This is a genomic window from Legionella quateirensis, from assembly GCF_001467955.1.
Classification (GTDB): domain Bacteria; phylum Pseudomonadota; class Gammaproteobacteria; order Legionellales; family Legionellaceae; genus Legionella; species Legionella quateirensis.
The window spans coordinates 19910-135252 of the sequence record NZ_LNYR01000021.1; the positions used below are offsets into that span (position 1 = coordinate 19910).

A 115343-nucleotide genomic window follows, 5' to 3' on the forward strand; every position below is an offset into this window, starting at 1 on the left:
TCCGCTTAACCGTCATCCCGATTGCAATGAGGGATCTCCTGAACGTGGCATTGTGCCTGCATCTGGAGATCCTTCACTGCGTTCAGGATGACGCATTGTTCTCGGATTAACCGCATAACCGTCATCCCGAATGCAATGAGGGATCTCCTGAACATGGCATTGTACCTGCTTTTAGAGATCCTTCACTGCGTTCAGGATGACGCATTGTTCTCGGATTATCCGCATAACCGTCATCCCGAATGCAATGAGGGATCTCCTGAACGTGGCATTGTGCCTGCATTTGGAGATCCTTCACTGCGTTCAGGATGACGCATTGTTCTCGGATTATCCGCATAACCGTCATCCCGAATGCAATGAGGGATCTCCTGAACGTGGCATTGTGCCTGCATCTGGAGATCCTTCACTGCGTTCAGGATGACGCATTGTTCTCGGATTAACCGCATAACCGTCATCCCGAATGCAATGAAGGATCTCCTGAACGTGACATTGTTCCTGCATTTGGAGATCCTTCACTGCGTTCAGGATGACGAAATTCCACGATTTATTGAGAGGTAACGAATTAAGTTCTTAACTAATTGATTCAAAATGTTCCGACATATCTCCCACAAACTCCGGATGATTCACCAAATCAAGTTGCTTCACAGGAGTTCCCTTTTTTAAATCAAAATGATCCAACCTTACCTTTATCAGATTTTGATTTAGTTTCGATTGAAAGTAATACACTCGATGGGTTAAATCGGCAATGGTATGCCAGTAAGTTCTGGCGTCAAATGGATTTTCCGAACTGGCTGTACTGAATGGCTGAGCCGAATTGTTAAGTACACTAATTATTTCAGCTAATTCCTCATTAACTGATGAAGCCTTTGGCAGCTTATTTGTATAATAGGACGCCCTGACAAATCGATCAGGAGATCGGCTGCTTCCCGGTAAAGGAAGGTCTCCACCAAACACTTTGTAATTTTTTAAATTAAGCAATTGCTTATCAAAAACAGGATCATTTGCCGCAATAACATAATCACGATTATGATGAATGTGAAGCTGACCATCGACGTATTCAAGTATCGCGGAATCTCCGGACGCATCATCCAGAATTAAATGCACGGTAATCCATTTTTTAGCTTCCTGATGAAAAAATGGGACTATCTGAAATGGATTGGATCTACTAAACTGCACTGCTTCTTTAACCGTTTTAAAATTATCCAGATAATATTGTATCCATGTTTTCACAGACAATCCAGGCAGAGACTGATCACGAAGACCATAATCGGCCGCATTTAACCAGAGGAGATGAGCAGCTAAACCCCGCTCATTAAAACCGTCACTGGTCAAACCATCATAAGCGGTAGCTACAATACTGCCATGTTTGGAAATCCACTGTATCTCATTGCTTCGAGCATCGCCAACATGCGTTTGCCCACGAGGATAAACAACCAGATTGGTTCGAGGATCTTCCATCCAGTCCATGCTTCGGCCAACCATAGTGGCATTATTTTCATCTACCTTAAGTAACCTTGTACATGCTATTGAAGGTTCGCTGAATATATTGAGAAGAAGAAAGAAACAAAACAGATATTGGGTCAGTTGAAACGAATAGTTGGTCATGAATATCTTCCTTGTGTTAGTTAGTATATTTTTCCGTAAGCTACATAACTTTTATTCAACACCACAATGATATTAACTGATATCTACAAATATAACTATGAGCTATTTTCGTTTTTTCCCGACTTTAACCATTTTTACTGTTTTAATAGTATTATCACTGACTCTCAATATTTCAATGCGGTAATTCTCTATGGTTAAACAAGACTCTGAAGGAGGGATATACCCCAGATATTCTATAATTAAACCACTTAGAGTTCGTGGACCTATCAAAGGCAAACTCCAACTCATCATTCGGTTTAGATGTCTAAGAGTTAAACTGGCATCTACAATGATTGTTCCGTCATCCTGAGGAATTATATCGCGGCTAAGTGCTGCAATATCGGTTGTAAATTCCCCAACGATTTCTTCAAGGATATCTTCCATGGTAACCAGACCCAAGATATCGCCATATTCATCTACGACAAAACAACTTCTTCTTTTCATTTTCCTGAAATTTAAAATTTGTACATTTAATGGAGTCGCTTCAGGGATAAAATAAGGCGCATCTGCTGTATTGAGTAAACTATTAAGATCCAATTTATCTTCTAGAGCAAGATTCAATACATTTCTCGCATGGATCATGCCTACCAGATTATCTATGGATCCTCGATAAATGGGTAATCGAGTATGTTGTGCCGTTTCTAACTGTTCCAATAATTGCAACCAGGGTTGATCCAAATCAATACCGACTATGTCAGCCTTTGGCACCATAATGTCTTCAACAGTTGCTTGTTCGAGATCTAATAAACTAATCAACATACTCTTATGTTCAACAGGCAATAATCCTCCGGCTTCATGGACTACCGAACGCAACTCTTCGCCAGTTAACGCTTCTTTTTGAATTCGGTTTATTGAGACGCCAAAAATACGTAAAATTCCATTTGAACAAAAACTGATAACCTGCACCAATGGAGCTAAGATCAACTGTAAGATATATAAGGGAAGTGATGAAGAAAAGGCGACTTGTTGAGGATATATTGCTGCTAATGTTTTCGGCGTCATTTCTGAAAAGACCAATATGATTAGAGTCAGGAGAATAGTAGCAACAGCGACTCCAGCATCGCCATAATAACGCTGTCCTATAAGAGTGGCAATTGTCGATGCTACGATGTTAGCTAATGTATTGCCAATCAATACCACACTCAATAACTTGTCTGGTCTGGCCAGCATTTGATTAACACGCATGGCCTGTTTATTTTTCTTCTTAACCAGATGCCTCAATTTATATCGGTTAATGGACATCATCCCTATCTCGGAACCAGAAAAAAAAGCAGAGAGAATAATCAATGAAACCAGCATGATTAATAAAGAAGATATATGGAGTTGCACTTGGTTTCCTTAAGCTATAGCGCTGATATAAGAAATCTCGTAATGAATCGTAAGGTTATTTTAGGCGATTTGCCGGTATTGTCCAAGGAATATAAACAAACGAGAATGAAAAGCTATTTAGCAGGTTAGAATTGACGACAGAACCGGTAAGAAATATATAAATGAATTGCTGTATTGATTTAAGTTAACCTGTGCACGTCAATTATTGATGAACCACAAAGAGCCTTTCACTAATAGAACGCAACTCTAATAATGAATCAACTGATTAACTTATTTTGATTTTTCGTCTACTAAAGGTCAAACAGGTTGATCTTCGGGCATCAGAATGAAACATACACGGGTTTGTTCGTATCAAAATGCAAAAAATCGACCTGTTTTGTCCTGGATATATGAAAAGCAGCCTGACCTTATTTTTTAGCCTGATTAAAACGAGCTACACTTGACATAATTTCTTCACGAGCAGCCTCAGGTCCAGCCCATCCATCGATTTTAACCCATTTACCTTCTTCCAAATCTTTATAGTGATTGAAAAAATGTTCCAATGATAATAACAAATGCTTTGGTAAATCGTTATAGTTCTCTATGGATTGATACATTTTACTGAGCTTCGTTGTTGGCACTGCCAGTAATTTAGCATCAACACCTGATTCGTCAGTCATCTTTAACATACCTACAACTCGACAAGGAATTACTGCTCCACTGATTAATGGAACCGGAGTCACCACAAGAACGTCTACAGGATCACCATCTTCGGAAAGAGTATTGGGAATATATCCGTAGTTAGTAGGATAAAACATGGCTGTAGACATAAATCGATCTACAAAGAGTGCTCCAGTTTCCTTATCTACTTCATATTTTACAGGTTCACCGTGCATAGGAATTTCGATAATTACGTTAATTTCATTTGGCACATCACGGCCACTTTTAATCTCCATTAAACTCATTTATGCACCCTTATACTAAGAAAAACCGCTATTATGCGAAAAATCCTACCAAAAGGCAAAGACAAGCTGTCGCAATCTAATAAAGGAAATGTATAATATCATTTTTAACCTATTTGACTGATTACCTATGAATTGCTTGTTTTGCAAAATTGCTCAGGGAGAAATTCCGGCTACAGTTTTATTTGAAGACAATGAGATTATGGCTTTTAGGGATATTAGACCACAAGCACCTACTCATATATTAGTGATACCCAAACGACATATTGCCACAATCAATGATACCAGTGATCAAGACGAGCAACTTTTGGGAAAAATAATATTAAGGGCAAAAAAATTAGCCGAGAGTGAAGGATTGAGCGAGACAGGTTACCGATTAGTATTTAATATAAATTCTGGTGGCGGGCAGGAGGTTTACCACATTCATTTACATTTACTGGGCGGGCGTCAAATGACTTGGCCGCCAGGTTAGGAGTTCTTGCTATGGAACAACTGTACAAAAAACTGTTAGAAGAAGTTGGTGAGGATATAAAACGAGAAGGATTAGTAGATACGCCTGCACGTGCAGCTAATGCGATGCGTTATTTAACCAAAGGCTATACTGAAAGCTTAGACGACATCATTAATGGTGCGCTATTTGATTCTGATATGAATGAAATGGTCATCGTAAAGGATATTGAACTCTACTCGTTGTGTGAACATCATTTATTACCGTTTATAGGTAAATGTCATGTTGGTTATCTACCCAATGGAAAAGTTATTGGTTTATCCAAAATAGCCCGAATCGTTGACTTTTATGCACGACGATTACAAATTCAGGAACGGATGACCGGTGAAATAGCTCGTTGCGTTGAAGATATTACAGGAGCGCGTGGGGTAGCTGTTGTTGTAGAAGCAAAACATCTTTGTATGATGATGCGAGGTGTAGAGAAACAAAACTCAGTAATGACAACTTCTGTTATGCTGGGTGAAATGCGTCAAAACTCAAACAGCCGCCTGGAATTTTTAAATCTTGTTCGATAACTTTCTTACTAACCTTATACATTAGCGCAAGCGTATCTCATAGTAGATTCTACTGCCGGATTCAGGTTAGATACGTTACATCAATACATCATCATATTCCAATAAAAAAGCCCGCAATATACTCAGCTAGCGGGCTTTATATTTTTTTTTGACTACTTAAGGGAGTTCCTATCGCCTCACTAAATCAATTTGAGACGACAGGTAATGATCACTCTTCTTCTGAATTACCGTTTACATCCACGGTCTCATCCTGCTCTTCAGCAACAACAGGAGCAGCAGCTGTTTCCGTTTTAGTTTCTGTCTGAGGTTTGTCTTTCCATTCCAGTTTTACACGACCTTGTTTATCAACTCCGGCAACAAAAACTTCGATATCCTGTCCTTCTTTAAGAACATCTTCAACCTTTTGCGACCTGTCGTTGCATATCTGAGAAATGTGTAATAAACCGTCTTTTCCGGGAAGCAGATTGATAAAGGCACCAAAATCAACGATTTTACTCACTTTACCTTGATAGGTTTGTCCAACTTCTACTTCAGCGATTAACGCTTTAATTTGGCGTTGTGCTTCTTCTAAGGCCATCATATCAGGTGAAAACAGCTGTACTACACCACTGTCATCAATATCAATAGAGACACCTGTACTTTCAATCAATCCTTTAATAGTTGCGCCGCCTTTACCTATTATGGTACGAATTTTATCTTCTGCTACTTTCATAGTAGTAATTCTTGGGGCATGTTGTGACAGCTCATCCCTATGTTCAGACAAGGCATTATTCATTACACCCAGAATATGAATACGTCCTGCAAGTGCCTGTTCCAAGGCTTGCTCCATAATTTCATTGGTAATTCCAGTAATCTTGATATCCATTTGTAAAGCAGTGATACCATTTTCAGTTCCAGCTACTTTAAAATCCATATCACCTAAGTGATCTTCATCACCTAAAATATCGGTCAAAACAGCAAAACGATCGCCTTCTTTAATTAAGCCCATTGCCACACCAGCTACTGGAGCTTTCAGAGGAACACCTGCATCCATTAACGCCAGACTGGTACCACAGACTGTAGCCATAGAACTGGAACCATTAGATTCAGTAATTTCAGATACTATACGTAATACATAAGGAAAATCAGCAGATTCTGGCAGTACAGCCATTAAAGCGCGTTTAGCCAGACGTCCATGACCAATTTCACGACGTTTGGGACTACCGACCTGGCCTGTTTCTCCGACAGAGTAAGGAGGGAAATTATAATGCAGCATAAATCGGTCTCTGGTTTCGCCAGTGATACCATCAAGTATTTGCGCATCACGATCATTACCTAAAGTTGCAACTACAATCGCCTGAGTCTCGCCACGAGTAAATAAACAAGAGCCATGAGTTCGATCAAGGAACTTCGTGCGAACAGAAATAGGTCGAACCGTTTTATGATCACGACCATCAATTCGAGGTTCACCATCAAGGATACGATTACGGACTATAGTTCGCTCCAATTCACCAAACATATCTTCTATAACATCAGCCGATAGTTCATCATTACCTACCATTAATGCAGCAACGGTTTGTTCTTTAAGTTCTGCAAGGCGTTGATATCGTTGTTGTTTATCTCTTAAAAGATATGCGGCTTCTACTTCATGTCTGGCAACATCGGAAACACGCGCCTGTAATGCGGTATCAATTTCTGCAGGCTTCCAATCCCAACGAGCTTTACCAGCTTCCCCAGCCAGCTCTTCAATAGCTTTGATAACACTTTTCATCATCTCATGGCCATACATGATTGCGCCACGCATAATGTCTTCACTTAATTCTTTAGCTTCAGACTCAACCATGAGTATGGCGTCTTTAGTTCCCGCAACAACCAGGTCAAGCTGAGATTGTTCAAGAGTTTTTCTACTTGGATTTAATAAATAAATACCGTCTTTATAACCTACTCGTGCGGCACCAATTGGCCCATTAAAAGGAACGCCTGATAATGCAAGAGCTGCGGATGCACCAATCATAGCAATAATGTCAGAAGAAACATCTGGATTTAAAGAAAGAACTGTAGCAATAATCTGTATTTCATTACGGAAGTTATCCGGAAATAAAGGACGAATGGGTCGGTCAATTAATCGGGAAATTAATGTTTCATTATCACTAGGTCTGCCTTCGCGTTTTTGGAAACCACCTGGAATTTTTCCAACCGCATAGAATTTTTCCTGATAGTTGACTGTCAGAGGAAAAAATCCATTATTTTCAGCGCCTTCTTTTTTCCCTACTACAGTAACCAATACCTGCGTACCATTCATGCTTGCTAAAACAGCACCATCAGCTTGTCGTGCTACTTCACCAGTTTCCAATACCAAGGTATGTTCACCAAATGCTATTTCTTTTGTAATTTTAGCCACGTAATGTTCCCCATTAAGTAATAATAACGAAAAAAAAGGCGCAGAAAACTGCGCCTTTTTAAACGATTGTATTTATTTGATATGTCTCAAATGAGACAAAAATCTTATCAATCAATAAGAATCTCTCAATCCCAAACTTTGAATTAATGTTTGATAGCGAGATTGATCATTGCGCTTCAAATATTTTAAAAGTTTACGGCGCTTATTAACCAACTCTTGCAGTCCACGTCGGGAATGAAAATCTTTTTTATTTTCTTTAAAATGGTCAGTCAAATATTTGATTCTGCCAGTAATTAAAGAAACCTGTACCTCAGGCGAACCTGTATCTTTATCGGCACGCTTGTATTGATTAACAATTTCTGCTTTTTCCGCGCTGTTTAGCGACATTATACACTCCTGGAACTGCTAAGTATTCATTTAAAGGCGGACATTCTACCAAGGCAAGCAAAACGAAACAAGTGTTAGAAATTAATTTGTGCAAATAATTTCAAGTTTATTCCAAAACATGCAACAATTAATATACTAATTGAACTCATGATGGAAACGAAAGTAATCGTTTAGCTTTTAAATCACCATTGGCAAGTTGTTCACCCAAACCTATAAATTGCGCTCGCTCATCATAAAGGCGTACGCAATCCACCCTATCAACATCCATTTTATTCACTATAACTCTGCCTTGACGAATAGTAACGACTTCATCATCAGAAAGAGTTATTGAGTTCAAATAATCAATCGCCGTATCCATAGGGATCAAGCAATCACGTAGTTCATTTGGAGACATAGCCTGCAAATCATCAATAGAATACATGGGCATGTTTTGAAACCCAGAGGTGTACAGCCTATGCAAACGGGTTACATGTGCCCCCACCTTCAGACTGTCTCCAATATCTTCGACAAGATTTCGTATATAAGTTCCTTTACTGCAATGAACTGTTAATGAAAACTGTGTCCCGTCAAAACTGTTTAATTGTAGTTGGTTTATTATAATATCTCGTGGTTGACGTTCTATTTCTATCCCTTCTCGTGCAAATCGATATAGGGGTGTCCCTTTATGTTTTAATGCGGAAAACATAGAAGGAATCTGTCGAATAGCTCCGGTATACTGCAACAATATTGTTGATAACTGGTCTTCTGTTATACAAAAATCATCCACTTGAGCAACTACTTGCCCCATAGAATCCGAAGTATTGGTCTTAACTCCAAATAATCCGGTAGTTTCGTAACACTTATCTGCATCAAGCAAATATTGGCATATTTTGGTTGCTTCGCCAAAGCAGATAGGCAACATACCTGTTGCCAGTGGATCCAGACTACCCGTATGGCCAGCTTTTTTGGCTCCAAATATCCGCTTCACTTTTTGAAGAGCGCTATTAGATGTAATTCCTTCGGGCTTATTTAATAAGAAAATTCCATTTATTGAAGTCGGAGTATCAGTTATTTTCATCATCATCTGAAGCTGGAAGATTAACTTCATCAATTAAACGGCTTAGTCGTTCACCATATTCAATTGACTCATCATAAATGAAATGGAGTTGTGGAACAGTGCGTAAAGTAATACTTCGTGCCAATGCGCTGCGTAAATAGCTGGCTGCGGCATTCAAAATACTGGTGGCAAGCTCTTTATCTACATCAAAAATAGTAAAATATACTTTAGCATGTCCCAAATCAGCAGCAACCTTAACTGCCGAAATGGTAACAAAACCTTTCAAGCGAGGATCTCTAACTTCCTGTGGAATTATCTGAGCCAATTTTCGCTGGATCATCTCAGCAATTCTATCAGTACGTTTAAAATTATTACTCATTTTTATAGATCACGCTTAATTTCAACTGTTTCATAAACTTCAATAAGATCACCAGGCTTCACATCATTGTAGTTTTTAACACCAATTCCGCATTCAAAGCCTTGACGCACCTCAACAACATCATCTTTAAATCGTCTGAGAGACTCAAGAGTTCCTTCATAAATCACAACGTTTGACCTTAGTACACGAATTGGATTATTTCGTTTGATAGAACCTTCAATCACCATACAACCAGCAATTGCGCCAATTTTAGGTGATTTAAATACGTCTCTGACTTCAGCTATACCAATGATTTCCTCTTTAAATTGAGGAGCTAACATACCGGTTAAAGCACCCTTGATTTGGTCAACGATATCATAAATGACACTATAATAATGAAGTGCAACAGACTCTTGCTCAGCTAACCGCTTGGCACTGGCATCCGCTCTCACGTTAAAACCAATTAGAATTGCGTTTGAAGCAATAGCCAAATGAACATCAGACTCTGTTATTCCACCCACGCCATTGGAAATAACTTCTACTTTTACTTCATCATTAGATAGTTTAACCAGCGCATCCGAGATAGCTTCTATAGAACCCTGTACATCGGCTTTTAATACTATATTTAAAACTTTGGATTCAGTAGCAGTCATGTTTTCCATAATGCCTTCTATCGAAGATTTTTGGCGTCGAGCCAATTTGACATCACGGAATTTTCCTTGACGGAATAGAGCAACTTCTCGAGCCTTTTTCTCATCAGGAACAACTACGGCCTCATCTCCAGCATGTGGAATTGCTGACAATCCTAAAACCTCAACAGGGATTGAAGGACCAGCGCTTTCAACCATATCACCATTATCGCCAACCAAAGCACGAACACGGCCGTATTGAAAACCTGCTAATAGAATATCACCCTTGTGCAGAGTACCACTTTGAACCAATACCGTCGCTACAGGACCTCGACCTTTATCAAGGCGAGATTCAATTACAACACCCTTAGCTGCACCATCTGTTAATGCAGTAAGCTCAAGGACTTCCGATTGTAAAAGAATTGCGTCAAGTAAATCGTCGACGCCCATACCTGTTTTTGCGGAAATATTAACAAACATGGTCTCACCACCCCATGCTTCAGGTATTACTTCATGCACTGCCAGTTCATTCATTACTTTTTCAGGATCTGCATCTGGCTTATCCATTTTATTGATAGCAACAATAATTGGAACTTTTGCTGCTTTAGCATGTTGTATTGCCTCAATAGTCTGTGGTTTTGCACCATCATCTGCAGCGACTATCAAAACAACGATATCTGTTGCCTGAGCACCACGAGCACGCATTGCAGTAAATGCAGCGTGTCCAGGTGTATCTAAAAAGGTAACGTCACCTTTAGGAGTACTGACATGATATGCGCCAATATGCTGCGTAATACCACCAGCTTCTCCAGCAGCAACTTTTGTACGTCGAATATAGTCAAGTAAGGAAGTTTTACCGTGGTCAACATGCCCCATGATCGTTACGACAGGCGCCCTGGATTCAGTTGTACTTCCTTTGGATATTGCTTCACCCAAACCAACTTCAATTGCATCCTCTTTAATGACTACTGCTTTGTGACCCATTTCCTCAACTACGATAACTGCAGTTTCCTGGTCAATTACCTGGTTAATGGTTGCCATTGCTCCCAAGGTCATCATGACTTTAATTACTTCAGCGACTTTCACTGACATGCGTTTAGCCAGTTCTCCAACTGTAATAGTCTCTGGAATCAGCACATCACGAATCATTGGCGTGGTGGGAAGAGCAAATCCATGAGTTAAAGATTCTTCAGCTTCTCTGTATTTTTCAGACTTTTCAGAACCCTTACGCTTTTTAAATTTGTTGCGTCCACCTCGTCGATGTGCGTCTTGTTCATCTTCTTCACGATCAAAAGTCTGGTATTTTGGTTTTTTCTTAGCTTTCTTGAATTCGGCAGACTCTGATTCAGTATTAACAAGCTCAGCATGTTTCTTTTTTCCTGGCTTTTCTGTTTTAGGTTCTTCTTTTTTAGCTGCAACTGGGGTTATTTCAGGGATTTTGTCCAAATCAAGAACTTCATCAGCAAACTGTTCCAGAGGATCGATAGATTCCGGTAACGACTCTGTTACGGTTTCAGTCGTAGTATCAGAAAGCTCAGTTTGAGTATCTTCAACAGATTCATTGGACTCAATAATTTCTTCGTTATCTGCTATTGGATGTTCAGCTAGTTCGGCACTAATGTTCTGATCTTCTTCAGATGCATGGACTTCAGATGCATGGACTTCAGGTTCAAGAACTGATTCCTCAACTTCTGGCTGCTCTACAATGCTGCTGCGCTTTACAAAAGTCTTCTTCTTGCGAACTTCAATGTTCACAGTTTTTCCACTGTGAGCATCATGGCCAACAGTAACTTGGGTTAAACTTTTACGTCTTAAGGTTATTCTTTCAGGTGCAGCACTGGTATCACGGGCAGAACTACCCTTTAAATGATTGAGTAAAATTCGCTTTTGATCTTCATTCACAGTTTGTTGATCATCGTTAAAAGATAACCCTGCTTCCTGTAACTGGTTCAATAAGCGTTCAACCGGGATACCAACGACTTGAGCTAATTGTTTAACCGTCACATCCGCCATATTTTAATCCCCTTTCAGCAGTTCTAATATAACTGCAAATATTCTAATACTACTTGCACCAAATCGGTGTATTTATTTTCCAAAAACCATGAGTTTATTGAAACCATGGTTCTCTGGCTTTCATAATTAATGCACCAGCTTGATCTTCGCTGATGCCTTCAATTTCTAACAGTTCATCTACAGATTGCTCCGCAAGATCTTCCATCGAAGTAATGCCTTTACTTGCCAATTTATTTGCTAATTCTTCCGTCATACCATCCATAGATAGTAAAGAATCATCAGGAGAACCTGCAAGACCTTTACCCGAAGTAAGAGCCATAGTGAGCAGTGTATCATTCGCTCTGTTTCTTAACTCTTCTACAATTTCTTCATCGAATTCTTCAATCGCCAATAATTCATCTTTAGGTACATAGGCCACTTCTTCAAGTGAAGAAAATCCATGCGCTACCAAAAGCGCAGCAATTTCATCATCGATTTCCAGTGCAGAAGTAAAGAGTTTTACAATTTTACTTGATTCTTCCTGATTTTTATTTTCAAACTCGTCAGTAGTCATCACATTTAATGTCCAACCTGTCAATTGACTGGCTAAACGGACATTTTGTCCATTTCGTCCAATTGCTTGTGATAATTGATCTTTTTCAACTGCCAAATCCATAGTATGGCTGTCTTCATCGACAACAATAGAAGATATATCGGCTGGTGCCATTGCATTGATTACAAGCTGGGCTGGATTATCATCCCATAAAATAATATCAACACGCTCTCCGCCTAACTCGCTGGAAACTGCCTGAACGCGAGCACCACGCATACCGACACATGCACCAATAGGATCGATACGACCATCATTTGTTTTAACTGCAATTTTAGCTCGATTTCCAGGATCGCGCGCAGCAGCTTTCACATCAATAATATTCTCACCAATCTCGGGCACTTCAATGCGAAACAATTCGACTAACATTTCATTACGAGTACGACTTACAAATAATTGAGGACCGCGAGCTTGAGGGGTAATTTCATATAAATAAGCACGAACACGGTCGTTAGGTCTAAACATTTCGTGGGGTAACATTTCAGATCGTGGCAAAAATGCTTCTGCCTTACCGCCTAAATCAATAATAATATTATCACGTGTAACTTTCTTGACAGTCCCATAAACCAATTGACCTAATTTACTGCGAAATTGATCAATAACCAGTTCACGCTCGGCTTCTCTTACTTTCTGCATTATAACCTGACGTGCAGTCTGTGCTTCAATTCGTCCAAACTCAATTGAAGGAATCAACTCTTCAATCCGCGTACCAATCGTAGCATTAGGATTACGATCTTTCGCTTGTTCCAGTGTTAACTGATGGTCTGGATATTCTAATTCATTTTCTTCAACAACATCCCAATATCTAAACGTTTCATACTCACCGGTCCGTGGATCCAGCTTAATACGAACGCCTATATCCAATCCAAAGATTTTCCGAGTAGCAGACTCCAATGCGGCCTGAATGGCAAGTATAATAACCTCTTTACTAACGCCTCTTTCGTTTGATAACGCCTCAGCAACTAATAACAATTCTTTGCTCATTGTTCGCCTCTCTAGACTGTCAAATATGCTTTCACAATATTTGAAAAAAGTATTTCATGATGTTCATTGTTAATATCCAGTACTACTGCACTCTCTGATGCGGAGACAATAGTTCCTAACAATTTTCGTTTCCCATTTACCGGCTTAAATGTTTTTACCTGAACAGGTTGTCCTACATAACGTTGATACTGCCAATCACTGAACAATGGTCTTGGAATCCCTGGAGATGATATTTCCAAACTATAATTTCCAGGAATAGGATCTTCAACATCAAGCAGCGCACTAATTTGTTTGCTTACTTCCTGACAATCCTCAATCCCAATTCCATCAGGTTTATCTATATAAATTCTTAATAGTGAATGCTTGCCTTGGGAAAGATATTCACATCCCCAGAGTTCGTATCCCATAGCACTGACTGTAGGTGCCAGTAATTGTACCAGTTCATCTTGCATCATAGTATTTACAAACAAAAAAAGGGCGCACACGCCCAAGTCTGTAAAACGACTTAGATTCGCACAGTACCCTATTAAACATAATAAAAAACCCCATAAATGGGGTTCTAATAAAGTGGTAGCGGGGGCAGGATTTGAACCTACGACCTTCGGGTTATGAGCCCGACGAGCTACCAGGCTGCTCCACCCCGCGTCAACTGAGGCCAAGTATACTGTGACTTGGCTTCCTTAGCAAGTACTTTCGCTAAAGATAACAAATTAATTAACAAATGCATTAATGCACGCGGCTATCAAGGCACCAGGGAAAATACCGAGATACAATAAAGAAAGACAATTTAGTGAATATATCACTGTATTTGCCTTACTAAATGTTACTTTATCTGTGTGTACGGGTTGATCAAAATACATGATTTTCACGATACGCAGATAGTAATACGCGCCTATTACCGTAAACAGTAATCCAAGTATAGCAACCCAGGTTAATTGAACATCCACCAGCGCTTTAAGGACTAACAGTTTTGTAAAAAATCCGACTGTTGGAGGAACTCCTGCCATTGAAAACATAACGAGTAACATCATAAATGCCAACCATGGATTTCGTTTATTTAATCCTTTTAGATCTTCAATGCTATCAATTTCCATTCCCTGCCTGGACATCAAAACAACTAAGCCAAATGCAGCTGCAGACATTAATGAATAAACCAGGATGTAATACAAGGCGGAAGAATACCCCGCTGCATTTGCGGCCAATAGACCAAATAATGCGTACCCAACATGTGAAATCGCAGAATAAGCAAACAAACGTTTAATACTTGTTTGAATTACCGCAAATAAGTTCCCCAATCCAGCGGATAGCAATGACATAACCAGAATAATTTGCTGCCACTGAACAGTAATATCTACTAAACCAATGGTAAGCAATCTGAATGCCATTCCTAATGCCGCTATCTTAGGTGCTGTGCTAATTAATAAAGTAACCGAACTTGGTGCGCCCTGATATACATCAGGTGCCCACATATGAAATGGAACTGCTGCTAATTTAAATCCTACACCGGCCATAATAAATACAACAGCGAATGCCAATATTGTATTTTGTTGTTGCCAGTTTGCGGCAACAGCATTAGCAACATCTAATAAATCCAATTTTCCAGTTGCTCCATACACTAATGAAATACCATACAGCAACATCCCGGAAGCAATAGCACCCATAACGAAGTATTTCATAGCAGCTTCAGAGGCATCGCTGTTGGTTCGTCTGATAGCAGTCATGGCATAGAGTGGCAATGACATTAATTCAAGTCCAAGATAAATGGTCAGCAGTGAATGTGCCGATACGAGAATCATCATGCCAAGCGTTGAAAAGAGTCCCAATATATAATAATCGCCCGATGGTATCTTTCGTTCATCGACATAACTTCTAGAATAGATAAAACTTAATAATACAGTAATATATATAAATAATTTCATCAGGTGACCTACATCATCACTGATAAATAAGTTATTAAATATTAATAACTTAAAGCTACCTATATATAAAAAACTCACGCAGGCAGATAATATTAAACCAGCGCATGCTATATAAAAGGCGATGTCTGAATGTTTGTGGCGCAGAAATAAATCAGCAAGCAAGGCAAGGCATGCGGTGACCAACACAATCAGTTCAGGAAGTGCTACATGGATATTTTCAAGTATTGCTATCATATTGATTAACCTTGCATTGTTACAATTTTGATTTATCAGCTAATGCCAATGTATGACTGACTGTTTGATGAACATATTCCAACATGGGTTTAGGATACACACCCATTGCGATAACCATCAAAGCAAGTAAAACATAAGCACTTAACTCAAAACCCGATAGATCTTTTAACGCAGCAATTTTTTCATTAGCTACGGGACCAAAAATCACTCTTTTATACATCCATAAAGTATAAGCAGCTCCAATAATGAGTGTTGAAGCAGCCCAAAACGCAACCCAGAATCCTGCTTTTATACTGCCAAGGATAACCATGAATTCGCCGACAAAGCCTGATGTACCAGGTAATCCGGCATTTGCCATCGCAAAAAGCATGAAAAATGATGCGAAAATTGGCATGCTATTCACAATACCGCCGAAATCAGCCAGGTTTCGTGTGTGCAATCGTTCATAAATAAACCCTACCCCGGCAAACATCGCACTGGAAACAAAAGCATGGGAAATCATGACAACAATTGCCCCCTCCAATACCAAACCAGCGCTACTTAATCCAGAGCTATTTGCAATGGCAAATATAGCAAAGCAACCTAAAGTTACAAAACCCATATGTGAGATTGACGAATAAGCAATCAGTCTTTTCATATCTTTTTGAATAATGGCAACCAGTCCTATATAAACCACGGCTATCAATGACAATGCAACCATTAATGCTGCATATTTACTACAGGCATCCGGCACTATTGGTAAAGAGAATCTGATGAATCCATACGCACCCAGTTTTAAAAGAATTGCTGCAAGAATAACAGATCCACCCGCAGGTGCTTCAGTATGTGCATCTGGCAACCAGGTATGTACTGGGAACATGGGTATTTTGATTGCGAAACCAAGAAAGAATGCGATGAAAATCAATGTTTGTGCCGTCATTGATAGTTTGATGGCATAAAATGTTTCAATTTTAAATGAACCTGAGATGTAGCCCATATATAAAAAACTGGCCAGCATTAAAACAGAACCTAGGAATGTATAAAGGAAAAATTTAATTGCAGCATACACCCGATTTTCTGAGCCCCAAATTCCGATGATAAGGTACATAGGGATCAGTGTTGCTTCCCAGAAAATATAAAACAGAATTGAATCCATTGCTGAAAATACGCCAACCAGTAATCCCTGCATAATTAAAAATGCAGACATATACTGCGCTACTCTTTTATTAATGCTGTCCCAGGTTGCCAGAATGACAATTAGATTAGTAAAGATACTTAAGACAATTAATAACAAGGATAAACCATCAATCCCAAGGCTGTAGTTAATCCCCAGAGCTGGCATCCATGAAATCTCTTCAATGAATTGCATGCTAAAGGTTTGAAGGTCGAATCCAGAAACCAGAGGCACACATAATATAAGACACAATATCACTGTAAAGAGTGATAAATAACGAGCAACATTAGGATTGCTATCGTCGCCTGTAAGGAGAACAAAAACTCCGCCTAATATAGGCAACCAAATTAATAAATTAAGCAAATGATGCATACCTTCACCTTATCTTCACTGTCATTTAGCTAAGAAACCTAATCACGTATGACCTAAGAGATACAATCAGTGTTTCCTTTTAGCTGGATCAATATTTTTTACCGCTATTGAGGTAAACAAAATCGGTATATTTATTCTAATATACCCTCAGTGTTTAACTTCTCTTTAGCCGAGTATCAACCAGCATAGAAAACCTAATAACCCAAATACCATAACTGTTGCGTAATGATATAGATAACCACTTTGAATCGCACGTCCTTTAGCTGAGCACCATCGAACAAAGCGACCACTACCATTTACAAACAGGCCATCAATCAATTTCTGATCGCCAACAGTGTAAAGCAAGCGTCCCAGCCCTTTTGATCCTTTAACAAAAAAGAAATCATTAAACCGATCAAATCCATATTTATTGATTAAAATTGTATATATCAAGGATAAATGACGTGAGAAATATCCTGGGATTGATGGAACTACTATATAGCAAATCCAGGCAATCAGAGCTCCTGCCAAAGTTATCCAGAGCGTTAATGAATGAACTGAATGAATGGCACTTTCAAATGGAGAGGTCACTTCCCTACCTAATTCAGCCAACACATCATGTTCTGGTAAAGTAAATATGGATGAACTTAATAATGTAGGGTTATCGAATAGCATAGGCATATATAATACATAACCTAGAATAATTGATGGTATGGCCAGAAGAACCAGCGGCACCCATACAACCCAAGGTGACTCATGGACATGGCTCAAAGTATGAGCATCCATTCTTGGTTTTCCATGGAACGTCATAAAGAGCGATCTGAAGGTATACAATGCCGTAACCATTGCGCCAACTGTAACGCAAAAATAGGCATAGCTACTTCCAGGTATTTGTGAAAGCTGAGCCGCTTCGATAATCGTATCTTTTGAGTAAAAGCCGGAAAAAGGCGGGAATGCACAAAGTGCCAGGCTACCTATCACAAAAGTGACATAGGTAATAGGCATCTTATTCCACAAACCACCCATTTTACGCATATCCTGTTCATGGTGCATCCCAATGATTACAGAACCAGCGCCTAGGAATAGAAGTGCTTTAAAACAGGCATGGGTAAGCAAATGAAACATTCCAGCACTATATGCAGAAACACCCATAGCAACCATCATATAGCCCAATTGAGATAAAGTAGAGTAGGCTACAACCCGTTTTATATCATTCATAACCAAAGCCAGAATTCCGGTGAATAAGGCTCCTGTAGCTCCTATGACCAATATGACGCTTAGCGCTGTGGTCGATAACTCCATTAAAGGTGAAACGCGCGCGACCATAAATACACCGGCAGTAACCATCGTTGCAGCATGGATCAGAGCTGAAATAGGCGTTGGACCTTCCATCGATTCGGGTAACCAAACATGAAGAGGAACCTGGGCTGATTTACCCATCGCTCCAACATAAAGTAAGATACAAATAACGGTGATCAATGACCAGCTATGCCCACTAAATAACTGAATATTTTGGCTTGCCAGATAGCTGGCGCTTTTAAATACTGTTTCGTACTCCAGACTTCCTGTGTAGGCAAAAATCAGTCCTATGCCCAATACAAAGCCAAAGTCACCCACTCTGTTGACCAGAAAAGCTTTAAGGCTTCCTTCAAGCGCTGATTCCTTCTGATACCAGAACCCAATCAATAAATAAGATACTAGTCCAACTCCTTCCCAACCAAAGAACAACTGTAAAAAGTTGTTTGAAGAAACCAGCATTAACATCATAAATGTGAATAATGAAATGTAACTAAAAAATCGTTGATAACCATCATCGTCAGCCATATAACCGATACTGTATATATGGACCAATAAAGAGACAAAATTGACGATTACCAGCATGACCACACTTAAAGGATCAATCAGAAAACCAATATTGAATTCATAGGGTAATAATAAGCCACCGCTGGCCCAATTATAGAGCACTGTATTGATAGTTGGGATAAATCCGGAAAAAATTCCCCAAGCTAAATAGATTGATAGTATAAACGAGATAGAAACACCCAGGATTGTGACGCTCTGGGCACCAACTCTACCAATTTGATTACGAAAAAATCCGGCAATGACTGATCCTGCCAGAGGAGCTAAAACAATTATTAGACAAAGTTGTTGTATACTCACAATGTTAACCTTTTAAATGATTCATCTTATCTACGTCTATATTGCCACGATTTCTATACAGCAACATAACTATGGCCAAACCAATTGCTGCTTCTGCTGCAGCTACTGTTAAAATAAAGAAGACAAAAACCTGACCGCCAAGTTCATTGTAATAATGAGAAAATGCAACAAAATTGGTATTAACAGCCAATAACATTAATTCAACGCATACAAGAAGCAAAATGATATTTTTACGATTTAGCATAATGCCAACAAGGCTTAGACCAAATAAAATCGCACCTAATATCAGATAATCAATAACCGGTATCATAAAGAATTCCCCAATTTTATTTCTCTGATTTCAAACTGACTAATTTAACTCGATCATTTCTTCGAGTCATAATCTGTTGTGTAATATTTTGTTTTTTAGATCGAACCGTTGATCTATGTACTAACGTTATTGCTGAGACAATTGCCACTAAAAGTAATACAGCGGCCAATTCAAAAGCCAGAAAATAATCAGTATACAAAACCAAACCCAGTGCTTCAGTGTTCGATACTTCACCTTGCGGCTTAATTGTATTTTCTTCAACCGGAGTACCAATTAATTGAGAACCGTCTACTGTTACTTCCTGTTGCATCTGAATATTGGATTTAAAAGAGTCTGTAGGTACAGCAACCAGAAGTATACCTACCAATAGTGCAACTATGATTAAGCCAAATGGTAAATAGCGCATAAAATGACTTGTCATACTTTCCACATCAATATTAAGCATCATGACCACGAATAAAAACAATGTCATTACTGCGCCAACATAAACAAGCACCAAAATTAGTGCAAGAAATTCGGCTTGCATTAATATCCAAAGAACTGAACTGGCAAAAAAGGTTAATACCAGAAATAGAACGCAACGCACCGGATTATTCTGGCTGATCACCATAAGTGCAGAACCTACTGCCAGTGCAGCAAAAATATAAAAAATTACTTGCAGTAATAATTCATTCATATATCACCCCGTTATCGGTACTTTTCATCAGCAGTACGATCTGCCGCAAGTTTCGGTTCCATTAAATCACCCAATGCCAATAACTTTTCTTTAGTCATAATGTTCTGGCCACGTTCACTTATGTGATAGTGATGAATAGGAGTCACCACAATTGAATCAACGGGACATGATTCTTCACACAGACCACAATTGATGCATTTAAACATATCTATGTCATAACGAGTGGTTCGACGAGAACCGTCCTCGCGTTGTTCTGATTCAATTGTAATTGCTAATGCGGGACATACGGCTTCACACAATTTACAGGCAATACATCGCTCTTCACCATTAGGATAACGGCGCAGTGCCAATACACCTCTGAATCGAGGTGAGATAGGCGTAAATTCTTCAGGAAATTGTATAGTCGCTTTTTTCTTGAAAAAATATTTCCCTGTTAACTTTAAACCTGATAAAAGTTCCAACAGAAGAAAACTGCGTACATAATGTCTTATATATTGATATGCTTTTTTCATCGGCTTCTCTATTAACCATTAAAACCAAGGTTTGAAGTGAGTAACAACCATTAATGCTGTAACTATGACCCAAACAATGGTGACAGGGATGAGTACTTTCCATCCTAAACGCATGAGCTGATCGTACCGATATCGAGGAAACGTTGCTCTAATCCATAAATATACAAAAAGGAAGAAACTTATTTTTAGCAATAACCAGACAAAACCGGGCACCACGTAAAATATTTCATCCAGAAAAGAAATTCCTTCAAAAGGTGACATCCATCCACCCATGAATAAAAGAGCCATTACGGTAGAAATTAATATCATGCTGGCGTATTCAGACAGGAAAAAGATTGCGAATCCTATTCCGGAATATTCTACATGGAATCCGGCAACAATTTCAGACTCACCTTCCGCCAGGTCAAATGGAGCTCTATTAGTTTCCGCAATACCCGCTATCCAAAACACTAAAAACAATGGTAACAGGGGAACAAACCACCAATGAAGAATGCCACCCTTCTGCGAGAGAACGATGTCAGTAATATTCATACTGCCTGCAGCCAGCAAAACGCCCACAAAAGCAAAACCCATGGCGATTTCATACGATACAGTTTGCGCAGTACTTCTTAAAGCACCGAACATGGCATATTTTGAATTCGAACCCCAGCCGGCAATTAGAACCCCATAGACCCCCAGGGAACTCATCGCGAACAGATACAAAACACCGGCATTTATATTTGCCAGGACGATACCTTCCTGAAAGGGAATAACCGCCCAGCCAGCAAGAGAAGGTGCCAGCGCAAAAAGCGGGGCAATAATAAATAAATATTTATTTGATTTTGTTGGAACTATGATCTCTTTGGTAATCAACTTAATCAAGTCTGCAAAGGGCTGTAATAAACCCTTTATTCCAACACGATTTGGTCCAATTCGAACTTGAATATATCCTATAACCTTACGCTCTGCATAAGTCAGATAAGCAACACATAGCAGTAACGGTACTACTATTACCAGTATTTTAATGATGATCCAAATTAATATGCTAATATTTTGAAGCATTTTATTACCTATCTAGCGCTTAATAGTTATTGCAGCAAATGAATGACCTAAATCAACTGTCTCAGGCATCGCGTTTGCTACCCATACAACATCTGCCGCAATGCGCTCATCACGTTTAAGCGGCAATGTTATCTCAATATCTCCCTGAGATACAGTAGCAATCTCGTCTAATTTCAATCTATCTGCTGTTGCAGGGTTAATCCTTATACAGGCTGATTCAGAAGCAGCACATAATTGCAGCTCTTTTGCATTTCGTACTATGGCATCAATTCGATACAGTGGCCATTCACCTACACGAACAAGCGACTGGTTGATAACTGGAAGCGACTCTGGATAGTATGGGGTGTATTCATGCTCCATCGTCATGGCTACGCATTCTTTGACTTCTGATAAAATATCTTCAGTAGAAGTATATTCAAAATCCTTACAATGCAACAAGTTACCCAGAACTCTTATTACCTTCCAGGCTGGACGGGACTCATCATAAGGTAATAAAGCTCCCTTTACGGTTTGCCATGCATTATCCACATTGATGTAAGTTCCCGATGTTTCAGCATAAGGAGCAATAGGTAAAATCACATCGGCATAATCTAGCATTGAATCGTGTTGGTATGCTGACAACATAACTACGAACTCAGCAGCCAGCATTGATTGTCTGGCACCATATGGATTGGCGAAATCAAATCCTGGTTCTACCGCCATTAAAAAGTACCCTTTCAACTTGGCATTAAGTGCGTCTTGTACATTTAAGCCAGGTTCGACAACTGATTTTCCAGCTACTGTTCTGTGTGGAAGCATTCCTGCCATACAGGCTCCAGCAGAGTTAGCACCATTAGTTAGTCTGAGAACCTTCGCACCACTTAATTGCTTAATCACTGAAATCAAAGTTCGCAGAATTGATGCGTCAGGATGATTCTCACATATCGCACCAGTGATAATACACGCGTGTTCTTCTTTCAATGCGCGTGCTACTTTATTTGAGAATGGATCAGCTTCAAGACCGATTAGCAGTTTTTGTACTTCGTCCGGTAAACTATTCACATTTTGCGCAAGAGCTAGAGCCAGTCTGGCCAATTGCATTGGCATTTCTAATGGAGAAATTACTGTATTTCCATCAAGTTCAAAATGATAATCAAAATCGACCGGATTAATCGCGTGGATTTTAGCTCCATTTCGATACGCTTTTCTTACCCTAACTCCTGCCAGTGGCACTTCTCTATCAATATTGCATCCAACAAGCAAGATCGAGTTTTGATGTTCAATATCGGCATAAGGAATTGAACTGCTTGGAGTTGTTGTTAGATTATCCTGATCTCTAAAATCAATCTGCTGAAGTCGGTGATCAAGATTATGCACACCAAGTTCCCGCATTAATTTTTGTAACAGATACATTTCTTCAACTGTTGAAGAGCTGGATGCAAAGGCAGCCATTTGTTCAGGACCGTTTTGTTTAATTACGCGGCTAATTCCTTCTGCAGTAAATTTCAATGCAGTTTCCCAATCAACAACTTCCCATTGGCCGTTACGCTTAATTTGAGGTTTACCGGCTCGGGATTTGCTTTTTAAACCCAGGTAACTGAATCTGTCTCTATCAGATAACCATGTTTCATTAATTCGTTCATTTTCTTTAGGTACTGCACGCATTAAGGTATTGTTTCGAGTATGCAAATAAATGTTTGATCCAAGGCAATCATGTGGAGCAACACTATCATGCTGAGTCAATTCCCAAGCCCTTGCAGTAAACCGATAGGGTTTGGATGTTAAAGCGCCGACGGGGCATAAATCAATAATATTTCCAGAGACTTCTGAAGTCATACTATGTTTCACATAGGTACCAATTTGCATGTGTTCGCCGCGTCCAGTAGCCCCTAGTTCCCTGACACCAGCTACTTCATCACCAAATCGAACACAACGAGTACAATGGATGCACCGTGTCATTTCAGTCGAAATCAGAGTGCCTAAATCATCATCTTCAACTGCGCGCTTACTCTCGGTATATTCGGACTCATCTTCACCAAATCCCATTGAAATATCTTGTAATTCGCACTCACCACCCTGATCACAAATAGGACAATCCAATGGATGATTTATTAATAAAAACTCCATCACTACTTTCTGTGAATGCAATGCCTGTTCCGATTTAGTAAACACTTTCATTCCATTGGTAATCGGAGTAGCGCAGGCAGGAACTGGCTTTCTACCATTTTCAACTTCAACCAAACACATACGGCAATTAGCCGCCACTGACAGTTTTTTATGGTAGCAAAAACGAGGGATATAAATACCCGCTTCGTCAGCTACTTCAATGATCATTTTACCGTTTTCTACTTCAAATGTTTTACCGTCAATTTCAATAGTAGCCATGGTCTAACCTTCTCAATTATGCTGCAACGATCGAGCGTTTATGCTTAATGAAATAATCAAATTCATTATAGAAATGTTTAACAAAGCTTTGCACTGGCCAGGCTGCAGCCTCACCTAATGCGCAAATGGTTCGTCCTTCAATGTTGTCTGCAACATTGACTAGTTTTTCCACATCACCCGGCTCGCCATGTCCGTGTCTTATACGATGTAAAAGCCTGACCAACCAACCCGTACCTTCGCGGCAGGGAGTACACTGGCCACAAGATTCATCCATGTAGAATTCTGAAATACGGTATAGGGCATCTACCATACAGGTTGTTTCATCCATTATGATTACTGCGCCAGAACCAAGTCCAGAACCTGCTTTCTGAATACTGTCGTAATCCATATCAAGCCCGAGCATTACATCACCTGGCAACACAGGCATGGAAGTTCCACCAGGAATAACTGCTTTGATTTTACGATTTTCCAAAACTCCGCCCGCCAAATCAAGTAAGGTCTTAAAAGGAGTACCTAATGGAATTTCGTAGTTACCTGGCTTGTTTATATGTCCACTGACGCTAAAACATTTAGCTCCACCATTATTCGGTTTGCCCAGTTTTAAGAACCATTCGCCACCCTTTTCCATAATGACGGGTACGGATGCGAACGTTTCCGTGTTATTAATCGTAGTGGGTTTACCATATAAACCATAGTTTGCCGGAAATGGGGGCTTAAATCGTGGTTGTCCTTTTTTACCTTCTAGTGAATTTAGAAGTGCTGTTTCTTCACCACAAATATATGCACCAGCACCTAAATGGTTGAACAAGTCAAAATCGACACCGGTACCCATAATATTTTTGCCGAGCAATCCGGCAGCATATGCTTCTTTTAAAGCAAACTCAGTACGTTCATAGGGCAACCAAAATTCCCCGCGAATGTAGTTATATCCGACTGTTGCACCCATGACGTATCCAGCAATCGCCATACCTTCAATAAGCTGGTGTGGATTCAGACTTAGTATTTCTCTATCTTTACACGTTCCCGGCTCACCTTCATCAGAATTGCATACAACATATTTTTGTACTGGAGAATTACGATTCATAAAACTCCATTTAAGACCTGTAGGAAAACCAGCGCCACCACGTCCACGAAGTGCGGAAGTTTTTAATTCATCGATTATTAATTGTGGGGAAGTCTGTTCCTTTAATATCTTACGCCATGCACTATAGCCACCAACACTTTCATAAGCAGATAGAGTCCATGGCTCTGGTAAATGAACTGTTCGATAACAAACCTGATTTAATTCAACCATGTCAAGCACCTCTATCTCTTATTGGTATTGTTCCAACACTGCATCGATTGATTCGGCAGTCAGATTTTCATGATAATCCTTATCTACCTGCATCATTGGTGCATTAACACAGGCTCCCAAACACTCCACTGACCTTAACGTAAAACGACCATCGTCGGTAGTTTCGCCTAGCTTAATACCCAATTTATTTTGTAAATGCTCCACTACACCAGCGGAATCTCGTAGCAAGCAGGAAATATTGGTGCAGACATTGACCAAATGCTTACCCACAGGCTTATGTTCATACATAGTATAAAAACTGGCCACTTCGTATACTGCAATAGGAGCCATATCAAGATACTCAGCTACTGCATCCATTAATTCAGGTGTCAGATGCCCATGTTCTTCCTGGACTATGCGTAATGTACTCATCACTGCAGATTGCTTCTGATCAGCTGGATATTTTGCTATCCAGTCATTAATTTCATGCATTCGTTTCGCTGGCATAAATTGATGTAATATTTTTTCTGAAGTATCAGACATTTCTAAACCTTTATCTTGTTTGTTTTTACACTGCCATTGTATAGGCAAGTACTGGAACTCAATTAGCGATCTATCTCACCAAATACTATATCCTGGCTTGCAAGAACAGCAACGCCATCCGCAAGCATATGCCCTCTTACCATTTCATCAAAACTGGATAAATGAGCGAATCCTGGAGCACGTATTTTCATACGGTACGGTTTATTTGCACCATCTGAAACCATATAGATACCGAACTCACCTTTAGGAGCTTCAACAGCAGAATAGACTTCACCACGCGGCAAACAGAACCCTTCAGTGAATAATTTGAAATGGTGAATTAAGGCTTCCATATCATGTTTCATTTCAACACGACGAGGAGGTGTGATTTTATGATCATCAATTTTAACCGGTCCAGGATGTTTTCTTAGCCAGTCAATGCATTGTCTGATAATTCGATTGGATTGTCTTAATTCCTCTATACGTACCAGATAACGATCATAGCAGTCACCAGTCTTACCCACTGGAATATCAAATTCAACCTTATCGTACGCTGCGTAGCTTTGCTTTTTGCGTAAATCCCAAGCAATACCGGAGCCTCGTAGCATGGGACCAGTAAACCCCCATTGCAAGGCGTTTTCTGGAGATACTATTCCAATATCAACTGTACGTTGTTTCCAAATTCTATTATCGGTCAAAAGGGTTTCATACTCATCGACACAATGGGGGAATCGTTCAGTAAATGCCCAAAGAAAATCCAGCAAACTGCCTTCTCTGTTCTGATTCATTTTTTCTACTTCACGCTCGCTATGCCAGCGTGATGGTTTATATTGCGGCATGGTATCAGGCAGATCTCGTGCTACCCCACCAGGACGGTAATATGTGGCGTGCATTCGAGCTCCGGAAACCGCCTCATAACAATCGAACAGATCTTCACGTTCCCTGAAACAATAAAGAAACACTGTCATTGCACCTAGGTCAATCGCTATCGCGCCAACCCAAAGTAAATGATTCAGTATGCGAGTGACCTCATCAAACATAGTTCGAATGTATTGAGCGCGTATAGGAGCTTCTATGCCTAGTAATTTTTCAATTGATCTAACGTATGCATGTTCATTACACATCATGGATACGTAATCAAGACGATCCATATAACCAATACTTTGCAGGTATGGTTTTGTCTCGGCAAGTTTTTCAGTAGCTCTATGCAATAAGCCGATATGAGGATCAGCACGAACTATAGTTTCACCTTCAAGTTCAAGTACCAAACGCAAAACACCATGCGCCGCGGGGTGTTGAGGACCAAAATTTAAAGTGTAATTCTTTAATTCAATCATTTGCCATCACCCTCATTACCAGTGTAACGATTATCATTACGTATGACTTTAGGCACCCCAATTCTGGGGACTATATCTACCGGTGTATATATAACTTTTTCCAGTTTTGCATCATAGCGCATTTCCACATGACCACTGAGAGGAAAATCTTTGCGGAAAGGATGTCCGATAAAACCATAATCAGTCAGTATACGTCTTAAATCAGGATGACCTTCAAATAGAATCCCAAACAAATCATATGCTTCACGTTCAAACCAATTAGCGCCTTTCCATAAATGATGGACGGATGGAACTATTAAATGAGCTTCATCTATAAATAGTCTGACTCGTAAACGATGATTTTTTTTAGTTGAAAGCAGGTGGTATACTACGGCAAATCTGGGTTTATCCAGCGCATACGCTTTGGCCTCTTGACGCTCTACTCCTCGCGAAAATCCATTTTCTGTAGCAGAATCAGTCTCCCAGTCATATTCCCCATAGAGTAAATAATCAACACCGCAAAGATCAATAAGCTGATCAAAAGAAAATAATTCTCTATCACGCAACTCAAGCATTATGGGTAATAAATTGTTCGCATTACATTCTATAGTCACTTCATTATTAGCAACAATCATATCGCTAATGTGACCTGCTAATTCAGCTTTGAGCTGTTCAACCAAAAAATCGTTTTTAGTCATCTAATCTGCACCTTTGATGATCTTAAGCTTCTATTATTTTTTTCCGTCTGATTTTGTTCTGTAATTGAATTATGCCATAGAGAAGTGCTTCAGCGGTTGGAGGACAACCAGGCACATAAACATCCACCGGTACAATTCGATCGCATCCACGGACTACTGAATAAGAATAATGATAATATCCGCCGCCATTAGCACATGACCCCATCGAAATGACCCAGCGTGGCTCAGCCATTTGATCATATACTTTACGTAAAGCAGGAGCCATTTTATTACATAAGGTACCGGCAACAATCATTACATCCGATTGACGTGGACTTGGTCTAAATATAATCCCAAATCGGTCAAGGTCATAACGTGCAGCACCCACATGCATCATTTCAACAGCACAACATGCCAAACCAAAAGTCATAGGCCACATAGAACCACTGCGAGCCCATCCGACAAGTTTATCGACCGAAGTCGTTATAAAGCCATTTTTTTGCAATTCTGCAACCGCCATAGCTAGCCTCTAAGCAGTTAAATATTAATATTAAACCCAATAATTCTTTGACACTTTTAACGAGACAAAGCTATTCCCACTCTAATGCGCCTCGTTTCCATTCGTATATAAATCCAATAACTAATAAACCAAGAAATAACATCATACCTAAAAAGCCAAACCACCCAATCTTGCGAAGCGCTAAAGCCCAGGGAAAGAAGAAGGCTGTTTCTAAATCGAATATGATAAACAGTATCGCAACCAGATAAAAACGCACATCAAAGGGAATATGCGAACTTTCAAATGCGCCAAAACCACATTCATATGGCGCGTTCTTGGCTTCGTCAGGACTGCTCTTTGAAAATAAGGAGCCAGCGCCTATCATCGCAAGACCTAAGAGTAAGCCGACGATAATAAAAACGAGAACGGGTAAATATTGAGATAGCATCAGTTCACCTTGCTCGGATTATAAATGGTGCCGAAGGCCGGACTCGAACCGGCACGGCTTACGCCACCGCCCCCTCAAGACGGCGTGTCTACCAATTCCACCACTTCGGCATGTCTTTTTAAACCATCCACTTTGTCATCATTGATTATATGAAAATTCGGTTCGTTAAGCACAATACTCAGTACAGTATTCAGTTCATGCTCACTCAGCTAACTTCTATAATCTGTCCAGGATGACATCATGGAACGTTATATTTCTTATTTTTTTACATCTTTACCATTATCAACCGGTACTGGAACTGTGCTTACTGGTACATTAGTCTGTTGAGGTATAGCTTGCTGCTCTGCCTTTTGGTATTGAGTAGAAACCAAATAAGATAGCATTAAGCTGGTGACAAAAAATGCCATCGCCAAACCACCGGTTAATTTAAATAAAAAGCCTCCGGTTCCCTGGCTTCCAAATAAAGTATTTGATGCGCCAGAACCAAAAGCTGCGCCGATATCGGCGCCTTTACCATGTTGTATAAGTACTAAGCCTATTAAAGCTACAGCAACTATCACATGAATCATTAATATCAATTGATACATTTCACAATTTCCACAAACTGTTTAGCGTTCAACGATGCGCCCCCTACCAAACCACCATCAATATCTGGCATGGCAAATAATGCCCTGGCATTATTTTCGTTCACACTGCCTCCATAGAGAAGTGTTAAACGCTCAGCATCACTATTATTTACATCTGCAATCAGTTTTCTTATAAACTGATGTACTTCTTGTGCCTGTTCCGGAGTTGCCGTGTTACCCGTGCCTATAGCCCAAACAGGTTCGTAAGCAACGACACATTCTGAAAAACATTTTTTATTGTTTTCACTTACAGCGCGCAATTGACTGGCAATTACTTGCTCTGTTTGTCCTTTTTCACGCTCAATAAGCGTCTCACCTACACAAAGAACAGGTATCATACCATGTTCTTTTACATGGTGGAATTTTTGTGCGACAAAATTTTCATCTTCATTAAAATAGTGTCTTCGTTCGGAGTGTCCCACCAAAACATACCGGCAACCGAAATCTTTTAACATAGGTGCTGATAATTCGCCAGTATATGCGCCAGAATCCTTTGGATATACATTTTGGGCGCCTGTTTCTATCGTTGATTCACCTAATATCTCTTTAACTAAAGGAAGATAGATAATTGGAGGCATGATTACTGTCTGTATTTTAGAATCAGATTCAATCTGTTCATTTAATTGGTTAGTCAATTGAATCACCTGATCCAGGCGACCATTCATTTTCCAATTTCCAGCAACCATTTTACGTCTCATAGACCCTCCCTATTACTGGGTTGGACTATACCCAAACTTGACTCAGATGTGTAGCTCTATTAAGTGTTTTTTTTCAGTATTGTCTATCTACTTTTTTTACATAAAAATGGATTTGCTACTTGCGTAGTGCTGTTATTTCGATAGAATCCTATTGACTGTACAAGGAGGGTATACCTATGAATGAGCTCATACTGCAATTATTGAATGAAATTTCTGCTTTAAAACCCCCAATGACTTTAAAAGAACTATTTGATAAGACACCATTAGATACTGGAGAGCCATCATCAGAATTCACTGAACATTTCAATTTATTAATGCGATTGAAACAACTGATTGATGAACAATTCAAATTCAACAGCCAATTAACTGAACTTAAGCTCAAAATTAAGAATCATGCTGAGTTAACTCAGCAAATTGAAGCTTATCAAACCGAAATCCAGGAACTACAGACCAATATAAAACAACTTAAAAGTCAATTAGTACCTATTTACAAAGAGCTAGAAATTAAAGCCAATGAATTTGCATTAGCAGCGGATCCATTAGCTGTACTCGATACGAAAACATCTGTTGACGAAATGCAAAAAAAGGTGGCTGAATTTTCATTAATGCTGACCAGCACATGCACAGACATTGATACTCGCATGGCCAGAGCCAAACTGGTTATTAATAAGAACAAATTTGATGCCTTAGCCTCTGAGCTTCTAGGATTAGATATATCTTGCACACAAGAAATATCAACTCAACAATTGCAAGGAATGATTGACACAGTTTCATCAGAAAAGGAATTGTTCACATCAATGCAGAGTAAAGCACTTGTTTATCAAAAACAATTTACTGAGCAATTATCGAATGATCACCTGCCGATTCGCATTAGCGAGTTGAATGAAGAAAGTACAGAATTGACCAAACAACAAATTGAGATTGAACACCAGATTGCTCAAAACATATTGGATTCAACAATTAAAGAACGATTAACTCAGGAATTTAACTCAAGTTCAGATACACATGCATTGATCAATTCTTACAGCAGCAAATTAGACACAATACTCACTTATTTTGATCCCTTCGCCTGGACTTCGTGGGGTGCAAACTTTCTAATGAATCAGGATGGCAATAAAAAACATGATGAAGAACAACAGATCATCTCACTTTCTATTGCATTTTTAAATTTACTAACGCAAAAACATGGACTGGAATTCAAGCTAAATAACATTAAAAGGAGCGTTGCCGCGCTTAATACCGAAAAGGATAAAACGCCAAATCCTTTACCAGAAACTGACCCAGGCAACCAAGATACCAATGCAACTCAACTTCATGATAAAGCAATCACCTCAGATATCAAACTTGATTCGGATCAATTAATTGAAGAAACCTTACAGCTTTTATCTAAAGTTCCATCCTATACGGCAACTATGGATCTGAATGAAGACTCTCCGGACATGCATTTTTTGGAGACCTTAATCGTCAATATTCCTGTTATTTCGAATACCCTTGAAAAAAAATCAACCGCATTAAATAAACTTAATGAATTACTGCTTGTATTGATTGAGATTAATAAATTAAGAGTTGAATTTAATTTATTGCCTGATCAAGATAACCTGCTGCCCAGTCTACAAGACGCTATTAACGAAGAACATACGTTTAACGCTCAAACAGAACAAAAGGCAAAATATCAAGAACTTATCAACTCATGTAACTCTTATCTTCACTACGCCCTGGATTATAACAACCTAGCTGAAAAGCTTATCCAGATTATAGATTTACAAAAGCAACTTAAGACTCAATTAGTAAAACCTCCTAAACAACGTGAACTTGAGACCATTTCGAATCATCTAGTGACCCTAAAAGAAACCATTGATTTGAAATTGAGCCAGCTCACTCAATTACCAGTACCAACACCTGCTCTACCCAATATTGAGGAATTGCCAGAAGTTGATTCTGAACCTGTTGATAATACTAAGTTAAACAAAGAAGTTCCTACACCTCTCGAATTGATACAGTCTGCTGTTTCTACTGATTTATCTTCAATGAGTCAATTGGTTACATTAGAGGCACAACAGGAAGTAGTTGAACCAAAAGTATCAGTACCGCAACAGCATCGAGAGATTGACCGGTTGGTGAGCGATTTAAATGACCCAGCATCGGATGTTGATGAGTTAGAATACGACTCCTCATCTTATTCTTCCTATTCATCTGAAGATGATATTCAAGGATCGGAGTCAAAATCATCTTCTTATTCCGATGAGGATCAAGATTATATCGAACAATCAAGTGAAAGCGATCATTCGCTCCAGGATACTGCGCCTGTTCAGCCCACCATCCTAGAGAGCGAAGCGCCAGCAAGCTCTAATCCAGACTGTCCTACTTCCTACTCAAATGAGCCTTCTGTTATAAAGACAACTGATTCATTGATTCATAACACTGGTTCACTTGAACACAATCTGGAGCCAACTGAGTACATTAGCCCAACGCAACACCAAATAATTGCTCCTCAGCCGCTTGTCCCGATTAAGAATATCGCTGAAAATCTTGAGCACTTATTAGGAACGAAAGATTCTAGTAAATTATTAAAAACAGAGCCTGATTTAACGGATCACTCTAGCCTGAGCTCAGAGCATGAACTCAGTACTCCCAGTACATCAGAAGATTTCAGCAACTCAGATGAGGATATATTAAGCAATGAGCAAGACAGTTCCTCTCCAAAGCATCAAAATCTCCTGAATACCATCAAATGGCATCACGAGATCCTTGGTTATCTGAATAAATTCCCTGCTGACATTCAAAATTGGTATGCCGAAGTGTATGACAAGGTAAGAAAAGAACTCAATAGTGAATTATATTGCTACAAAGCGGCTCATATTGTACGCGATTTTTTATTTGAAATTGAACATAAAGATAACACTGATGTGATTAGAGCTTATATGCGTCTATGTTCTCAGCCAGCCCAAGATATTGGACCTTTACTTGCTCTAAAACCATCATTACTCATTACGGATGAGCCTTATTATGAAACGGACATCATGATGGATTGCCCAAAGGAATTAAAAAAGCATTATGAACATTATGCAACACTAAAAAAGGAACACCCCATCGAAGCTGAATTGTTTTTACAGGCAGTACGTTCAGTTCATATGGTTCAACTCTATACAAAACTACCAAACCGTAGCATTACTGCAGAGCAAATACCCTCATTGGCGTCCGATCCACGGTACGAACCATTAAAACGCCATAGAGGTTTTATAAAAGTATGGGAATTTTTAGAGGATCTTTGCAGATTAATTTTAGGTAAAATTCAAAATCAACCTGAATATGAATATTCAAAAAGACCCTGTTTATTTAATACCAAATCACATCGGTTAATTAAGGAAGCAGATGAACTTATTCATGATCTGCTTCCAATAAATACTCCTTAAACAGGAGTTTTAGAACTATTAAGCTCACGATCAATAAGGCTGATGTCGTCGCACAGTTTCTGAGCATGTTGCTTAACAATCGACTCATCAGCTCCCTCAACCATAACTCGGAGTAATGGTTCAGTACCCGAGGGCCTCAATAAAACACGGCCTTCACCTTTCAAACTGCTTTCAAGTGTATGAACCGCTTTTATTACCTGGGGATTTGAGGCCAACATCGCAGCATGATCAGTCTTCAAGTTAACTAATGATTGAGGCAACAAAGTAATACCCTGAGTCAATTGCTCTAAAGTTTTATCTTGCTTCATCATAATTGATAGTACCTGGAGGGCTGCTACTATTCCATCACCAGTAGTTGTCTTATCCAAACACACGATATGCCCGGATGTTTCGCCACCAATCTTCCATTCATTTTCACGCAATGCTTCAAGTACGTATCGATCACCAACTTTAGAACGAAGGAAGGGGATGTTCAAAGCTGACAGAGCCAATTCCAAACCGTAATTACTCATCAGTGTTCCAACAACGCCACCATTCAATACACTTCTTTGCTGACGATCTTTAGCAATAATATAAAGAATTTGATCGCCATCGATTAAATGACCTTTGGCATCAACTAAAACCAGCCTGTCTCCATCACCATCCAATGCAATACCAATATCAGCACCTGTACTTACTACTTTTTTCTGTAATAATGCAGGTGAAGTTGAACCACATTCCTGGTTAATATTAAACCCATCTGGCTTATCCCCAATAGCAATGACGGAAGCACCCAACTCGGAAAAAACATTAGGCGCGATGTGATAAGTAGCTCCATTAGCACAATCCACAACTATTTTTAACCCGGACAATCGGGACATGGAGGGTATGGTTGATTTACAAAATTCAATGTATCGGCCCGTTGCGTCATTAATTCTGGTTGCTTTACCTAAGTTAACTGAAGGCACTGTCTGTAGCTGCTTTTCCAGTTCTGCCTCAATTAAAAGTTCTACGCTGTCTGGCAGTTTTCCACCATCAGCCGAGAAAAACTTAATGCCATTATCTTCAAATAAATTATGTGAAGCACTAATAACTATTCCTGCATTCGCTCTCAGTGTCTGAGTCAGATAAGCGATTCCAGGAGTTGGCATAGGCCCTAATAATGCAACATCAACGCCCGCAGCCGATAATCCAGCTTCCAGAGCGGACTCCAGCATATATCCTGAGACACGCGTATCCTTACCTATTACAACCTTCTTTCGATGACCATTAGCCAGAACACGGCCAACAGCCCAGCCCAGTTTTAAAACAAACTCCGGATTAATACTTGACAAGCCCACGTGTCCACGTATGCCATCAGTACCAAAATATTTACGCTGACTCATCCTTACCTACCTTTATTAAATTCATCCCAATTAGATTATGTTGACAATTGATCACTTTATTCACAACGTCCCGTGACGTCAGAATTGGTATTATCAGCACACCTCACTCAATATAATTTCTCTTAACCGGCCTGGCATACTGCATCAATCATGAGTAATGCCTGCTGTGTTTCGTCTACATCATGTGTTCTTAAAATCCCTACGCCTTTTAATGCAGCATATACTGCAAGAGAGATACTACCGAACAATCGCTGATTTACATCTTTTCCAAGAACAGCTCCAATCGTGCTTTTACGGGAAACACCCAAGAGTACAGGTCTGTTTAAATGGGTTAATTCATTTAATCGATTCATCAGATTAAGGTTATTTTGTACTCGTTTACCAAAACCAAAACCCGGATCAATAATTATTTGTTTTCTATCAATTCCTGCTTTCTCACATGCATTGATACGTTCTAAAAAAAACTGCTTTAATTCTGCCATCACCCCATCTGGATAATGTGGATTGTCTTGCATATTTTGAGGGTCACCCTGCATATGCATTAAACAAACAGGGACGTTCAGTTGAGCAGCCATGGCAAGCGCCCCCTCTTTTCTTAAAGAGTAGATATCATTAATGATATTCGCGCCGGCACTGATCGCTGCATGCATAACCTGAGGCTTATAGGTATCAATCGATATACAAATATCAGAGTTTTTTCTAATGTGTTCAATCACGGGTATTACTCTTGATAATTCTTCATCAAGAGAAACATAGGTTGCTCCCGGTTTTGTTGACTCACCGCCAATATCAATTATATCAGCTCCCTGAGCAATTAGATTAAATGCATGCTCACAGGCCCTATCCATGGATAAATAGCTTCCTCCATCAGAAAATGAGTCTGAAGTAACATTCAGTATCCCCATAATTAATGGTTTTTGAAAAGATGCATGTGAATTGGGCTGGCTTTTTTGTTCGAGCCAGCCAATAAATTGTTCTGGAGTCACCCGAGTCTCTCTGTTAACAGCTTCAACATACCAAATCAATGCTCTTCAGCTGGATTTTCTATGGTCTCACCATTAACTGGTTGTACAGGCGTATCGTTAGCTACTTCTACTTTTTCTAATGGTTTGGATGCACCCCAACCAGCTGGTGGTGAAGGTTCTTTTCCGGTCATGATTTCTTTAATCTGATCCGCATCAATGGTTTCATATTTAATTAAACTTTCAGCCATCAGATGGAGCTTATCCATATTAGCAACCAGAATTTCTTTCGCTCTTTGATAATTTCTATCGATGATAGCGCGTACTTCATCATCAATTTGCTGTGCGGTTCGATCCGACATTTCCTTATGTTTATTCATTGATCGACCTAAAAATACTTCTTCCTCTTCTTCTCCAAAGGTTAATGGTCCTAGTGGTGATAGTCCCCAGGTTGTAACCATTTTACGAGCAATTTCAGTAGAACGCATGATGTCATTTGATGCACCAGTAGTTACACTTTCAAGGCCAAATATAAGCTCTTCAGCAATACGTCCGCCAAATAAACTGGATAGCTGACTTTCCAAGCGTCGTTTACTATGACTGTATCTATCTTGTTCTGGCAAAAACATCGTCACACCCAATGCCCTGCCTCGAGGAATAATGGAGACCTTGTACACAGGATCATGCTCGGGTACTGACAAACCTACAATGGCATGTCCTGCTTCATGGTACGCGGTCAGTTTTTTCTCATTATCATCCATCACCATGGAGCGTCTTTCAGTACCCATCATGATTTTATCTTTAGCCTTTTCAAGCTCAATCATACCCACTTTACGCTTGTTTGCTCGCGCAGCAAATAGTGCGGCTTCGTTTACCAGATTAGATAAATCAGCGCCTGAAAATCCTGGAGTACCTCTGGCGATATCCATCACTTCAACACTGTTGTCTACAGGGACCTTCTGCAAATGGACTCTTAATATTTGTTCACGGCCTCTGATATCCGGTAAAGGCACAACAACCTGCCGATCAAATCGTCCTGGACGCAAAAGAGCTGGATCCAGCACATCCGGACGGTTAGTAGCCGCTACAACAATAACCCCTTCACTTCCTTCAAAGCCATCCATTTCGACTAAAAGTTGGTTAAGAGTTTGTTCGCGCTCATCATGTCCACCACCAAGACCTGCGCCTCTATGTCGTCCAACCGCATCGATTTCATCGATGAAAATAATACATGGGGCATGCTTTTTGGCCTGTTCAAACATATCACGTACACGTGATGCGCCTACACCTACAAACATTTCCACGAAATCGGAACCAGATATGGTAAAGAAAGGTACTTTAGCTTCACCTGCTACTGCCCTGGCCAATAAGGTTTTACCAGTACCAGGAGAACCAACCAATAAAACGCCTCGTGGTATTCGACCACCCAGACTTTGGAATTTGGTAGGATCACGTAAAAAGTCAACCAGTTCCTTGACTTCTTCTTTTGCTTCATCAACACCAGCCACATCAGCAAAAGTAACTTTGACCTGGTCTTCGCCCAATAACCGAGCGCGTGATCTGCCGAACGACATAGCTCCGCGACCACCGCCGCCTTGCATTTGTCGCATAAAGAATATCCAGACACCAATTAATAGCAACATGGGGAACCAGTTTATAAACAGATGCAAGAGGAAACTCTCTTGTTGTTTTTCTTGACCACTGACATCCACTTTGCCTTTTAATAACTCACCTAAAAGCGCGTTATCCTGCATCGGCATATAGGTGACAAAACGTTTATTGTTTTTTGTCATCCCTTTGATGATCTTGTTATCCTCAATAGTAACTGAGTTCACCATGCCTTGATCGACTTCTTTCAAAAACTGGCTGTAAGAAACTTTCTCAGCAACAGAGTTTCGAGGACCAAAATTACTGAAAACAGAGACCAGGACAATCGCTATAATCAGCCATAAAAATAAATTCTTAACCATGTCGTTCAAAGTATTAACCTCGTTAGTTACTTACAGCTTTGTTGTGAGAACGATTATATAACCCTTGCAAATTAAGTTGCTTGTATTGGTGCATCTTTATCCTTAAGAGAGATATATATAAAGCTACTATAAATTATAGCCCTTTGCCAGCAAATAGGTTTCTTTTGAGCGAGATCTTGAAGCGGATGGTTTACGAATAACCACTCGCTCAAAAGATGCTCGCGCTTGTTTCACTAATTCATCAAACCCCGAACCATGAAATACTTTAATCAACATAGAGCCTCCCGGTTTTAACATTTTTTCCGCAAAATCAAAAGCCAGCTCTACTAAATACATGGCGCGTGGAATATCTATTGCCGTACTTCCACTCATATTTGGGGCCATATCTGATAATAACAAGTCCACACTACGTTCTGGAATTAAATTTATTAATTCCTGCAATACTGTATCTTCCCTAAAATCTCCCTGAATAAAGTTCACATCAGGTAAGGCATCCATAGGTAAAATATCCAAAGCAACAATATGGCCTTTACCATTTAATCGTTCAGAAACGTACTGCGTCCAGCCACCCGGTGCCGCGCCTAAATCAACGACGGTCATTCCTGGCTTCAGAAGCAGTTCCTTTTCATCAACTTCTTTCAATTTATAAACAGCGCGGCTTCTATAGCCTTCTGCCTGTGCTTTTTTAACATAAACGTCATCAAAATGCTCTTGTAACCAACGTTTACTGCTTTTAGTACGACTCATAACCATCAAATATTATATCGAATTATCCTATGATACTGAATTTTACTACCTTTTCCCAGCAAAACGTGCAATAATTTGCCATTTTATCGATCAGGAACATCATAGTGGATACTTCGTTCAAACAATCACTTAAAGCACAGGCTCATCATTTGAAACCTGTAATTCTTTTAGGAGCCAAGGGATTAACTGAAGCTGTTATTGCTGAAACCAATATTGCCTTACTATCGCATGAATTAATTAAAGTTAAAATTAATGGCGCAGAAAAAGAAGACCGTTTAGAAATGGCGCATGAATTATGCCATCAATTACACGCTGAATTAGTACAAATGATCGGCAATACTGTAATTCTCTACCGTAAAAATGAAGAAAAGCATAAATAAATCAGGTTAAAGGATTACCTAATTCCTGAAGATATAATTTCCCAAACTGGTAGGACGCATAATCAGTAATGTGTCCTGCATCACGATAGATCGGAACTCCATTAATATCCGCTTTACATCGATTATTGGGGCATTGCACTGTTTTTGGATCAATCACAATTAATTGTGGATACTTCAGTTTCATTTCATCAAAAACCACATTAATCCAGAGATCTTTTCTTGAGCTGTATAAATTAAAATTACAAAGCTCAGGATTGTAGGACTGATGCAATTTAATGTGTCTGTAAAAACAACTTAAGGCATTATTTTGCATTAACGCTGTCGATTTGATTAAAACAGGCTTGGCTCCTGTATCCGTTATCACTTTCAAAGCCGTATCTAACGCAACTTTAAACCGTTGCTTCGAAAGACTCACCGAACGCTTGTCCCCAATCTGATTGATGATGCTGTCGGTTAAATAATTGCTCCAGACCTGCCCAATGATGACATAGTCATAATGATTGTTGCGTATCATGCGATAATATTTTTGTGTGTTATCAAAACACTCCTGATACACACTGTTTTTAAATGTCCACCAATCATAAAGAAAAATACCCGGTAAAGTGATGCACGAGGAAGTACCCTCCGCCTGAATGGTTATACCCGCATCCTTTCCGAAAGTATCCATTAATCCCCAATAATGATTGGAAAAAGAATCACCGATCATCAAGCCTGATTTACTGTCCACTTTTTTAGCACCCAATTTGCAGACACTATTGTAATCCGTCCATTTATTACTTATGCATAACGGCCTTTGGGCACTATTATACTCTTCCAATTGCTTATAGATATGTACCAACTCCTGATCAAAGCGCTGCGGAAATCCCGAATGATTTCTAATAAGCGCCGAATTTAAATGAGTAAAAGCGATGGGCATCAACAACAAAATAATCACCGTATACTGAAACGGGAGCTGATGATAGCGTCTGGCAGGTTTTTCAATATAACGCCATGATAAATAACCCAGAACAAAGATAAACAGGTAGGCTAAAAACAATATCAGAGGCGTTTCCGCATTGCCTTGATACCTTAAAAACGAAAATACAACCCAATGCCAGATATACAAGGAATAGGACAATACACCAATAAAAACCAGGGGCTTTACCGAAAGAGCCTTTACCAAAAAATGCTCTGAATTATATTTACCCAAGGCAATCAATATACCGGTTGCCAGGCAAACCGAAAAGGCGTACCAATTGGGATATCCAAGAAGGATATGATTAAGACTGGCACTATAAAAAATAGTGCTCAGGGATAATATTCCGACAATTGATACGATGCGACTATCTAATGTGACGCGATGCAATGGTATTAAAGCGATACAAGAGCCCAATAAAAATTCGAACATTCTACTGGAGAATAAATAATAAGTTTGTGCGGGAATATTATGAGAACTTCTCAGCGTAATCAGGAAACAAAGGATTGTCAGCAAAAAAACAGCTCGAATAACATTTCTGTTGCTCAACATGCGATGTAAACAGTACATTGCTATAGGTAAAATCAAATAACATTGCCATTCAATTGAAAGCGACCAGGTATGCAATAATGGGAGCTGGTGAGTGTCGGGTGAAAAATATCCTGTCGTCGTATGATTAAAAAATAAATTGGAGATAAATAAAGACGTTTTACGTGCGCTTCGACTGAATTGTATTAAGTCTTCCGGCAAAAAAAACAGCAAAGATAAAATCGTAGTACACACTATAAGACAAACAAAAACAGGTTGAAGACGCCATAATCTACGATTATAAAATTCGATAAAAGAAAAATTCTGATTATTCAGGGATCCATTAATTATGCTTGTAATCAGAAATCCAGAAATAACAAAAAATACATCCACCCCTACAAATCCGGAAGGGAAATATGCCAAGCCTCCGTGGTAAACCAGGACCAGCAAAATCGCAATAGCTCTTAACCCGTCGATATCTGGTCTGTATTTCATGAATCTGACTCTTGGGAACAATAACCCGGTAATTTTATCATCTTCAAGCCAATCCATAAACTTTAATTTCAATTATCCAAAATTCAGCGCTCAAGTGAATCATTCAGAAGCAAAACAAATAATTCCAACATAGCTTGCAAATGAGAATGATTATCATTTATATTAATATATATGTAATAAATTCTGGAGAACCAAATGGCCCTGGCGTATGGAAACTTTCATGAACTAAGTCATCAAATACGTTTTCTACTGTTTGAAATTGGTATTGGCTTGCCTCAAAACAGGATCGATTATTATATTACTCTTGCACACCGAGACGCATTAAAACGCTTACAGCGAGCAGTTCTTGCAGAAGGATTAATAGAGGCTCCAATAGCCACCCACCATGTCCATGATTTAATCGAACAAGTACAGGTTAGCTTGAAAAAAACATTGCCAGCGAGTCAGTTTTTTCAATGGGACACTATTCGAGATGAACTGGATGAATCCATTGCCAATGATGCCCTGGCTCAGGCATATAAACAGTGTTGGAACTCCCAGATTCGAAATGAAGCGAATGGCTATCACAGTCTATGGTCCTGGATGAATAAAACTCAAACGGCATATGAAACTTTATTATTTCTTGAACAATGGGGATGTACAGGCAACCCTTATCAACCCGCCTTTCGAGCAAAAACAGGATTATCCCGACGTGAAGTATTACAAAACTCACCTGAATTTCAGTCTAAAATCAGCATTCACTGGTGTGCATTAACTAAGAATAAAGTGTCTATTCCTGCCCAAGCACTGCAGTTCAATGATTTAATTGCACAAGAATTTCCAACGGAATTTCTTTTATGGCGTGAACGAGTACTACTCCACCATTTAAATCCTGAAGACTATTATCCACTGCCAGTGCATCCCTGGCAGTGGCGCAATCAATTACAAACCCGGTGCTCCGCACTGATCGATAATAAATCTCTAGTTTTATTGCCACATCACCAGACTTTAATCCCATCCATGTCCTTTGATACCATGTTGCCGCCGGATTGCCCGCGTGCCATGATTAACCTGTCATCAATGTCCAAAACATCCTGTTCAAGCATTGCAGAATCATGTGCATTAAATGAACAGGATACCGAGGTTATTCGCTGGATCAACTCATTATTAAAGGCAAATAATCACTATAAAAACACGTTTTTTTTAGTCGATGAGTTATCATCTATTGGAGTTAAAGACGATACCATACCAGAATTTGTCCAGAAGAAACTTCACACCAGTCTACGTCAAAATCCCCTCAATTTTTTAAAATCGAATCAAAAGGCGGTACCTTTTGCGAGTTTATTTTCTAACTCACCCTTATCGAACACGCCGCTAATTATCGAAATTATTAAGGAAAGCGACCTAGAGCCTTTGAACTATTTAGCGAACTATTGTCGTACAATTTTATTTGGTGCTTTACACCTCATGTTAAAGCATGGAGTGATACTTCAAGCACAACAACATCAAATTCTGGTTATCTTTGATGACAACACACCACGAGGAATTATTTATAAAGATCTGGAGCAGATTGTTGTTGGAGAGCATGTGTTTTTTAATACTGGGGAAGAACGAGAATTATCAATAGACGCGAGACTTAACACATGGAATCTGAATTTATTAAGTACTCGTTTTATTCAAAATATCCTGCAAAATAATATAAAACCATGGATAGAAGCATTAAATACAGCATACCCTATTCCAGTGAATCAATTATGGAGCTGTGTACATCAGGTAATCCATGCTCTGTTTAATGAACTGACCCAGGACATCAACCCCCAATTAATAGATCGACTAGAACAGCTCATATTACACGAGGCATGGCAGCATCAATGCTCATTTACCATGCGATTAAGTTCCAACTCCTACAACAATACGATTGTGCATGAGGTGAATCCTTTCACTCTATTATAAAGGAATTATGATAAACGCTAGAAAAAATGGGACAAGATCGTCCTCGTTATATCCAGAGTCTGGAAAAAACACTCGTGACTTCTCAATAAGTCAGAGGACCTCAAAATCAACACTGGATACAAGATACATTCCTCAATCACGTGACAGAGGCAGCGGTATTGTATAAACTAGTTCGTACCACTGCCATATGTAATCCAGGATTGCGGAAGTACATTTGGTGCAATACATACTCTCAACATGCTAATCAATGAGAGTAAATAAAATTATCGTATGACACATGATACTAAAACATATACCCAATGCGTTGACATTGTTTCGGTTAGGGCTGATTGTTCCATTTTTGATGTATTTATATCATCATGAGTACGTTAATGCTTTTTATACATTTATCTTGGCCGGTATTACAGATGGGCTTGATGGTTGGCTAGCCCGCCATTTTAATTGGCAAAGTTTTTTTGGTTCCTTCGTTGATCCCCTAGCTGATAAATTATTAGTTGCCTCAAGCTTTATCTCATTAGCGCTCATCGGTTCTTTACCCTGGTGGTTAGTGATCCTGGTATTCCTACGAGATTTTACTATCTCCATGGGGGTGCTCGCCTGGTATTGGTTCATTCAACGCAAACTTGATTTTGAACCTACTTTATTAAGTAAATTTAATACCACCTTTCAACTCTTTCTGGTTACTTTATGCTTATTTGAATTAGCTTACTTTAAATTCTCTCTTTATTTAGTGGACGTATTAATTTACTTAACAGCTTTTACCACAGCAACCACTTATCTTGATTATATCTGGACCTGGGGTAAGAAAGCCTGGCCAAAAAAAGAACAACCACAATGAACAAGCAATTGGCTTTAGCAATAAAATTAAATGATGAAGCGACTCTCGCTGATTTTAATTGGGAGAATAATGGGCTATTACACCAGCAATTAAAAAATATGCTGACCCTGAAAGAAGAACGATTACTTTATCTCTGGGGACCAAAAGGCAGTGGAAAATCCCATCTGCTCCAAGCCTGTTGTCAATCCGTCAATTTAAAACAATCGGCAATGTATCTTCCTTTGACGCTTCTTAAAGACTGGGGGCCGCAAACGATAGAGGGTCTGGAAGAGCAGGATTTAATTTGTATTGATGATATAGATGCCATTGCGAATAACTCCGCCTGGGAAGAGGCATTATTTCATCTTTACAATAGAATAAAGGACATGGAAAAAGGATTACTGATTATTTCCGGAAATCTGCCCCCAGCAAAAAGTACTATTAATCTGGCCGATCTTCGTTCCCGGCTTGCCTGGGGATTAGTTATTCAACTGAATGAATTAAGCGATGAAGAAAAAATTAATACGCTTAAATTACATGCTCTTAAACGGGGAATTGATTTACCAGAGAGCGTAGGGCAATTTTTATTAAACCGCTGTTCACGTAATATGCATGATTTACATCAACTGCTTAATCGTCTGGACGATGCATCCCTGGCAGCTCATCGCAAAATTACTATCCCCTTTGTTAAAGACACTTTAAATATTTGAAACAAGATTCCATACATTTGACAACGCCCAAATTCGGTCTATAAATAATAGAGTTGGTTAGTTTTTATCCGCTCTTCGCCCCAAATAAATTTATGGATAAATTGATGCGAAAAAGTGAGTCGGGATGTTCAATGGAGAGAACAATGAAAACTCAAGATGTGATAGCAATTGATTCCTATGTAGTTGAAACTCAGAACACCACGCCAATGCAACTAAGTAATGAGTTATACCGTTTTCTTGCGAAGTCGTATCACCTTGCAGATCATGATGAATTCGAGCGTCTAATTTTACAACCTGAAACAGATGGTGAAGTAACCGTACTTTACGGTATCAATAAGGAAATTGCCGGATTTTCACGTACCTACAGACAAGGTGTCGATCTGAGTAAAAAACAAGTCATAGTATACTCCGCTTATATTTACCTGAGTCCACATTATAAAGTGCGTCCAACTATAGAGAGCGCAGGTCTGACTCAGGCAATAAAAGAAAAACTGGAGAATCCCCAGGAAGAAATTATCTATCTGGCGTTTGCAAATAATCCGCTAACCTATGATTTTATTTATCAGCTTAGTGATTCTATTTACCCCAAACCGTCTCAAAGAGTTCCTGAGCAAATACTCAACCTAATTAATGCCTTCAAGAAACAGTACGGCTGGATTGCAACCAATTCTCATCCACTGGTGATTAACTCCCCGTTGGTCCCTCTTAGAAGTCAAAGCAATTTCACGATTGATGAAACAGATGTACTGCATGAATTTTACTTATCTACAAACCCTGATTATTTACAAGGAAATTCATTGTTAGTCTACATGCCGCTGCATTTAGCAAACATCAATTATGGACTGGATCGTCTCGACTCTAATTGCGACTACAACCAGAAACTTTATCATAATCCACCGCAGTATTGTCACTCTCCTGTGTTGAAAGGTTAAGATGAAATGAGTAAATATTAGTACTGGTTTTAATTACCGGTGATTTACCTTCATAAGCACTTGAGGATTCCTCAGGATTACTGATTTCCTTAAGTGCTGAACTGCTCCTGGTTTTTTGTAATTCAGATACCTCAGTGATTAAAGACTTGGTACTTGATACCTGTTTCTGTAAATTCTCAAGTTTTCTTTCTTGATTTGCCAGATTTTCAGAATCACATAATTTTTCAATTTTTTCTTCATCAAGGCCAAACCATGTACTGATAAGCTTTTTTACACCAACACGCTCTACATTCCAATAAAGACCAAATGCAGCTAAACCAATACCTAAACCAAACAAAACTATTGGAAAAAAAGCAGGTGTCACTGCGGTCATAAACAAACTCAAAACAAATACAGCAACTGACTGGCCTGCAAAATATCCGCTACCAAAAAATAATAACCCGGCAACCCAGGAAACAATGGTTTCGGCTAGTTTCATATTCTCGCTGTTCAATGCTTTTTCAAATTGCTTACTCGCCTGCGCAACAGCTTTTAACCGCGTTTGCAGCATGGAAATTGTGAGTTCATAAGTTTCTAATTCTTGCGCGGTCAATTGTGCAAGGTCATAAGATTCTATTGTTCTTCTAATCGATTTAATTTCATCCATTTGTGACAGATAGATATCTAATAATTTAGGTGCATCTCTTAATTTTATGCCTAAATTCTGAGAGACCTGGACGAGATCAAATCCATAAAAAACGACAATGGATAAAGCAGAAAAAACAACGCCAACAGCAAGTATGGCTATAGAAGGAAATGATAATACCGACATTAAAGAGGCAATACTATCAAAGCCTTCACAAGCTGCTAATAAAGTCCCGGCAATTGCCAAAAGAATAAATTTGTTTTGATTACTTGATGAGGGGGGAGGATCCATTTTTTTTACGTAGGAATTTGTTCCTGGCATGGCTGCCAATAAATCTTTTAATAATTCCGCTCGCAAAGAAGCCAGGATGAAATCAATTTTTTCTTTATTACTTTTAGAAATAGTCTCAGGGAGATTGATTTTATCAGCTAACCAGCTAATCAATTGTACAGCGTCTACTGGCGAAACCAAATACTCTGGGCTTACCGCTTCAGGTCCATAAGAATCTATAAACTCCTTCATCAATTTCTGAGAATTTTCACTTAGTTCAACCTGTACCCCCATCCCCGCTCCTTACTCTTTTAAATTTGAAATTTTAATAAGAGGTAGTATTAATTGATATTGCCTTCAAGTGACACCCTTCTAATGATGATATTTTAACCAATTATAATTAAATAAACATTAAGTGAGCAGTATAATAACAACTTATTGGTGAAATTTGAATTTAATATGCTGAAATACAGGCTCTAGAATAGGACTCGTTTATTGAGTTATTATTTTTATGAGCTATTGCGACCGGAATACCGCGGACAAATCCGCGGCAAGTCAGGTGTGTGGAGAGCGAACTGTTACTGTGTCTAATGGCTGGGGATATACGTAGTAGAGAATTCAACTGATTCTATTTCATGTTTCGAACCTGTGCTGTTTGTAGCAATATATCGGCTTAACCGTGGTGATAGGAACCACATAACCAAAGCTATTATGAACGTTACGATACCAATACAGGCAAATACATTAGTATAAATAAAAAGTGATTCAACACCGGGTTTAATATGCTCAGGAAGCGCGGTATATGAAGCCACGTAAGCCCCGATAAATCCGGCTACTGAAGAAGTCAAAAACCACATGCCCATAACAAAACCAACGATTTGTGCAGGCACCAGCTCGGCAACCATAGCAACGCCAAGAGCCGAAACCAGTAACTCACCAAGACTTTGAAATAAATAACTAAAAATGAGCCACCATGAAGATACCATGCCATTTCCCGTATAAAAATAACGAGCAAAATAGAGCATTAAAAAGCTGACAGCACACATAGTCATTCCCAGAGCAAATTTGTAAGGAATTGAAAACAAAATTCCCTTGCGATGCAATTTGCCATAAACATAAGCTAATACTGGACTCATCAACACAATCCAAATGGGGTTAAGTGCCTGAAAGCTTTGAGCATCAAAAGTTATTCCCATAACATTTGGAATCACATTGTTTACTGCAAATAAATTGAGGGATGTGGGCATTTGTTGGTATAAAGTAAAGAAAATGACTGCCTCTACCATTAACGCAAGAGCGACTAACATTTTCATGAATGTGGCTCGATTTTCCTTTCTCATCATCAAGCCATATGCTGCAACGACCAGTATCGTGATACACCACAACAGGTTTTTGGCAATCATCACATGCTGGAGTAAATAAGCGGCTATCTCAGTGAAGAGTGCTATACCCATAAGGATTAAGAACCAATGCCAAAAAGTAATCCTACGCATATCAGCTTCAGTATTTATATGAGAAACATGATGATGTTGAAACCAATAATTAACGAGCCCCAAAATCAGACCTATTGCACTGATTAAGTAGGCATAGGAATAGCCATATCGACTGGAAATGGTAGGCCCAACTATCAAAGCAACCATGCTGCCTAAATTAATAGCCATATAATAAAGGGTGAATCCGCCATGTAAACGAGGGTCATTCTCCTCATAACATTTTGAGAGTAAATTTGATGGATTTGCTTTAAACAAACCGTTACCCACACAAATCAATCCCAAGGCCAGAAAAACATGCTCTTTATCAGTAAATGCCAGAGAGAAATATCCCGCAACCAGAACAACCAAACCCAGCACTATTGTTCTCTTGGTACCAAGTACCCTGTCCCCCATATATCCGCCGATAACAACCATGCCGTAAACCAAGGCAGAAAAGGCTCCGAACGTATAGTAAGAAACCATATCGTTATAACCTAAATATCGGATGAAATAGAGAGTGAGTATGCCCTGGACTGTATAAAATCCAAACCTCTCCCACAATTCCAACATAAAAATCATGTGAAATGCACGCGGTTGTTCACGAAATAAATTCAGCATGAATTTTTATTCCTTAAGGAGGGTAAATTTTTAAATTATAGGAATTTTTTACTTTTTGCAACGGAGTTTCAAAGATAAATTTAGTTAGATATGACTTACAAAAATAACCGAATGGCGAGGCAAAAGATTTTTATAATGAGGGAGCTTAGGGTGTGTTGATCATTCATCTATTTATTTCCAACATCGAAGGACGTCGAAATAGGAAATGTCAACTGCCCCTAGATAGACGAAATGGTCGAATAAAAAAATCCATTTAACAAAGAGAGAGGGGGGGCGTAAGTCATTTTAGGTTAAGGATGTTCTCCAACAGCTTCACTTTCCCCTTCATCTTCGCCGTCGTCAACTTCTGCTTCCGCGATTACTTCTGGCTCTGGCTTTGGCGTTGGCGTTGGTTTTGCAATTAAAAAATCAGTATCCAGTTCTGATTCATTATTCACTTCATGGGGATGTGCATGTAAATGCTCTGAATATTCTATAACGGCTTTCTTTCCCATTAAACCAACCAAAACAAGTGCGGTAGAATCTACTTGGTGGATCGTTTCACCATGCTCGGACTCCATTTTTTGAGAATCTGTATGGTGAATACTGTCGATTTCAGGAACAGCTTCATCAAGAATTTCTCCATGAGTAACCTGGCTCATATTCGATTGACTATCAGGCACAATTACATTAGACACTGCTAGTTTTAATCCCGAGGTATTCTCCATTAGATCTTCTTTTTGCTCTTCTAAAGTATTGTCATGTGCTAAATCTTCTTTAGATTCCGTTTCAACTGATTCGGTAGGCGATTTAAATTTATTCAATAACCAATTGCCAAAAAGTTTAACTACCGGAGTCAATAATCTTCCAGTAAGATAAACGCCACCTGCAATTGCAGCTCCTGCAAGTATCCATGCACCTACAGGCGGAAAAAATAATGTGACCACAAGTCCAATGATGGATAATGAGGTTAAACCGACACCAATACTTTTATCCAAAACACGCATCATACCGACACGCTCTATTTTTTGTTCTATATGCAACTCTTTATTTTTCAATTCATAAATCAATGATTTTTGTGCGTCGTAACGCTCTTCTAATCCCTTAATTTCCAATGCAATAAATTCATCTCCGGTGGATGTAGCCAATTTATGTTCCAACTCTCTAGCTTCATCCTGAAGCAATTTCATGAGCTCTTCTGCTTTGGCAATTTCTCCTTGTAAAAACTTTCGTTCCTTACCCAACTGATATCGAGTATAAAGAGTTCGAGCCAATAAAACGGTACCAAAAACCAAACCAGTACCTGCTCCGATAAAACCTATTACTGGAGCGGTCACGGGAGCAGCCAAGGCAGTTATGGTGAGGCCTAAAAGAAAAGCGGAATAAATCCATCGAGTGTTATTACTCATTTTAAAGGGTATTTTTTCATCTAAAAGATAAGCTGCAAGATAGATTAAAGGGATACGCACAAAATCAAGGGCCGCCATGACAAGCACTGCGTAATGAAATCCGTGCGCGATCGATTCATTACCAAAAGAATCATTCACATTACTGACACGCTCACCTATCTTTATTGCTGTATCCGCTGCATCATCAACTTTTAACGACAACTTTGATAGCCAGGGAATACGGGCTGCCGCCGCTCTGAACAGTGATTTTTTCGTTAGGGGCACCAATTGGTACTCAACAGGAGCTTGCATCGCTTTCAAAAGCTCAATGTCCCTGTTTTTATCCGGTTCATCATCCTTTACATCACTATCAAGTCCCATATTCCAACTCAACAAATGAAGCATCTTTATAATTAATATAACAATTAATTCTTAAGAAAAGATGACGTCCCTTTTTCTTCCTTGGAAATTTTCATTAAAATCAGCTATATTTTCAAATATAATAAATAAAAAAAAATCACGATGGTTAAAAAAGCCCTTTATCTAGCAGGTGGTGGTGCTCGAGGCGCATATCAGGCAGGCGTTCTTAAGGCTATTGGTCATATACTGCAAGCCAAAACTCTTCCCTTTGATATGGTGAGCGGAGTTAGCGTCGGCAGTATCAATGCAGCCGTACTTGTAGAAAATGCAGATGACTTTCCTGCAGGGCTGGATAAACTGGAATCTATATGGGGCGAAATTCATTGCCAACAAATATATAAAGCCAGTAATTATGAATTAGGCAAATCCGTAATGCGGAACCTGAGCACCTTGATAATAAAACAACGCCAGGCAGGCCACCTGCTGGATACCTCCCCACTGAGACAATTTCTTGATGAGACAATAGATTTCTCTCGTATTGAGCAAAATATTGCTGCAGGTCATCTGGATACCTTCGAGGTATTAACCGCACGCTATGAAACACACCAAACCATTTCGTTTTATGATCATTATCAACCTGACTTTGAAGATTGGAATTACCCACGTCACAGCAGCCAACGAGCCACGATTAACGCCCAGCATATTCTAGCATCCAGTGCATTGCCTCTATTCTTTCCTCCGATTCATCTTGATGGATTTCATTACGGTGATGGAAGTGTGGGACTTGGTACTCCGCTTAGAGGAGCGATACGATCTCATGTCGATAGAATCATGATCTTGGGAACAAGAGAACTACCTGAATTCACAGATCCTGAAACGCTACGAAATGGAGATATTGCATTCGCACATATCTTGGGAAATATGATGAATGGGTTGTTCCTGGACAATCTTGATCGAGATATTGAGATGGTCAATCGTATGAATGAAATAGCAACTCTTCTGTCCATGTGGAAAAAACGCAGATCACCATGGCGGCCAATAACAACCCTGCATCTTCGCCCAAGCAGAGACATGGCCTCAGTAGCACAAGAACACTTTCAAAGTATGCCGGCTTTGCTACGCTACCTGTTAAATATTCTGGGCGCAAAGAGTCATTCAGGTGATTTATTGAGCTTTTTACTTTTTGAAAAGGAATTTACTCGTGTGCTGCTTGAATTAGGTTATCAGGACACGATTGCTTCTGCTGATGAAGTGACCGCCTTTTTTAATTAGTCAGGACGCAAAAACTCTATGACCGGTGCGGTTAATGGCTTCTCTCCATTCCAGATATAAAAAGCCTCTGCCGCCTGCTCAACCAACATACCCAAACCATCAACAGCCTGACAGCCAAGAGCTCTTGCATAAAGAACAAATGGAGTCACGCCTTTTTGATTATAAGCCAGGTCATAACATAAGGGCCTGGATCTCATAATCTCTTCTGGCAAAGCCAGAGTATGCCCCTCAAGGCTGGCCGAGGTTGCATTAATAATCAAATCAAAAACCCCATGCACCCTATCGAGACCAGTAATTCTGATTTGCGGAAAAGCCTTCTGCAGTTCTTCAGCTTTTTCAACGGTACGATTGGCAACAGTTAATGAATCAGGTTTCATTTCCAATAAAGGATAAAGAATACCTCGGGTCGCCCCTCCAGAACCTAGAATTAATATATTTTTGTTCTGCAATTCGAACATACGGGTTAAATCACAAATCAGACCGATTCCATCAGTATTATCCGCATACAGAATAGCATCCTTCATCCATAAGGTATTTGCAGCGCCTGCTAATGTACAACGAGGAGTATGCACTTTTGCCAACTCAAACGCTCTTTGTTTATAAGGCAGAGTCACATTAAGTCCTTTACCTCCCTGGTTAAAGAACTCGAGTACCTGTTGTTCAAATGAATGATCATCTCCTTTAATTTTTTCATAAGTCAGGGGGATATTCATTTGTTGCGCAAATTGTTGGTGGATCAATGGCGATAAACTGTGCTCGACTGGATTTCCTATAACTGCAAAACGTTGAACCATTTTTGGACCTTATAGTACGGTTTATTCACATTATATTTTTAGTGCTAAAGAATAGCACCCTTCGGCAACTTTTTGTTAAGGCTTCCGAAAAGTAACCCTAGTTAAAAACCCGATGCTGAATTACTATTGATCGATAATCCATGTTCTTCTTGAACCTGAACCTCTTTCTTATCATTCACATTAAAAAATAAAACATTATCGTGATGTCGCCTCACTGTAGATCGGTGTGCGATGCTAATGATGGTGGTTTTAGGAAGAAGTTCCTTGAGACGGCAATAAACCTGTTCTTCTACTTCTTCATCCAAAGAAGCCGTAGCTTCATCCAAAAATATCCAGTCAGGCTTCCTTAATAATACACGAGCAAAAGCGATTCGTTGTTGCTCACCCAGTGATTTAAAGCCAATTTGTTTATCTAATTTGTCTGCTAGCGCTTCCATATTGACGGCTTTTAATGCTGAAATTAATTCATTATCAGAATAAGGGCAGTTGGCATCTGGATACGCGAGTACCTTTCTTAAAGTATCATTGGGAAGAGTGGGTTTTTGCGGTAAAAAATAAACAGATTCCAGGCTATTGGGAATAATTACTTCGCCCTCTCCAGATAACCAGGTACCTGCTATTGCTTTAAAAAGACTGCTCTTTCCAGCACCAGAAGGTGCTTGAATCAAGGTATGAACACCTGGAGTAAAGTGTAAATTAAGGCCCTTTATGACTAACTCATTACTCCCGTGTAAATTAAGCTCCAGTTTTTTTACCACAAGACTGTTATCATGATGCGCTACAGTACGAATAATTTTTTTAGTGGATTCACCCTCATTATTTTTATCCAGAGCATTCTGCAAAATTATAATACGGCTCAGGCTGGTCTGGAATTTATTAATCGTCTCAAAGGAGTTGATGAACCAGTTTAATGAACGCGTCATCATGGCAAAATAATACCCTACAGAATAAAATACATCCAGGGTGATCAGATCCGAGAAATATAAAGGTGCTGCAGCTATAATAGGGACAATGGCTTGAAATGTTCCATTAAATACATTAAACGATGTGGTGTCATTTTGAATCGATAAGCGTTTTGCTGTTTTTTTATTTAATTCATCGACCTCTTGTTCCAATCGATTTTGGTAATACTGCTCCGCATGTTCAATTGCTATCTCTTCAGAAAACATTTTAATATGCTGTAAATCAGCTCGTAAATTGGACTGCGCAATCGTTTCTTCATTTGTCGACGCACGTAATGACCTGTTGATAAAATAACCAACAAGAGAAGTTACAATACCCACTCCCAGTGCCACAAATACTAAAAATCCGGGAATTACCAGGGTACTCCCAAAGAGCACAAAGGATAGTGAGCCACCGGCTAAAATTAAAAGTACGGTATAAACGACAAGATTGGAAAAGTTATCGATAAAACCTAAAAATAAATCCAGAGAGGATTCAACCACTTTATCAATATCTTCTTGAATACGCTGTTCCGGATTATCAATATCGTTATAGATTCGTGAGATTTCCAGATAATTCGTCTTACTATTCAAGTATTGATTAATCATTTTTTTAGTTAACCAGGAGCGCCAACTAACATACAATTCATTTTTTAAATAATTCGTTAAATAATTAAAACCAGCCATCGTACCAGAAATTAAAAAACCAGCCCCTAATCCAAATAACAGAAGTGCGGTATCTTTAACTATAAACGCACCGTAAATAAAGGGAAAAAACCACCCTCCTAGCACAAAACCAAGACCAATCATTGCTAAAGTACTTAGAACGCAACCAGAAAATAAAGCCCAGGCCTTCCATTGTTCATTTGAATTTAGAAAATAGTCCGTTAGAAGTTGAAAAGATTTTTTGAAGTATGAGGGTTCTGAAGAGGTTGGACGAGTCATTTGGAATTAGTTCTGAATTTTAAAATAAGGCTTAATATAATTCATGGGCAACAAATGATCAACATGGCCAGATATAAAATACTTCTGGATACAAAAAATTTGAAATAAATATACCTGACACACCCAAATTATGTTCGTAATTTGAACAAATGCATACAAAAGCCTATTATTAATAATGGTATATTAGTGAAGGCTGATTTAAACCATGTCCAATAAAATGAATCTACCTAATCAGCAACAATTACTTTATCAGTTGATCACAAGTGAAGAGCGTTATCAAAATTTCATGAATGCTACAACAGATGCCATTTTTATACATAATTTAAATGGAGTTATTCTGGATGTGAACAATGAAGCATGCATCACTTTAGGTTATTCTCGTAAAGAACTCATTAATTCTTATGCATGGGAAATTGAGATTGCCATTAATAAAGAAACAATCAAACAAAATATAATAAAATTATCTTATGGACCTTTAAATTTGGAAGGCCTGCACAGAAGAAAAGATGGAACAACCTTTCCTGTAGATGTTCGATTGAGTATGTTTAGTACTATGGGTGAACAATTTATCTTGGCTATCGTTAGAGATATATCAGAGCAGAAACGTGCGGAATCGACTATAAGAAAATTAACTCGTGCTTTGGACCAAAGTCCAGTATTAATTATAATAACTGATAAAGCGGGCACAATTGACTACGTTAATGAACGAGTAAGTGAGAAAACAGGTTATAATTATCGCGAAATTATCGGCCAAAACTTCCTAACCTTACAATCAGAAAAAACCCCTATAAAACATTATAAATCTGTTTTAGAACATTTAGCCAAAGGGAAAGAATGGCGTGGAACCATGTTAATCAAAACTAAAAAGGGTGAATATCAGCAGCTCTCAGTAATTTTTTCACCATTACGTGATGAAACAAATAAAGAGATCATTCAATATTTAATTATAATGGAAGAAGTTTCCAGGTAAAACGATTGAAGCAAATGCAAGTCTGATTAATTCCCTCATAATTTTTAACGCCAAACATGTATTTATTTAAGCCATAGAACAGATTAATCAATTATTGAAAATAATGATCATTTTATGTAGACATTAGTCAAAAGCTTTGTTAAAGATATACCTGATTTATGTCATTTTACCAAGTCAGAAGCATAAATCACGTAATCAACCGTCTAATAATGAAAGTACAGGAGGACTTCATTTTTTCTTAAGTATTTTATGCATATAATCTAATTATTGATCAAAATGAATATTTAAACGGAGTAGCCTGATGGCATTAAGCGATAAAATAAAACGTGAGAGTTATAACTCTCTGGTGCGTGTATACGAGGATCGGTTAAATGAAACAGACAAACAGCTACTGAGTCTCATTAATGATTTTGCCGCTGATGATGATATAGCCTTACATCTTCAAGATAAGGCTATTACTGATTATTTAATTGATCAAATTAAACAGGCTAAATCAGAGAAAAATGATGATATTTCTGGAGCATCAAACCTGATTTACGGAGCAGTTATTAATATCATGGAGACCCATTCGCAAACGAATAGAAAAAGACACAGTAATCAAGGACGTTTCGATCAATCAGGACTGCATCTTCGCTCCGCCAGAGATCAAATGCAAGATCATGACATGACTTTATTGATGCCCAAATCGACTGGCAATATTTCAGTTATGGCGGTACTTAATCGCTATGATCAAAGCTCAGCTTTAGCCATTCAAGATGTTCTGGCAAGTGAGATTTTCAATGAAAATATTCAGCACATTATTATTCCTATTGGTCCAGGACACTGGCGTGGAGCGTACTTAACCAAACCATCAGAAGATGAAGTACTGTACGAGCTTGAATTATTCGACCCTTATGGCGGTTCAGGCGCATCAGCAATCAAAGACTATACACTGAAATTGTTGGAGCAATGTGGCATACACAGAGAATTAATCAGCATAAAATATTCTGGTCCCAAACACCCACAAGGAGATGCCTATTCCTGTGGCGATTTTACCTGCGCGCACAGTCACAAAAAAATGCAAGAGCTGGGCGCACCTAAAGGTTCCTATAATAAAAATTTAATTGAAACTCTTGATAATTTAGGAAATCAAGATGATGTACTCAGATTGGCCACTCGTGATGAAATCCAGCTGATACTGGAAGGTCCAAGAGTTAGTCAATCGCATATAGAGCCTATAGTTTCTAATGATGTGACAACCAACACACAGGAACAGACTAAATCACCTATACTACCGATACCTACACCACCTGTGAAACAGGATTCTTCACCTCTAGCTCATACCGATACCCCGGCAAATGGCAAGATAACACCTGAAGTAGAAATTAAAAGGGAACTTGAAACAGGTGTTCCAGATCCAGAAGATAAAAAAACCCAGAGCGCAAATCTGCCTTCTGGGGTTCGAATTGGCATTGAAGCAGGCAGTATCGCAGGATCGACTGGAATCGGGGCACTGATTGGCGGACTCATTGGCTTTTTTGCGTTTCCAGTAGTTGGCGCTCTGGTCGGCTCGTTGGTGGGTGCCGGAATTGGCGCATTATTATCATCTGCAGCAGTAGGGTTAGGTCGCCTTTTTTGGAGTGATGATACGGTCAACCATCAAGAACCTTCATTAAAATCAGATAGTAACGAGGCATCCCAATCCAGATCCCACTCAATTACAGATCGATCAAAGCAAGATCCGGAACCGATGTTCAGTCCTCCTCTGTTCAGAACAGCTTCTCCACAAACGTCCGGTGAAAAGGACGCTACTGTAGAAAATAGACAAGAGGGCCCAAAATAAAGGGTACTCAACAGGCTCAACTGATGCGTTTCAATTGAGCCTGTATACCTCCCTGTAAGCCTACAATCTTCAGCCGATGACCAAACTCTTGTCCACTACTTCACGCAAGTCACGAGATAAATCATGCTTTGCCAACTGCTCAAGTTGATTTTTCATTAATGCTTGTCTTGATTGATCATAACGTTGCCAACGGGTGAACGGCGTTGCCAGGCGAGCAGCGATTTGAGGATTTAATTTATCGACGGTCAATAACATCTCGCTCAAAAATTGATAACCACTTCCATCAACCGCATGGAAATTACGAGGATTGGCCATACAGAATGCCCCTATAACTGAGCGTACTTTATTGGGATTTTTAATACTGAATGCCGGATGGTTCAATAATTGTTTGACATGACTTAGCGCTTCAGGTAATTCTGAGGCAGCCTGTAAAGCAAACCATTTGTCCAGTACGAGTTCATCCTGAGACCATTGCTGATAAAAATCATCAATAGCCTTGACCCGGCTATCCTCATCAGCAGAATTCACCAATAAAGCAAAACCAGCAATTTGATCCGTCATTGTTTTGGCTAAAGCAAATTGTTGTTTACAGGATTCCAGATTGGCTTGTTCATTCGCTTTCATCAACAGCCACAAGCATACATTGCGTAATTTTCTTCGTCCATAAGCCTGACCATACATTTGATGATCTTCTGCTTGCCATAACTGCTTATAAACCTGAAGCAAAGAATCATATAAACGAATGCCCAGCTGTTTGCGAAAATGATCGCGCACGGCTTCTACCAGACTGACATCAACCCGTTTCAAAGAGGACGCAACTTCTTCAAAGCCAGGAGGAGTTAATAATTCAGCTCGCAAATCAGCATCCAGTGATTCATCAAGTAATACATGCTCAAATGCGGATATCAAAGCCTCAGGAATATGCCATTGAGTTGATGGCTGATTTAAACAGTCATTAATACAATTTAATACCAAGCGTTGTGCGGCATCCCACTTGGCATAGCCATCTGTCTCATATCGTAACAGAAATAATAAATCGTCCTGAGTCAATTCATCCTTTAAACGGATGGGAGCTGAAAACTCACGTAATAATGAAACAACCGGTTTTTCACTTAAGCCAGCGAACACAAAACTCTGCTCACTTTCTTTCAGTTCTAAAATATCATTATCGACAGGCAACATGTGACCTTTTGAATCAAATAATGCAATCCTAATGGGAATATGAAATGGTTTTTTATCATGACAGTCTGGTGTCGGTTGACAACTTTGCTGCATAGTCAATGTTAAACGTCCATTAGTGTAATCGGATTGAACCAGGACTTCAGGAGTACCGGCTTGACTGTACCAGCGTTTAAATTGAGTCAGATTGACGCCATTCGCATCTTCCATAGCTGAAACAAAATCATCTATAGTAACCGCCTGACCATCATGTCGTTTAAAATAAAGATCCATGCCGCGCCGATACCCTTCCTTTCCTAACAGAGTGTGCTGCATGCGAATGACTTCCGCTCCTTTATTGTAAATGGTTGCTGTATAAAAATTATTGATTTCCTGATACGACTCCGGTCTTACAGGATGTGCCATACTTCCTGCATCCTCAGGAAATTGTTGGCTGCGTAATGCTTTTACATCCATAATTCGGTTGACATCCCTTGAATTCATATCACGGGAAAATTCCTGATCACGAAATACCGTTAATCCTTCCTTTAAACTTAATTGAAACCAGTCTCTACACGTCACCCGGTTCCCTGTCCAATTATGGAAATATTCATGGGCAACAACTCCCTCAACATCGGCAAAATCTTGATCTGTTGCTGTATCTGGCCGAGCAAGAATGTATTTTGAATTAAAGATATTTAATCCTTTATTTTCCATGGCACCCATATTGAAATCGCTTACCGCGACTATCATAAAAATATCCAGATCATATTCTCGGCCATAGACTTCTTCATCCCATTTCATCGATTTCTTCAATGATTCCATGGCATGAGCGCATTTATCTTCATTCCCTGGTTCAACATAAATACGCAAATCCACATTTCGACCAGAACAAGTGATAAATTCATCACGAATACATGCTAAATCACCGGCCACCAAAGCAAACAGATAAGAAGGCTTCTTGAACGGATCCTGCCAGACAACCCAATGACGACCATCAGGTGTTGAGCCAGAATCCACTAAATTTCCATTGGATAATAAAACTGGATACTGCTTTTTATCGGCAGATATCGTGGTAGTGTAGGTTGCTAATACATCTGGCCGGTCTGGAAAATAGGTAATGCGTCTAAACCCTTCCGCTTCACATTGAGTACAAAATAAATGATTTGAACGATAAAGCCCTGATAATTTGGTATTATTTTGAGGTTGAATTCTTGTCACTATCTCAAGAGTTATTTCATCTGGACACTGGTCAATACTCAATACGTCATCATCCAAGGTGTAGTCAGATGGTTCAAGCAACCTGCCGTTCATCTGTATCTGAACAAGTTCTAATTCATCACCATACAACACCAGGGCGCCTTTATGCTGGCGATTTAATGTCACTCTACTTTTAACTAAAGCATGGTCATCATATAAATCAAAATTTAAATCTACAGTACCAACTGTAAAAGAAGGGGCTTGGTAATTTTTCAAGTAAATGGTAGTGTCTGGCATGGTCATTGCATTCCTATAAAAAAAACATATAGTTTATTGATTTATGTATCAAATTAATTTGTTTAGTCTACTATACTAAGAAATAAAAGAAGTTATTTGTTGGTTTTACCAGCGATAAGAAAAAAATGCAAAATATAATAATAAAGAATCACGTTATATCCTGAACAAGGATAAGTAAAAGGGGATGGCACATGAATACACACGATTTTTTAGCCGGCTATACCAAACGCTTTGTTGATAACAAAGAAGAGGATATGAGTCTGGACGAGTACCTGGAGTTATGCAAAACGGATCCTTCAGCATATGCCAACCCGGCAGAACGTTTACTTATGGCCATTGGTGAACCCGAATTGATTGATACTCGGCACGACCCAATATTATCGCGAATATTCTCCAATAAAATAATTCATCAATATGCTGTATTCAAAGAATTTTATGGAATGGAAGAACCCATAGAACAGATCGTTGGTTTCTTAAAACACGCGGCTCAAGGGCTTGAAGAAACAAAACAGGTTCTATATCTGCTCGGTCCTGTCGGTGGCGGTAAATCCTCTATTGCTGAAAAATTAAAAGATTTAATGGAAAAAACTCCTTTCTATGCCATCAAAGGCTCTCCCGTATTTGAATCACCACTTTCCTTGTTTAACCCACAGGAAGATGGTGAATTACTTAACGAGCGTTTTGGTATCCCTACCCGATACTTACGCTATCTGATGTCTCCCTGGGCGGTTAAACGATTGCAGGAATTTAATGGAGACATTAGTAAATTCAGAGTAATTAAAATTAAACCTTCCCGTCTGAAACAGATTGCTGTTGCCAAAACAGAGCCGGGTGATGAAAACAATCAGGATATATCTTCGTTGGTGGGTAAAGTAGACATCCGTAAACTCGAAGAATTCTCTCAGGATGACCCGGATGCATACAGTTATTCTGGTGGACTTTGCCGGGCTAACCGCGGTTTATTAGAATTCGTTGAAATGTTCAAAGCCCCTATCAAAGTTCTGCATCCCTTATTAACCGCGACTCAGGAAGGCAATTACAATGCAACAGAAGGATTATCCGCCATACCGTTTGAAGGGATAATTCTGGCTCACTCAAACGAATCCGAATGGCAAACCTTCAGAAATAATAAAAATAATGAAGCCTTTATCGATAGAATCAATATAGTCAAGGTTCCCTATTGTCTGCGTGTCTCAGAAGAAATAAAAATTTATCAAAAACTTATAGACAACAGCTCGCTGGCCAAAGCACATTGCGCACCTGGTACTTTAGACATGCTGGCACAATTTTCCGTATTAACCCGATTGAAAGAACCACAAAATTCAAGCATTTACTCTAAAATGCGTGTATATAACGGTGAAAGTTTAAAAGACACCGATCCAAAGGCAAAATCCTATCAGGAATATCGTGACTTTGCCGGTGTCGATGAAGGAATGAGCGGAATTTCCACTCGTTTTGCCTTTAAAATACTGTCCAAAGTATTCAATTTTGATCACAGTGAAATTGCTGCGAACCCGGTTCATTTGATGTACGTACTGGAACGGCAAATTGAACAAGAGCAATTTCCGCAAGAAGTTCACGAAATCTACCTGAGCTTCATTAAAGAATATTTAGCGGCCAAGTACGTTGAATTTATTGGTAAAGAAATACAAACAGCTTATCTCGAATCTTATTCTGAATACGGACAGAACATTTTCGATCGCTACATCACTTATGCGGACTTCTGGATACAAGATCAAGATTACAGAGATCCGGATACAGGCGAGATATTTGATAGAGGATTATTAAACCTTGAACTGGAAAAAATTGAAAAACCGGCTGGTATTTCCAATCCTAAAGATTTCCGTAACGAAGTAGTCAATTTCGTATTGAGAGCAAGAGCCAATAATAGAGGCAAGAATCCGGTATGGAACAGTTATGAGAAATTAAAATCGGTCATTGAGAAAAAAATGTTTACCAATACCGAGGATTTGTTACCGGTTATTTCATTCAATGCAAAAGCATCTGAAGACGATAAGAAAAAACATGAGGAGTTTATTTCTCGCATGGTAGAAAAAGGCTACACACGAAAACAAGTTCGGTTACTTTGTGAGTGGTACTTACGGGTACGTAAATCGCAATAAGGGTCTAAACCATAACTTAAATGTTATGAAAACAGTCAAGGTTGGGCTTCCTGAGTAACAATTTACCCAGGCGACAAGAGAACACAATCTCCCTCAACCTTGACCAAAATAAACCTTACCCTGTGCAAGGTGTGGAGCAACTATTATGTCGCAACTGATTGATAGACGACAAAATGCCGGCAAAAAAAGTACGGTTAACCGCCAACGCTTTTTACGCCGCTACAAAAATCAAATTAAACGAGCCGTGTCCGACGCCGTTGGTAAGCGAAGTATTACTGAAATCGACCAGGGTGAACAAATTACCATTCCGGCCAAGGATATATCTGAACCCATGTTCCATCGTGGCCAAGGGGGGCATATAGAACGAGTTTTGCCGGGTAATGATAATTTTATTACCGGAGACCGTATAAAAAGACCTAATGGCGGTGGATCAGGAGGAGATGGAGGTAATGCCAGCGATAGCGGTGAAGGAGAGGACAATTTCGTTTTTGAACTCTCTCGTGAAGAATTTTTAGAGCTCTATTTTGAAGATTTGGAATTGCCTGATTTGGTAAAAAAAGAACTGGCGCGCATCAGCACGTATAAAACCGTCAGAGCTGGAGTGACTACCAGTGGTATTCCTAATAATATCAACGTGCTACGCTCAATGAAACAGGCTACTGGACGACGAGTTGCCCTGGCTTCACCCTATAAAAGACAACTGAGAGAAACAGAAGAAGAACTGGCTCGCCTTAAAGAACTCTCCAATCCTGATGCAGTTGAGCTATCAAGACTGGAAAGAGACATCGAATTTTACAAGAAAAAGATACAAACAGTGCCTTTTATAGACACCATTGATCTCCGCTATAATCATCGCGTCCGTATCGCCGCCCCGTCTACCCAGGCCGTCATGTTTTGTGTGATGGACGTATCAGGATCAATGGATGAAGCAAAAAAGGACATAGCAAAACGGTTCTTTATTTTGCTGTATATGTTTCTCACCAAAAATTATGAAAAAATTGAATTGGTTTTTATTCGTCACCATACTTCAGCAAAAGAAGTCAATGAAGAAGAGTTTTTTTACTCTCGTGAAACAGGGGGTACGGTAGTTTCCAGCGCCCTGGAGTTATTAAATACCATAATAGAGGCACGTTACCCTCCTCAGGCATGGAACATCTATGTGGCGCAAGCTTCTGATGGCGACAACTGGAATGCGGATTCACCCTATTGCCAGGAGTTACTGCAGGAAAAAATTATGCCCTTACTGCAGTATTTTGCTTATATTGAAATTATGCCTCGGCATCATCAAAGTCTCTGGGAAGTATACCAACAAGTGAAAGAGCGATACCCAAACTTTGCGATGGAAAATATTGATAACGTAGCCGATATTTATCCAGTATTTCGCGAATTATTTAAGAGGAAAACTGCATGAAAAAAAAGCCTTTATCAACTGGTGCAGAATGGACTTTTGAGTTAATACAGGCTTACGACCGAGAAATTGCTCGAATCGCCAAAAGCTTTAACCTGGATACTTATCCTAACCAGATTGAGATTATTACTGCAGAACAAATGATGGATGCTTACGCTTCAGTAGGTATGCCTATAGGCTATCATCACTGGTCCTTTGGTAAACATTTTGTAGGCGTTGAAAAAAGTTACAAACGTGGACAAATGGGGCTTGCCTATGAACTGGTGATTAACTCCAATCCTTGTATCTCCTATCTCATGGAAGAAAATACCATGGCGATGCAGGCTCTGGTAATTGCCCATGCGTGTTATGGACACAATTCGTTCTTTAAAAATAATTACTTATTTAAAATGTGGACATCCGCTGATGCCATTATTGATTATTTGGTCTTCGCTAAAAAATACATCAGTGATTGTGAAGAGCGTCATGGAATTGATGAGGTTGAGGCGGTTATTGACGCCTGTCATGCCTTAATGAACTATGGTGTAGATCGGTACAAACATCCTACCGCATTGTCCATTCAGGAAGAGAAAATTCGTCAACAAAACCGGGAAATTTACATGCAGTCCCAGGTTAATGAGTTATGGCGAACCATCCCTCACAGTAAACAAATCGATGAAAATGGACAGAAGAAACGATTTCCAGAGGAACCGCAGGAAAATATTTTATATTTTATCGAAAAAAATGCGCCCTTATTAGAACCTTGGCAAAGAGAAATTGTACGGATAGTGAGAAAACTCGCCCAATATTTTTACCCTCAAGGACAAACCAAAGTCATGAATGAAGGTTGGGCCTGTTTTTGGCATTATACCATTTTACATGCCTTATATGACGAAGGTTTGGTTACTGATGAGTTTATGCTGGAAATTCTACAAAGCCATACCAACGTGATTATGCAACCAGCGTATAACAGTCCCTATTACAATGGTATTAACCCCTATACCTTGGGTTACCATATGATGCAGGATATCAAACGAATTTGTGAAAATCCGACAGAAGAAGATAAAAAATGGTTTCCTTATCTGGCCAACACTGATTGGCTTACCAGTTTGGATACCGCAATGAGAAATTATAAAGATGAAAGTTTTATCGCTCAGTATCTGTCTCCAAAACTGATACGAGACTTAAAGTTATTCCATATAGTAGATGATGACCGTAGCCCCGAACTTTATGTGCATGCAATTCACAATGAACCCGGTTATCAACAAATACGAGAGGCTTTATCCAAACAATATAATTTAGGTTATTTAGAGCCGGATATCCAGGTTTACTCAGTAGATCTGCAGGGAGATCGTTCATTAACCTTAAGGTATACCCAGCAAAATCGAGTACCTTTGGGAGAGACAACTGCGGATGTGCTAAAACATCTCCATAGCTTATGGAAATTTCCCGTTATACTACAGGCAGTAGATGCGGAAAACAAAGTGACTGCAGAGTATACCTGCCCACCTGCAACATCTAAAGTACCCAATTAACAACTACCATCAGGATGTTGTTTCTCCCGCTCATATTATTGACGGGAGAAACAGGCTTGAGTGCACTTAAATTCAGAGTGAACTCTTTTTTAAATCCTACTCCCCCATGTCTATCCAAGGATTTAATTCATACCGGGATACTCAGAAGCATAGCCGCTTGAGGAAGTATCTGTATCGGAATCAGATGAGCTTGCAAAAAATGTCTGCACTAATGGCTTCTGCACTTCTCGACGCGGTGTAACATTGCCGTTTGCTTTAAAACTCAATCCTGAAAATTGCTCCTGTTTCAACAGATCGTTTAATTCTTTAATGCATTCTGACACATCAAGAGCACTCTTTTTGATTGAAGCGGTATCTTTTGGCACGGCAACAATGCTGCCAAAATTAAGATCAGTTGCAATCATTTGACCTATTTTTTTCCTTTTTCGATCATCCTTGGTGACCGGAACAAAAATCATATCCTGTAGTGATTGAGGCTCATCGTCTATCAAACTCTTAAGGGGTATCGGCGAAGCCAAGGATTGAATTGCCGCCGGAAGAATTTTGAGATACCACATCTTCATAGTAGTGTCTGTCAAAAGCTGTGCTTCTTCATAAATAATTGGATTAATAAATCGTAATAAAATTAAAGCCAACAATTTACGAAACAGCGGATCTTCAGTGCTGGAGTGCTTTTCTTCTCTTCGCATCAAATCAGAATAGCTTAAAGTTAAAACCTTCTGGATTAAGATTGGAAACTCTTTCGGAGACAAAATGGTCCTGACTACACTAAAAAAATTGTTCTGAATTGTCTTGATATCCACTTGTTCCGCGTCAAAACTCTCCGGTGTCAAGACCATAGACTCTCGTTGTTTTACTTTAATTTTGGAAAACGAATCTGCAAGAGTTAACACAGTGCTCCAAACCTTTTTCTTAAATTCTTTACTGTCTTCATGCGCTAATAATTGATGAATCAGCATGGATAAAAGTTTATTACCTCGACACCAGCTTTCATCCGTCTCTTCATTTAACAATTCGCTAAATACAGCAAGAAATTCTGTCTCTGAAAGATGAGTCATTAACAGAGCTGCAATCTGTTTATTGGATTTATCACAAGCCTCATTAAGCACTCGCACACCCCAGGTGAATTTCTTGTTATCCTTTGGCTTAACCAGCGACAATACAAATTGAGTCGCCTTTTCCAAATCGCAGGAAAATAATTCATTAAAATAACCTTCCAATGAGGGTACATTTTGCGACGTGCTGATCAAAGACAGTCGGGGAATCACTGCATGGCTCGCTCTGCGCTCTACTGTCTTATGTTCCTTTGTGCTGGATTGACTTCGATTTCTGGAAGACTTCTCAACTATAGATGGTTTTGAAGATGAAGAAGAACTGCTGGCAATGCTGTTTTGAGCAGGACTATAAAAGCTCATTGTTCGAGATGAAGAATAGATTCCTCTGTTAGTTGAGCCTAAATCCTCTGATTGTTTAGAACCTTTTACAACGGAACTCTCAGACGCTTTTCTTGCTCTTCTGGGAGCATCGCGTTCTTTATCCAATCGACGATTTTGTTGCTGTTTTTGTTCCAATTCGTCAGCCAACACAATGTGTTTCGGTTTTACGCTGGATTGATGCTCAATATCTGGAGCACCAATAGCAGAGAAAATCAGTTTTACCTTTTCCTGAATGTCATTACCCGTCACCAGATCCAGAAATACAGGTGCTTTAGCCATACTGTTAGTTCGAGGAGCTATCGGACTCATGCCCAGCAATACATGAAATGCGAGTGATAATTCCAGTCGTAATGTAGGTAAATTTAAATCTTTCCAGGTTCCATGGAATTTTAAACTGGCCTCGATACGATCTAATAAAGGTGAAATAAAACAAAAGTAGAATGCAGATTTCAAATACAGGTCCTGACTTGAATTTAATTCGTTAATCTTGTGTTCTCTGTCGGCAATATTAATCTTGGCCACTGTTAATATATGGTTGTATTGAACGGCAACATTCAGTGCCGATTCAAAAAACTCTTTAAACAGAGGTATAACGGTATTATCCTTGAGTTCTGTCTCTAAAGTATCAATACTGGTTATGTTGGTTTCTGTGGTGAGCCTCACAACAAATCGATCACAGATGGCATTACACCTTTTATCGTTATTTACTAACAATGATAAGATCTGAACCAGCATGCTGTTATTACGGCAGTATAATTGCGTTTGTTCATTAGCAAAAAATGCGTCCATTACCTGACGATTGTCCTGATTATTCTCAATAAAAAAGCAGGATAATGCGCTTGCCAATCCTTTATTTTGAATACCGCTGATGATTTTTATAAATTTATATAATCCATTAATATAAACTCCATTATATTTAAAATTTTGTAGTGAATTACTTTTTAATAGTAGGGGTGGTAACTTGGAGCAGCTGGCTATTGTTGATTCCGCAGTTCCAGAATCAACGGATAACTGTTCTTCCAAAAGAACGCGAGAAGCAACGATATCCTTTCTGGTGACACCAAAAATGAGTTTAATTTGTGCTTTAGTCTTCGCTTTCACCGATTCAAACAATTGAATCACATCAATCGTTCCATCCGTTAACTTGGGTATACCTTTTAAGTCTTTATTACGGAATATTTTGCCAAACTCTTTGGTCTGATAAAAAACATCCGGATCGTTAGAAAAAACACTGCCTAGAGTGAGCAATAAATTGGCTGCATTTCTTTTATAAGCCTCTTTAAATTGCCCCGCACTCGACGACTTCTTCTTTTTCTCCACAAGATCTTTCTCAGAGAGAATCACCAGCTCAAGAAGGCTTTTCGTTTCCGTTGACAACTGAATGGAATTTTTAAATTCCTCTAAGGTGGAAACTCCATCATGTAATCCAAATTTTTTCGCTAAACGTTGCGCCTCTTCGATCACAACTAATATGATTTGATACTTCTGCCTGGGGGTTAATTTCATAAAATACTACTCTTAAAATAAAAAATTTGAATGATACAACGAAAATTAGATAGGAGGCTGCTTGCCAAATAAATAGAATCCTGCATTAACCTTTTAATTCAATTGATACCTGTTTTTAAATCAACATATACAACCTCTCTGCTCTATAAAAATTCCGAGAGGTTGTACAATAAATAATTAGGAGGCTAATTCTATTGCCAGCGCAATGGCCAGTTTGGCAAAGTTAGTCATATGATTTAAGTTTAAAAAATCCATTGTATCGGAAGAACTGTGTATGTAGGGATTGCGTTCTTCAAAATCAGACTCTGATGGAAATGCAGTAGAGATTCCCTCTTCATTCCAGGTCGCATGATCACTGCACTCATAACCGCAACGAGAATAATCTACCGGCACGTGAATGTAGGTAGTGATTAATTGTGCAATATATTTAGATAAATTGTGATCGGTATAGTCTGTATATACCCACATGGTTGGATCATCTGCATTGGCACGATAACCGGTCATGTCGAATTGAATTACTGCTTTAACGGGAATGGCTTTTTCTTGAAAGTACTGTACAACATATTGAGAACCAGCTAAATCACGTGTTCCCGCAGCATACCAGATAATATAGATGGGGCGATTAAAACTCAGCTTGGAAGCTAATAAAACACGGGCTGCTTCCATGATCGTTGCAGAACCACTGCCATCATCCGCTCCTGGCATATGGCCATCAGGAGTGTCCATATGAGCACCGATGACAATTGCGGGGGCCTTAATATTCTTTCCAATAACAGTAACCAAAGAAGGTTGTTTGTACCATCCTGTTTTAACAAAGAAGGCTTCCGTATCGGAGCGACCATACTCCATTGCCATTGCATCAAAGGTAGTTTTTAACCAATTAGCAGTTTCAACGCCTGTGTCTTTGGTTGCCGAGCGATTGGTATAAGAAGTCAAATGATTTAATGTAAGCCAAATATTATCCGCTACGACTGTTTTCAAAGCCGCATTAACTTCTTTGGTATGTTTAATTTCAAAATGATTTTGTTTTTCTTTAGCAGATGCGCGAGACTGAGTAACTACCGATTCTTCTTGAGATGATTGAAACTCTGCAAAAATTGAATTACTGGCTAAGACTAAACCTGCAGTAACCAATAGTATAAATTTACGCATTTACTCTCCCAATTTAATTTTTTAACCAATTTTACCGCATAATAAATGAAACCATTCATAGGTTCTTTTAAGAAAAAACATGTGCCAACAAGGGCTTATATGTGTTCTCAAAGGCCATTAACAACCATTATACCGGTTATTTGGTTCGATTTTAAAATTCTATGGACAAATATACTACAATAAAATCAAAAAATATACCTGAAAAGTCAAAAATAGTTGCTTCCCACGTGTTTTTGGTTGATACAAAGAGGCCATGAATTTCAATTGGTGTTATTTTCTTGATTATTGAATAAGTTTTTAGAATGTGAGGGTTAAATTATTTAATCCGTGTGTTGGTATGTTATCCCCCGGTTTAGAGGGATAACATTGAAGCAATTTATTGAGAATCAATTACTCAGATGCCATTTCGATCACAAACGCCAGGGCTAATTTAGAGAAATTAGTCATGTGTTCAAGGCTCAATAAGGACATGGTATCTGAAGAACTATGAATATAGGGATTGTGATCTTCAAAATTGGATTCACATGGGAACGCAGCAGGAACACCTATTTCAGTCCAGGAAGCATGATCACTGCAGCCGTACCCACAGTGTGAATAATCCACAGGAACATGTACATAGGTATCGATCAGCTTCGCGATATAGTTACTTAATCCCCGATCAGTATAGTCAGTAAATACCCACATGGTAGGATCTTCTGCTTTCACACGATATCCAGTCATATCAAATTGAACGGCAGCTTTAACCGGTATGGAATGCTCCTGGAAATGTTCCACTACATGTTGAGAACCAACCAACCCTCTTTCTTCAGCAGCATACCAAATGATATAAACAGGACGTTTGAATGTTGTTTTTGATGCTAACAGGACGCGTGCTGTTTCCATAACACTTGAAGAACCACTGCCATCATCACCAGCACCCGGCATACGACCATCAAGAGTATCCATATGAGCACCAATCACAATGCCAGGAGCCTTGATGTCTTTACCTATAACGGTTACTAAAGAAGGTTGTTTATACCAACCTGTTTTCACAAAATAGGTTTCTGTGTCAGTTCGGCCGTACTCAACAGCCATCGCTTCAAAAGTAGCCTTCAACCAATTCGCTGTTTCAACACCTGTATCTTTAGTTGCAGAACGATTGTGATAGGAGGTTAAGTGAGTCAGGGTTTGCCAAATATTATCAGCAACTACTTCATTTAAAGCCGCATTAACTTCTTCCTGATGTTTAATTTCATATACATCTTTATTTAACTTACCCAGAGTAAGAGAATTTAAAGTGCTTTGTTGCAACAGGTTCTGTGCAGACTGTTTTTTGACAGCGATTTGTGCTCCAGTGACTTTATGACTGACGTTCACAAAATGACCGCATTTTACTTGATCTGCTAATAATACCAGTTTCTCTACATCGCTGGATTGCACATCAATAATTTTAAATTGTTTGTTTTCAGCTAATACATCATGAGGTACCGCAATTTTTGCAGCCAGGCATTGAGGTACTTGTAATTGCTCATGTGCTGGAATGCTTGCAGCAAAAAGTGAGTTACTTGCAAATACTAAGCCTGTTGTTACACAGGTCATCCATTGGTTTAAACGCATATCCTCTCCTAATTTATAGTTCACAGGACTTACGAAAAACCCCCAGATCGAGGTAATAGGAATTTTTAACGAAGAGGTTGAGCGTTTTTCGTAAGTCCTGTTTCAGTGACGATACTACATGATGAACAAAATGATGCAAGCAAACTTTTCAAAATCGTACAATTAACCTGGCTCGCCAGGTCATTCTGAGCCGCAAAGTCATTAACGTGAGCTCGATCATGCAAGAGCACAGGAACCGCCTTATGATTTCGATATGTTCTATTTTTAGCCTTAATGCTATTGATAATCATTTTCATTTGGTATAAAGTTCTTCTTCAAACATCTATGAGCAAAGATACTGCAATGAAACTAAAAAATAGATCTATCGATCCTAAAAAAATTCCACTTAACCTGGCGTTGATACTTCTAACCCTAGGTGCCAGCTTAATTCTTGGCTTTTTAAGTTTTGGCGGAATGTACGCCCTTATGCCTGTCTTATCTTTAGCAATTGCTGCATTCGGGTTGTCCGTAGTTTATGAGGGGGAAATATATTTACAAAATATTAAAGGCGCGTTCAACAAATTATTAAAAAACAATTACCTTGAGAACAAACTGGCTAAAGAGTACTTACTCAATCACCTCAATGAACACGCCAAAGATGAAGATTATCCTCAATTTTTCAAGGATTATAAAACGCAACTCAAACTTCTTCGTTCCTTCGGCCACAAAGAATTGAATGAAGAAAGTAAACAAAACAAAAAGCGCATTGAAAAAACCCTTGGCGATATGGAAAAATGGTTTGCGCGGCAGTTATTTTCAAGCAAAGAGAAGCATAATACAGCAGAATCCGACTATGCAGCAAAACTGCGGCTTTGGCTTGCCAAACATCATCAAAAGGATTATCAGCAACGTCTGGAAAAGCGTGGCTTTCACTATAATATTGTAAAAGCTTTTAGTGTATTGGCTGGTTTATTCATGGGCTTAGGCAGTACCTACCTCATTGTTGAAGCATTCACCATAATCCCGTTTTTTGCTGCCCTTCCCTTCGCATTATGGCCATTAATAGTACTCCCCATGGCAGTAATCGCTGGCGCGGCTTACGCCATGCTGACATTTAATGCCATTACCGACATGATTAATAATAATACAGTGGTCAAATGGTATAACAAAATCAGTCAGGATTTAAGCCAGGGTTTAACTCTGCGAAGCGTATTCATCGCGTCAACCGCGGTATTTCTTGTTGGTCTGGCACTAGCGCTTACTATATGTACTGCCGGAACCTGGTGGACTATAGCGACGAATGCACGCCCACTGTTCGAATGGATGAAAAAAATGCCCAGTTTTATCATGGGAGTCATTAATCCAGTTGTTACCGGTTTATCCGCTATATTTTTTAACATACAGAATTCCGCTGAATCTTTGGAAATGGTGGACGAGGTTTCACGAAGTAAAACAAATCCTTTTGAAGCTCTATACAATTACTTTGTCAAAGGATTCCAAAAACTTGGAGAAACCGAAAATTGGTTGCAAATCATTAACCCATTTCGGATTATTCTTAAATTAACCGTAACTCCACTACGAATTCTGTTTTTTCTCGGACATCTCCTGAGTATTGCCCTCACTGCAGATCGCATGCCAGGTGTACCTCAAATTGTATCCATGCTAGTAGCTATTATTAGCGAAGGTTTTGAAGACGCGCATTATTTTCTTCCCCACTCTCACGATCATGAAGAGGAAATTGATGGACATGAGAGTAAAAACGAGCAAAATAAAGAGCATCACCATGACCATCAAGATATTAATGAACTGCTTCAAGAGCGCATGAATGAACATGCCGGACATGATCACAATATGGATATTCCTACCTGGATTATTAAAACTGTTGCGTCACCACTCTACGCTCTGGCAGCGCTATGGGATTCCAAAGCCAGTCAACTGAATCATTCAACACAAGATGCACATTCTGATAATCCGGTTCAAAGTCAAAAAACAAGAAAACCCCAGGTTTTATCGTTCCAGGAAGCCTGGGACAAACAACGCGGCATCCCCAAAGAACACCATGTTGAGATTGATCCCACAGCCAAACGTCCTTCAAAACAATGGCAGGAGGAGCATGCGGTTGCGCGAATTGAACAATTCAAAACAAAACATCTAAACAATGTTCTCATTGGTCGCGAACAGGCAAATGCCAAAATCATTGAACTGGATAAATTAAAAGAAACTATTCGTCATCCTAAAAATGGCGAGTCTCTGGCTGCAATTCTAAATGAGGCAAAAAACCAACCGGCTTATAATCAGCATCGACTATTTGTTCAAAAAGATGAAAAAACACGTACCCAGGAGTTTATTGAAGATCTGCCACAGAGAGTCAATGCGTTATAACAATCCAGACTCAATTCGCTGGCTAGGTGAAAAGGCCCAATGATATTAATTCAAGACGTCATCCCTTGCTTTGCAAGGGATGACGAGAAAACGAAATACAGTACCCATCAAGTCAGCATATTTTTTAAACCGGCTAAATGAGATTTGGCAATATTTTTAGATTTCTCTTCACAACGCTCCCCACCTTTACCAAACCATTCAAGACTATCCGGTGGCAATTCATCCAAAAAACGACTGGGAATGCAATCCTGAAGTTCACCTGCTCGACGCCGTTGTTTGGCAAGAGTAAAACAAAGGCCCTTTTGCGCGCGTGTAATGCCAACATAAGCTAATCGTCGCTCTTCTTCTATCTGGTCATCATCAATACTGACTCTATGCGGTAACAGCTCTTCCTCCATACCGACCAGATAGACATAAGGAAATTCCAGACCTTTTGAAGCATGTAAGGTCATCAATTGAAGGGTATCGTCATCCTGCTCATCAGACTGTTCCAGAATATCGATTAATATTAATTTATTCACCACATCTGCCAGGGTCTTATCGGGATCCTTGGTCAATAATCTGTCTACCCATTCAAGCAATTCCCATACATTATCCATTCTTTTTTGTGCTTTGGCAGGAGTATCGCTTTGTTCATAAATATGAGCTTCATATCCACTGTCTTCAACCATTTGCCTTAAATGCTCAAGAGCTGAGCCGGAGGACAATCGTCCCTTAATCTGGTCTATCCATTTTTTAAAAGTCTGTAAAGCGGCTCTGGGTTTTTCTGCAACATGCTCACTTAGCGCAAGATGATCAGCACCTGCATATAAGCTCAACCCCCTTGATTGAGCATAACGTCCCAACGCATCAAGAGTGGTATCACCAATACCGCGCTTGGGCGTATTGATTACCCGTAGAAAAGCAGCATCATCCGCCTCATTACAAAGTAATTTTAAATAGGCAAATACATCTTTTACCTCTGCCTTGGCAAACCAGGATTGCCCGCCACTGATGTGATAAGGGATTCCATAATGACGTAATACTTTTTCAAAAACCCGTGATTGATGGTTTCCTCGATATAAAATGGCATAATCACCGTAATTAGTGCGTGAACGCATTTTATGACTGATTAAATCAGCAACCACATGCTCCGCTTCATCTTGCTCGTCCCTACAACTGATGACTCTGAGTAATTCGCCATGTCCCAGATCGCTCCACAATTTCTTTTCGAATAAATGCTGATTATGAGCGATTAAATGATTTGCGGTATGCAGAATGCGACTGGTCGACCGATAATTTTGTTCCAGTTTTATGATTTTGAGTTGTGGGTAATCGTGTTGTAACTGTTCCAGATTTTCAGGTTTGGCGCCACGCCATGCATAGATAGACTGGTCATCATCCCCAACCACCGTAAAATGGGCTCGAACGCCAACCAGTTTTTTAACTAATAAATACTGACTGGTATTTGAATCCTGATATTCATCAACCAATAAATGTCGGATTTTATTTTGCCAATACTCCAATACTTCGGGATGATCTGTTAATAAACTGACCGGCAATCGAATCAAATCATCAAAGTCAACGGCGTTATAGGATTTTAATGCCTGTTGGTACCGAGGATAAATCAATGATGCTTCTTCCTGAATTGGTGTATCCAGTGAACGATTTAAAACAGATTCAGGACTTAACAAATCATTTTTCCATCGTGAAATTTGCTGCTGAATTTGCATCATGTAATCACGTTCATTCGCTTTATTGGCAGAAAGAAAATGACGTAAAACCTGCAGACAATCCTCACTGTCAAAAATAGAAAATCCTTTTTTTAACTCACATAAAGCGGCATCACGTTTTATCATACTTAAACCCAAAGTATGAAAAGTCGCGACTTTCAACCCACGACGGCTTGACGAAGGCAGAACCGTAGCTACACGGGCACGCATTTCATTCGCTGCTTTATTAGTAAACGTTACTGCACATACTGATTTGGCGGCATAACCACAGGTATTTATTAAATAGCCAATTTTTTGAGTAATAACTCGTGTCTTACCGCTTCCCGCTCCAGCAAGAACCAACAAAGGCCCATCTATATAATGTACTGCAGCCATTTGTTGGCTATTCAACATACTTTGATCTCGTTCAAAAAAAGGGCATTATCGCTTACCCTATCTTTTCTAATCAACATTTAATTACTGGATCGCTCCACATCGAACTCTTCCTCATTATCCGATTCAATAAATTCGTCCACTTTTTCGATTTCATTAATCTCGGTAATTCCAAAAAGTATTTTATCAATTGTTTTAAAAAGAGGCATGAGAATGCTGTTATTTTTCATGATTACTCCTCAGGTTTATTAGGGGGTTTTTTAAGAATAGATCAAGACCACCGAATTTCCAGAAAATAATCAAAAATAGTTTCTGGTGTTCTTATATAAAAAAATCAAGCCATCCACAAACAAAACAACCAATAAGTTAATATGGCACACTGGCCAGCAAATAAAGTAAATCGAAGCATGACTGCTTTGATACTTACCGAAACGATGTGAGTGATGGATTGCCCCACTCTCAAACCTAAAAATAGCAGCGCGAAGGTATTGGTTATGGCAATATGATCTGTCATAAAGGCATACAGAATCACTCCTGATAATATGGGCAAATTTTCGCAACAATTGGCATGAGCCCGTCCAAGACGATGAGGAAAGGTATGACCGTCTTCACTGGATGACCTAAAAGCATTTGCTCTCCTTGTTCCAAGAAGCGTTAACCCAACTCGATAGGCGCCAATCGTTAATAACAGAACAAATGTCCAGGTACAAAAACCGAGCACTAACAAGTAACTTGCTTCCATTCCATCTCCTGTGTTCAATAGGTATTTTGTTCAAACAGAACTAACAACTGTTCGCCGATGTTCCTATACTGATTGATAAACCAATGACTTTTATTGAATAACCCTACGTTTTGCCGTTAATTAACTGTTCACTATTACTCTGGAAAAATCAAAACAATCATCCTAACATGTACTCAACTGACGAAAAACCCCCACATTAGTTTTTACTCCACGATTACTTACAAATGAATTTATAAGGCGTAAGAATACAGAGCCGCGACCCTAAGAGGCTGTAGAACAGATCGATTTTAATCAAATGTAACTAATCGCTTAATATTTTATCAAAAAATCAACGATTTCCCCTCTCCACCGCGCGCAGCGTGGGGGAGAGGGATCAAGGGTGAGGGGGTTTTATAAGTGTCGCGTAAGCGACTCCACTCGATTTGCCGGGGCAACGGCTCGACTCATGTTATTGGCCATCATGTGTAAGTAACATTCAATTTTTACACCATAAATTCCCTTGCGTTTAAAGCAATACAGGTTTTAACGCAATTTAATGTGACTCAATATGGGCTCAACCACGACTTTAGGGGCATAAGGTCGTCGTTTCTTCTTTGGATGTCCCATTTCAAAAGTAGTCCAATCTTGTTTAGATAATGTCTCTTTAATAAAAAAGGTGTCGCTTAAGCGATAAATTTACCCCCTCACCCTTGATCCCTCTCCCCCACGCTGCGCGCGGTGGAGAGGGGAAATCGTTGGTTTTTTATTAAATATGAAGCGATTAGTTACATTTTATTAAAATTGATCTGCTATACACCCTCGTGAGGAAGCAAAAAAATGAGCAATGCTTACCAATGGCCATATTTGAAAATAAAAACCGAGCATTCTGTTCTATCAGCGAACTGTTCTGCTGCCTAGCAGTCGCGGCTCGGTTTTCTTGCGCCTGTTTGTTTATCAAAGGGATTAGGTATGAGTAATCTGCCTATATTATGATATAATAGGCAATTTTGTGTAACGAGCTTTTCCAATGAAAGAACCAGATACATTACAACGATTTATCTTTGAACATGCCAACATCCGTGGCGAAGTTGTCCATATTGAAAAAACATTTCAAACAATAATGAATCAGCGTAATTATCCACCCATGGTTAAAAATTTATTGGGTGAAGCCATTGTTTCTTGCCTGCTGTTAGCCAGCAGTATTAAATTTGAAGGAAGTTTGAATTTACAGTTTCAGGGCGACCGTCGATTGCCTTTGTTGCTTGTGCAGTGTGATCATGAATTAAATATCAGAGCCTTTGCCAAATATACCGAAGATCTTGAAATTATCGAATACGCAACCGCATTCCTGCAAGGCCAAATGATGCTCACCATTTCCCAAAACAATCAAACTCAAGTATACCAAAGTATGGTACCCATTCAGGCCACTTCAATGAGTGAAAATCTGATGACCTATTTTGCTCAATCCGAGCAGGTCGCAACTCGGGTCTGGTTGGCAGTAAATGATGAGATGGCTGCCGGAATGTTACTGCAACTCATGCCCGGGCAAGACACCCTGCATAGAGAGCAGTTTTGGGAATATGCCGTACAACTGGGACAAACAGTCAGCGAGGAAGAATTATTGACTCTGGATAACCAAACCCTGCTCTACCGGCTTTATAATGAAACGGAACTCCGATTATTTGAAACCCGTCCTACCCGTTTTCAATGTCGATGCAATAAAGAAAAGATGAAGCAGGTAATTACTACTCTGGGCAAAGAAGATGCCGAGGCATTGTTGCAAGAACAAAGTGTAATTGAGATCAGTTGTGATTTCTGTAATCAGAAATATACCTTTGACTCCATAGACGTTGCCATACTGTTTCATTAATTGATTGAGTGGCATCAGCATTCAACTAAGTGATCTGATGACTCCAACTGTACATGACAAAAATCTCTGTCATGTACATAGATGCATGTCTCTAATTATATTGATTTTTTTATGGTTCTATATAAACTGCTTTGTTTTATAGAGGTATAAAGGGATTTTTAATGAACGCCATAACCAGGAATGTTCTTCTTACGCTACTGACCAGCACCTCCTTTTCACTCCATGCCAGTACCGAATTTAATTTTCAGAATTTATATACAGACACACTGTCCAGCGTATCAGAATATAAAACGTTAACGCCTCAATTAATAAGCGACCCTGTATATCAGAACCTGTCTTTAAACCCTCAATTTGCCGCAACATCATGGACTGGCAATAGTGGTTCAGATTGGTTTACCGTAGGAAATTGGAGTGCGGGAGTACCCACTGCGGGGGATGACGTCACTATTGCGACAACCGCCACAAAATTTCCAGTGATCTCTCAACCAGGGGCTACAATAAGATCTCTGACGCTTAACGGCCTAGGAGCTTTAAGAATAATAAATGGTGGGATACTAACCTCAACGGCAGGTAGCAGCATAGGCCAGGCAATGGGTGATAACAGTTCTGTTCTGGTCGATGGCGCAGGGAGTTTCTGGAACTCAACAGATTTTATTAATATTGGAGATGCTGGTGCGGGTTCACTCACCATAAAAAATCAGGGTACCGTATCGGTTACTCGAGCTACTATTGGCTCACTAAATAGCTCAAGCGGTGTCGCTCTGGTTGATAATGGAACCTGGATCAATACTGGTAATTTTGATGTAGGCTTTGCTGGCAGTGCAATACTCAATATTATTAATGGGGGTATTGTATCAAACCTGACTGCAACAATAGGTAGTGCTGCAGGCAGTTCAGGTATCGCTACAGTCGACGGTTCAGGTTCTCAATGGCTTAATACAGGCATATCTATAGGTTTAAGTGGCAATGGCAGTTTAACTATTTCAAATGGAGCCTATGTTCGTGCTGATACCGGGGTAGAGCTGGGTACAAACAATAACGCATCAGGAATATTAAATGTGCTAAACGGCGGTATTTTAGAAACAGCATTTTTAAGAAAAGGAACTTTCGGTGGCACCGGTACCGTACTGTTTAATGGTGGGATTTTACGGGCCAATATGGCAAACAACACATTTATTTCACAATTCGCTGCTGGAGATTTACAAATTGGCAGCAATGGTCTGTTCATAGACTCCAATGGATTTAATATTGGTGCTACAAGTGTGTTATCCGGCACTGGATTTTTGAATAAATTAGGAACCGGTATTCTTACACTTTCCGCAGCACAACTTTATACGGGTAATACCATTATAACCAATGGAACTCTGGCAATTGGAGCAGCAGGCTCTATAGCAGCGAGTTCTGGCGTCAATTTAACGGGTTCAACCGCAATTTTTGATATCAGCGCCGGTGGTAATCAATTAATAAGAGGTTTATCAGGGGTAAACGGCAGCAAGGTAACTCTGGGCGCAAATTCACTGTACGTCAACAGCACTAACTCTTCCATTTTTTCCGGGTCTATTGAAGGCACCGGTGATTTTATCAAACAAGGTCAAGGCATGCTGACCCTGAATGGTAACAACACGACATTTACTGGAACCAGTTTTGTTGAGGCAGGTACATTGCAAGTCAATGGAATTCTGCTTGGCGACATGGATGTGTTACGTGGTGGACGATTACAAGGCTCAGGAGTTCTGGGAAATACCACAGTTAGGGGACTAATAGCCCCTGGTAATTCAATTGGCACCTTAACGGTCGGGAATTACACCCAGTTACCAGGTTCTATATATGAAGTAGAAATCAACGACTCAGGCCAATCCGATAGAATTTTTGCCAATGGTACTGCAACCATAGGAGGTTCCTCTGTTCAGGTCATCAGAGAGCCTGGAGTTTTTCACTCCGGTACACGTTATACCATTTTGACAGCAACGGGTGGCGTCAATGGTGTTTATTCTACCTTACTGGCGCAAAACTATCCTTTTTTAAACCTGGCACTGAATTATGATGCAAACCATGTTTATCTCGATATATACCGCAGCGCAATCCCATTCACAGCAGCAGCATATACTAAAAACCAAATCAATACGGCCATTGCCACAGAAAGCCTGGGATCAGGAAATCCAGTATATGACGCGATCAGCAATCTTCCTGATCTCGCTTTAACGCCGCAGGCATTTGATGCGCTTTCAGGTGAAATTCATGCTTCCGCCCTGGCGGTCTTTATGGAAGACAGCCGTTACGTGAGAAGCGCCATTACCAACCGAATCAGTCAATCATTCAGTCAACTGGTCAACAATCCTTATAATGTTCGCGAAATCAATTTTAATCCCAATTCCGGAGTTACAGTCTGGGGACAAGGATTTGGAGCCTGGGGTAATCTTGAGGGTAATCGAAATGCGGCGCAAGTCGATCGATCAACCAGCGGATTTTTTGCAGGAGCGGATACTCTGTTAGGTACCTCTTTTCGTCTGGGTTTAATGACGGGTTTTGGTAATTCAAAATTTGATGTCAATGCACGCAGTTCATCAGGTACCAGCACTAACTATTATGCTGCTCTTTATGGTGGCGCTCTTTTAGGTCCCGTAAATATAAAAGCCGGAGGCGCATACACCTGGCATGACATCGGGATTAATCGTACGGTATCTTTTCCAGGTTTTTTCAATACCCTTCATTCCAATAATAATGGCAGCACGTCACAAGCTTTTGCTGAAGTGGGTTACCCTGTGCTTTACAGCGGTATGGAATTTGAACCTTTTATTGGCATCGCCAATGTTGATGCCGACACAGGCCGATTTTTAGAGCAAACCGGTAGCGCTGCTCTAAGCGGCAGTGGTTCGCAAAATATATTTTATTCTACCTTGGGTTTAAGAGAAGCAGGTAAACTCACTTCCACTGGAGATACCGATGTTTTTGAAAAGCTATTACTGGGTTGGCAGCATGCCTATAGTGAAGTAAATCCACTGGCCTTTTTTAATTTTCAAAGCGGCGGTATCCCCTTTGGTATCAATGGGGTGCCTGTTGCAGAAAATGCCCTGTTAATTGATGCCGCACTTTGGTTTCAGAATGTCCTGGGTAACTATACTTTTAAACTGGGTTACATGGGTGAAGTGGCGAATAACGTTCAGGATCATGGAGTTGTAGGAGTTTTCACCTACAGATTTGCATAATACAGAACTGTGAGGCATTAGCCTCACAGCCATTTGTGAATGTATTTTTATTTGGATGATTATTGCAGCGTTAAATCAATAGAAGACAAGATGCCCTTGTCCGTTTGGCTAAATTGCACGTACTCTCCCCGCATAGCCTGTAAGATTTGTTGTAAGGTGATAAATTGCGCGCTTAACTGAAAATACAAATCGGCAGACTCGCTATCTTGCAGTTCACCCGCTGTTAAATAGGCAGCTTGCCCCATATCCGAAAAATAACTCAGGCTGACATGACGTCTTTTCGCAATTCCAGGAAAAAGACCACAAAATAACAGACTCTTATCACCAACATCACGTAATAGTTCTAATTGTAACTGACGTGGTTTACGCATGGAATCGAGAAAATCAAGAGCAACAACAGATTCAATCAATTTTGGACCTTGGGAAAAGCGCATCAATAAAAATACCAAATAACTTTCCGTATTTTCGTTCAAAATTAATCGTGTAGCTGCTTGTGCCTCATTGACCAGAGCATGCCATTGACTAATATCGGTGGGATGTAAAATTAGTTGCTTCATAAACTCCCCCTTTTTTTACTTCCTAATATTAGTCTAGCAAAGCTTGTACCAAAATATCAGTGATATCAGTCAATAAATGGTTAATATGTTGTAAACATTTGTTATGCGTTAGTTTTTATCGGCGATAAAAAAATGACAGAGCATTGTCACAATTTTGACTGAAGCAACATGGGATTGTGTAACCATAATCGTCAAGCCAAGGAATTTCTGTATTAAAAGTAGCCCGGATGAAGTGCGAAGCGCGTAATCCGGGAAATCCCGCGAAGCGGGTACCGCTTAAAATTGTACCATGCTGCGCATAGGCTTCCCGGATTTCGCGGTGCTTCATCAGGGCTACTTTTGAGTTTCTCCTTAGCTTGATAGCTATGGGATTGTGTACCCACCTGCGTGGGTTAAAGTCAAAGCGCTTCAAAGCTCAATAGGAATAATTCAATTCCTTCCATTCAGACCATGTTCCAGAATATCCCAACAAGGACTGACGAGAATACTCATAAAATTGCTTGAGGAAGGTTATTCTCTTTATATAATAGGGAGTTAACTCCGGATCCCCTCGATAAATTTCCAAAAGATTATAATAAGGAGAAATTGAGGCCTGACGCTCTATTATTTCGTCGAAACTGACTTTATCCGCGTTTCTCAGCATATCGAACATCGCCAGGATTGTTGAAGTACGTCCTTTGCCCCCACGGCAATGGACATGGAACCATGTTTTTTTAGGTTTACTACGAACCAAACTCAAAAAGGCATCTACCTCTGAATCAAGTGGGGCTCGATGATCGGTTATGAACAATCGGTGGTATTCAAAACCCCATTTTGTGACATAATATTCTTCATTTCTGACCGTTCCAACAGCCATTGATTTCCCATTGAAATATTGTTTCTGTCGATATTGAGGTACTGTTAAAATTCCAGGGATGGATTTTCTAAATCGTAAAGACGCCAGCCAATTTTCCTGATCCTGCATGCTTTGGGCGTTGGTTTTTCCAAGATTCAACCAGTTATAATTACTAACGAGGGTGATCGCCCTTCCATTAAGATAACCATGACTTTCCTGTCTTAAATCCAGAACGACCACCGGCTTTCCATTTTTAGGTCGACGCATCGCGATGTATTCGGCAATAATCCGCCATCCCTTTTCACTAGGCTCTTCACTGCCAGATAAATAGAGATCATGAATGCCCTGAACATTACCGTTATAAGCATCGGCAATTGTTGCCACATCCCGCATCCACTCAACAGAAGAGTACTGGGTCTTACTGTCTTGCACTATGCAGGGATTTTCTATACTGGAATCACAAACAGTGGGCAATGGGCTAGAAAAAACACGTCCTTGTATTAAAAAAAACATCATTAATACAACTTTAATTCCTTTAAAGTTATTCATATTAAAGCCTTAAAAAAAGCAACCTCTCAATAACTACGAAAAAAATCATCCCTAATATGGTGAGGGACCTCTTGAAAGTAGCTCTGTGCCTGAATTTGGAGATCCTTCACTACGTTCAGGATGACGAGATTCTCAAGGGTACTGAGTGATTACTGCTAAAAAACACAATTCATTCTATTTAAATGTTTTTTTTTCTTCAACATAATTTTTATCAACAAAAATGAAATAATTAAAGAAATAAGCATCGGATAGGATTTAGTCAGCAATTCGTGTATAATGTTGAAACTATGAACAAATGCTCAGCTTTTGCCTTAACATTAATTCCAGCTATTCCCAACTAAAGGTTATTTATGATTGAACAGATTCGCAATATTGCCATTATCGCACACGTTGACCATGGCAAAACAACTCTTGTAGACAAACTGCTCCAGCAAACAGGTACTTTAAATGAAAGGGCGCCCAAGGTAGAGCGAGTAATGGACTCCAATGCGCTTGAAAAAGAGCGGGGAATTACTATTCTTGCCAAAAATACCTGCGTTTATTGGAACGGGCACCAAATTAATATCGTTGATACTCCGGGACATGCTGATTTTGGTGGAGAAGTAGAGCGTATTCTCTCTATGGTTGACAGCGTACTTTTATTAGTCGATGCGGTTGATGGCCCCATGCCGCAAACTCGATTTGTAACTCAAAAAGCTTTTGCCAGAGGTTTGAATCCTATTGTAGTCATCAATAAAATTGACAGACCAGGTGCACGACCTGATTGGGTAATGGATCAAGTATTTGATTTATTTGATAATCTTGGAGCCAATGATACCCAGTTGGATTTCCCGGTGGTCTATGCTTCTGCTCTAAATGGCTATGCCAAACTCAATTTGGAAGATGAAGCTACGGATATGTCCGCCTTGCTGCAAACTATTATTGATAAAGTGGCTCCACCTGAAGTCGATCCCAATGGCCCATTCCAAATGCAAATCAGTTCTCTGGCTTATTCTACTTATGTAGGCACCATAGGAATTGGACGAATTACCAGAGGACAAATTAAAGCAAAATCTCCTGTAAAAATAATTGATAAAGACGGCAATATGCGTAGTGGCCGCTTATTACAATTACTTGGTTTTAAAGGACTGGAGCGAGTTGAAATTGAAGAGGCCGGAGCAGGAAATATCATTGCTATAACCGGTATTGAAAATCTTAACATCTCCGATACGATTTGCGATCCCAATACAGTAGAGGCCTTACCTGCATTAATGGTTGATGAGCCAACGATTAGTATGACCTTCCAGGTTAATGACTCTCCATTTGCTGGACAGGAAGGTAAATATGTCACCTCGCGCAAAATTCGCGAACGTCTGGATACCGAATTATTACATAATGTCGCTCTGCGCGTTGAAGATTGCGAAGATCCTGATAAATTCAGGGTTTCTGGACGTGGAGAATTGCATTTATCCATTCTGATTGAAAACATGCGCCGTGAAGGTTATGAATTAGCAATAAGCAAACCGGAAGTCATTATCAAGGAAGTAGACGGTGAACTGCAAGAACCCTATGAGCGCCTGACCGTCGACGTAGAAGAAAACCACCAGGGCACCATAATGGAAAAACTGGGAGAACGTCGCGGTGATATGCAAAATATGGTTCCAGATGGAAAAGGCAGAGTCCGTTTAGACTATATTATTCCTACTCGAGGGTTGATTGGATTCCACAACGAATTTTTATCGTGTACTTCTGGAACCGGCTTGATGTATCACGTCTATGATCATTACGGACCTGCCATTAAAGGTCGAATCGGCAAACGCACCAATGGTGTAATGATTGCTAACTGTCAAGGTACTGCGCGTGGTTTTGCTCTTTTCAACCTGCAGGAGCGTGGCCGCTTGTTTCTGGATCCGCAAGCTACTTGTTATGAAGGGATGATCGTAGGTATTCATGCCAGAGATAATGATTTGGTGGTGAATGTGACCAAGGAAAAACAATTAACCAATATGCGTGCCTCAGGTACTGATGAAAACATCATACTCACGCCGCCAATCAAGTTAACCTTGGAACAGGCTCTGGAGTTTATTGATGATGACGAATTGGTTGAAGTGACACCCAACTCGATTCGGTTGCGTAAAAAATCCTTAAAAGAACACGACAGGAAAAAAGCATCACGAATTGCTAATAGTGAAGATTAATAACAACATGAAACAAAAATTTAAGCGAGTCATTCTCTATGCTCGTCAGCATAGAGCCAATCAAGGTGTGAGCGAAAGCTTACACCGACTGGTTGAATTTTTAACAAATCAAAACATCAAAATCTATCAGGATAAAGATACCACTACCAGTTTTATGATGAACATACCCATATTAGCCAGAGAAGATATGGGAGAAAAAAATGATCTGATCATTGTTGTAGGCGGTGATGGCAGTCTGCTTTCCGCAGCACGAATGGCAATACAAGTGAATACCCCGGTAATAGGTATTAACCGAGGACGTCTGGGCTTTTTAACGGATATATTGCCTCAGGACATAGAAACGCAACTAGGTGCCGTGCTAAACGGTGAGTATGAGGAAGAAAAACGCTTCTTGCTGCACACCCGAATTTATGATCAGGATACAACCTATTTTGAAGGCGATGCTCTAAACGATGTGGTTCTGGGTCGAGGAAATGAAACTCATCTGATCGAGTTTGATGTTTATGTCAATCAGCAGTTGGTAAGCCACTATCGCTCTGATGGCATGATTTTATCCACACCTACCGGATCTACAGCCTATGCCTTATCCGCTGGAGGCCCCATTATGCACCCCCAACTCAATGCGATTGTTCTGGTGCCCATGTTTTCTCATAGTTTAAGTTCACGGCCACTCGTTATTGATGGAGAAGCTAAAATTGAACTGCACATCAGCGAGTTTAACGAGACTGAATTACGGATTAGTTGTGATGGTCATGAATCAAGAATGGTAAAACCGGGGCAACGCGTGTCAATATATAAAAATGGCAATCAATTACGCTTGTTACATCCATTGGATTACCATTATTATGATACATTACGCAGTAAACTTGGATGGGAATCAAAACATCAGGGATAAATCATGCTCACAACCTTGCGCATTGAACACTTCGCTATTGTTAAACATTTGGAACTGGATTTTTCACAAGGTATGACCGCCTTCACCGGTGAAACTGGAGCTGGCAAATCCATCATGATAGATGCCTTAATGCTGGCATTAGGTGGACGTGGAGATGCCTCCGTCATTCGCCCTGGCCAGGAAAAATGTGATATTACCGCCGGTTTTATTTTTGATAAATTATCAGAACCAGCCCAATGGATGGCGGAACACGATATTTCCTGCGACGAAGGCGAGATCTTTTTAAGACGCATCATATATGCTGAAGGACGCTCAAAATCCTATATTAATGGCCAACCTTTTCCACTGCAAAAGGTCAAGGAATTAAGCGACAAGCTCGTACATATTCATGGACAACATCAGCACCAGGCATTGATGCAACATCCAACACACAGACACCAATTGGATCAATATTCAAAACACCCGAACTTATTGAACGAAGTATCCTGCTTATACAAACAGTGCCAACACATTAAACTGGAAATAGACCAGTTACAAAATCAGGAACAACAGGCTGACAGAATCAAATTATTACAATTCCAAATCGAGGAGCTGGCAGCCCTGAATCTTCAGGAAGGAGAAATAGAAGCACTGCATCAAGAACATCAGATGCTCCATCATGCCAAGGAATATTTAGAACACAGTCACCATATAAATACGCTGCTGAATGGTGATGATCAGATGAATATCTGCTCGGGGTTAAATCAAATTCTTCAATTAATTAATCAGCTTCCTCAGGAACAAATGCAGATTAAAAACTCATTTGAACTGATTAACGGCGCACTGATTCAATGCGAAGAAGCCCTGAATGAAATGCATCAATTTAGTGAACGTGTCCAATTGGATCCGCAGCGTCTGCATGAAGTTGAAGAGCGCATGAGTGCAATCCATCACCTGGCACGTAAATACCACATCGACAGTCATGCAATAGCCGAACATGAACGCTTGCTGCAAGTAGAGCTGGATAATTTACAAAATGCTGAATGCAAATTAGCTCATTTACAATTGCAACTGAGCCAACTGACTAAAGCCTACGATCTTGCTGCGCATAAACTCACCGAATCAAGAGAGATCCATGCTAAAAAACTAGCTCAGGAGATAACTGCAAGCATTCAACAACTGGGCATGCCAAAAGGCTGGATTGAAATAGACATTTCACCACTGGAAAAGATGCAGGCTCATGGTCGTGATAAAGTTGAATATAAAGTATGTACAAACCCGGGAATGGAGCCTGATGTGCTGAGCAAGGTTGCTTCCGGTGGAGAGCTCTCCCGCATTGGTCTGGCAATTCAAATGATCACAGCACAAAGAGGATCTACGCCAACTCTGTTATTTGATGAGGTAGATGTTGGTATTGGTGGAGCAACCGCAGCACTGGTTGGAAAAATGCTCCGAAAATTGGGAGAGCGATTACAGGTATTCTGTGTCACACACCAGCCGCAAGTTGCTGCATCAGCACATAATCACTTTCTGGTAGAGAAGCAGAGTGACAATAAACAAACAGTCACCCACATAACGTTACTAAAATCCGCGGACAAAATTGACGAAATTGCTCGAATGCTTGGAGGCTTGACGATTACCGAACAGACACGATCGCATGCTAAGGAACTATTAATTCAGAGCAACGACTGATTTTTTAGATTAATTCTTACACATTTGCTTGATTTTTATGCCAAATAACCTTAAATTAAAAAAATATTTAAAATATTTCATAAAAAAACAGCACAATTAATAAAATAATGCTACAATGGTTGGGTAACAATTTAGGAAAATAACATGTCAGATAAAATTCGCGGTACAGTAAAATGGTTTAATGAGTCCAAAGGTTTCGGTTTTCTAGAAAGTGGCGGTAAAGATTATTTTGTGCATTTCAGCGCAATCCAAAGCAGCGGTTTCAAAACTCTTGCTGAAGGTGCAACTGTAATGTTCAAAGCTAGCAACGGACAAAAAGGTCCTCAAGCTGAAGAAGTTGAAGTAGTCTAATTCATTTATTTTTCGCCTTGCTCATTTTCAGATATTCTTATCTTTTAATGAACAGGGCGTTTTTTTGTCCAAAATTCCATAACCCTCTAAAATAAGCACATCCTCTTATTGAGTTCAAATGCCGCATCACTAAATTACGTTAATGCGAGAAACTCTAAAATCCTGATACTATAATATGATCGTTGCAGTTTCCTTTTAGTCCTGACAGTATCGATATCAAAAACGATTAACCTATAGGAAATTCTATGTCGTTGAATAGCTCAACCGTATTAATGGTGCCTCCTTCAAGCTTTCAGTTTAATCCTGAAACAGCCGCAAGCAATACGTTTCAATCCGAAACCCATATTATTGATGCCGATATAAAAGCACTTGAAGAGTTCAACGACATGGTGCTCAATCTAAGAATGCAAGGAATTCAGGTATTAATCTTGAAACAAAATAAGCTATTGCCCGATGCTGTCTTTCCTAATAACTGGTTCTCCACACATGTTGATGCAGAAGGCAACAATATCCTGATAATTTATCCCATGCTTGCTCCGAATCGCCAGGCAGAAGTAAACATCAATGGTTTAACTAAAGTGTTCAATGAGGCACACATTAAAGTGGATAAACTAATTGATCTGAGAAATCATGAGAACAACATTCTGGAAGGAACTGGAAGTCTGGTTTTAGATCGTGATAATCAATTAATTTACGCAGCTCTGTCCGCTCGAACCTCCCCCGTCATGGTCAATAAAGTTGCCGGGATATTGAATTATAAGCCCATAGTATTTAACAGCGTTGATGAGCATTTTCATCCGGTTTATCATACAAACGTCATTTTGAGCGTTACCCGTAATTACGTTATTGTCTGTTTGGAATCAATAAAAGACTCACTACAAAAATCGGCATTACTCCATAGTTTTAAAATCACCAAGAAAAAAGTAATTGAGATTACTTATGAACAAACCCGTCATATGTGCGGTAATGTTTTGGAACTGTTCAACAGTAATGGTAAAAGCCTGTTAATCCTGTCCGCTCAGGCCAAACAGCACTTTAATACAACTCAATTGGAAACCATGCAACAATGTTCAGAATTAGTACCTGTCGAGATTGAAACGATTGAAACCATTGGAGGTGGAAGTGCTCGATGTATGATGGCAGAGATTGTTTACTAATTAATTCATAACCTGACAGTACTTTTTCCCAAGCTAACCATATCTATGTTTTAACACTGCGCCCCCTCACCCTCTTGAAACAATAGGAAAAGATCAGATAGAGGGGAATTGGTGCAAAAATCAGATAATCTTGCCCTGACTTTTTTTCAGGATCTCAATACAAATTCACCGTTTTAGATTATTATTGCGAGTTAACATGTATCGCATCAGGAGATCAACTTCAACTGGATACAATGAACCGAATTAAAATGGCAAATTTCTCAATAAACCTGTGAATTTCGTCATCCTGGACTGAATGAGGGAACTCAAAATGAAGGCATCATCCCAGTTTCAGGAAGTTTCACATTACGTTCAAAATAACGTCTCGCGAACTGATTGAGAAGTTACACATAAATTGTTTCATATTTAATCAAAAATGGTCATTCCCATGATAAATAACAATTATTTCGAAAGTCCTTTTAAAGGGATCCCTTTATCAGAACAAGTTACAAATCCCAATATTATCGTTGGACGCTACAGCTACTATTCCGGCTATTATCATGGTCATTCCTTTGATGATTGTGCTCGATATTTAATGCCTAATGAACCGGGAATGGACAAGCTAGTCATCGGTAGTTTTTGCTCTATAGGCTCAGGTGTTTCATTTATAATGGCAGGTAATCAGGGGCATAGAATGGAGTGGGTAAGTACCTTTCCCTTCTTTTATACAGACGATGAATATACAAAAAATGCTATTGATGGCTTTCAAAATGCCGGAGATACAGAAATTGGGCATGATGTCTGGATAGGAGCAGAAGCTATGATTATGCCTGGCATCAAAATTGGGCATGGAGCTCTAATTGGAGCACGTTCCGTTGTAACAAAAAATGTTGATCCTTATACAATAGTTGCAGGTAACCCAGCGAAGCCTATTCGAAAACGTTTTTCTGAAGAACAAATCAAGCAACTGTTGACTATAGAATGGTGGAATTGGCCAGAAGATCAATTAGCTTCAGCAATGAATTATCTATGTTCTACTGATATTAATGGACTGTTTAACTTCTGGATGGCCAATCAAAAATAAACCGGCGCACAAGTACTTTTTCAAAGGGGATCATGGCCAGTGGATGTAAATTTACAAATATTACAATTTGTATAAAAACAATTCCCCTTTATTTTTTACAACCCAACTGATAATATCACCTCAATAGGGCTAATTACATCCGAGATAAAAAATTTGACTCTTGATTCAAATCAGTTCGCCACATCAAATATACCTGTATATCGCCAATCAGCAAATGAAAAAGTTGTGATCATTATCCCAACATATAATGAAGCCGCTGTAATCGAAGAAACAATAAAACAGGTATTTGAATCAGTAGATCTAATTAAAAATCATGATATTCATGTGTTAATTTTTGATAGTGCATCTACTGATAACACGCAGCAAATAATCAAAACCTTACAAAGCACGTACCCTAACCTTCATTTGAAAATTGAGGCGACAAAATCGGGATTAGGCTCTGCTTATTTGCAAGCAATGAACTATGCCCTGACGACGCTTAATGCTGACATACTATTTGAATTTGATGCTGACTTGTCTCATCAACCCAAATACATACTCGGCATGCTGGAAATGATTAAGCATTGTGATTGTGTAGTGGGTAGCCGCTATGTTAAAGGAGGGAGCATTCCAAAGAACTGGGCCCTTCATCGAAAACTGTTTTCTATCTTTGGTAATTACATTGCCCGATCTGTGCTTACACCCAGATATAAAGATTTCACAAGCGGTTTTCGTGCTACCAGGCGTCATATGTTACAAAAAGTATTGCCAAAAAAATTCCTTTCCAATCAGTACGCTTATAAATTGCAACTCCTCTGGTTGTTGCATAAAAATAAAGCAAAAATTTGCGAATACCCTATTGAATTTATAGACAGGGAAAAAGGGGTCAGTAAACTACCTAAAAACAGCATCAGTGATTCGCTTAAAGTTGTTTTTACCCTTCGCTTTTATGAGCTAAAACGCTTTCTAAGCATGTGTCTGGTTGGTTCAATGGGTATGATCATTCAATTTGTTGTATATAATGTATTGCGTGAATATCTGACTCCTTACAACGCATCACAAATTGCCGTATTAACGGCAATAATAAACAACTTTATTCTGAATAACCGATTTACGTTCAAAAGCAACTCATTTGCTGGTTGGTCATTTAAAATGAAACGCCTTGCCGGTTTTATCATTTACTCATTAATCATGATATATCTGCAAAGTCATTGGCTAAAGCTTGGAGTCGGTTATTTTGGTAGCGGCAAACTGCAAGAGAATATATTATTAGCGGTAGGGATTGGGCTTGGTTCTTTATTAAATTATTTTACCTATACACGCCATATTTGGGCTGAACGAATTCCCTCATAACCAAATGATACTTTAGACTTCATACATATTAATAAAGCGCAGGGTAAAGACGCTTGTAATGTGACAATAAAACAAAAACGCCAGTCAAGATAGAAGTCTATTAATGCAATAAACGTGCTTTAGGGATGATTCGTGTTAAATTTGCGCAAATATTATTTTATCTATTTTATATTTTTGCTAATTCTTGCCCCTTTTAATCTGCCGTCATTTGATACTTATTATTATTGGGATTGGAGTCGTCATTTGGATTTATCCTATTACGACGGTTCACCCATGATTGCGTACTTAATCAAGATATCGACTTCATTATTTGGCAATACTTTATTTTCATTGACCTTTGTAGGCATTGCAGTTACTGCGCTCACCAGCTGGATTATATATAATACAGCCCGTCAATTTCTAGAACAAAAAGCCAGTTTTGTCGCTACGTCATTATGGATGTTTTCACCTTTGGTGACTTCAGATCTGTTACAACAAACGACCTATGATACGCCACTGTCTTTATTTTGGGCGCTGACGCTCTATTTTGTAATTCATTATTTAAAAAATCCCGAAAACCGTACTCTATACTTTATTGGTTTCAGCGTTGGCTTCATGTTATTGTCAAAATATTCTGGAATCGTTTTAGTTGCATCATTAATTATTTTTCTGATTTTGACAAGGTATCGTGTTCTATTCAAATCCTATCATTTTTATCTTGCCCTCCTGATTTCAGTTATTTGTTTTAGTCCCGTTATCATTTGGAACTATCAACATGAATGGCAATCATTTATATATCAATTGACAGTCCATCAACTGAAACAAGGTAACAATCCTGTAATAGAGGTCATTCATTCTTTTTTTAATACCATTCTCCCTACATTAAATTTAATGTTACTACCATCCCTCCTCTGCTGGTTTCGCAAAGCACCGAGTAAATCGATCAATTCTTTTGAAGAACAAAATGAAATTTGTGTCACTCTATGTCAAATTATCTGCGCAACCTTTCTCTTTTTTTATTTGTTTACAGCAAGTGAAGCCAATCTCAGGGGAAGCTGGTTCACCCCATATCTGATTACTAGCGCTTTATTGGGAGGGTATTGCTATCAAGAATTTCGTTATCATAAATCAATTCGTACCGTCATCATTGGCTATGCTCTCACAAGCGTACTTATCATCATGAATAACAGTTATTTGTATCATTTTATACCGTCAAAAAAATTGTACTATTATCACCTGATTCAGCAATTTAATGCTCAGCTCAAAGACGTTCCAAAGTTCGTATTTTCTTCAGGATGGTTTGAAGCACGAATGTTATTTTTTATTAAAAATAAACCTATTATTTATACTTTGGATTGTGGTTCATTACAGAACCAATATTCATTATGGAGTGCCGACATCAATCAAAAAATTGCAAATAGAACAGTGCAGGAAATACTGTTCATTGATTTGAAGGACAGAAGTGAATGTTTAAAAAAATACTTTGACCGATGCGAGCAATTGCCTACTCAAACAAAAGTCACTCCTAAGGACATTTATTCGGTGTTCGCATACAAATGCAGTAATAAGCCAATTAGTTCGAAAGTCCTGTTAAAAAAAGCATAGCCCAACCAATTCGACAGCAGTCTTAATTATTCCTGGCTCAAATGAGTTCTTCTTTCATGCATGGTTTCGACACTATTGATTACTGTTTGATGACAGATTTCTTTCATTACAGGAATATCTTTGAGCGGTATTCCTTCATGTATGGTGTGAGCAATTAGAAAACTATCCTGCCATACCTTTTCATTCTTTTTAGCCTTGGATTTTACCCATAAAGCTATCCAGAGAAAATGAAATTGCCATTTTTCCCGATGTAACTCCATTTCTTCGATAAAAACAGCATCCATAGCATCGGCTAACCGACACACTTTAACTCCATCTACAAAACTGCTGTTATGATTTACTATTTTATCAATCAGCGGATTTTCTATATACCAGGACTCAGTAAATTGTTTGGTTTTAAGCCAGGATTTAGACCGTTGTAATGATTCCTGTATTATCTCCTGAGTGAATGGAGTGATTTGTACACTAAGCTGTTCAAATAGATACTCTAAATCCAGTTTTGTTGGCCTTAAACGAATGCCTAACAACTCCTGAATTTCCAGAAAATGCAGATAAGGAATATCCCCATTTTCAACAGTTATTGCTAGAAAGTGCTCTACCATCTGTTGAAAATAAAAACTGTCTACTTCTCGAAGTGTTACACTTTCAGCAAAAGCCTGCCTATAATATTCAGTGACTTCTTTGGATGGAATGAACGGAGTAATCCAGGCATCTTTTAATCCCATCTCGAATTTTAATAATAAACCACAAAGCCGATTTTTTCTGTTTTTGCGGATATGAATAAACATTCCCTGGGAGCCGGTTCCATCTACTTCTGTTGCTTTGATCGACATCAAGACCGGTTCATGTTCTGCTTCAAATACGACGCCTTTTTTACGTTGAATTTTAATCCAACGATCAAAAACAGCGTGGTAATTCTCTGGATACCAATATTTTATAACCTGTAAACGCGATAAAGAGACAGAGGTTAAAATCACTTTATCCATCAACTGATCCAAAGTCGCAACAGCAATCTCACGGACTTCTGCTTTCGGATGCAGTAAGGTCAGTAAAGCAATATCATGTCCTTCATCAATACTGTATAAATCGATGATTAAATCAGCAAAAAAATCTGCTGGCATCGCATAACTTTGCGCGAAAAAATTTTCAGCGATATCAAAAATTGAAAGGTCTGATAATTCATTTATTAAATCCCGAATGGAGTCCAAATGGGATACTTGATCAACCTCTTCTACATTGTCATCTTCCTGACTCGCCAAATCAAAATATGCGTCTTTCAATTTCTGGGTCAGTTCAACATGCACCTCATAGAACGCATTTAAAACCGGCAACCAAAAACTTAAACTGTGTTTTTTAGCTTGAATCACATCAGCCAGATGATTCATCAGTAGATTTAATGATTTAGAAGTAGATTTATTCGTTGCATCTATAGCTGCCTGTAACTGAGCTACACAGATATCCAATGCAAATACGCAGGCAGAATAAATAGGAGGACCATCATGAATCAGTTCCTCATCCAGATTATTTAATATATTGATCAGTTCCAACGCATATTCAGGATGTTGGAAAAACAGCGCATATAACTGCGGATCAGGATCGTCATTACGTTCAATTAAAACGGCCATTTCCGCAATTAAACGGTGCAAAAGTTCAGGATGATTCGTCATACGTGGTTTGGTACCCGTCGTGGCTGTCCCTGTTCATCAATAGCAACAAAAACAAAAGTACCTTCAGTTACTTGATATCTCTCACTCTGGGTTGCTGGCAGTGCCCATACTTCAACACCTATAGTCATTGAAGTAGTTCCCTGTTTTATCAGATCAACATGACAACTGACAACATCACCCACATGAACCGGTTTCAAAAAGGACATGGAATTAATGGCCACTGTTGCAACTCGTCCCTGAGCAATTTTTTTAGCCAGTACCCCAGCAGCCAAGTCCATTTGAGACACTATCCATCCGCCAAATATATCACCATTAGCGTTTGTACTCATTGGCATAGCCAGTGTCTGAATGGTCAATTCACCTTTTGGTAACCGTGTCATTATTCTCCACCACGCTTTAATTTCGCTAAAGCATCTGCCATTGCAGTATTAAATACTGTTTTCTTCACTGGCTCTGATTTTTTAGCAGGTTCCGGTTTTTTCTTATGTTCCACTTTTTTAATTTCTGGTTGCTTTTTGGGTATCGCTGATTTGACTGTCTTTTTGGTAGCAGCCTGGGTACTGTCATCCCCTAATTTCATGCTTAAACCTATACGTCTGCGTTCTTTATCCACCTCAACAACTTTAACAGTCACGATATCGCCAGCTTTTACTACAGCCCTTGGATCAGTGATAAACCGATTGGTCATTGCAGATATGTGAACCAATCCATCCTGATGCACTCCAATATCCACAAAGGCACCAAAATTGGTCACATTACTTACCACACCCTCAAGAATCATTCCTTCATGCAGATGATTAATGTCTTCAACACCTTCTTTAAACTGTGCTGTTTTAAATTCCGGTCGCGGATCACGCCCTGGTTTTTCCAACTCACGCAAAACATCTCTTATCGTAGGTAAACCATAAGTATCATCAACGTATTTATCTGCATTAACACTTTGCAGAACTTCTCTGTTCCCGATGATTTGAGGAATATCGAGTTTCTGATCAGCAATGATTCGCTCAACCAGAGGATATGCCTCTGGATGCACACAGGATGCATCAAGTGGATTTTCACCATTCATAATACGCAGGAAACCTGCCGCCTGTTGAAATGCTTTTTCGCCCATACGGTTAATATTTTTTAATTGCTCCCGATTCACAAAGGCTCCATGTTCATCGCGATACTGCACAATATTTTTGGCTAATGTTTCATTAAGTCCTGAAACATGGGCAAGTAAAGCGGCTGAAGCGGTATTGACATCGACACCAACAGCATTCACACAGTCCTCAACTACTCCGTCTAGACAGCGAGCAAGCCTTGCTTGGTTTACATCATGCTGATATTGTCCAACACCTATAGATTTGGCTTCAATTTTAACTAATTCCGCCAAAGGATCCTGCACACGTCGTGCTATTGAAACGGCGCCTCTCAAAGTAACATCCAAATCAGGAAATTCACGGGCGGCTATCTCGGAAGCAGAATATACGGAAGCACCTGCTTCGCTGACGATGATTTTGGTTAATTGCAAATCGGGGTACATTTTAATCAAATCAGCGACCAGACGTTCCGTTTCCCTTGATCCGGTACCATTGCCAATACTGATTAAATTGACACGATGTTTCACTGCTAACTTCGCTAAATCAGCAATAGATTGATGCCATTCATTCTGTGGAGCAAACGGAAATATTACAGAATAATCGAGTAACTTGCCTGTGGTATCGACAACAACAACTTTTACTCCAGTTCTGATTCCAGGATCCAGACCTATAGTTATTTGTGGACCCGCAGGAGCAGCAAGTAATAAATCACGTAAATTCCTCGAGAATACCTTAATGGCTTCTTCATCAGCCATTTCACGTAAACGAGTCAATAACTCCAATTCCAGTTTGGTAAATAATTTAATTTTCCAGGTCATACGTACGGTTTCAAATAACCAGCTATCGGCTTTTCTTTTTTGATCTGCAATATTGAAATGTGCCGCGACTCGGTTTTCCCCATAATTCATATCCTGCTCAGGCAGGGTGAGGTTAACCTGTAAAACACTTTCACGTCTTCCTCGGAATAAGGCAAGTGCACGATGAGAAGGGATTTTTTTAATAGCTTCTGAATAATCAAAATAATCAGAAAATTTATTTACGGTTTCTTTTTTCTTGGAGCTACCCACAGATTTAACAATTGCATGTTGCCACAAATATTCACGCAGTTCATTAATCAAATCTGCATCTTCAGCAAAATGCTCCATTAAAATATGCCGAGCTCCTTCAAGTGCTGCTTTTGCATCTTCAACACCCAGTTCAGCATTAATATATTGAACGGCCTGTTCTTCAGGATCAAGAGATGGATCCTTCCATAATGCAAGAGCCAGGGGCTCTAATCCAGCCTCGACAGCAATTTGTGCCTTGGTACGTCTTTTAGGTCTGTAGGGCAAATACAAATCTTCCAGACGCGTTTTAGTATCCGCGGCCAGAATACTCTGCTCCAATTCAGAAGTTAATTTTTCCTGCTCCCGAATGGATTGAAGAACTACTGCACGTCGTTCATCCAATTCACGCAAATAGAGTAACCGTTCATCCAGAAAACGTAATTGCACATCGTCAAGTCCTTCAGTCGCTTCTTTTCTATAGCGAGCTATGAAAGGTACTGTTGCTCCCTCATCCAGCAAACGAATAGCAGTCTCAACCTGCGACACTTTTACCTTAAGTTCTTGCGCTATAATCGCAGCTGACGCTAACATCTCTTGAGCCATTCACATCCCCGTAAAACATGATAAAAAATCGACACATTATATACTCAACAGGTCCTGTTGCGATATATAAAGTATCCAATATTAATTTCAAAACCCACTCTCACCTTCTATCCAGAAAAAACCTATACTTTTTTAATAGACCACACCGTATCATTTACTATTTTTAAACCTCTTGCAAACAAGGGATCAGATGAATCCCGTGTACTGGAAATACTGCTCAGGCATCGAACCGCATCGCAATCTTTATAAAGTGTTCGTACCTCTTCATCACTAACGCTGTATGGAGGCCCTTGCATCTCTTCTTGATTATATCCCATTGTTTTCAGCAAAATCTCCCCCCCTGGTTTTAACCAGTTTAAACAGACATTAACATATGCAGAGCGTAATTTGGCGGGCAATGCAATTAAAGCAGCCCGGTCATAAATAGCATCTACAGGGGTAATGAACGCAGGGGGCAGTTTGAATATATCAGCAACCCATATACTGAACTGATCATTAAAATAATGAATAAACTGGCCATTGACCTTTTGATGAAACGATAAACCATGTTCATTAGCGAATTGGTGTACTGCCTGTTCACTGAGCTCTATTCCTATAACCTGAAAACCTTGCTGAGACAACCAAAGCATGTCCAGACTTTTTCCACATAAAGGAACAAGAACTGTGGCATGTGCAGCAAGATTTAATTCTGGCCAATACCTGATGAGATCAGGGTTCACTACGTCTTTATGGAACGTAGTGAGTCCCTGCTCCCATAGTTCAGTCCAAAATTGATGTCCTTTATTCACTCAACAGTCACCGATTTAGCAAGATTACGTGGTTGATCCACATCCGTACCTTTGGCTACTGCAACGTGATAGGCCAACAATTGTAACGGTAGAGTATATGCTATAGGAGCAACCCAGGTACCGCAGGATGGAACTTTAATCAATCGTGCACCATTTGCTTTCCAGTCTTGAGAATCATCTACAAATACAAACAACTGTCCGCCTCGAGCACTAACCTCATGCAGATTGGATTTTAATTTATCCAAAAGTTCATCATTTGGTGCAACCGCGACTACAGGCATATCTTTATCGACCAAGGCAAGAGGACCGTGCTTTAATTCACCGGCAGGATAGGCTTCTGCATGAATGTATGAAATTTCCTTAAGCTTTAAGGCACCTTCCAGAGCGACAGGGTACTGAACCCCACGACCTAAAAATAAAGCATGAGCTTTATTCACAAATAAAGAGGATAACGTTTCGATTTCTTCATTCATCTGTAAAATACGTTCACAGCACGCAGGTAATTCCTGTAATTGACTTAATACTTCCTGTGCCCTGTCATCATGACACAACGCGGCAGCCAACATCAAAAATGCAGCCAGCTGGGTAGTAAACGCCTTGGTAGAGGCGACACCTATTTCAATTCCAGCACGAGTTAAAAAAACGCAATCAGCTTCTCGCACCAAAGTACTGGTAGCAACATTACAGATAGCCAGACTGGCTAAATAGTTCATTTTCTTTGCTTTATACAAGGCCGCCAAAGTATCTGCTGTTTCACCCGATTGTGACACGGTGATAAACAAGGTGTTTTCTGAAACAACCACATCTCGATATCGATATTCACTGGCAATCTCTACTTGAGTAGGAAGCCCAGCCAGGGATTCTAACCAATATTTGGCAATCAGACCGGCATGGTAGCTGGTACCGCAGGCGACAATATGAATTTGTTTTACTTGAGGAAATACGTGGGAGGCGCGTTCTCCAAAACTTGCTTTAAGTACTTCAGGGCTGTTAATACGGCCTTCTATAGTATCCGTAAGCACTTTAGTCTGCTCAAATATCTCTTTAAGCATGAAATGTCGATAAGGCCCTTTACTGACAATTTCTGAATCACTGGTTAGTGGATGGGCTGTGCGCTCAACCAATTCTCTTCCAGCATTATAAATTTGTACCTGATGGGCAGTAATGCACGCACTGTCCCCTTCTTCCAGATAAATTACCGATTGCGCAAAAGATCGGAGGGCCAAAGCATCGGAGGCGATAAAGTTCTCACCAATTCCAAGACCAACAACCAAAGGACTGCCTTTACGTATGGCAACCAGTTCAAGCGGTCTTTGCTGGTGAATTACTCCCAGAGCAAAAGCCCCATGCATCTCTGCAGCAGCAGTTTGTACTGCCAATAATAAGTTTTCATGCTGAATATAATAGAAATGAATTAAATGAGCAGCAACTTCAGTATCTGTTTCAGAAGTGAATTGATATCCACTCGTAATAAGCCGTTGTCTTAAATGATCGTGATTTTCAATAATCCCATTGTGAACTAATGCAATTTGCCCATGTGACAGATGAGGATGTGCATTTTGCTCTGAAGGTTTTCCATGAGTTGCCCAACGAGTATGGGCGATTCCAGTATTACCGGCAATTGCAGTTTCTTGCATCGCATCGGCCAAATTCTGTACTTTACCTTGAATTCTAACTCGTTTTAATCGTGAATTATTATCTATTACTGCAATTCCTGCAGAGTCATATCCTCTATATTCCAAACGACGTAATCCTTCCAGCAAGACTTTGCTGATATCCCTTTCTGAAACAACTCCCATAATCCCACACATAACCCGCTCCTCATTCCAGAAACCGCTTTATAGATGTTTTATCTATTTATTTATAGTACCTAAATTCGGTTTATGATTAATTTTCAATGACAATTCATAACTCAATTTAGATTGCGAAAGAAAATATCCCTCATCAAAGAGGGAGTATTTCAATTAAAAAGAGGAATTATGCCATAAACATGAGTAAATCACTAAGGCAATTGCCTGAACAATACTACAAATTTTGTTCAGGCAATCAATTGCTCTATGCTTGAGCGGATTCTGGCTTTTTACAGCGTACATCATAGCCATGGTCTTTCATTGCGGAACAGACTTCATAAGCAAAATGATGATGCGCCCGCGTGCTTGGATGAATTTCATCCCAGAACAAATAATCATCCGGCACATCACAGACGTGATAATTTGTCTCGCCTGGCGCAAAACTTTTATCTTTATACTGAAGTACCTGGGCGTATCTTAAAACAAAGTTATTAGCGAAAGCGGAATGTGTAATACCCTGGAACATAGGGAATTTTACATCAATGCATGCATCAGTGACGTTGGCAAATCCATAGTTACCGGGTTCATTTACCGCACGTTCCAGATACTCCTGGGTATTAATAAAGAGAATGTCCGCGTCGGGATACAGTTGTTTCCATTCTGCAACACGTATCGCCAATCGCTCATTGTGCTGATCGGAGGCAAAATTTAATAACTCCCTGTCTGCTGTTTTAACAAACTTAGGGGTATCTCCCGCATGAGGAACGCCTAGCACAACAATACGTCTTGCTCCTGCTTGTGTCAGTTTTAATACAGCAGAACTGACTCCATCTACAATATTATCAATATAAGCACTCATAACAGCAGGATCGTATTTATCCTCATACTGCAGCGCATTGATATAATCGTTACCACCTGAAAAGACAAAATAAACAGTCTCATTACTTAATTTTTGATGCTCTAATAAATAGGCCTGTACGGTTAATCCCAAACTGGGTGGTATCAATTTCCCTACAATTAACGTTTTAATGATTCCCAGAGGATGACGAATCACATTCCAAACCGTTAGCTGAGTATCATAAGTCGCAGCCCAACTGCCGCCAAATGCTCGATTTAAATAGACCTCTTCATCATCCTTTTGAATGGAGAACATGTCTGCCAGATATTCATTCCATACGCGGCCATTTGAAAATCTGGATTTCCAATAAGGTTTACCAGGTAATATGGGTACCAATTTGACCTGGGCAATCAAATTAACAATATAAGGAGCCAAATCATGATCAAAAAAATCGGTCACCGCAAGAATACCGGCATCAAGTACTATTTGCGGTACATAATAGTCATTAGCAAATTCGATCATTTTATTAATAACAAAAACTTTAAAAGGAGCAACAATATAAGCGGGGTTTTCTTCGCTCCGTAAACTTTTCAGCAGATGAGTGGTATTTCCTGTATCTGATAAACTGTCTCCAAAGACAACCATTGATTTAACAGGGATGGATGCGGCACTTACTAATGGAATAAAAAATAACAGGATACACAGCCAGCGACACATTCTATTGTGATAATACATACAAATCTCCTTATAAAAGCTAGCAAACCCAAATTAACGATAGCTTGATCCTAAGAGTACGATCGGTATGAAATTGTTGTCAACGCATTATCAATTATTTAAAACAACTGGTTTCTAATAGTGCATTTAATTCATTCCTATTGATTAAATTGTGAGTAAATGTTAATTTTTACCAAATTTTTTTGTCATTTTTAGGTAGTCACGTGAAAGAAATAGTCATTGCTTCATTTTATAAATTTGTACCTCTGATTGATTTTGAAACCATGAGAGAACCCATACTGGCCAAAATGCGTGAAATAGGCTTAAAGGGTACGATTATACTTGCTCATGAAGGCATCAATGGTGGCTTTGCAGGCAACAGAGAGCAGATGGATATTTTTTATCAGTACATGCACAGTGATGCTCGCTTTGCCGACCTGAACTTTAAAGAAACCTTTGACAATGAAAATCCATTCGATAAAGCCAAAGTTAAACTCCGCAAAGAGATTGTTACCATGGGAGTTCAAAACGTTGATCCTGATGTAAATGCAGGCACCTATCTGGATCCCCAACAATGGCATGAATTGATTCAAGATCCCGAGGTCATCTTGTTAGACACCCGCAATGATTATGAATTTGAACTCGGTGCATTCAAAAATGCAATTAATCCTGATATTGAAAATTTCCGGGAATTTCCTGAATACGTTGAACGTCATCTGAGTGACAAAAAAGATAAAAAAATTGCCATGTACTGTACTGGTGGTATCCGTTGTGAAAAAACAACTGCTTTTATGAAAGAACAAGGCTTTCAGCATGTATACCAGCTGCATGACGGCATACTCAACTACATTGAAAAAATACCCGAAACCGACTCTTTATGGGAAGGAAAATGTTTCGTTTTTGATGATCGAGTCGCAGTGGATCAAAAATTAGAGCGCGTTTATCCTCAGCTGCCACAAGATTACAAAGATGAGAGATACCCTAAATGAATCCGATAAAATCGTCATCCCGAATGCAAAGAGGGATGACGTTTCACGGAGTTATTATGAAATTACCTAAGTATCCTGATGTCTAAAGAAACACTTTGGTTTCATAGCCAGGCAACCCAAAGCATTAATTCAACTTACATGTATCTCATCGTACCTTTCAGTTATAATAGCTTTTTTTTATAGTTCAGGTGTCTTATGACTACCAAAAAACAATTCGACCCCAGCATAGCGCTGAATAGAAAAGCCGGTTTTGATTTCTTCATAGAAGATCAATACGAGGCAGGTCTCGTCCTTGAAGGTTGGGAAGTAAAAAGCCTGCGCGCAGGTAAAGTTAACCTCTCGGACGCACACGTAATCATTAAATACGGTGAGGCTTTTTTATTAGGAGCACAAATTCAACCATTGCAAACAGCATCGACTCACTCGATACCCGATCCAACACGAACTCGAAAATTATTATTAAACCGTAAAGAATTAAGTCATTTGATCGGCAGCGTTGAACGACAAGGATACACCATAGTACCGCTTTCGTTATATTGGAAAAAAAATAAAATCAAAGTAAAAATAGCTTTGGCCAAAGGTAAAAAAGAACATGATAAAAGGGATACCATCAAAAACAGAGAATGGCAGAGAGACAAATCGCGCCTCATGAAAAAGAATAATTAAGGAGAACATTGATGCATATAGGTCAGGAAATACCGAATTTTGAGTTCCAGGCAACCCATAATTTAAAAGCTCATATTCATGATTATAAAGGCCAAACGGTGATTCTCTATTTTTATCCTAAAGACGCAACACCAGGATGCACTACCGAAGGCCAGGATTTTCGAGAAGCTTATTCACAATTCCAAGCTCTGGATGTTGTACTATTTGGCGTGTCTCGAGACAGTCTAAACTCTCATGAAAAATTTAAAAGCAAATACAATTTTCCATTTGAATTAATCAGCGATCAGGAAGAACACATATGCCAATTGTTTGATGTCATCAAAATGAAATCCATGTATGGAAAACAAGTACGTGGTATAGAACGCAGTACGTTTATCATAGATAAAACAGGTGCTTTAAAACATGAATGGCGAAAAGTTAAGGTACAGGGACATGTCGAAGAAGTTTTGAATTATGTTAAATCTTTAAACTGAAATACACTTTACAATGAATAATCCTTCCGTCCAGCACAGGTAACACCATTGCTCATGCGGGATGCCACTCCCTAATCCCGCATTGAATTATTCATCAATGATTCCCAAATTCGCGGAACGTCGAAATCAGAATTTTAAACATGCCTTAATAAATTGTGTTATTATTAGCAAATTCAATCAAATAATAACCTGACTTCACTATGTTAATTCGCAATATTCAACTGTTTATTGTTATTGCCTCATCAATACTTACGTTGGTAGCCACAGATATTTTATTGCCCAGCCTGCCTCAAATTGCACAATCCTTTGCAGTTCCATCCAACGACGTCAAAATGATTATTTCAATTTTTATGATAGGCCAATTTGCAACAGTTCTTATTTGGGGAATCATTGCTGATCTTATAGGAAGAAGACAAACACTATTTATTGGCATGGTGATTTTCTTTATCGGCTCTATATTGAGTCTGTATGCTGATTCAATCAATCTGCTATTAGCCTGTCGTTTTCTGCAAGGAACAGGAGCTGTTGTCGTTCCAGTTGCTGGCTGGGCCTTAATCCAGGATCTATACCATAAAGATGACGGGGCTCGGATCATGTCCTGGATTGGAACACTTGTAGCAGCACTTCCACTTTTTGCACCTGCAATCGGTGGAAAAGTAGATGTCCTCTATGGTTGGCAGATGAATTTATATGGCATTGCTATATATTCTACAATTTTGTGCATGATCATGATTTTCTTGCCAAAACATCCATCCAATAACACCATAATTAGTGCTCCTGACTTAAAAGAAAGAGTACAGATTTATGGTATGATATTAAAAAACAAAACCTTTATTTCCTACATCGCCCTTTTCGGTTTGTTAAACTGTGGTGAATGGTGCTTTCTGACTATGGCACCTTTTTATTATTCTCATGTCCATGTCTCTCCAGACAAAATGGGTCTTTTACTGATGCTCACCTCAATGGGATTTCTTTTTGGATCTATGCTGGCATCAAAATTATTCACTCGATTTGGGGTAGATAAAACCATTTCATTAGGAATACACATAGCCATAATCAGTAGCGGCTTACTACTGGCAGGTAACTATTTCGGTTGGTGTGACTATCAGATTTTTAATGCTCTTGATCTCAGTATGTATATATTCAGCTCTGCTCTCCTTTGGGGTGGAACAACGTCCAGAGCGTTACAGTGTTTTGATGAATTTCGTGGCTCTGCTTCCGCGGTCCGCAGCCTTATCCTTTTATGTTTCTCAGCTTTTGGCACCTATTCAGGAAGATTACTGAATCATGAAAGCTTATTCCCCGTAGGTATTGTTCTCTTTGTTTTAGCCTTGTGTACTTTATTTGTATTTAATAACAAGGAATTAAAGGCGGAACGGCTTGCTGCTGAAGCCGTCTATTAATTATAGATTAATATTCTTAAATATTTGTTCCTAAACAAAAAAATATAATTCTTGACGTATTTACTCCAGCTCAGCACAATGAAGATAGGCCAATAGTTCAAGAGACACAATTTCAGGACTTAGGAACACTCCAAAGTCGAGGCAAAAGGAGTTTTTAATGAGGGAGTTTAGACGGACTAAATGACCGAATTACAAATTCCTTTTAACAAAGAGATTGGTTTTTTTAAGTCCTGATGAGTCCAGACGCCTTAATTTTAATCCCAGGTGGCATGGTACAACTTGAATTATAAGAAATACTATTTTAGCTGACAGGGTGACCCTATGGATACTACCAATATTGGACTAAAGCTGTTCGTGCTTGATACGAATATATTAATGCACGATCCCACTGCTATTTATCATTTTGACGAGCATGATATTTATTTACCTATGGTCGTTCTTGAGGAATTGGACAGCCACAAAACAGGTACGTCAGAATTGGCGCGAAACGTACGTCAAACCAACCGGATGTTAGTGGAGTTAATGAGTAACGCGACTCATGAACAAATTGTATCCGGTCTGGCTATACCCAGTTTCATCAGATCCAATAAAGGGAACGGTAGCGGAAGACTGTTTTTTCAAACAGACGAATTTGATCAAGTAGTGCCATCCACTCTACCTGGACACAAAGTGGATAATACCATCCTGGCAACCGCATTAGGCTTACAAAAAAAATATGCTGGCAAAAAACAGGTAGTTATTATTTCCAAAGACATCAATTTACGTATTAAAGCAGGAATTCTGGGAATACCCGCAGAAGATTATTACAATGATCAGGTGTTGGACGATGTGAATCTTTTGCATCGCGGATTACATATTTTAGACAACAATTTTTGGGATACTCACGCAAAAGATATGGGATCCTGGCAGGAAAGCGGTAAAACTTTTTATCGGGTCAGCGGTCCATTGGTCAATCAATGGAATCCCAATGACTGCATCAGTACAGAAGACAATGAATTTCAGGCATTGGTAAAAAAAATTGATGGTGAAAATGCCGTAGTTCAACTTGTACGTGATTACACTCAGACAAAAAATTCAGTGTGGGGAATTACCGCACGTAATCGTGAACAGAATTTTTCCTTAAATTTACTGCTCGATCCAGACATCGATTTCGTCACATTACAAGGTTCTGCTGGTACAGGAAAAACATTGCTTACTATTGCAGCCGGACTGACTCAGGTTATGGATCAAAATCGTTATAATGAAATTTTAATGACCCGGGTGACCATACCTGTAGGTGAAGATATAGGCTTTTTACCAGGAACCGAAGAAGAGAAGATGACTCCCTGGATGGGCGCATTAATGGATAATCTGGAAGTACTTCATGGCTCGCAGGTAGGAGGTAGTTTTGGACGTGGAGCAACTCAAGATTTATTGCAAAACAAAATTAAAATTCGTTCATTGAACTTTATGCGGGGACGTACTTTTTTAAATCGCTACATCATCATAGACGAAGCACAGAACCTGACGTCCAAGCAAATTAAAACGCTGGTAACTCGAGCTGGCCCCGGCAGCAAGATCATTTGTTTGGGAGATATCAAGCAAATCGATACCCCTTATTTAACTGAAACCACTTCGGGATTAACGTTTGCCGTAGATCGTTTCAAGCACTGGGAACACAGCGCGCATATGACTTTAACCCGTGGCGAACGCTCAAGACTTGCATTTTATGCTGCTGAGCATTTATAGTACGCGTTTTAACGAGGATTAATCATGACCGATCAGGCCATCACTTTTGATGATGTTTTACTTGTTCCTTCATACAACCACCATGAATCGAGACGGGTGGTTGATACTACGAACACGGACCGATTGGGTAAACTGAGCTTAAACCTCCCGGTTATCAGTTCCAATATGGATACTATTACTGAAAGTACTATGGCAAATTTCATGCACAGCAAAGGTGCTATGGGAGCATTACATCGCTTTATGTCCATAGAAGAGAACATTGCGGACTTCAAAAAATGCACTGGGATGGTTTTCGTTTCCGTCGGATGTACTGATGCAGAATTACAAAGAGCCGAAGCATTACGAGATGCAGGCGCTGATTATTTCTGCGTTGATGTAGCTCATGCTCATGCCAAATATGTAGGTAAAACTCTTAAAAGTTTACGCCAATTATTGGGTGACCGCTGCATCATGGCAGGAAATGTTGCGACCTATGCGGGTGCCGATTATCTTGCTTCCTGTGGCGCAGATATTATTAAAGCAGGCATTGGAGGCGGCTCAGTATGCAGTACTCGAATCAAAACCGGTTTTGGCGTTCCTATGCTCACCTGCATCCAGGACTGTTCCCGTGCTGACCGTTCTATCGTTGCTGATGGAGGAATTAAAACTTCCGGTGATATAGTCAAAGCATTGGCTTTTGGAGCAGACTTTGTGATGATTGGTGGAATGTTAGCTGGAACTTCTCCAACACCGGGTGATGTCATTGAAAAAGAAGATGGCTCAAAGGTTAAGCGTTATCGCGGTATGGCATCCAGGGAAGCACAAGAAGCATTTCTAGGCCAAATGCACGAATGGAAAACTGCTGAAGGAGTAGCAACTGAAGTTCCTTTTAAAGAAAACCCTGATGGAATTATTGCCGATATCGTAGGAGGCTTAAGATCCGGGCTAACCTATGCCGGAGCCGATACAATTAGTGAATTACAACGCAAATTAAATTATGTAGTGGTTACTCAGGCGGGGCGTATCGAAAGTTTGCCGCATAAATTGCTTGAACGATAAATGACTCATTAAATAAAACTAACCTGATAATCCATCTTCAGGTTAGTTCTAAATTTTTGTTTTGAAATCATTATGTTGTGTTTGTTGAATAACCAGTAACTATGATTATCCTCAGTTTTATATATTCATTACATTGTATTGCCTAAACCGCTCGTATGTTCCATATCAGCATTTTGTGTGACAGACGGTGCTGGTTCCTCGCTGATTTTATCATATTTTTCAGTATTTGCCTTTTCTAAAGGCTCCGTCGCATTTGGCGAAGGAGTGTCCGGAAAAGGAGTCATTGCAGCCATTGGTGCAGGTGAGCTGTCATTTGCCACAGATAAGGTACTGTCTTGATCCTGAACAGGAGGACTGATATCAGAGGGATCGATACTACTCTCAATTTCAGAACTACTAACAGCTTGTTCTTCAACACCTTCCTTAATCTCTTCCTTAGCTTCCTCCTTAGCTTCCTCCTTAGCTTCTTCCTTAGCTTCTTCCTTAGCTTCTTCCTTAGCTTCTTCCTTAGCTTCTTCCTTAGCCTCTTCTTTAGCCTCTTCTTTAGCTCCTTCCTTAGCCTCTTCCTTAGCTCCTGACTTAGCTTCTGGCTTATCTGCTGGCTTAACTTCATCCTTAACTGACATAACAACGTCCCCCACAACTGATGAAGTTATGTTTACCTGTGGTTGAGGAGGAGTACTACCAACTGTACTGCGGTTCTGTTGTTGTGTTGGAGGCGGAGCTGGCGGAGGTGATTGTTGATTAGCAGAATCACTCCCTGGACTTGAAAATTTACTTTTTATTTTGTCTACAACTGAATCAACACCTTTTTGTGCCAAATTTTTTCCAATATTTCTTATAGGATCGTATAACGCGCTATTTATCCCTTCAGCCGTTTTATAAAGCTGATTAAACAGCTTCATCATGGGATCTTCTTTACTGTCCGATTTTTGCTCTTCCTCCATTTTTTTCTTTTTCTTCTGATTTTCAGCAAAATCATCAGCAGGGGCTTGGGCCAACTTGCTTAATCCCGATTTTGCCTTTGATGCCAGGTCGACACCTTTTTTTGCAAAATCAACAGCCTTACTTAAAAAGCCTTGGCCTGAAGAAGGCGTTGGTTCTGGTGTAGGAGCAGATGAGCCGGATGTACTCGGAGTGGGACTAGGTCCAGAGCTTGGTGGAGTATCTTCTGCCATATTAAGTTACCAATTAAGTCTATTATATTTAAATTATAGTAGCTCATTCGTATTTTGCATTTTTAATTGGCATGTTCATCTACAGTTCTATAGCACGCGGCATCCTATTATTTACTGGATACGGGCATTAGTTTTTACCAAATTGACTGGTTAGATTTCATCAATTTTATTAAGAGTTCCCTCATAGCATCTTACAATTAGTGTTAAGCATCCCATTCCGAAGGACATTTCCCAGTGGTATTAAGAAATTACGCCATCACCAATTCAGGATTTTGGGCTAGAACCTGTGCCGCTTGCTGTATTAATTGTGATGCATTTAAATCATTTTGAGGTCCACTTATTTTTTGATTATACGCGCTGGCTTTAATATCATAAGAAGCAAATGCGGAGGAAGATCCTAACGGCTCAATTGCGCTATCCACAGTCAAAGGTTTTAAATCCATCCTAAATACTCACATAATTAATATAATAGAGAGCAATTATATCAAAATTAGCTCTATAATAAATTAAAGAACAGATAATAATGACTTAATAAAATAAGAATAATAACTGAGTTGGTACACCATTATTTTTTAGAACTAATATAAAACGTAATGCCGTGTAACAATCATAAGAAACAGGTAAACCATGAATAATGATGACTTTCGTTACATGCGACGTGGTAAACAACTCTCAGGATTAACTCGGGAGGAACTGGCACTTCTTGAACCGATCAATCAACGAGGGACGGGCTTTGAACGTGCGTTACTGGTCCTCCATGGTTTTTCTTCTTCTCCTGCAGTATATCGCTATCTTATACCAAAATTAAAACATTATGATGCTATTGTTTGTCCTGTTCTTCCTGGTCATGCTGAGAGTATTGAAGCATTTTCTCATTCCAAAGCTTCCGAGTGGTTATTAACAGCGCATCATGCATGCGAAACATTAACGAAAGAATACAAGAAAGTAGATGTTTTAGGTTTATCTTTAGGGGGATTATTGGCCTGCGAACTCAGTCAACGTTTTAAACTGAATCATCTCTTTCTTCTGGCGCCAGCACTAAAACTACACATGAAAGTGAACTCCATGCTTAAGCTAGCCCAAATACTCAAATATTTTGGATTTCGTCATCTGCGTAATGCAGCAGGTAACCTCAAAACCAACGAACATGCAGAAATAGCCTATAGAAAACTCCCTATTTCTTCGATCATAGAAATGCTGACTCTTGCCCAACAATATGAGTGGGTACCACCAACCTGTCCTGTAGATCTGTTTCTTGGTACTTATGATGAGGTAGTTGCATCAGAAGAAGTGGAACAACTGTTCAAATCACTACCCAATGTCACTACACACTGGTTAGAAAATTCTGCTCATGTTTTACCTTTGGATAGTGATCTAAATGAAATAATAAAATGCATTAACACGGTTAAATAAGGTGATTAAGGTAAATCATTGCAAAAAGTTTAAATTTAATGTAATTTTTGCGCTCAATATGTAACTCAGGAGTTTATTGTGCGCTTCAATTTATTTGATCAAATTAAACCTGACTCGGTTTTAAATTCTGCTGGGCCTGTATTATTTTGTGTAGCTGCATTAACAGCAACTATTTGGTCTCTGAAAGATCTTGCAGAAGATGAGGATACTACTCGATTTATTTTAGATAGTTTAACCGATCAAATGGATCGCCATGACATTGATGATGATTATGCCAAACTGTATTTAGGTTCTGGCTTAGGGAGCTAAAACACAACCACTCAATTCGGCAACTCAATATGCTGCCGAATTGAGGTAAATATACTAAGGAAATTGTTTGTTATATCGATTAAAGTCTTCCATATCAAACTGACTCCACTCACGTAAATCAAGAACCGATCCGTTAAATGCCATAAAATCAGCTCTGGTTGTTGGAATATTAAAATAGTAGATATCGCTGGCATCAGTCGCAAGGTTACTCTGATGGTTCACTGCAGAAATTTCAGCCACAGATTTATCGTGAGTCTTCACGAAACTTCGTTGAGCTCGTAAATATCGTCCTTTAAACTGCGCGACACCCCATAACTCGACATCAAGTCTATTAACTACTCCGGCCAATTGTACTTTAGCTGCTTTTTTTGCCCTAATGATTAGATTATTGCTTTTAATCCAATACAAACTTAACCAGGCATCACCATCTATATTAAGCCTCGCAAGATTGGCAAATCCAGTTAACTGAACTTTTGGATTTCCTTTTAAATAAATCTGTAAGTTGCGGCTTGAAATTCCATTAATTTGCGTTAACCCATCTCCTACAACTTCCAACCGCTGCAATCCTATAGTTCCTGCTAATCGGGTTGTTCCCGGATTTGCCAAATAAAGATTTAAATAACTGGTATGCAGTTTGCTTCCACGTATAGATCCTGCACCGACATATCGAACACCATTTAAGAATCTGCCGCGAATATCCGCATTAACAGCCCCAAATTGAGGAAATCCCTTACCTAAAGCAAGAAATAAGGTTCCGTTTGATACCACAGTATTGACCTGCGCCAAATCTCTGGGATCCCCGGTTAATATCACCTCAGGCTTTTTATACCCAGTATGTAAATGGATATTAATTTGCCCTTGAACATCCACCTGATTAAAGGGAGCAACCTGTCTGTATTGATTCGTGCTGCTACTTGAATACTGAGTTACAGGAAGGGGCATTTTTTGCTCATGATGAGAGCATCCAGCCAAAAAAAAGGCCATTAGAATCAATGAATAACACCGCTTAAGCATAATCTTCATTCCTATTTCAACAATCTCTCTACATTAGAGTAAGTTGTATCAATGTGCAAGGCAGCATCTCGATTAGTCACTGGCCAAATGGTGATTTGGCCATAACAACCCCCTCTAATACCAGGACTCCTTACTAAAATCTGAAATGGTTACATTGCTGGAACAGGAATCATGATATTGGTTATCAGGAGCTTTATTAATCAAAGATGCCACAGACTCATTAAAAGGAATTAAGGCCGGTAATTGAATAAATACATCGACCAGGTAACCGTCCTTACACCCCAGATAAATTTTACCTGCGTTGTTTGAGCCAAAAGCCTGGCTGATGTGCTCACGTAAAAGCGACAATTTTACTGTCTTGCCTTTATGCTCTGTTAAAAATCGTCCAAAAACAGAGTCATCCACTTCACTCACTAACCTCATTGCCAATGAAAAATAATTATCAGGAGTTAACACCTGGCAACTACCGTGCTTATTCCACTCATGTCGTTCTAAACAGCTACCGTATTTATAACTGGGCATGAGTATTTTAAGCTGCTCACCCACCTGTGAAGACAAATTCACGGGAGAATAATCACAGTGATTGGCTCGAGGTTTAACATCACAAAATCCATATCGTTGACCACAATTTTCCTGGTTAGGCCATAATCCATGCAAAGTCAAATGATTAGCCTGATATGAAGTTCCAGTTAATTTTCTGCATTCAGGTTTACCTGCCTCATAACCATAAGTTTGACAAAATCCAGACTGTGAACTGAGGGCTAGAACATGCGAGTCCGCCATACCAGCTCGAGAATCACATTTTTCGGAATTACGTTCGGTATATTCAGTAAGGCCACAATCTGCACTAACCCAACGTAGCGAATTATGACTTTCTGGCATAACAATGCGCAACCAGTCCGGTGGACTTTTGTTAATTTCTTTTAATTGATACTGTTGGTGTATTTGCACCATTAAATTGTCGGGATTTGTTTTTTTATTCTTGGAGAGATAAGCGGGGCATGATTTCGTCGCTTCGAAAGTACCACTTACTGCATTTAAAGCGTTTACATTAACAGAAAAAGCAAGGAACAACAGGGTGATGAATTTTATCATTATGCATCCTGACCATCGTTTGGTACGAACATTATACCTAAGTCCTTTTCGAAAGCCAGCTTTTAGCAATTCCGTGATCAAAATTGATAAATAAGGATTTTTTCTTTATCCATCGGCTTAAATATTTTGCAAAACTGGTCTAGGATAACAGGAATGGACCAAAAAAAATAAAGTAACATACCGTTACCTTACCGCAAGTTTTTATACAAAACAGTTTTCAGTGCAAATGATCAATAAAAAATAAGTTATCTTAAAAAAGTGCATACAACAGCTACACCATCCAAATTTTATAAATAAAACTCGGAGTGAACAGTTAAAAGATGAAATAGAGTGTATTGTTTACCTACTTCGCCTGATACTGATATTATAAAATTTCTCACTCTTGTCGATGCACTGACGCAAACAACATGAGTGAGATAATTTGAGAATAAGTGCAATTATAAAGCGGTTACTTCTTCAGCTTGCAGTCCTTTCGCACCTTTAGTTACGAGGAACTCAACGCGCTGACCTTCCACTAAAGTTTTACGTCCAGCACTGCTGATAATGGATCTAAAGTGCACAAAAACATCATCCTGACCATTATCACGACTAATGAAACCATAACCTTTATCATCATTGAACCACTTAACGTGACCAGTTTCTTTAACAGACATTTCTACTTTCCAATTAAAATTAAACATTAACCTGTGATGAAATGCATGGATAAAATACGCTGTTTTTAGCGCAATATATTCGCAACTCTAGTTACCCCTCAAGATTGAATCTCGCGAAAAACAGAATGTTAGCCGAAAATCATAACCTCACAAGTAATTAAAATTATAATATGATGTTCAACAAATAGCGAGGAATATGCACAACTTCTTTATAAATGATGCAAAAATTCGCGTTTTAAGCCCAATGAACAGTGACGAAACCAAGCCTTTAAACTGCAAAGGCCGGGTGCTCATTAGTACGATACTTATAAAATGCGGCATCGCTTTTCCTCTTGCATTGCTCTATCAAAAGTATTTAGCGGGGGAAACACCGGAGCCGTAAAAAACTGAATTCCTCTTTTTATATTTTTAAAAGAGAAATTCTCTTCAAAAGTAGGAGTAGGGGTAAATAACTCGCTCATTGTATCAGTCGCTTTATTGCCGACACAAACTACATCCTCAAAACCACCTAAAACATAAGATCCCAAGTAAATGGTATTTCCTGATTGCTGTTCTTTATCCAGTTCCAAACGAACATCCCATGGAAGAGTGGACATATAATCTTCCCAAATTTTCTCTTTAATAACCTCAACCTCAGTGACACCTTCGATAGTTTTTAGCTCTTGAATCAATGCATCATGATCAAAGGTAAAATCATTATGATTTGGCGGCAAATTGACATAGACAGTACAAAATCTACCGTCCTCTGGATCCTCGCGATTATCACGGGTCGTAATAAGAGCCAAATGGCCAAAACCGGTTTCATCAAGCCCTTGTGGGAAATAATATTGATGTGGTGGCAAACCCTTTATCTTGTACACAGCAACAGGATACCTGTAAAACTCCAATTGATTGACGCATTTTATTTCAGTGTCAGTTAATTCCATGCCAAGGGAGGGCCAATTTTTAGGGGAGGTAGCCAGCACCAGAGTATCTGCTGTTTCTGTGTATTTAATTCCATTTTGCTCATACTGAACGGTGACTTTATCCGATTCCCTCTCAATTTTACTTACATGTGCATTTAAACGAACATCAAAGCTCTTGGCAATGTGTTGCATTAGCAGCTGAAATCCGCCGTGAATCGCCAATAAAGAAGGTTGCTTAAATAGGTGTTCGACCAAAGCGAGATCAGGCAGGGTCATTTTCCCTAAATATTCGAGAACACTGTAAGTAGGGCAATGGGTTATGGCACCATAGCCAAAACCAGGAACAAAAGGTTTTGTCAAAAGGGGCAGATGTTTCATTCCTCTTAATGCACAGTACTCAGTAAAAGGAAGTTGTAGATCTGCATGAAGTTGTTTCTTGTTTTGCTTTGCGTCTTGATAAATATCATAATCGCTATTAAACGTTGACATTTCACTGATTAGATCTTTAACAAACACTATTTTTTCAGTTAGAGATAATGCATTATATTTTTCTTGAATTTCAACAGTTTCCTGAGCCATTGGGATCATTGTTTCATAAGATAATCCATTCTCGATTAGCGCATCAATCACCACCCCATAGTTTGGCGCGACAGCACCAGCGCCTAGTTCAGTTTTCAAATCCGGATGCCTTGACTCAGGATAAGTACGACACTTGCCACCGACCTGATCCTCGCACTCCAAAAAAACCAGTTCAATTTTTTCTTTTTGTTCTTTGGCTATCTGTGTCAGTTTACGCGCAGCAAATAAAGCGCTAGGTCCTGCGCCAATAAAAATCACCTTGGAAGGTAGCTTTTTCATATAAATCCTCGCTAATCTAACTTCATTAAAAAACATCCATTCATTTTAATGTTGGATCTTCTCGCTACCGTTGCTTTGCAAAAAAACAAACAGCGCGTTGCGATATATTTATAGAAACAATATAAAGCACAAATTAAATTAGCATAGGAATCAAGTATTTAAAACTAGTTCTCGTAACTTCTCAAGAACCCCGACAAATATCATACCGAATGCAATGCGTCCAATTAACCTTACGTTTTTTTAACAAAAATGATTAAGGCGAATTAAACGATGCCAGGAGTGATCTCGTGCATTAAAATGGATTTATAGGCGGTAGTATATTGGAACTCTGCTTTTTATCCGCATGTGATCGTTTCAGCGCAATTACGGCTCGCAATAACTCATCACCTCTCCATAAAACTTTCTCATCGCTCTTATATAAGACCTGAGACAGTAAGTGGATTTGTTTTTTTAAATGCGCGTCTCTAACCAGTTTGGTCAAGTCTGAAAGATTCAGTAATGGCGCGTCAGGCCATTGCACCATTCCCCATTTCAATAAGG

At 39.4% G+C, this 115343-nt stretch carries 90 protein-coding genes, 2 tRNA genes and 3 pseudogenes (1 of these 95 cut by a window edge); 33 read left to right on the plus strand and 62 right to left on the minus strand.

The window, feature by feature from the left end; translation table 11 throughout:
- Nucleotides 1-230: 230 nt before the first annotated feature.
- The 4 genes from Lqua_RS18720 to ppa form a co-directional block, all read right to left on the minus strand.
- Nucleotides 231-443 (minus strand): hypothetical protein, encoded by a 213-nt coding sequence (locus Lqua_RS18720; RefSeq protein WP_147279771.1) that lies wholly within the window; start codon nucleotides 441-443, stop codon nucleotides 231-233.
- 124 nt (nucleotides 444-567) lie between these two features.
- Nucleotides 568-1602 carry a linear amide C-N hydrolase gene (locus tag Lqua_RS08195; protein WP_058473799.1) on the minus strand — a complete coding sequence of 345 codons (1035 nt, stop codon included), beginning with the start codon at nucleotides 1600-1602 and terminating at the stop codon, nucleotides 568-570.
- 102 nt (nucleotides 1603-1704) lie between these two features.
- Entirely contained in the window at nucleotides 1705-2970 is a 1266-nt protein-coding gene (locus tag Lqua_RS08200; RefSeq protein WP_058473800.1) for an HlyC/CorC family transporter, read from the minus strand.
- 407 nt (nucleotides 2971-3377) lie between these two features.
- Nucleotides 3378-3914 (minus strand): inorganic diphosphatase, encoded by a 537-nt coding sequence (gene ppa / locus Lqua_RS08205; RefSeq protein WP_058473801.1) that lies wholly within the window; start codon nucleotides 3912-3914, stop codon nucleotides 3378-3380.
- 127 nt (nucleotides 3915-4041) lie between these two features.
- Here ppa and Lqua_RS08210 point away from each other — a divergent pair, with 127 nt between their 5' ends.
- On the plus strand, nucleotides 4042-4383 hold the full coding sequence (locus Lqua_RS08210) for a histidine triad nucleotide-binding protein (protein WP_058473802.1): 342 nt from the start codon (nucleotides 4042-4044) through the stop codon (nucleotides 4381-4383).
- 11 nt (nucleotides 4384-4394) lie between these two features.
- The gene (folE, locus tag Lqua_RS08215) at nucleotides 4395-4934 is read left to right on the plus strand and encodes a GTP cyclohydrolase I FolE (RefSeq protein ID WP_058473803.1); all 540 of its coding nucleotides are present in this window, start codon (nucleotides 4395-4397) and stop codon (nucleotides 4932-4934) included.
- A gap of 208 nt (nucleotides 4935-5142) precedes the next feature.
- Here the strand turns inward: folE and pnp are convergent, their stop codons facing one another.
- From pnp to tpiA, 26 genes and pseudogenes are all read right to left on the minus strand, one after another.
- The gene (gene pnp, locus Lqua_RS08220) at nucleotides 5143-7314 is read right to left on the minus strand and encodes a polyribonucleotide nucleotidyltransferase (protein WP_058473804.1); all 2172 of its coding nucleotides are present in this window, start codon (nucleotides 7312-7314) and stop codon (nucleotides 5143-5145) included.
- A 111-nt stretch (nucleotides 7315-7425) separates the two neighbouring features.
- Complete coding sequence (gene rpsO, locus Lqua_RS08225; protein WP_028382700.1) at nucleotides 7426-7701, minus strand: 30S ribosomal protein S15; 276 nt, start codon at nucleotides 7699-7701, stop codon at nucleotides 7426-7428.
- A gap of 145 nt (nucleotides 7702-7846) precedes the next feature.
- Nucleotides 7847-8758 carry a tRNA pseudouridine(55) synthase TruB gene (truB, locus tag Lqua_RS08230; RefSeq protein ID WP_058473805.1) on the minus strand — a complete coding sequence of 304 codons (912 nt, stop codon included), beginning with the start codon at nucleotides 8756-8758 and terminating at the stop codon, nucleotides 7847-7849.
- A complete protein-coding gene (rbfA, locus tag Lqua_RS08235; RefSeq protein WP_058473806.1) occupies nucleotides 8745-9116 on the minus strand; it encodes a 30S ribosome-binding factor RbfA in 372 nt (123 codons plus the stop codon). The genes truB and rbfA overlap by 14 nt, the downstream gene beginning before the upstream one ends.
- 2 nt (nucleotides 9117-9118) lie before the next feature.
- Nucleotides 9119-11221, minus strand: a pseudogene (gene infB, locus Lqua_RS08240) (translation initiation factor IF-2); the annotation flags it as partial.
- 167 nt (nucleotides 11222-11388) lie between these two features.
- Nucleotides 11389-11737 (minus strand): annotated as a pseudogene (locus Lqua_RS19015) (translation initiation factor IF-2 associated domain-containing protein); the annotation flags it as partial.
- 94 nt (nucleotides 11738-11831) lie between these two features.
- Nucleotides 11832-13310, minus strand: a complete 1479-nt coding sequence (nusA, locus tag Lqua_RS08245; RefSeq protein ID WP_058473808.1) for a transcription termination factor NusA — start codon at nucleotides 13308-13310, stop codon at nucleotides 11832-11834.
- Between the two features lie 11 nt (nucleotides 13311-13321).
- Entirely contained in the window at nucleotides 13322-13765 is a 444-nt protein-coding gene (gene rimP / locus Lqua_RS17720; protein WP_065240160.1) for a ribosome maturation factor RimP, read from the minus strand.
- Nucleotides 13766-13878: 113 nt separating this feature from the next.
- A tRNA-Met gene (locus Lqua_RS08250) sits at nucleotides 13879-13955 on the minus strand.
- 65 nt (nucleotides 13956-14020) lie between these two features.
- Nucleotides 14021-15463, minus strand: coding sequence for an NADH-quinone oxidoreductase subunit NuoN (gene nuoN, locus Lqua_RS08255; protein WP_058473809.1), 1443 nt, complete (start codon nucleotides 15461-15463; stop codon nucleotides 14021-14023).
- Nucleotides 15464-15482: 19 nt separating this feature from the next.
- A complete protein-coding gene (locus Lqua_RS08260; protein ID WP_058473810.1) occupies nucleotides 15483-16988 on the minus strand; it encodes a complex I subunit 4 family protein in 1506 nt (501 codons plus the stop codon).
- Nucleotides 16989-17153: 165 nt separating this feature from the next.
- Nucleotides 17154-19127, minus strand: a complete 1974-nt coding sequence (gene nuoL, locus Lqua_RS08265) for an NADH-quinone oxidoreductase subunit L (RefSeq protein ID WP_058473811.1) — start codon at nucleotides 19125-19127, stop codon at nucleotides 17154-17156.
- A 4-nt stretch (nucleotides 19128-19131) separates the two neighbouring features.
- Nucleotides 19132-19437 (minus strand): NADH-quinone oxidoreductase subunit NuoK, encoded by a 306-nt coding sequence (nuoK, locus tag Lqua_RS08270; RefSeq protein WP_058473812.1) that lies wholly within the window; start codon nucleotides 19435-19437, stop codon nucleotides 19132-19134.
- A 16-nt stretch (nucleotides 19438-19453) separates the two neighbouring features.
- On the minus strand, nucleotides 19454-20113 hold the full coding sequence (locus Lqua_RS08275; protein ID WP_058473813.1) for an NADH-quinone oxidoreductase subunit J: 660 nt from the start codon (nucleotides 20111-20113) through the stop codon (nucleotides 19454-19456).
- Nucleotides 20114-20124: 11 nt separating this feature from the next.
- Nucleotides 20125-20625 carry an NADH-quinone oxidoreductase subunit NuoI gene (gene nuoI / locus Lqua_RS08280; protein ID WP_058473814.1) on the minus strand — a complete coding sequence of 167 codons (501 nt, stop codon included), beginning with the start codon at nucleotides 20623-20625 and terminating at the stop codon, nucleotides 20125-20127.
- 18 nt (nucleotides 20626-20643) lie between these two features.
- Nucleotides 20644-21666, minus strand: coding sequence for an NADH-quinone oxidoreductase subunit NuoH (gene nuoH / locus Lqua_RS08285; RefSeq protein ID WP_058473815.1), 1023 nt, complete (start codon nucleotides 21664-21666; stop codon nucleotides 20644-20646).
- Between the two features lie 12 nt (nucleotides 21667-21678).
- The gene (gene nuoG, locus Lqua_RS08290; protein ID WP_058473816.1) at nucleotides 21679-24030 is read right to left on the minus strand and encodes an NADH-quinone oxidoreductase subunit NuoG; all 2352 of its coding nucleotides are present in this window, start codon (nucleotides 24028-24030) and stop codon (nucleotides 21679-21681) included.
- A 16-nt stretch (nucleotides 24031-24046) separates the two neighbouring features.
- Nucleotides 24047-25324: an NADH-quinone oxidoreductase subunit NuoF gene (gene nuoF, locus Lqua_RS08295; protein WP_058473817.1), complete on the minus strand. Its 1278-nt coding sequence runs from the start codon at nucleotides 25322-25324 to the stop codon at nucleotides 24047-24049.
- 18 nt (nucleotides 25325-25342) lie between these two features.
- On the minus strand, nucleotides 25343-25846 hold the full coding sequence (gene nuoE / locus Lqua_RS08300) for an NADH-quinone oxidoreductase subunit NuoE (protein ID WP_058473818.1): 504 nt from the start codon (nucleotides 25844-25846) through the stop codon (nucleotides 25343-25345).
- Nucleotides 25847-25908: 62 nt separating this feature from the next.
- A complete protein-coding gene (locus Lqua_RS08305) occupies nucleotides 25909-27162 on the minus strand; it encodes an NADH-quinone oxidoreductase subunit D (protein WP_058473819.1) in 1254 nt (417 codons plus the stop codon).
- Complete coding sequence (locus tag Lqua_RS08310; RefSeq protein ID WP_058473820.1) at nucleotides 27159-27839, minus strand: NADH-quinone oxidoreductase subunit C; 681 nt, start codon at nucleotides 27837-27839, stop codon at nucleotides 27159-27161. Before Lqua_RS08310 ends, Lqua_RS08305 begins: the two co-directional genes overlap by 4 nt.
- A 22-nt stretch (nucleotides 27840-27861) precedes the next feature.
- A complete protein-coding gene (locus Lqua_RS08315; RefSeq protein WP_058473821.1) occupies nucleotides 27862-28338 on the minus strand; it encodes a NuoB/complex I 20 kDa subunit family protein in 477 nt (158 codons plus the stop codon).
- A 70-nt stretch (nucleotides 28339-28408) separates the two neighbouring features.
- Complete coding sequence (ndhC, locus tag Lqua_RS08320) at nucleotides 28409-28765, minus strand: NADH-quinone oxidoreductase subunit A (RefSeq protein ID WP_058473822.1); 357 nt, start codon at nucleotides 28763-28765, stop codon at nucleotides 28409-28411.
- A gap of 25 nt (nucleotides 28766-28790) precedes the next feature.
- A tRNA-Leu gene (locus tag Lqua_RS08325) sits at nucleotides 28791-28875 on the minus strand.
- 147 nt (nucleotides 28876-29022) lie between these two features.
- A complete protein-coding gene (gene secG, locus Lqua_RS08330) occupies nucleotides 29023-29352 on the minus strand; it encodes a preprotein translocase subunit SecG (RefSeq protein WP_058473823.1) in 330 nt (109 codons plus the stop codon).
- A complete protein-coding gene (gene tpiA / locus Lqua_RS08335; protein ID WP_058473824.1) occupies nucleotides 29340-30089 on the minus strand; it encodes a triose-phosphate isomerase in 750 nt (249 codons plus the stop codon). Before tpiA ends, secG begins: the two co-directional genes overlap by 13 nt.
- Before the next feature lie 176 nt (nucleotides 30090-30265).
- Here tpiA and Lqua_RS08340 point away from each other — a divergent pair, with 176 nt between their 5' ends.
- Nucleotides 30266-33502 carry a hypothetical protein gene (locus Lqua_RS08340; protein WP_058473825.1) on the plus strand — a complete coding sequence of 1079 codons (3237 nt, stop codon included), beginning with the start codon at nucleotides 30266-30268 and terminating at the stop codon, nucleotides 33500-33502.
- Here Lqua_RS08340 and glmM read toward each other — a convergent pair.
- The 4 genes from glmM to rlmE form a co-directional block, all read right to left on the minus strand.
- Nucleotides 33499-34866: a phosphoglucosamine mutase gene (gene glmM, locus Lqua_RS08345; protein ID WP_058473826.1), complete on the minus strand. Its 1368-nt coding sequence runs from the start codon at nucleotides 34864-34866 to the stop codon at nucleotides 33499-33501. The genes Lqua_RS08340 and glmM overlap by 4 nt on opposite strands.
- A gap of 122 nt (nucleotides 34867-34988) precedes the next feature.
- Nucleotides 34989-35852 carry a dihydropteroate synthase gene (gene folP / locus Lqua_RS08350; protein WP_058473953.1) on the minus strand — a complete coding sequence of 288 codons (864 nt, stop codon included), beginning with the start codon at nucleotides 35850-35852 and terminating at the stop codon, nucleotides 34989-34991.
- Between the two features lie 35 nt (nucleotides 35853-35887).
- On the minus strand, nucleotides 35888-37798 hold the full coding sequence (gene ftsH, locus Lqua_RS08355) for an ATP-dependent zinc metalloprotease FtsH (protein WP_058473827.1): 1911 nt from the start codon (nucleotides 37796-37798) through the stop codon (nucleotides 35888-35890).
- A gap of 126 nt (nucleotides 37799-37924) precedes the next feature.
- On the minus strand, nucleotides 37925-38545 hold the full coding sequence (gene rlmE, locus Lqua_RS08360; RefSeq protein ID WP_058473828.1) for a 23S rRNA (uridine(2552)-2'-O)-methyltransferase RlmE: 621 nt from the start codon (nucleotides 38543-38545) through the stop codon (nucleotides 37925-37927).
- Nucleotides 38546-38649: 104 nt separating this feature from the next.
- Between rlmE and yhbY the strand changes: the two genes are divergently transcribed.
- Nucleotides 38650-38925: a ribosome assembly RNA-binding protein YhbY gene (gene yhbY, locus Lqua_RS08365; RefSeq protein ID WP_058473829.1), complete on the plus strand. Its 276-nt coding sequence runs from the start codon at nucleotides 38650-38652 to the stop codon at nucleotides 38923-38925.
- A 1-nt stretch (nucleotide 38926) separates the two neighbouring features.
- On the opposite strand, the gene Lqua_RS08370 is transcribed toward yhbY, so the two are convergent.
- Nucleotides 38927-40903, minus strand: coding sequence for an acyltransferase family protein (locus Lqua_RS08370; RefSeq protein ID WP_058473954.1), 1977 nt, complete (start codon nucleotides 40901-40903; stop codon nucleotides 38927-38929).
- A gap of 195 nt (nucleotides 40904-41098) precedes the next feature.
- Between Lqua_RS08370 and Lqua_RS08375 the strand changes: the two genes are divergently transcribed.
- The 4 genes from Lqua_RS08375 to Lqua_RS08390 all read left to right on the plus strand — a co-directional run bounded on the left by Lqua_RS08375 (nucleotide 41099) and on the right by Lqua_RS08390 (nucleotide 45294).
- Entirely contained in the window at nucleotides 41099-42835 is a 1737-nt protein-coding gene (locus Lqua_RS08375) for an IucA/IucC family protein (RefSeq protein ID WP_058473830.1), read from the plus strand.
- Nucleotides 42836-43112: 277 nt separating this feature from the next.
- Entirely contained in the window at nucleotides 43113-43673 is a 561-nt protein-coding gene (locus tag Lqua_RS08380; RefSeq protein ID WP_058473831.1) for a CDP-alcohol phosphatidyltransferase family protein, read from the plus strand.
- Entirely contained in the window at nucleotides 43670-44362 is a 693-nt protein-coding gene (gene hda / locus Lqua_RS08385) for a DnaA regulatory inactivator Hda (RefSeq protein WP_058473832.1), read from the plus strand. The genes Lqua_RS08380 and hda overlap by 4 nt, the downstream gene beginning before the upstream one ends.
- A gap of 143 nt (nucleotides 44363-44505) precedes the next feature.
- Nucleotides 44506-45294 carry a hypothetical protein gene (locus tag Lqua_RS08390; RefSeq protein ID WP_058473833.1) on the plus strand — a complete coding sequence of 263 codons (789 nt, stop codon included), beginning with the start codon at nucleotides 44506-44508 and terminating at the stop codon, nucleotides 45292-45294.
- Here the strand turns inward: Lqua_RS08390 and Lqua_RS08395 are convergent.
- The 3 genes from Lqua_RS08395 to Lqua_RS08405 all read right to left on the minus strand — a co-directional run bounded on the left by Lqua_RS08395 (nucleotide 45221) and on the right by Lqua_RS08405 (nucleotide 50027).
- Nucleotides 45221-46483 carry a TraB/GumN family protein gene (locus Lqua_RS08395; protein WP_058473834.1) on the minus strand — a complete coding sequence of 421 codons (1263 nt, stop codon included), beginning with the start codon at nucleotides 46481-46483 and terminating at the stop codon, nucleotides 45221-45223. The two genes, Lqua_RS08390 and Lqua_RS08395, sit on opposite strands and share 74 nt — an antisense overlap.
- A gap of 293 nt (nucleotides 46484-46776) precedes the next feature.
- Nucleotides 46777-48279: an oligopeptide:H+ symporter gene (locus Lqua_RS08400; protein WP_058473835.1), complete on the minus strand. Its 1503-nt coding sequence runs from the start codon at nucleotides 48277-48279 to the stop codon at nucleotides 46777-46779.
- A gap of 290 nt (nucleotides 48280-48569) precedes the next feature.
- Nucleotides 48570-50027 (minus strand): hypothetical protein, encoded by a 1458-nt coding sequence (locus Lqua_RS08405; protein ID WP_058473836.1) that lies wholly within the window; start codon nucleotides 50025-50027, stop codon nucleotides 48570-48572.
- Between the two features lie 141 nt (nucleotides 50028-50168).
- Here Lqua_RS08405 and Lqua_RS08410 point away from each other — a divergent pair, with 141 nt between their 5' ends.
- A complete protein-coding gene (locus Lqua_RS08410; protein ID WP_058473837.1) occupies nucleotides 50169-51278 on the plus strand; it encodes a patatin-like phospholipase family protein in 1110 nt (369 codons plus the stop codon).
- Here Lqua_RS08410 and aroE read toward each other — a convergent pair.
- Nucleotides 51275-52072: a shikimate dehydrogenase gene (aroE, locus tag Lqua_RS08415; RefSeq protein ID WP_058473838.1), complete on the minus strand. Its 798-nt coding sequence runs from the start codon at nucleotides 52070-52072 to the stop codon at nucleotides 51275-51277. The genes Lqua_RS08410 and aroE overlap by 4 nt on opposite strands.
- Before the next feature lie 101 nt (nucleotides 52073-52173).
- The gene (locus Lqua_RS08420; RefSeq protein WP_058473839.1) at nucleotides 52174-53958 is read right to left on the minus strand and encodes an ABC transporter ATP-binding protein/permease; all 1785 of its coding nucleotides are present in this window, start codon (nucleotides 53956-53958) and stop codon (nucleotides 52174-52176) included.
- Nucleotides 53959-54163: 205 nt separating this feature from the next.
- Between Lqua_RS08420 and Lqua_RS08425 the strand changes: the two genes are divergently transcribed.
- Complete coding sequence (locus tag Lqua_RS08425; RefSeq protein ID WP_058473840.1) at nucleotides 54164-54928, plus strand: PAS domain-containing protein; 765 nt, start codon at nucleotides 54164-54166, stop codon at nucleotides 54926-54928.
- A gap of 301 nt (nucleotides 54929-55229) precedes the next feature.
- On the plus strand, nucleotides 55230-56750 hold the full coding sequence (locus Lqua_RS08430; protein WP_058473841.1) for a hypothetical protein: 1521 nt from the start codon (nucleotides 55230-55232) through the stop codon (nucleotides 56748-56750).
- 69 nt (nucleotides 56751-56819) lie between these two features.
- Here the strand turns inward: Lqua_RS08430 and pepN are convergent, their stop codons facing one another.
- The gene (gene pepN / locus Lqua_RS08435; protein ID WP_058473955.1) at nucleotides 56820-59405 is read right to left on the minus strand and encodes an aminopeptidase N; all 2586 of its coding nucleotides are present in this window, start codon (nucleotides 59403-59405) and stop codon (nucleotides 56820-56822) included.
- Between the two features lie 191 nt (nucleotides 59406-59596).
- Here pepN and Lqua_RS08440 point away from each other — a divergent pair, with 191 nt between their 5' ends.
- From Lqua_RS08440 to Lqua_RS08450, 3 genes are all read left to right on the plus strand, one after another.
- On the plus strand, nucleotides 59597-61528 hold the full coding sequence (locus Lqua_RS08440) for a PrkA family serine protein kinase (protein ID WP_058473842.1): 1932 nt from the start codon (nucleotides 59597-59599) through the stop codon (nucleotides 61526-61528).
- 145 nt (nucleotides 61529-61673) lie between these two features.
- Entirely contained in the window at nucleotides 61674-62939 is a 1266-nt protein-coding gene (locus tag Lqua_RS08445) for a YeaH/YhbH family protein (RefSeq protein WP_058473843.1), read from the plus strand.
- Nucleotides 62936-64450 (plus strand): SpoVR family protein, encoded by a 1515-nt coding sequence (locus Lqua_RS08450; protein ID WP_058473844.1) that lies wholly within the window; start codon nucleotides 62936-62938, stop codon nucleotides 64448-64450. Before Lqua_RS08445 ends, Lqua_RS08450 begins: the two co-directional genes overlap by 4 nt.
- A 122-nt stretch (nucleotides 64451-64572) precedes the next feature.
- Here Lqua_RS08450 and Lqua_RS08455 read toward each other — a convergent pair whose 3' ends face one another.
- The 3 genes and pseudogenes from Lqua_RS08455 to lapA all read right to left on the minus strand — a co-directional run bounded on the left by Lqua_RS08455 (nucleotide 64573) and on the right by lapA (nucleotide 70140).
- Nucleotides 64573-67392 carry a hypothetical protein gene (locus Lqua_RS08455; RefSeq protein WP_058473845.1) on the minus strand — a complete coding sequence of 940 codons (2820 nt, stop codon included), beginning with the start codon at nucleotides 67390-67392 and terminating at the stop codon, nucleotides 64573-64575.
- A 177-nt stretch (nucleotides 67393-67569) separates the two neighbouring features.
- Nucleotides 67570-68409 (minus strand): annotated as a pseudogene (locus tag Lqua_RS08460) (M28 family peptidase); the annotation flags it as partial.
- Nucleotides 68410-68934: 525 nt separating this feature from the next.
- Nucleotides 68935-70140, minus strand: coding sequence for an aminopeptidase LapA (lapA, locus tag Lqua_RS08465; RefSeq protein ID WP_058473847.1), 1206 nt, complete (start codon nucleotides 70138-70140; stop codon nucleotides 68935-68937).
- Between the two features lie 342 nt (nucleotides 70141-70482).
- Here lapA and Lqua_RS08470 point away from each other — a divergent pair, with 342 nt between their 5' ends.
- Entirely contained in the window at nucleotides 70483-72501 is a 2019-nt protein-coding gene (locus Lqua_RS08470) for a UbiA prenyltransferase family protein (protein ID WP_058473848.1), read from the plus strand.
- Nucleotides 72502-72608: 107 nt separating this feature from the next.
- Here the strand turns inward: Lqua_RS08470 and Lqua_RS08475 are convergent, their stop codons facing one another.
- The 3 genes from Lqua_RS08475 to Lqua_RS08480 form a co-directional block, all read right to left on the minus strand.
- Complete coding sequence (locus Lqua_RS08475; RefSeq protein ID WP_058473849.1) at nucleotides 72609-74606, minus strand: UvrD-helicase domain-containing protein; 1998 nt, start codon at nucleotides 74604-74606, stop codon at nucleotides 72609-72611.
- Nucleotides 74607-74665: 59 nt separating this feature from the next.
- Complete coding sequence (locus Lqua_RS18440; protein ID WP_165483186.1) at nucleotides 74666-74815, minus strand: hypothetical protein; 150 nt, start codon at nucleotides 74813-74815, stop codon at nucleotides 74666-74668.
- A gap of 104 nt (nucleotides 74816-74919) precedes the next feature.
- Nucleotides 74920-75327 (minus strand): MAPEG family protein, encoded by a 408-nt coding sequence (locus Lqua_RS08480; RefSeq protein WP_058473850.1) that lies wholly within the window; start codon nucleotides 75325-75327, stop codon nucleotides 74920-74922.
- A gap of 1006 nt (nucleotides 75328-76333) precedes the next feature.
- Between Lqua_RS08480 and hslO the strand changes: the two genes are divergently transcribed.
- A complete protein-coding gene (gene hslO, locus Lqua_RS08485; protein ID WP_058473851.1) occupies nucleotides 76334-77176 on the plus strand; it encodes an Hsp33 family molecular chaperone HslO in 843 nt (280 codons plus the stop codon).
- A gap of 161 nt (nucleotides 77177-77337) precedes the next feature.
- Entirely contained in the window at nucleotides 77338-80382 is a 3045-nt protein-coding gene (locus Lqua_RS08490; RefSeq protein ID WP_058473852.1) for an autotransporter outer membrane beta-barrel domain-containing protein, read from the plus strand.
- A gap of 59 nt (nucleotides 80383-80441) precedes the next feature.
- Here the strand turns inward: Lqua_RS08490 and Lqua_RS08495 are convergent, their stop codons facing one another.
- Nucleotides 80442-80939: a hypothetical protein gene (locus Lqua_RS08495; protein ID WP_058473853.1), complete on the minus strand. Its 498-nt coding sequence runs from the start codon at nucleotides 80937-80939 to the stop codon at nucleotides 80442-80444.
- Between the two features lie 415 nt (nucleotides 80940-81354).
- Complete coding sequence (locus Lqua_RS08500) at nucleotides 81355-82323, minus strand: phosphatase domain-containing protein (protein ID WP_058473854.1); 969 nt, start codon at nucleotides 82321-82323, stop codon at nucleotides 81355-81357.
- A gap of 350 nt (nucleotides 82324-82673) precedes the next feature.
- Here Lqua_RS08500 and typA point away from each other — a divergent pair, with 350 nt between their 5' ends.
- From typA to Lqua_RS08540, 8 genes are all read left to right on the plus strand, one after another.
- Nucleotides 82674-84500 (plus strand): translational GTPase TypA, encoded by a 1827-nt coding sequence (gene typA / locus Lqua_RS08505; RefSeq protein ID WP_058473855.1) that lies wholly within the window; start codon nucleotides 82674-82676, stop codon nucleotides 84498-84500.
- 7 nt (nucleotides 84501-84507) lie between these two features.
- The gene (locus tag Lqua_RS08510; RefSeq protein WP_058473956.1) at nucleotides 84508-85395 is read left to right on the plus strand and encodes an NAD(+) kinase; all 888 of its coding nucleotides are present in this window, start codon (nucleotides 84508-84510) and stop codon (nucleotides 85393-85395) included.
- 3 nt (nucleotides 85396-85398) lie between these two features.
- Nucleotides 85399-87066: a DNA repair protein RecN gene (recN, locus tag Lqua_RS08515; protein WP_058473856.1), complete on the plus strand. Its 1668-nt coding sequence runs from the start codon at nucleotides 85399-85401 to the stop codon at nucleotides 87064-87066.
- 144 nt (nucleotides 87067-87210) lie between these two features.
- Nucleotides 87211-87417, plus strand: coding sequence for a cold-shock protein (locus Lqua_RS08520; RefSeq protein ID WP_028382754.1), 207 nt, complete (start codon nucleotides 87211-87213; stop codon nucleotides 87415-87417).
- 245 nt (nucleotides 87418-87662) lie between these two features.
- Entirely contained in the window at nucleotides 87663-88574 is a 912-nt protein-coding gene (locus Lqua_RS08525) for an arginine deiminase-related protein (protein ID WP_065240161.1), read from the plus strand.
- Between the two features lie 427 nt (nucleotides 88575-89001).
- Nucleotides 89002-89637, plus strand: coding sequence for a type B chloramphenicol O-acetyltransferase (gene catB, locus Lqua_RS08530; protein ID WP_058473857.1), 636 nt, complete (start codon nucleotides 89002-89004; stop codon nucleotides 89635-89637).
- A 189-nt stretch (nucleotides 89638-89826) separates the two neighbouring features.
- Entirely contained in the window at nucleotides 89827-90969 is a 1143-nt protein-coding gene (locus Lqua_RS08535) for a glycosyltransferase (RefSeq protein WP_058473958.1), read from the plus strand.
- Nucleotides 90970-91101: 132 nt separating this feature from the next.
- Nucleotides 91102-92553, plus strand: a complete 1452-nt coding sequence (locus Lqua_RS08540; RefSeq protein ID WP_058473858.1) for a glycosyltransferase family 39 protein — start codon at nucleotides 91102-91104, stop codon at nucleotides 92551-92553.
- 26 nt (nucleotides 92554-92579) lie between these two features.
- On the opposite strand, the gene Lqua_RS08545 is transcribed toward Lqua_RS08540, so the two are convergent.
- From Lqua_RS08545 to plaC, 6 genes are all read right to left on the minus strand, one after another.
- Nucleotides 92580-94220 (minus strand): hypothetical protein, encoded by a 1641-nt coding sequence (locus Lqua_RS08545; protein ID WP_058473859.1) that lies wholly within the window; start codon nucleotides 94218-94220, stop codon nucleotides 92580-92582.
- Nucleotides 94217-94600, minus strand: a complete 384-nt coding sequence (locus tag Lqua_RS08550) for an acyl-CoA thioesterase (RefSeq protein WP_058473860.1) — start codon at nucleotides 94598-94600, stop codon at nucleotides 94217-94219. Before Lqua_RS08550 ends, Lqua_RS08545 begins: the two co-directional genes overlap by 4 nt.
- Entirely contained in the window at nucleotides 94600-96951 is a 2352-nt protein-coding gene (locus tag Lqua_RS08555; protein WP_058473861.1) for a Tex family protein, read from the minus strand. The genes Lqua_RS08550 and Lqua_RS08555 overlap by 1 nt, the downstream gene beginning before the upstream one ends.
- Nucleotides 96952-97073: 122 nt before the next feature.
- Nucleotides 97074-97739, minus strand: a complete 666-nt coding sequence (locus Lqua_RS08560) for a thiopurine S-methyltransferase (RefSeq protein ID WP_058473862.1) — start codon at nucleotides 97737-97739, stop codon at nucleotides 97074-97076.
- Complete coding sequence (gene glmS, locus Lqua_RS08565; protein WP_058473863.1) at nucleotides 97736-99550, minus strand: glutamine--fructose-6-phosphate transaminase (isomerizing); 1815 nt, start codon at nucleotides 99548-99550, stop codon at nucleotides 97736-97738. The genes Lqua_RS08560 and glmS overlap by 4 nt, the downstream gene beginning before the upstream one ends.
- A gap of 244 nt (nucleotides 99551-99794) precedes the next feature.
- Nucleotides 99795-101102, minus strand: a complete 1308-nt coding sequence (gene plaC / locus Lqua_RS08570) for a lysophospholipase/glycerophospholipid:cholesterol acyltransferase PlaC (RefSeq protein ID WP_058473864.1) — start codon at nucleotides 101100-101102, stop codon at nucleotides 99795-99797.
- A gap of 203 nt (nucleotides 101103-101305) precedes the next feature.
- Between plaC and trhO the strand changes: the two genes are divergently transcribed.
- The 6 genes from trhO (at nucleotide 101306) to Lqua_RS08600 (ending at nucleotide 107378) form a co-directional block, all read left to right on the plus strand.
- Complete coding sequence (trhO, locus tag Lqua_RS08575; RefSeq protein WP_058473865.1) at nucleotides 101306-102070, plus strand: oxygen-dependent tRNA uridine(34) hydroxylase TrhO; 765 nt, start codon at nucleotides 101306-101308, stop codon at nucleotides 102068-102070.
- 195 nt (nucleotides 102071-102265) lie between these two features.
- The gene (gene smpB, locus Lqua_RS08580) at nucleotides 102266-102736 is read left to right on the plus strand and encodes an SsrA-binding protein SmpB (RefSeq protein ID WP_058473866.1); all 471 of its coding nucleotides are present in this window, start codon (nucleotides 102266-102268) and stop codon (nucleotides 102734-102736) included.
- An 11-nt stretch (nucleotides 102737-102747) separates the two neighbouring features.
- A complete protein-coding gene (locus Lqua_RS08585; RefSeq protein WP_058473867.1) occupies nucleotides 102748-103209 on the plus strand; it encodes a peroxiredoxin in 462 nt (153 codons plus the stop codon).
- A 200-nt stretch (nucleotides 103210-103409) separates the two neighbouring features.
- Nucleotides 103410-104612, plus strand: a complete 1203-nt coding sequence (locus tag Lqua_RS08590; protein WP_058473868.1) for an MFS transporter — start codon at nucleotides 103410-103412, stop codon at nucleotides 104610-104612.
- A gap of 321 nt (nucleotides 104613-104933) precedes the next feature.
- A complete protein-coding gene (locus Lqua_RS08595) occupies nucleotides 104934-106340 on the plus strand; it encodes a PhoH family protein (protein WP_058473869.1) in 1407 nt (468 codons plus the stop codon).
- Between the two features lie 24 nt (nucleotides 106341-106364).
- The gene (locus tag Lqua_RS08600) at nucleotides 106365-107378 is read left to right on the plus strand and encodes a guanosine monophosphate reductase (RefSeq protein WP_058473870.1); all 1014 of its coding nucleotides are present in this window, start codon (nucleotides 106365-106367) and stop codon (nucleotides 107376-107378) included.
- A 128-nt stretch (nucleotides 107379-107506) separates the two neighbouring features.
- Here the strand turns inward: Lqua_RS08600 and Lqua_RS18185 are convergent, their stop codons facing one another.
- Together Lqua_RS18185 and Lqua_RS08610 are read right to left on the minus strand one after the other, a co-directional pair.
- Nucleotides 107507-108556, minus strand: a complete 1050-nt coding sequence (locus Lqua_RS18185) for a hypothetical protein (protein WP_058473871.1) — start codon at nucleotides 108554-108556, stop codon at nucleotides 107507-107509.
- A gap of 248 nt (nucleotides 108557-108804) precedes the next feature.
- Nucleotides 108805-108999, minus strand: a complete 195-nt coding sequence (locus Lqua_RS08610; RefSeq protein ID WP_058473872.1) for a hypothetical protein — start codon at nucleotides 108997-108999, stop codon at nucleotides 108805-108807.
- A 184-nt stretch (nucleotides 109000-109183) separates the two neighbouring features.
- Here Lqua_RS08610 and Lqua_RS08615 point away from each other — a divergent pair, with 184 nt between their 5' ends.
- Both Lqua_RS08615 and Lqua_RS08620 read left to right on the plus strand, forming a co-directional pair.
- The gene (locus Lqua_RS08615) at nucleotides 109184-109969 is read left to right on the plus strand and encodes an alpha/beta hydrolase (RefSeq protein WP_058473873.1); all 786 of its coding nucleotides are present in this window, start codon (nucleotides 109184-109186) and stop codon (nucleotides 109967-109969) included.
- Between the two features lie 78 nt (nucleotides 109970-110047).
- On the plus strand, nucleotides 110048-110278 hold the full coding sequence (locus tag Lqua_RS08620; RefSeq protein WP_058473874.1) for a hypothetical protein: 231 nt from the start codon (nucleotides 110048-110050) through the stop codon (nucleotides 110276-110278).
- A 54-nt stretch (nucleotides 110279-110332) separates the two neighbouring features.
- Here Lqua_RS08620 and Lqua_RS08625 read toward each other — a convergent pair whose 3' ends face one another.
- The 5 genes from Lqua_RS08625 to Lqua_RS08645 all read right to left on the minus strand — a co-directional run.
- Nucleotides 110333-111292: a GIN domain-containing protein gene (locus Lqua_RS08625; RefSeq protein ID WP_058473875.1), complete on the minus strand. Its 960-nt coding sequence runs from the start codon at nucleotides 111290-111292 to the stop codon at nucleotides 110333-110335.
- Between the two features lie 114 nt (nucleotides 111293-111406).
- Nucleotides 111407-112387, minus strand: coding sequence for a ribonuclease T2 family protein (locus tag Lqua_RS08630; protein ID WP_058473876.1), 981 nt, complete (start codon nucleotides 112385-112387; stop codon nucleotides 111407-111409).
- Between the two features lie 437 nt (nucleotides 112388-112824).
- On the minus strand, nucleotides 112825-113040 hold the full coding sequence (locus Lqua_RS08635) for a cold-shock protein (RefSeq protein WP_018578299.1): 216 nt from the start codon (nucleotides 113038-113040) through the stop codon (nucleotides 112825-112827).
- 305 nt (nucleotides 113041-113345) lie between these two features.
- The gene (locus Lqua_RS08640; protein ID WP_058473877.1) at nucleotides 113346-114803 is read right to left on the minus strand and encodes an FAD-dependent oxidoreductase; all 1458 of its coding nucleotides are present in this window, start codon (nucleotides 114801-114803) and stop codon (nucleotides 113346-113348) included.
- Nucleotides 114804-115095: 292 nt separating this feature from the next.
- Nucleotides 115096-115343, minus strand: the end of a protein-coding gene (locus Lqua_RS08645; protein ID WP_058473878.1) for a BatD family protein. Its footprint extends 1396 nt past the window's final position; the window shows 248 of its 1644 coding nt (coding positions 1397-1644); its start codon lies off the right edge, out of view — the gene reads right to left on this strand; it ends in the stop codon at nucleotides 115096-115098.

What these genes read in the sequence shown, in the direction of transcription:
- Lqua_RS18720 (WP_147279771.1), bottom strand. Translation starts at nt 443, where the DNA reads ATGCGGTTAATCCGAGAACAATGCGTCATCCTGAACGCAGTGAAGGAT.
- Lqua_RS08195 (WP_058473799.1), bottom strand. Translation starts at nt 1,602, where the DNA reads ATGACCAACTATTCGTTTCAACTGACCCAATATCTGTTTTGTTTCTTT.
- ppa (WP_058473801.1), bottom strand. Translation starts at nt 3,914, where the DNA reads ATGAGTTTAATGGAGATTAAAAGTGGCCGTGATGTGCCAAATGAAATT.
- Lqua_RS08210 (WP_058473802.1), top strand. Translation starts at nt 4,042, where the DNA reads ATGAATTGCTTGTTTTGCAAAATTGCTCAGGGAGAAATTCCGGCTACA.
- folE (WP_058473803.1), top strand. Translation starts at nt 4,395, where the DNA reads ATGGAACAACTGTACAAAAAACTGTTAGAAGAAGTTGGTGAGGATATA.
- rpsO (WP_028382700.1), bottom strand. Translation starts at nt 7,701, where the DNA reads ATGTCGCTAAACAGCGCGGAAAAAGCAGAAATTGTTAATCAATACAAG.
- truB (WP_058473805.1), bottom strand. Translation starts at nt 8,758, where the DNA reads ATGAAAATAACTGATACTCCGACTTCAATAAATGGAATTTTCTTATTA.
- rbfA (WP_058473806.1), bottom strand. Translation starts at nt 9,116, where the DNA reads ATGAGTAATAATTTTAAACGTACTGATAGAATTGCTGAGATGATCCAG.
- nusA (WP_058473808.1), bottom strand. Translation starts at nt 13,310, where the DNA reads ATGAGCAAAGAATTGTTATTAGTTGCTGAGGCGTTATCAAACGAAAGA.
- rimP (WP_065240160.1), bottom strand. Translation starts at nt 13,765, where the DNA reads ATGATGCAAGATGAACTGGTACAATTACTGGCACCTACAGTCAGTGCT.
- nuoN (WP_058473809.1), bottom strand. Translation starts at nt 15,463, where the DNA reads ATGATAGCAATACTTGAAAATATCCATGTAGCACTTCCTGAACTGATT.
- Lqua_RS08260 (WP_058473810.1), bottom strand. Translation starts at nt 16,988, where the DNA reads ATGCATCATTTGCTTAATTTATTAATTTGGTTGCCTATATTAGGCGGA.
- nuoK (WP_058473812.1), bottom strand. Translation starts at nt 19,437, where the DNA reads ATGATACCGGTTATTGATTATCTGATATTAGGTGCGATTTTATTTGGT.
- Lqua_RS08275 (WP_058473813.1), bottom strand. Translation starts at nt 20,113, where the DNA reads ATGAATGAATTATTACTGCAAGTAATTTTTTATATTTTTGCTGCACTG.
- nuoI (WP_058473814.1), bottom strand. Translation starts at nt 20,625, where the DNA reads ATGAAAAAAGCATATCAATATATAAGACATTATGTACGCAGTTTTCTT.
- nuoH (WP_058473815.1), bottom strand. Translation starts at nt 21,666, where the DNA reads ATGCTTCAAAATATTAGCATATTAATTTGGATCATCATTAAAATACTG.
- nuoG (WP_058473816.1), bottom strand. Translation starts at nt 24,030, where the DNA reads ATGGCTACTATTGAAATTGACGGTAAAACATTTGAAGTAGAAAACGGT.
- nuoF (WP_058473817.1), bottom strand. Translation starts at nt 25,324, where the DNA reads ATGGTTGAATTAAATCAGGTTTGTTATCGAACAGTTCATTTACCAGAG.
- nuoE (WP_058473818.1), bottom strand. Translation starts at nt 25,846, where the DNA reads ATGTCTGATACTTCAGAAAAAATATTACATCAATTTATGCCAGCGAAA.
- Lqua_RS08305 (WP_058473819.1), bottom strand. Translation starts at nt 27,162, where the DNA reads ATGATTGAATTAAAGAATTACACTTTAAATTTTGGTCCTCAACACCCC.
- Lqua_RS08310 (WP_058473820.1), bottom strand. Translation starts at nt 27,839, where the DNA reads ATGACTAAAAACGATTTTTTGGTTGAACAGCTCAAAGCTGAATTAGCA.
- Lqua_RS08315 (WP_058473821.1), bottom strand. Translation starts at nt 28,338, where the DNA reads ATGGCGGTTGCAGAATTGCAAAAAAATGGCTTTATAACGACTTCGGTC.
- ndhC (WP_058473822.1), bottom strand. Translation starts at nt 28,765, where the DNA reads ATGCTATCTCAATATTTACCCGTTCTCGTTTTTATTATCGTCGGCTTA.
- secG (WP_058473823.1), bottom strand. Translation starts at nt 29,352, where the DNA reads ATGTATCAATTGATATTAATGATTCATGTGATAGTTGCTGTAGCTTTA.
- tpiA (WP_058473824.1), bottom strand. Translation starts at nt 30,089, where the DNA reads ATGAGACGTAAAATGGTTGCTGGAAATTGGAAAATGAATGGTCGCCTG.
- Lqua_RS08340 (WP_058473825.1), top strand. Translation starts at nt 30,266, where the DNA reads ATGAATGAGCTCATACTGCAATTATTGAATGAAATTTCTGCTTTAAAA.
- glmM (WP_058473826.1), bottom strand. Translation starts at nt 34,866, where the DNA reads ATGAGTCAGCGTAAATATTTTGGTACTGATGGCATACGTGGACACGTG.
- ftsH (WP_058473827.1), bottom strand. Translation starts at nt 37,798, where the DNA reads ATGGTTAAGAATTTATTTTTATGGCTGATTATAGCGATTGTCCTGGTC.
- rlmE (WP_058473828.1), bottom strand. Translation starts at nt 38,545, where the DNA reads ATGAGTCGTACTAAAAGCAGTAAACGTTGGTTACAAGAGCATTTTGAT.
- Lqua_RS08370 (WP_058473954.1), bottom strand. Translation starts at nt 40,903, where the DNA reads ATGAAATACAGACCAGATATCGACGGGTTAAGAGCTATTGCGATTTTG.
- Lqua_RS08375 (WP_058473830.1), top strand. Translation starts at nt 41,099, where the DNA reads ATGGCCCTGGCGTATGGAAACTTTCATGAACTAAGTCATCAAATACGT.
- Lqua_RS08380 (WP_058473831.1), top strand. Translation starts at nt 43,113, where the DNA reads ATGATACTAAAACATATACCCAATGCGTTGACATTGTTTCGGTTAGGG.
- hda (WP_058473832.1), top strand. Translation starts at nt 43,670, where the DNA reads ATGAACAAGCAATTGGCTTTAGCAATAAAATTAAATGATGAAGCGACT.
- Lqua_RS08390 (WP_058473833.1), top strand. Translation starts at nt 44,506, where the DNA reads ATGAAAACTCAAGATGTGATAGCAATTGATTCCTATGTAGTTGAAACT.
- Lqua_RS08395 (WP_058473834.1), bottom strand. Translation starts at nt 46,483, where the DNA reads ATGGGGGTACAGGTTGAACTAAGTGAAAATTCTCAGAAATTGATGAAG.
- Lqua_RS08400 (WP_058473835.1), bottom strand. Translation starts at nt 48,279, where the DNA reads ATGCTGAATTTATTTCGTGAACAACCGCGTGCATTTCACATGATTTTT.
- Lqua_RS08405 (WP_058473836.1), bottom strand. Translation starts at nt 50,027, where the DNA reads ATGGGACTTGATAGTGATGTAAAGGATGATGAACCGGATAAAAACAGG.
- Lqua_RS08410 (WP_058473837.1), top strand. Translation starts at nt 50,169, where the DNA reads ATGGTTAAAAAAGCCCTTTATCTAGCAGGTGGTGGTGCTCGAGGCGCA.
- aroE (WP_058473838.1), bottom strand. Translation starts at nt 52,072, where the DNA reads ATGGTTCAACGTTTTGCAGTTATAGGAAATCCAGTCGAGCACAGTTTA.
- Lqua_RS08420 (WP_058473839.1), bottom strand. Translation starts at nt 53,958, where the DNA reads ATGACTCGTCCAACCTCTTCAGAACCCTCATACTTCAAAAAATCTTTT.
- Lqua_RS08425 (WP_058473840.1), top strand. Translation starts at nt 54,164, where the DNA reads ATGTCCAATAAAATGAATCTACCTAATCAGCAACAATTACTTTATCAG.
- Lqua_RS08430 (WP_058473841.1), top strand. Translation starts at nt 55,230, where the DNA reads ATGGCATTAAGCGATAAAATAAAACGTGAGAGTTATAACTCTCTGGTG.
- pepN (WP_058473955.1), bottom strand. Translation starts at nt 59,405, where the DNA reads ATGCCAGACACTACCATTTACTTGAAAAATTACCAAGCCCCTTCTTTT.
- Lqua_RS08440 (WP_058473842.1), top strand. Translation starts at nt 59,597, where the DNA reads ATGAATACACACGATTTTTTAGCCGGCTATACCAAACGCTTTGTTGAT.
- Lqua_RS08445 (WP_058473843.1), top strand. Translation starts at nt 61,674, where the DNA reads ATGTCGCAACTGATTGATAGACGACAAAATGCCGGCAAAAAAAGTACG.
- Lqua_RS08450 (WP_058473844.1), top strand. Translation starts at nt 62,936, where the DNA reads ATGAAAAAAAAGCCTTTATCAACTGGTGCAGAATGGACTTTTGAGTTA.
- Lqua_RS08455 (WP_058473845.1), bottom strand. Translation starts at nt 67,392, where the DNA reads ATGAAATTAACCCCCAGGCAGAAGTATCAAATCATATTAGTTGTGATC.
- lapA (WP_058473847.1), bottom strand. Translation starts at nt 70,140, where the DNA reads ATGCGTTTAAACCAATGGATGACCTGTGTAACAACAGGCTTAGTATTT.
- Lqua_RS08470 (WP_058473848.1), top strand. Translation starts at nt 70,483, where the DNA reads ATGAAACTAAAAAATAGATCTATCGATCCTAAAAAAATTCCACTTAAC.
- Lqua_RS08475 (WP_058473849.1), bottom strand. Translation starts at nt 74,606, where the DNA reads ATGTTGAATAGCCAACAAATGGCTGCAGTACATTATATAGATGGGCCT.
- Lqua_RS18440 (WP_165483186.1), bottom strand. Translation starts at nt 74,815, where the DNA reads ATGAAAAATAACAGCATTCTCATGCCTCTTTTTAAAACAATTGATAAA.
- Lqua_RS08480 (WP_058473850.1), bottom strand. Translation starts at nt 75,327, where the DNA reads ATGGAAGCAAGTTACTTGTTAGTGCTCGGTTTTTGTACCTGGACATTT.
- hslO (WP_058473851.1), top strand. Translation starts at nt 76,334, where the DNA reads ATGAAAGAACCAGATACATTACAACGATTTATCTTTGAACATGCCAAC.
- Lqua_RS08490 (WP_058473852.1), top strand. Translation starts at nt 77,338, where the DNA reads ATGAACGCCATAACCAGGAATGTTCTTCTTACGCTACTGACCAGCACC.
- Lqua_RS08495 (WP_058473853.1), bottom strand. Translation starts at nt 80,939, where the DNA reads ATGAAGCAACTAATTTTACATCCCACCGATATTAGTCAATGGCATGCT.
- Lqua_RS08500 (WP_058473854.1), bottom strand. Translation starts at nt 82,323, where the DNA reads ATGAATAACTTTAAAGGAATTAAAGTTGTATTAATGATGTTTTTTTTA.
- typA (WP_058473855.1), top strand. Translation starts at nt 82,674, where the DNA reads ATGATTGAACAGATTCGCAATATTGCCATTATCGCACACGTTGACCAT.
- Lqua_RS08510 (WP_058473956.1), top strand. Translation starts at nt 84,508, where the DNA reads ATGAAACAAAAATTTAAGCGAGTCATTCTCTATGCTCGTCAGCATAGA.
- recN (WP_058473856.1), top strand. Translation starts at nt 85,399, where the DNA reads ATGCTCACAACCTTGCGCATTGAACACTTCGCTATTGTTAAACATTTG.
- Lqua_RS08520 (WP_028382754.1), top strand. Translation starts at nt 87,211, where the DNA reads ATGTCAGATAAAATTCGCGGTACAGTAAAATGGTTTAATGAGTCCAAA.
- Lqua_RS08525 (WP_065240161.1), top strand. Translation starts at nt 87,663, where the DNA reads ATGTCGTTGAATAGCTCAACCGTATTAATGGTGCCTCCTTCAAGCTTT.
- catB (WP_058473857.1), top strand. Translation starts at nt 89,002, where the DNA reads ATGATAAATAACAATTATTTCGAAAGTCCTTTTAAAGGGATCCCTTTA.
- Lqua_RS08545 (WP_058473859.1), bottom strand. Translation starts at nt 94,220, where the DNA reads ATGACGAATCATCCTGAACTTTTGCACCGTTTAATTGCGGAAATGGCC.
- Lqua_RS08550 (WP_058473860.1), bottom strand. Translation starts at nt 94,600, where the DNA reads ATGACACGGTTACCAAAAGGTGAATTGACCATTCAGACACTGGCTATG.
- Lqua_RS08555 (WP_058473861.1), bottom strand. Translation starts at nt 96,951, where the DNA reads ATGGCTCAAGAGATGTTAGCGTCAGCTGCGATTATAGCGCAAGAACTT.
- glmS (WP_058473863.1), bottom strand. Translation starts at nt 99,550, where the DNA reads ATGTGTGGGATTATGGGAGTTGTTTCAGAAAGGGATATCAGCAAAGTC.
- plaC (WP_058473864.1), bottom strand. Translation starts at nt 101,102, where the DNA reads ATGTATTATCACAATAGAATGTGTCGCTGGCTGTGTATCCTGTTATTT.
- smpB (WP_058473866.1), top strand. Translation starts at nt 102,266, where the DNA reads ATGACTACCAAAAAACAATTCGACCCCAGCATAGCGCTGAATAGAAAA.
- Lqua_RS08585 (WP_058473867.1), top strand. Translation starts at nt 102,748, where the DNA reads ATGCATATAGGTCAGGAAATACCGAATTTTGAGTTCCAGGCAACCCAT.
- Lqua_RS08590 (WP_058473868.1), top strand. Translation starts at nt 103,410, where the DNA reads ATGTTAATTCGCAATATTCAACTGTTTATTGTTATTGCCTCATCAATA.
- Lqua_RS08595 (WP_058473869.1), top strand. Translation starts at nt 104,934, where the DNA reads ATGGATACTACCAATATTGGACTAAAGCTGTTCGTGCTTGATACGAAT.
- Lqua_RS08600 (WP_058473870.1), top strand. Translation starts at nt 106,365, where the DNA reads ATGACCGATCAGGCCATCACTTTTGATGATGTTTTACTTGTTCCTTCA.
- Lqua_RS18185 (WP_058473871.1), bottom strand. Translation starts at nt 108,556, where the DNA reads ATGGCAGAAGATACTCCACCAAGCTCTGGACCTAGTCCCACTCCGAGT.
- Lqua_RS08610 (WP_058473872.1), bottom strand. Translation starts at nt 108,999, where the DNA reads ATGGATTTAAAACCTTTGACTGTGGATAGCGCAATTGAGCCGTTAGGA.
- Lqua_RS08615 (WP_058473873.1), top strand. Translation starts at nt 109,184, where the DNA reads ATGAATAATGATGACTTTCGTTACATGCGACGTGGTAAACAACTCTCA.
- Lqua_RS08625 (WP_058473875.1), bottom strand. Translation starts at nt 111,292, where the DNA reads ATGCTTAAGCGGTGTTATTCATTGATTCTAATGGCCTTTTTTTTGGCT.
- Lqua_RS08630 (WP_058473876.1), bottom strand. Translation starts at nt 112,387, where the DNA reads ATGATAAAATTCATCACCCTGTTGTTCCTTGCTTTTTCTGTTAATGTA.
- Lqua_RS08635 (WP_018578299.1), bottom strand. Translation starts at nt 113,040, where the DNA reads ATGTCTGTTAAAGAAACTGGTCACGTTAAGTGGTTCAATGATGATAAA.
- Lqua_RS08640 (WP_058473877.1), bottom strand. Translation starts at nt 114,803, where the DNA reads ATGAAAAAGCTACCTTCCAAGGTGATTTTTATTGGCGCAGGACCTAGC.